This window comes from Vibrio casei (genome assembly GCF_002218025.2).
Taxonomy (GTDB): Bacteria; Pseudomonadota; Gammaproteobacteria; order Enterobacterales; family Vibrionaceae; genus Vibrio; species Vibrio casei.
On sequence record NZ_AP018681.1, the window covers coordinates 576,716 to 692,058 of the forward strand.

Genomic DNA, 115,343 nt, shown 5'->3' on the forward strand with positions numbered 1-115,343 from the left:
ACGGTTTATGATTTATACTATTTCTACAATCAAGGTGCCGTTGTTGAACCAAATCCCGATTTAAAACCAGAGAAAAGCACTTCATACGAAGCCGGTTTCAGAGGCAGAAATGACAGTACTCGATTCGAAATTGTTGCTTTCTATAATGATTACAATGATTTCATTAATGATTCTAGCTTAGGCACTATTGATGGAAAAGATGCTTATACGAAAGAAAACATCAGTAAAGCTGAAATTTATGGTGCAGAATTTTCATCGACAACGATGTTAGACCAAGCATTTGGTGCGCCAAAAGGTTTATATAGTAAGTTAAGCGTTGCTTATGCAGAAGGTAGAGATAAAGAGACTGGCGATCATTTAGACTCAGTGGCTCCACTAACGGGTAATATTGGACTAGGCTACGATAGTACTAATTTTGTATATGGCGGCTTACTTAATATTTCAATGGCAGCCAGTAAAGATGATTGGTCAACGAGCGATAATTTCGTAGCTCCTGGTTATTCATTAGTTGATTTAACTACCTATTATCGTCCAATAGAAGATCTAACACTGCGTGCTGGATTGTTTAACGCATTCGATAAGAAATACTGGCTATTTTCTGATGTAAATGGACGAACTCAAGGTGATAATCAAGATTTCCGTACTCAATCAGGGAGAAACTGGGGCGTAAGTTTAGATTACCAATTCTAATCTAGCAGTAAAAATTGAATCCCCCAATGTCTAGCTTGTACATAAACTAGGCATTGGGGTTATCTGCTACCTAAAGTATTAAAAACAAAAATAGCCAGATAACTGGCTATTTTCTTACATTGGAAAATGGGAAGCTATAAAGCGACTATTAAAAATTTTTAGCTTCTCTTTGTATCCAGATTAGATTTTTTAGACATTTCATGCTTAATCATCACTGCAGCAGCAATAATAAACACAAGAATCAATCCTAACGATAATGACATGACTTTTCCCCAAAAGTTTATCGAAATAATATGGCCCATCGACCCTAAATAAAATCGAACGCATTATAACCAATTTTGTTATTCAAATGTACAAAAAATCAAAATTTGCGATATAATTTGCATTTTAAACTAATACTTATTATTCATATGGTTAACTGGAAAATAAAAAGATAACGCTATATTTAGGTATTATATTACTAAAACATCACTTTTAATTATCAACAAATACATTATTGTTCAGGATAACCTTGCGGATTATTTGACTGCCAGCGCCATGTATCCTCTGTCATTTGCTCTAACGATCGGGTTGCTTTCCATTTCAAATCCGCTTCTGCTTTTGCTGGGTTAGCCCAACATTCAGCAATATCACCCGCTCGACGAGCGACTAACTTGTAAGGCACTTTTTTACCCGATGCTTTTTCAAACGCCGTCACCATTTCCAAAACACTATTACCACAACCGGTACCAAGGTTATAAACATGCAGACCTTTTTTATTACCAACATGATTAAGCGCAGCAAGATGACCGTCAGCTAAATCCATAACATGAATATAGTCACGAACTCCTGTTCCATCTTTGGTTGGATAATCACTTCCAAAGACCGATAAATACTCTCTTCTTCCAACCGCAACTTGAGCAACGAACGGCATTAAATTATTTGGGATCCCTTGAGGATCCTCTCCTAACTCACCTGATGGGTGAGAACCTACTGGATTGAAGTAGCGTAATAGAGTAACACTCCAATCAGGGTTAGCGGCTTGAAAATCAGTTAAACACTCTTCAACAATCAGTTTGCTGCGGCCATATGGATTAGTCGCACTGGTCGGGAAATTTTCTAGAATTGGCACCGAAGCAGGATCACCATAAACTGTTGCTGACGAACTAAACACCAATGACTTCACGCCTGCATCTCGCATAGCATCAACTAAAACAAGCGTACCATGGACATTAGTATCATAATACTCAAGCGGTTTTTCAACAGACTCACCCACTGCTTTTAATCCAGCAAAATGAATAACTGACTCGATATTGTATTGATTTAAAACAGACAGTAACTGAGTTTTATTACGAATATCCCCTTCAACGAAGATAGGACGAACACCTGAGATTTTTTCTATACGATCTAAAACAGTAGGTTTACTATTATACAAATTATCAAAAATAATAGGTGTCATACCGGCATCAATCATTTGAATACATGTATGGCTGCCGATATACCCCATTCCACCGGTAATAAGAACAAACATAAGACCCTCTATTTAATAAATTTTCGTCATTATAGACACCTTACAACAATGTTTCTTGATGATACAGCTTTTGAGTGTCAATATTATTTTATCTAACTCAATGATTTCGTTCTGTCTCAAAGGGCTATTATGACTCTCGAAATTGCTAAACTTAAATTAAATTGTGATATGGGTGAAAGCTTTGGTCAATGGAATATGGGCCAAGATGAGCATATAATGCCTTATGTTCACATGGCGAATATTGCATGTGGATTTCATGCTTCAGATCCCGACATGATGGCGAAAACGATTCAACTGGCGCAACAACACAATGTTAGCATTGGAGCACATCCCTCATACCAAGATCTATTAGGCTTTGGTCGTCGTTCTATTACTCATACACCGGAACAAATTTCACATTTGGTGTGCTATCAAGTTGGCGCTCTACAAAATCTCGCCTCGTTTTATGACGCTCAAATAGATTACATCAAGCCTCACGGGGCTTTATATAATGATATGATGGATAATCTTGAGATTTTTGAAGCGATTGTTCAAGCAGCAATGCCGACAGGCCTTCCTTTAATGGTCCTTGCCAAAGCCGATAACACCGAATATTTGGATATAGCGGACGAATATAACGTCCCCCTATTATTCGAGGCATTTGCAGACAGAAGTTATAAAGATGACGGTTCTCTCGTCTCTCGTCAAAGCCCAAATGCACTTCACCGAAAGAGTGAAGACATTTTCTATCAAGCTATGCAATTAGCTAACTTTGGTACCGTAACCACTGTTAAGGGCAACACGATTGAAATTCAAGCCGATACGCTTTGTGTGCACGGCGATAATGAAGAGTCGATTGCCACGATAAAGCGTATTTTTACGGCTCTAAACAATAAATAGTGATAAATTTAATGCTCAGAAGTACGTAATAGCACATCTAGTTGATCAACCACTTCAACCCAATCAGCATCCTCTTTTTTGGCTTCTTTTAAAAAAGCGGACTGTGAATCATTCCAAAATGACGCTCGGTGTATGGGTAATGTCTGATCGAGCAAAGGAGAGTTCTTCTGAATAAAGGATTCAATATCTTTAGCGGTATGAGGTAAACCGAGTTGTTCAAATAACGATTCTAACGAATGTCTGTGCATTTCCATATCAATCCCCATATAAAATAAATCACATTTACCTACTTAAAGAATAGGACAATTATACGATTTTGTGTTGGAATTTTTGAACGATAACCATGCCTATTATCATTGCCACAATAAAACCTAATAAGTCTATGTTCAATATTGAAATTGACGCTAACACCGGTCCAGGACAAATACCTACGATTCCCCAACCCAAGCCAAACAAACTCGCACCTAGGATCAATTTCCAATCAATCGTTTTTTTATTACTCAAACAAAATGTTGATTGGTCTAACGGTTTCTGCCTTGGTTTGATGACAAAATGATACATAGGAGTAAAAACGAATAAAGCTCCTCCCATTACAAAAGCGAGATCAATCTTCCAATCACCGAAAACATCAAGAAAGGCGGTTACTTTACTCGAATCAACCATACCAGATACAACCATCCCAACGCCAAACAACAAACCTGAAACCAACGAGATAAATGAATAGTTTTTCATTTTAGTGGGCCTTATAAAACATGTAATCGGATGAAAACGACCACGGCTGCAACAAACATAAAAATTACCGTTGCGACAACAGATCGTAATGAAAATCGTGCCACTCCACAGATACCATGTCCACTTGTACAACCATTACCTAACTTAGTTCCCAGTCCCACAAGTAATCCTGCAATCATCATCTCTACCATGCTGCTCGAATACATTTGAGGTATCGCAACGCTATCTAAACCCATCATGATATTTGCGATAAAGCCACCAGCAATTAATCCAAGAATAAATAGGACACGCCAACCCTTATCAGAGGATTCACGAGCCAGCACTCCGCCTAAAATACCACTGATACCAACAACCTTTCCCTTAAATAACATAAGTAACGTTGCAGAGACACCGAGTAGTGCCCCACCAAACAATGCATTCCATGGAATACTCATAACAACCTCTTATAATTAATATTCTTTATTTGTGACGGTATGATCATAAAACAAAAGGAAAACATTAAGATCAGTCTTTGAAATAAAAAGCACATTGCAGGATTTACATAAACCTAAAGGTTACATTGTAATCAGTTTGATTTTGATAGGTAAGAGCAATAGATAAGATAATAAAAAATCATCATAAAGCGTCCACTAAACCAAACAAGCTTAATGGACGTTTAGAACATTTATTATTTTTGGTAAGACTTACAATGCTGAATAGCTTCTTCTAGCAATTGAAGAGCAGTCTTATCGCAATCTTCAAGCTTAGCCGTTTGCGCTTCAACTGGAGTAATACGGTCGCCCCACTTAATCATACCGGCCCCCCAAGTAAGTCCAGCACCAAATGCCGCAACCAAAATATTCATGTTTGGTTTAACAAAACGTTGTTCTACGGCTTCACACAACGCAATAGGCACAGTGGCTGCTGATGTATTACCGTATTTTTGAATATTTACAAATGCTTTTTCTTGCGGGATACCCGCAAAATCACATAAAGTTTGAATAATTCGAATATTGGCTTGATGAGGGATAACACAATCAACCTCATCTTTCTTTAAACCAGAACGTTCCAATACGGATTGAGTTGCAGCATTCATGCCTTTTACTGCACGTTTAAAGATATCTTTACCGACAAAATCAAAGTTCCAGTTACCACTGTCCTCTGCAAAACGATCCATACTTGTTCCAAATTTAGGAATAGCAAGAATATCTCGCCCTTCTGAATCACAACCTAATGCGGCTTCTTGTAAACCAACAGGCTGATCTTGCTCTCGACGACTTAGCACTACAGCGCCAGCACCATCACCAAATAAAACAGCCGTATCACGCTGTGTCCAGTTAAGGTAATAAGAAAGATGCTCAGCACCAATCACAACTGCATTACGGTAATTCCCCGCTTGAATTAAACGCGTAGCCGTTTCAAGCCCATATAAAAACCCCGTACAAGCGGCATTCAAATCAAATGCCGCAGCGGCTTTAATACCAAGATTATTTTGAACTTTAGAAGCGATATTAGGAATCAGTGTATCAGGCGAGCATGTAGCCACAATAATACAATCAATGTCATCTGCAGTAACACCGGCAGCTTGCATCGCATTTTTAGCGGCAACAGTGGCTAAATCGGAAGTTTCAACATGTGAAATTCTACGACTTTCAATACCAGTTCGAGAACGAATCCATTCATCGGATGTCTCTAAAAAAGTACTTAAATCATCATTGGTCAAAACAGCGGGTGGAAGACATTTGCCCCAACCTGTAATTTCTGCATAAATATTGGCCATAAAAAACACCTTCGAATTTTATTGTTTTATTTTTAATTATTTTAAACTTCTCAACATTATACGATAATTGCTAAAAAACTGATACGACACCTTTCCTTATTTACAATATTATAAATAAGGAAAGGTGTTCTTTATAACTTATTATGAATCTATACTCATGAGGCTCTAATGACAACTTTCAAAACAGAATGTCCACACTGCCACGGTAAAAATAACGTACCGGTCGAACGATTATCTGACCAAGCCAATTGCGGTCGTTGTAAACTTCCTCTTTTTGATGGAACCCCTATTACAGGTACTTCAGAAAACATCAATCATCTTCTTAAAAGCAATGTTCCTGTCGTCATCGATTTTTGGGCTCCATGGTGTAACCCATGTGTTGGCTTTGCGCCTGTTTTTGAAGATACAGCCAATGAAATGTCCGGAAAAATAAGGTTTATAAAAATTGATACCGAAAGTGAGCAAAACATTGCTGCTTTATATCAAATCAGAAGTATTCCAACCATTATGGTATTCAAAGATGGAAAACGAGTAGATATCATTAATGGTGCACTGAATAAAACTCAATTTTCTCAATGGCTAACGCAAGCAATCGCTAAATAAAGAACACATTAAAACCTTCAAAAAACCTAGCCTAATATGATGGTATTTAGGCTAGAAACTTATGGAAATTTACACTTCACCAATCAATTAATTTCTTTCATCGTTAAGTAAAAAAAAAATCATTTTACTTAATACATCATAAACCCCATATTCGCCGCGAAAACCTTATCTATTTCATTAATTTTTAAACCAAAGCGGAGTATGGCGGTGAAAGACGTATCTTTACCTTCATCAAAACAATCCCTCACAGTACCTGTGATCGCCCTTTCTTTGTATGCGATCGCTTCTGGCTATTTGATGAGTCTGATTCCTTTGATGCTTGATCAATATGGTTTAAGTACGGATACTGCTAGCTGGTTAGCTAGTGCCTTTTATGCAGGGTTGCTTTTAGGTGCCATGTTTATAGAGCCTATCGTTGCAAAGATTGGCCACAAATATTCATTTATTTTATTCTTAATTCTATTTTCGCTAACTATTGCGGTTATGCCTTTAATTCCAACCCAATCTATGTGGTTGTTTGCTCGTTTTATTGCAGGTATGGCTGTAGCTGGAATTTTTGTTGTGGTTGAATCCTGGTTATTAATTGGTGATGAACAAAGCCGTACGAAACGATTAGGCTTGTACATGGCTTCACTTTATGGCGGATCAACCTTAGGTCAACTTGGTATTGGTGTCCTAGGCAATGAGGGTAATGCTCCATTCATGAGCATTCTCGTCATTCTTCTACTAGCAACGTCTATTTTAGTCTTTGGACGTAGCCAGCAGCCAGAAACACAGCAACATTTAAGTTTAAGCTTGCGCAAAATTTTAAAATTAGATAAAGCGGCGATCATTGGATGTGCGGTTTCTGGTTTATTACTAGGTTCTGTTTATGGCTTAATGCCTTTAGAACTAAAAGCGCGTCATGTAGACACTGACCATATAGGTATTTTAATGGCTTTATTGGTACTGGGGGGAATGGCAGTACAACCTTTAGTTTCATGGGCAAGTAACCGCATGAGCAAAAGTTTATTAATGGGTCTATTTTGCTTACTAGGTGTATTTTCCATTGGAATTACAACACTAAATGGCAGCTACTCTATATTAGCGATCTGTTTAGTATTATTAGGAATGTCTACATTTTCTTTGTACCCAATCGCCATTACTCTAGGCTGTCATCAGCTTGAAGAAGCTTACATTGTATCGGCAACACAAGTCATGCTATTAAGTTATAGCATTGGTTCAGTATTCGGCCCGTTAGTCGCGCATAATTTTATGCGTAACCCAGAAGGGTTAATGGGTTACTTGTTTGTTATTTTATTAGCAACTGCGCTTTATATGTTTGCAGCAAGCTTAAAAGGTAAACAACGCATCGTCGCTGGAGATTAGTAAGTAATTCACGTTACCACACATTAAAAAGGCCTTGGATCCAATAGATTCCAGGGCCTTTTTTATCTTCATGCTTTACATTAAGCAATATTAAGATACTTATGCGTTTGAATGGATAATCTCCAATTACGCTGAATGCATATCTCCATGCATAATTCTGTTGCTCTCGCTTTCTGGCTAATAGGCTGCAAAGCAATATGTCCTTTTGACTCACAATTTGCTTTTTTCAGTAAAGAATCCAAATGATCAATATCTTTTTGTGTTCCTACTGGGTGTTTAATTTCATTGGCACGTTGGACCGCAGAATCTAACACGTCAAGCTTGCCTTTCATGGCAATTTTTGGTGACACTGTCACCCATGTATTGCTTGAGCATAACACTTCTGACGTACCACTGGTTTCAATTTGGCAACGACAACCAATGGATTCAAACGCTTCCGTCAACGACGTTAAGTCGTAAATACAAGGCTCACCACCAGTAATCACTATATGTTTAGCGGTATAACCTTTCATCACATATTGCTGAATGATCTCTTCTGCCGTCGCATAACTCCACGTTGGACTATCACTCTGCTTAAGCATAATATCGCCAAGCGTCGTTTCATCTTGAGCCTCAGCAGTCCATGTTTGTTTAGTGTCACACCAGGCACAACCTACTGGGCAAACTTGTAATCGCACAAAGACCGACGGCACACCAGTAAAGTAACCTTCACCTTGAATTGTTTGAAATATCTCATTAATTTTATACAAGTATCACCTACAACTTATTGACCAACGTAAATACAACCAGCTGTACATGTTTCTTTAATTTCAACTTTGCTTAGTTCTGGTAATAATGGCTTTACTTGTTCCCATATCCATTTAGCGATCACTTCACTTGTTGGATTCTCAAGCCCAGGGATATCATTTAAATAATAATGATCTAGGCGATCATAGATAGGTGAAAATATCTTTTTAACATCACCAAAATCGATTATCCAGCCAGTGGTGGCATCTACTTCACCTTGGATATACAAGCGAACAAAAAAAGAGTGTCCATGTAAACGACCACATTTATGGCCTTCAGGAACGTTGGGTAAATGGTGGGCAGCTTCAAAAATAAAGTCTTTATATATTTCGCAAGTCATCGTTACTGTATCTCATCTTAAATTTGCGCTAAGAATATAGAACTCAATCCAGAAATGAAAGTGAATGATAAACTTTGCTTAACATTCCGCACTCAAGAGTATTCTAGAGCGCAAAGAGGCGACACATAAGGCTATATTGCTACTTTACCGATATAGGGAATGGAAATGCTTATCCGCTATTTAGATAGTCTGGTATGATGTCGCACCATTTTTATGAGAATTAGGCCATGAACCGTAAGAAAAAAATAAATTCTATTTTGAAAAAGCGTCTTAAGCAACAAAACGCTAAGCTTCACAGCACCAATAAGCCTAAATATATCTCAAAGGCTGATCGCGCTAAAATGGAAGAAGATCTGGCACAGCAAGCTTCAGAAGTCACTAAATCCGACGAATCTATAGTGCAAGGATAAATTCGTTTTAATCTTAATGGCTGACTTCTATAAAAGTAACGATGCTTCTATCGCCTGATAACGGTCGGCGGCTTCAATCAGAGAATTCGCCGTCAATCCTGGAACACCATAAACTTCTACTGTTTTTCCATAGCGTTGCTGAATACGTTTAACCAGTAAATCAAAGTCTCCATCGCCTGAAGCAATAACAATAACATCGGATGTTTCAGCTAATTCGATCGCATCTAAGGCAATTCCAACATCCCAGTCCCCTTTCGCCGATCCATCTTGCCTTTGAATAAATGGTTTCAACTTCACATCAAAGCCAATTCCTCGCAAAATATTATGAAACTGTTTCTGCTTATCGTCACTGCGTGCAATAGCATAAGCATTCGCTTGAACCAAAGTTCGATCCTTCATAACTTCCGCCCAAAAGGCATTATAGTCAAAGTGACGCTGATATTTATCGCGGGTGGTGTAATAGATATTTTGTACATCAACTAAGATTGAAACTGTCTGCATGCTGTCCAACTACTGTTTGTATTAAAAATAAAAATCGGTATTACTTGCTGTTTTTTTGTATCCACTGTAAGTATTCATGAAACCCTGTTTCAATGGGCAACATGATCACCTGCGGTATTTGATAATTGTGGTGTGCCAAAATAAGTCGTTCAACATCTTTATAATGACGGTGTAATATTTTAATAATCATCAATGATTCTTGATCGCAGTTAACCTCACCATGCCATTGGTAATAACTGCTAATTGGCACGACTTGAATACAAGCTGCCAATTTTTCGCTTAAAAGTGATTCAATTATAGCCTGTCGGCTCTCTTCATCATTAGTCGTTGATAAAACAATGGCGTAACCGTCTTGACTCTCCATATTCTATCTCCTTCACTACAATATTTTACTCATTAGCTTTGGTGACACCTTTAGTCAGGCTTAACCCATACTTGGCTAAAATCAAACCATCCCAGTGCATTACAAGTCGCATTTTGTAACGATCCACACTGCTCTTGACTCACACCAAGCCAACAGTGAAACATAGGAATAAGTTGTTTCGTCTCTACCAGTTGTTTTGCTAACTCTTTGGCTGGAAACTCATTGTTAGCCGTTTCTCGCCATTGCGAAACTAATTCTTTCCATGTATTAAAGTTTTCATTTGTACTCATAGAACTAATATCACTGTAGCCTAATAACCAGCCGATCAATGCATCTTTACGATTATTCGCCAATCCCATTGGTTTTAGCCAAATATCAACAGCATCTGGGTTTTCGACCGTTAAATCGTATTTAATGGTTTTTAGTTGGATACCATCTTCTTTTAATAAGACTTTCATGGACTGAACGACATAAGGGAATAACGGGTGTTTCGCATGGTAGGCGACGGTAATATCCACCTTTTCATCTATCAATTTTGGTGGCATCGGGTTAGGATCCAATACACCACTATGATGCCAACCCGGCTTTAAACCATGAGCATGTAGTAAACCTAATTCAATGACTTTTTGATCTGGTATTTGTCTAAGTAGACTAAAAGGATTCAGCTTATGTGATAAGTAATCTGCCCATTGATTATTTTTGGCTATACCAGATAAACGATTCAACAGTAAATAAGTACAACCCGGATCAAGCTCAACATCGGTAAACTGACCTTCACGAGAAATATTCGGATGGGTCAAGCTTGGATAAACCATAGAAGAATGTGCTTGATCAATCACCCAAACTTCAACACGTTCGATTAATGGTCGATACCCAAAATAATGTTCAAAAGCTTCCAATACTAGTCGAGCATTATCATTTCTCGTTACTCTATAAGGCCCCGTGCCATTTGGTATTAAATCAAAATTTTCATTGTGACCTATTTGACTTTGTACAATTTTAGCCTGAGTCTCCGTTAATAAAAGCGGTAAGTAGTGATCATCGGAATGCAGGTGAATATCAATAATATTACTTGAAGGTGAATCCACACTCTGAATATGTTCAAAAAGAGGAAACGAGGCTAGTCGCTGAATACTTTCAATAACATCATTCATCGTCAGGCGATCACCATTATGAAAACGAATCCCTGAGCGTAAATAAAACCGCCAATGACTCGCGCTTATCATTTCCCAATGATGAGCAAGATCAGATTGAACCTCTCCCTCCTCATCTAGTTTAATTAAACCACTAAAGATTTGCCGTATGATATGTTGCTCTGAACGACGCGTTGGTTTAAGCGGATTTAACGTCGCGATCTGGCGATAATAAGGCAAGCGAATAACTTGCTGACCTTCTAAATGACTGACCCCTAAATAACCTTGGAATACCTGTGTTAAGCGAGCAGGATCATTATCTAACACTGCTAAGGCATGCTCTATTCTACCTTCTTCTAAATAACGCTTTGCTAGGTTATCGCTCACATCATATTTGTTGCGTTTAAAAACAAGCTGAGACTGCTTTCCTCGCCCTGCTGCGGGTATCCACTCAATCCAACCTTCTTCTGCTAATTTATTTAAAACAATACGCGTATTACGACGAGTGCAACACAATATATCGGTAAGTTCATCAAGCTGAATGACTGCATCTTCACCTTGAAAATGCTCAAATAAACGTTCAAATTGGGTTCGTAAGCGCGGGCTACTCATAAAGGGGAAACTCTACTTTTAAACGATACTATATAATTTCCCACTTTAGCAGGTAAAAACTAACAAATCATGATTAAAATATTGAATCAGACTTAAAAGCTAAGCAATGATAGGAACCACTTGAGTTCGATGTTTCCTCTTTTATTTTATTCATGAATTGGCAGGCATAAAAACTCAGCCAGTTGCTCAAGCTGAGTGTGGTCATCAAGCTTCATAGACCATTGACATCCCGCATCATGGGCAGTAATCACATTCGCACCACGCCCAATTAATGTTAATGATTCAACTTGTGCTTGTAAGCTAGAGTGAGGAATCGACATTAACTTAATCACAATTTCGTGTTGATTGGCGATAATTTTTCCATGAACAAATTCAATGATCATTTTTTACGCTTTACTGCCATGGTAATTCTGCTGGTACACAATAGTCTTTGTTCCTCATCAACTATTTCAATTTGCCACACTTGAGTTGATACACCAAGATGAATAGGCCAAGTTTTCCCTGTCGCAACACCATTACGCTTTGCTCGTATATGGTTTGCATTAATATCAAGCCCTACACAATAAGCATCATCACCAACACACATATTAGCCGCGAGTGAACCAAGAGTTTCAGCCAGTACAACAGATGCCCCACCATGTAATAACCCCATCGGCTGATGAGTAATGCTCGTTACTGGCATCGTTGCCGAAATACTATTATCGGTAATCTCGACATATTCGATGTTTAAATGTTCCATTAAGGTATTTTTTGACGTTGAATTCAACAATTCTAAACTGACGTCTTTCTTCCAAATCATACTTAACCTATGTGACAAATGAAAATGATGCGATTAAGATATTCTTATCATTAGATAAATTCAATAGTGCTTATTGCACCATGAGATCTTGGTAAATAATTTTAATAAATTCAGTCATACTTTTTCAAATTATTCATTTCAAACTATTGGCATTTAAATTGGATAGATAGCCAAAAATTGCACCACGTTAAAACCTGATTTACAATTTAATTATCATTAATACATAAGGTGGCAAGGATTTTGCTATTTTTTTGCGTATTTTGGATTAAGGAATAGATATGCACTGTTCTTCATATTATCTCAAACCAGCTGCACTCAGTTATCTGCTATTGGCAGTATTAACAGCTTGTTCTTCCTCGCCAACAGGACGTAACCAAGTTATTTTGTTCTCTGATAGTGAAATGTCTCAATTGGGATCTCAATCTTTTGAGCAACTAAAGAAAACCGAAACGGTAAGCCATGATCCTAAAATAAACACTTATGTAAAATGTGTTGCTGATGCCATCACTAAACAAGTTCCTCAGCAAGAAAGTTTCACATCATGGGAGGTTGTGGTTTTTGATTCCGCATAAGTCATATTAAACTTTTCATGTTATATTGTAATAATACAGCATGAGGGGCTAATTATGTCACAACCAAAAATTTATATTTACAGGCGTGTAAGTTCAGAAAGACAAACTAAAAAATCAGGACTTGAGATACAAGTAAGTGATAAAACACTATCAGATTTACAAGAAAAGTATCCCGATTATTCTCTTGTAGAGCTTGCTAATGACGCAGGTTTAAGCGCCTATCATGGAAAACATCTTGAAGCTACTACCGCATTAACTGAATTTATACAGGCTTGCAAATCAGGGAAAATCCCCAAAGGCTCAATACTTGCGGTGTACTCTCTCGACCGTCTGAGTCGCTTAAAGCTAGGTGCAGCGTACGAACAAGTTTTTATCCCGATTGTCGAAAATGGTGTGAAAATTTATAGTGAAACTGAAGCTAGGATTTATCAGAACGATGATACAGATTACATACTAGCTACTGTTTTATTTAGTCGTGCGCATAATGAAAGTAAAACTAAAGCAAAGCGGAATAGAGACGCAATTATAAACGCAGTTAAGAAGTGGCAAGATGAAAAAACATTCACAGCTAACTTAACTAGCGCACCCTTTTGGATCGACAATTCCACAGGGAAACTTAATTCACTATCTGAATCCGCCTTGTTTATTGTTGATAGTCTCATAAGAGGCATAGGCTATAAGACAATATCAGAGCAACTACAAGACAAGTATCCCCTACCGCCTCAACGAAATACTAGCAAAGCAGGCACATTTTGGACGATAGAAACTATCTACAAGCTAAGAAGCAACAAGGCTTTATTAGGCAATAAGCAAGTAACAATAAAAGATGAAAATGGGAAACAGCAAGATTTTACTTTAGACGATTATTACCAACCCTTGATCACTTGGGATACATGGCAACAACTCCAAAAAACCAAAGCTAATAAAAAGAGAACTTACACAGATAATATTTATCTTTTAAGTGATTTAAAAAGTGTCTTAGTGTGTGGTGAATGTGGTTATTCAATGGCTGCAACTGCTAATAAATCTAGTAGTAATAAACGAGCTAAATATTTTTGTTGTGGTGCATCTTCCAAGAAATCTAACCATTTATTGTGGAAGCTAGACGTTGAAACATTAGAGAGAATAGTCTTGTTATTGATAAATGAAGGTCTAGAAGATGGTGTAAAACGTATTACTTCCCCTGATTACTTGCGACAAGTGGAAGAACATAATGCTAAATTAGAACAAGCGGAAACGACTTTAGAAGATATCAAGACAAGATGGAACTCTACGCAATCGCCAACAATGTTGGATCTGATGTTACAACAAGAAATTAAAATAAAAGAATTACAGCAAAAAGTAGATGAACATAAAGCATTGACAGATACAGTAAAAAACACTGATAGCTTAAACGACTATTGATCTGCTCCAGCCAGACTGGACACTTCATTAAGCGACATTTTGCTGTTCAAAGTTAACAGGGCTTAGATACCCAAGAGCACTGTGCCTTCTTGTCCGATTATAATCAACCTCTATGTACTCGAAGATCGTTTGACGCATCTGGTCTCTCGTCATAATCGGCTCATATTGGATCGCTTCAACTTTCATCGAATGGAAGAAGCTCTCAACACAAGCATTGTCCCAGCAGTTTCCTTTCCTACTCATACTTTGCTTTAGATTATAAACAGTTATGAGGTCTCGATAATCTTTTGAGCAGTACTGACTACCTCGATCACTATGAACGATAACCTGCTCAGGAAATTCGCGACGGAACAAAGCCATTGATAGAGCATCACAGACCAGCGTAGCCGTCATTCTGGTATCCATAGACCATCCGATTACTTGTCTTGAGTAAAGGTCAATAATTACTGCCAAGTACAACCAGCCTTCGCTTGTCGCAACATAGGTGATGTCTCCCGCCCATTTTTCATTCGGAGCCGCTGCGTTAAAGTTCTGAGCCAGCAAGTTTGGAGCAACTGGCATTTGATGCTTGCTGTCTGTCGTGCACTTAAATTTACGTGCCGCTTTCGGCGTTAAATCTTGACGCTTCATACTGGCCGCAATGGTTTTCACATTGTGGTTATCACCGCTCTCAGACAGTTCTTTTTGGATTCGCCTTGAGCCATCTCGGCCTTTGCTGTTATCAAAAGCTTCTTTGACCTTTGTATCAAGCTCTTGGCGAACTGCCTCGCGTTGGCTAGCCTTATGGCGATGTTTAACCCAGTAATAAAACCCACTTCGGGATACCCCGAATACCTTAGCCATACGTACAATATTGAAGTACATCAGGTGTTCGAGCATAAATTCGTAGCAATTTACTTTAGATTTTTCGCGAAGTAGGTGGCGGCCTTTTTTACAATTTCTAGCTCTTCTGCTTGCTCAGCCAACTGCCTTTTGAGCTTGGCAACCTCTGCGGCTAGCTCTTGTTCTCGCTGACTAGTATTGGTGTCTTTCTTCGAGTTCTTCCGCCACCCGTAGATTTGAGATTCATGTAAAGAAAGCTGCCTTGCAGCCGCAGCTACTCCCACTCTCTCTGCTAGTTTTAGGGCTTCTGCTTTAAATTCAGGGGAATGTTTAATTCTAGTTTTCTTAGTTGTCATTGTTCACCTCGTTAGTGATTGTACTCACTTAACTCAGTGTCCAAAACAGCTGGAGCGGATCATCCACCATCATTCCGTACTTAGCATTGATCTTCTTGAGTACCTTATTCTTTTCGATAATGGCTTTATTTGTTGGATCAGAAGTGATCTGCTCCAGCCAGACTGGACACTTCATTAAGCGACATTTTGCTGTTCAAAGTTAACAGGGCTTAGATACCCAAGAGCACTGTGCCTTCTTGTCCGATTATAATCAACCTCTATGTACTCGAAGATCGTTTGACGCATCTGGTCTCTCGTCATAATCGGCTCATATTGGATCGCTTCAACTTTCATCGAATGGAAGAAGCTCTCAACACAAGCATTGTCCCAGCAGTTTCCTTTCCTACTCATACTTTGCTTTAGATTATAAACAGTTATGAGGTCTCGATAATCTTTTGAGCAGTACTGACTACCTCGATCACTATGAACGATAACCTGCTCAGGAAATTCGCGACGGAACAAAGCCATTGATAGAGCATCACAGACCAGCGTAGCCGTCATTCTGGTATCCATAGACCATCCGATTACTTGTCTTGAGTAAAGGTCAATAATTACTGCCAAGTACAACCAGCCTTCGCTTGTCGCAACATAGGTGATGTCTCCCGCCCATTTTTCATTCGGAGCCGCTGCGTTAAAGTTCTGAGCCAGCAAGTTTGGAGCAACTGGCATTTGATGCTTGCTGTCTGTCGTGCACTTAAATTTACGTGCCGCTTTCGGCGTTAAATCTTGACGCTTCATACTGGCCGCAATGGTTTTCACATTGTGGTTATCACCGCTCTCAGACAGTTCTTTTTGGATTCGCCTTGAGCCATCTCGGCCTTTGCTGTTATCAAAAGCTTCTTTGACCTTTGTATCAAGCTCTTGGCGAACTGCCTCGCGTTGGCTAGCCTTATGGCGATGTTTAACCCAGTAATAAAACCCACTTCGGGATACCCCGAATACCTTAGCCATACGTACAATATTGAAGTACATCAGGTGTTCGAGCATAAATTCGTAGCAATTTACTTTAGATTTTTCGCGAAGTAGGTGGCGGCCTTTTTTACAATTTCTAGCTCTTCTGCTTGCTCAGCCAACTGCCTTTTGAGCTTGGCAACCTCTGCGGCTAGCTCTTGTTCTCGCTGACTAGTATTGGTGTCTTTCTTCGAGTTCTTCCGCCACCCGTAGATTTGAGATTCATGTAAAGAAAGCTGCCTTGCAGCCGCAGCTACTCCCACTCTCTCTGCTAGTTTTAGGGCTTCTGCTTTAAATTCAGGGGAATGTTTAATTCTAGTTTTCTTAGTTGTCATTGTTCACCTCGTTAGTGATTGTACTCACTTAACTCAGTGTCCAAAACAGCTGGAGCGGATCAAAGTATCTACACGGTTGTTAATACGGTCTTGAATTGGGAAAGGAATTTGTTTTGTATCGTATGCGTTCTTGGTCATTTTATAGTCTCTTATTAGATTAGATGATGTTTTTTATATTCGGCTGTAGCGTAATTACTACAACAATCGATCACTTCTCGATAGCGGTAGGCATAGCGTTTTATTGTGTCGGGCTTTAAGTTAAAACCTGTGTGCTCAATCACTTGGTCATAGCTTTGATTGATGGATAGTAAAGCGATCACTTGCTTTGTTTGCTCGCTCATTCGTGTGTAATCACTACACAAAAAGTAAGCCAATTTCATGGTTTCATCTTGAATATGTATAGCGATCTTGTTTAGTTGGTCTTGTTCGATCATGGATACAAATTTATACCTCATTATTGTGTTATAAAGTGACCTCTTAACCCCCTGTTATCCAACTGTCAACTTGTTATTAATCAATAGGTTACAAGAACACAGGTAACACCTTAAAATCATAAATTCTAAGGTGAAATTGGTATTGAATGGGGAAAGTAAAAGGATCTTGGGGTGTTGAGAGTTTGACGCCTACCCCTGTTATCGCTAAAAAGGTAGATTTAAGAGATAAGGCTCTTAATCTTAATGCGTCTTATTATCAATTGTACCATGAATGACAGTTAAATTCAATAAATTTCAGATTATCTATTGACAGTTATTTATTATTGTGAGCTGTATTGTTGAATATCTAAAATATGGATGTAAGACAATTGTTCTAATACCCATAAAGGCTAACCCCCAATATCTGAGAATTTACTAAAAATTTTAAAATCAGAGTGAAATTTCGGGGTAACAATGATCATTTTGTGGGGGAAAATATCTGTAGTGAGGATGTGGGAATTTGGGGGAAATTTAGATTGACTGGCTTAGCTTACCCATATTAGCCCACCCTGTACCCCATAGAACCTCAAAATATCTACTCACCAAAACTACATAATCATTCATCATAATATGCACCCTTTAGGGCGATGCCCTCACCTTTCCACACTTCCCCATAAGTTCCTTTTTGTACAAAGTTTTAGCATAAGCGCACTTGGTATAATCATAGCAAACCCTTATGTATCAATGGTTACAGGCGAATTAGCTAGTGCGTATTATGGTTACTACTACGCATTACACCCATTATGTAAAATTCGAAAACCGTCTTATCAATAAATCTTACTGAAGTCTGCATATTGTGGGGTAAATGTTGGTGTTTTGTGGGTAAATTTGAATTTGAATTATGTTAATAAAACGCACCAAAATGATGCACTGTAAAAACAAGATGATTTCTGGGGAAATGGTGTATTGTTGCTGTAATTTACAATCATTAATTTTATTCATGTTTAATGAGTTTATTATTACTTTTGTACATAATCATATCTAGAGTGAAATTTTATTCATATATGGTAAATCGTATATACCCTGTAATGTTATATTATAACAATTGTATCTTGTGGTGTATAAATCCTTTCTATATGCCACCTTGTAGGCGTTTATGGTGTATATGGCTATAACTACACTAATATATACTTAAAACACTGTATAGAGGCTATCAGGGGCTTATAGAAAGGATTTATTGTGTTGGAGTATGCCTATTTGGTGTAGGTTTTATTGTAATCCTAGGTTGGTGTACTAGCTAGATAGTACAAAGGTGTTGTAATGTTACACTTTTTTGACTTATGAGTCAGGTTTTTAGCGGTAATGTGCAAGTGAATGTTGTTAAATCACTGTTCATCCATACAGTACACTTCACACCCTCTTATTTACCTATTGCCTTCTTAACCACTGAGAATAAATTATTATCTGGATGTACTGCATTACCATCAATAAACAACATGCCTTCTTTAAAATCAACTTGAGAAAGGTTTAATTTATTAATGAACTTATAATCCTTATCAAGTTGCCCATTCAAAGTAAGGTTGGTTTTAATACTAGTAAACTGTTCTTTATTCATATCATATACAAGGGTGATTACATCTAGAGTACCTTCCCAATCATGCTTAGTATAAATTTTTTCAACTTCAAGTAGTCCTCTCTCTTTATCGAACTCACAAGACCAACCACACATTTTAAAATAAGAGTACATTTCTTCCAGTTCTTCATACACATTTGACATCAACCTATCTCCTACAATCAATCAAACTCTCACAATACCACCCCAAGCATGACAACAATGTGACCATGTTCTAGCATCATTAAATTGTTTTTAGGGGTTAAGTTGCTTATAAAGCCTTATGCAATGGTGCTTTGTGTTAGCATATTACCTTAATTGATATAATAGCTGTATGTGGAAGAAAGAATATTGAATAAGGAACTACTATGATCAAACTCACTCTATCTACAATCTTATTGCTAATGTCTCCTTTAGCCAATGCCTCTCAATGGAAGCTATCCCACGAAATCAACACTAGCGAGACACGGAAGGTTTGTGTATATGAAGATTCTGATGGTAATACTAAGCAAGTGGAGCAATCACAAGGGCAATATTGCAGAACGTATTTGTAAACCTTGTTACTTATAACTTAACCTCGGGACGGGAATCCCGTCTCAATGAAATCAATAACTTACATAACTTGTTGCTAAGCTATTGATTTTTGAGTAAAACGCAATATTGCAAGTTGTACAATCCTAAATTGGATTCTCTAAATTGCGCACATCCTTGATATACCTCATCCGCATAATTTCGGAGCAGTCCCAAAAATTGGGTTGTCTAATGTTCACTGCTAACTTTTGAGCAGTCAATCATACACTTACCGTAATTCACCGATAAGGCTTGTATGTCCCTCACGGGCGTTTTAGTATCATAAAAATGCAATTGTATAGGTGAACTATAAAGCGTCTGTATGTCCCCTCTGGGGATGAACGAAGTTCACCGCTAAAGTGGCTTGTGGGTGTGATTTAGAAAGGGGAGGTAATATAAGAGGGATAGTATCAAGGGTTAATATCTAAGAGAGTAAATACTACACTAAATCAACCTCGTGTTTTATACAAAACCTCTTGGAAGCATTGGTATATAAAGGTTTGTTGGTATTTATTGTCCTACATACTCCCCTACTCTCCCTCTTCCCTCCAATCCTCCTTACCCCTAACTGATTAAATTGTTTTTAGGGGTTATAATTATTGCATCCCTTGTAAACAGTAGTGTTGTGGGTAGGTATTACCCCTATTGATAATATAGGAAGAATAATAGAATATATAAGATAGAATTAGATACAGATCCTATTAATCCTTTCCTATATATCAACCTTTTTCAAAGTGTCTTAATTGTTTTTAAGGGTTATAACTTCCACAAACTACCATTGTATAAAGGTTCTAGGGTGATCATTACCCCTATTGATAATAGAAAGAGAGAGAGAGAGAAAGAGATAGAAAGAGAGAGTAATATATAATAAGAAGAAGAAGAATATAGAATAGATTGAATAATAGTGTATTTGCTAATCTAACATAATTGTTTTTAAGGGTTATAATGTTGAAGAACCTTTATAGAATGGGGCTTGTAGTGTAATGATTACCCCTATTGATAAGATAGCGATAATAGAGAGAGATATAAGTATATAGTGTGTTACCACCTATAACCAAACCCGACATTATCAACCATTCTAACCACCATTACAACATTTATTTTAAAAATATTCACCTAAACCCCTCGATTCTAGTTTATGATATGCTACCAATCAGAATTATTAAGGCGCATATACTACAAATACAATGATATCATCAATCTTATAATGATATTATCCACCATAAACCAATATACAGTACAAAACTCTAAAATTTGATTTTAAAACAGTTTTATTATATAATACCCTTATAGAGTGAAAAAGTTATTAGTAAATAGCTTTACCTCCCCTCCGCATTATTAAACATTACCAACCACAACCAGAATTATATTACCTACCCAAGGGTTCTTGCGGTAGTTTTTGTCGTGTCTGCAATTTAGAAAAGGAATAAAAATGAAACTACCCGATAGTTTAAATATTAATACACTACCTTATATAACCGCTTATCAGTTAACACGCTTAATAGAAGGTAAGCAAAAGCTAGTTAATTTAACGCAACTTAAAGCTAAACGTAATAAAGCAGGACTTGACGAGGAAGCATTTCAGTTAGGGCTTGCATATTCAATCTTTCGAGAAATCCAGAAGTACAATAATAAAGAGGATAACGAATGAATAAAAAAGACGCTAAACGATTCCAGTTTTTACTATTAAAGTTTTATGATTTTGGATTAACACTAGATGAACAATATGAATACGGTTATTTATCCACTGGTAATCCAAACTTTCCAAGCACACCAGAAACTTATTTAAGTTATTAAGGTAACAAAATGAAAATAAATTTCCCTGAGCAAGTATGGGCAAAAGTCATGGACTTAACCCAAGAAAACAATATAAGCCCTGTAAAAGTTTTATACATGGCTATCGAATTATTACATAAACAACAAATAAAAGGTCAAGCGAATGATGACAGTGCAACACAAGAAAGTAACAGAACAGCCCCAACAATGGTTAAATAGCGTATATTATCCGGCAACAGTAAACAAATTAAATATAGCCTTTAACGGTGGTAAAAATTACAAACTACATAAACAATACAACAATATTATAAACCTCCTCTTGAGTCACCCTGAAGCCACAGAAAACCACAAGACAGCCTGTAAAGTATTTGCTTTCCATTGTGTATTACATGCTAAAAATGGAAATAGCTTTATTATTCCACGCAGAAAAGTAATGTTGGATAACAAGCACGAAGAAACCCAAGGACGCACACCAACAGCTTACCAATGGCTACAAGTACAGGATATTGCAGTTCAAAAAGGATTAGGCGAAGTATTTGTAGGTGGTGAAGATTTCAACGGAAGTTTTTTACCTTCTATTTTTGTTATGTCTCCCATGTTGCTTGATATTATTAAAACAAAAAATGTAGATAAAGCCCCGAGCAAACCTAAGCAATCACCCAAGGAAAGTATAATTGTATGGGATAGCAACGATAAAAAAACACGCCAACAAATTAAAATTGCAGGATCACGAGAAATCCAAAACAATTTAAATGTACTCAACAATTTTTTATTAACCAATACATTTAAAACGGATAAAGGGCAAATCATTGATCCAACGATGAAGCGCAGTTTTATTAAAAGTTTTGATAACTACGGCAGGTTTTCGCATAGCTATCAAAGCACACCACAGCATATCCGCCAACACATTACTATTAATGGTGAAGCTGTTTGCGAAGGTGATTATTCATCTAACCACGCTAGGATTGCTTACGAGCTGGAAAATGTACGAAAGGATGAGGATTTTAAACCTTATTATTTAAGCAAAGAAGATTGTCCTCTTGTTGGTTCTTCACAAGGTAAACGTGCTATATACAAGCTTGCTATGATGATGCTTTTTAACAGTGGCAACCCTACGCAAAGCTTGTTTAATGACATGGAACAAAAGTACAACACTATTGAAAAAAAGAAAAATGATATTCCTGAAAAACTTAAAGTTTATACCACGGTTAACCGCCCTACTATAAAAGATTGTTCAATCATTGTTCAGGGGTTAAAGAAAGTAAATAGCGAAATCGGGGAATATTTCAAAGGGTGTCAAGCAGGTTACTTACAAAACTTGGATGCAAAGATTGCAGAAAGAATCATGTTGGACTTAACAGCCCAAGGCATACCATTTCTATGCTTTCACGACAGCTTTATTGTACCTCAGAGCAAAGCATTGCAACTACAGCAAGCTATGCACAAAGCATGGGCGGATGTACTTGGATCACAAGATAACTGCATTGTTGATTTTAAATATGGTCACAACCCAGAGCAAGAAACAGAGCAACAGCAAGCGATTGAAGATTTGGAACAGCAACACGATTTTGAATATTCAGAAGCCGATCAAGAACTCGAATCATGGGGTTTTGTCAGTGCTGATACATTCCACGAATACGGCTCATGCCCGACTTGCAATAGTGCATTGAATCAGTGGAGTGATTGCGAGAACGTAGATTGTGATAACTGGCTACCTTTCTAAAACGCATCTAAATAGCTCATATAAGCGTTTTAACAAATAACAATACTAATACACCTTAATGCACGTAAATAGCCGTGTGGGGCTTCCTACACCCTAGAATCACGGCTTAATTAAAATAAGAGGATACAATGAAACGACAACTAATATTAAATCCAAATAATACTAGATCATTAAATACAATCATTATTAATGATCTTGAATATGTACTCGACAAGTTTGAACTTAAAAAATATAACCAATATAAAATTGAAGGCAACCCAACAAAGGAAGAGATGTTTCTTATTTGGTTAGAAAATTATCAGACTTTGAAATACAGCATTTATATTAACTCAAGCCCTAATCACTTACCTTCTAAAATAAAATCTGTAGCGTGAATTATTTGGGTTAAATAACAATCAAACAGAACTTACATAGCAGGTTTTTTATATTAATGCAAGTAAAAGTATTGCATTTTAATCAATTTAATGTTATAATATACATATAAGTTAAACATTTTATGTTGTTGCTAGCTTATATTCTGGTAGTAGTTTGCCTCCCAAAACGTTATTAAAATCTTTACCTCTCTAAAAACTTTGATAACAGTTTATTAAACCCCTGATTTCTCCTTTTTAATCTTGGGGTTTATTTTTTACTACTATCTGCAAGATTTTACTTAGCACTAACCTATTTCCCCTTTTTATCTCCTAATTTCTAAAATCTATCTGTAGCTTTGACGTTGGTTTTCTTCTCCTTGTCCAATGCCAAGGCTACACCCTTTTTTCAAGGAAACACATATGACACAAAGCCACAAAAGGCGCAAAGTGTACAAGTCAGTAGATCAAGTTTTAAGTTTACTCCTGAACAATAAGATCAAACTCTCGACTTTATATACCCACCGCCATCGATGCTTGTTTATTTACGGAGACCCCAAACAAGCTGAATTAATACAAGAAGCGATTAAATTATATAATAGTTACAATAATATTAAGCACATTAAAATTTAAAAAAAAAACTACCACCAGAAAATAAGAGGTCAGCAAATGACACTAGATCAACAACTACAAGAGCAATATCCACATTTCAAAAATCACATTAAAAAAATCCGTGGTGTTTTAGGAAGTATGAAATACCGATGCGGTAAGCATAAAAGCTACTTGTTTGTTAAATGCGAATTCATCGACATTTGGCAATTCATGGAATTTCTAGAAATTGAACGACAAAGGGGAAGAGATTACACAAAAATAGAGAATCCTCAAATCGCACGTATTTTTGACGATGGAAATTACACTTTTAATAATTGTCGTGTGATTAGTAAATCCGAAAATATCAAGGAAGCACATAATAAGACGATTATTATTTTCGACAGCCTAAATGGTAAAACCTCAATTTTCCGACATGGGATTAAAAACTTTTACAATATTAATAATCATGTTCTCGGTTTTAGTCTAAATACTCTTTACCGAAAAATCAGAGCAAATAAACCTATTCCAATCGGTGACAAAGGTCACTTTATTAAAGTTTCATTTTTATAAATAAGGTAAATAATGATTACATTACAACAACAAAAAATCAGCAATACCCCACTTCTCGCAACACCCAGTCTCCTTAGCAATGTTAATTCTGTTCTACAAAATCACACTATTGCGACCGCCCAACAGAAGCTTGAGGCTGAACAAGAGCGCACCGCAAAGTATAAATCACTTAAAGCTAACCTTCCCGCTAATACTGGCTTGATTCAAATTTCAGGTATTTTGGTGGCTGGTAGTATGGGAAATCTAGAAGCCTTGTGTGGTATGACAAGCTATCAGTCAATTTTGAATCAAATGTTTGCTTATACACAAAACACTTCAATTAAGCGTGTACTTCTTCATATCAGCTCGGGAGGCGGTGAAGCGTATAAAGTATTTAGTAGTTGTAAAGAAGTGAAAGACTTAGCACAAAAACACGGTATTGAACTTGTAGCTTATGCAGACGGAACTTGTGCTTCAGCAGCTTATGCTTGGGCTTCTATTGCAGATCAAATCATTTCACACCCTGAAAGTAATAACATCGGGTCAATCGGAGTCGTAATGCAGTTGGTTAACGATAGCAAAGCCCTTGAGCAAAAAGGCTTGGATCGAACTTTCGTGTTCTCCGGTAATTCGAAAATACCATTCGATCAAAATGGTGCATTCCGAGCTGACTTCATTAGCGATTTGCAAGCGAAGATTGATGAAACGTACAACACCTTTGTTAATCACGTAAGCACTAACCGCAAGATGACCAAGCAAGATGTGATTAAAACTGAAGCTAAAACTTTTACAGCCAAGAAGGCGATGTCCTTGAAACTGATCGATCTTCTGATGACTGAATCAGAGTTGTTTGAATACCTAGGTAAGCCGATCATTGGAAGTAAACAGCCAGTATCAGCCCCAACTTCTACCCCTTCAGCTTCAAAAGTCGAGGTTAAATCGGACATCAAAACAGAACAAGCTACGGAAAAGTTGAGGGATTTACAAAGCATAGTTAAAAAGCGTCTTAATCGGTCTGAAGATGATATCAAGCAGCAAGCCATTGCCAAACTAAAACAAAATAACTTATAAAATAAAAGGAATAAAAATGAAATCGTTAAATGACTTTTTGAACGAATACTACAACACCTTAGAATTAGAAACTGTAAATCAAGCCGAACTTGATAAGCGCATTAGTAATTATGTTAGTCGCTATGACATTGGTGTGGGTATTGCTAATACAAACCCTACACCAAGCTTTAGCGAGTTGTGCCTAGATCGCTTTGTATCGGTACAACTACACCAAATGTTAGATCGTGACAAGTTTATTACTTTTTCAAATTACTTGATTGAGAATCCTACACACAAAGTTTCTGATGACAATCACCACTTGCATTTTTTTAAACATAATTGGTTGATTTTTGAAAAGTCTGAAGCTGAGCAAGAAGCAGATAAAAAAGTAATCATCGAACATGTGAAGAAAACTTATCAAGCAGAAGTTGACCAAGCAAACGCTGATTTGTTGGCAGATGAGGAGAAAGCTCTAAGTTCTGCACGTAAATCACTAGCCAAGTATTGATCCGCTCCAGCTGTTTTGGACACTGAGTTAAGTGAGTACAATCACTAACGAGGTGAACAATGACAACTAAGAAAACTAGAATTAAACATTCCCCTGAATTTAAAGCAGAAGCCCTAAAACTAGCAGAGAGAGTGGGAGTAGCTGCGGCTGCAAGGCAGCTTTCTTTACATGAATCTCAAATCTACGGGTGGCGGAAGAACTCGAAGAAAGACACCAATACTAGTCAGCGAGAACAAGAGCTAGCCGCAGAGGTTGCCAAGCTCAAAAGGCAGTTGGCTGAGCAAGCAGAAGAGCTAGAAATTGTAAAAAAGGCCGCCACCTACTTCGCGAAAAATCTAAAGTAAATTGCTACGAATTTATGCTCGAACACCTGATGTACTTCAATATTGTACGTATGGCTAAGGTATTCGGGGTATCCCGAAGTGGGTTTTATTACTGGGTTAAACATCGCCATAAGGCTAGCCAACGCGAGGCAGTTCGCCAAGAGCTTGATACAAAGGTCAAAGAAGCTTTTGATAACAGCAAAGGCCGAGATGGCTCAAGGCGAATCCAAAAAGAACTGTCTGAGAGCGGTGATAACCACAATGTGAAAACCATTGCGGCCAGTATGAAGCGTCAAGATTTAACGCCGAAAGCGGCACGTAAATTTAAGTGCACGACAGACAGCAAGCATCAAATGCCAGTTGCTCCAAACTTGCTGGCTCAGAACTTTAACGCAGCGGCTCCGAATGAAAAATGGGCGGGAGACATCACCTATGTTGCGACAAGCGAAGGCTGGTTGTACTTGGCAGTAATTATTGACCTTTACTCAAGACAAGTAATCGGATGGTCTATGGATACCAGAATGACGGCTACGCTGGTCTGTGATGCTCTATCAATGGCTTTGTTCCGTCGCGAATTTCCTGAGCAGGTTATCGTTCATAGTGATCGAGGTAGTCAGTACTGCTCAAAAGATTATCGAGACCTCATAACTGTTTATAATCTAAAGCAAAGTATGAGTAGGAAAGGAAACTGCTGGGACAATGCTTGTGTTGAGAGCTTCTTCCATTCGATGAAAGTTGAAGCGATCCAATATGAGCCGATTATGACGAGAGACCAGATGCGTCAAACGATCTTCGAGTACATAGAGGTTGATTATAATCGGACAAGAAGGCACAGTGCTCTTGGGTATCTAAGCCCTGTTAACTTTGAACAGCAAAATGTCGCTTAATGAAGTGTCCAGTCTGGCTGGAGCAGATCATATGAAGCCGATCTTGTTAAAGCTAATAAACCAAACTTAGAGCAATTTAAGCAACTGGCTACTGTTAAAGCTGAGCTTAGTACCCTTTTGGATGGTATAGCCGAATTTAGCTACGAGGATATTAAAGCTCAATGTTCAGTGAAAGATAACTCTCTTTTAGTGTCCGCAATGGAAAGCTTGGGTTATTCCAAAGTCAAAAAAGGCACTAAAAACGTATGGGTAAAGGAGGGTGTATGATTATTGATTACAACATCGCTCGACAACTCGCCCAAGCAGAACTTCTAAAGACACTCACTCCCTGATCCGCACCAGCAGTTTTGGACACCGAGTTAAGTGAGTACAATCACTAACGAGGTGAACCATGACAAGCAAGAAAAAACGTATTATCCATTCCCCTGAATTTAAAGCAGAAGCCCTGAAGCTAGCAGAGAAAGTGGGAGTAGCTGCGGCAGCGAGACAACTGTCGTTACACGAATCCCAGATCTATGGTTGGCGTAAGTCAGCTAAGAGCGACACCAGCACCAGTCAGCGGGAAAAAGATCTAGCCGCTGAAGTTGCCAAACTCAAACGACAATTGGCTGAGCAAGCTGAAGAGCTAGATATAGTAAAAAAGGCCGCCACCTACTTCGCGAAAAACCTAAAGTAGATTGCTACGAATTTATGCTCGAACACCTGCTTTGCTTCAGAGTTGCCCGCATGGCTAAGGTGTTCGGTGTTTCACGAAGTGGGTTTTATTACTGGATTAAGCATCGCCACAAGGCCATCCAGCGCGAGGTAACTCGCCAAGAGCTTGATACGAAGGTCAAAGAGGCTTTTGATAATAGCAAAGGTCGTGATGGCTCAAGGCGCATCCAGAAAGAGCTGGCTGAGAACGGTGATAGCCGTAATGTTAAAACCATTGCCGCCAGTATGAAGCGGCAGGATTTAACGCCGAAAGCGGCACGTAAGTTTAAGTGTACGACGGACAGCAAACATAAAATGCCAGTTGCTCCGAACCTGCTGGCTCAGGATTTTAAGGCAGAGGCTCCGAATCAAAAGTGGGCGGGAGACATCACCTATGTTGCGACAAGCGAAGGCTGGCTGTATTTGGCGGTAATCATTGACCTTTATTCCAGGCAAGTAGTCGGTTGGTCTATGGATACCAGAATGACGGCAACTCTGGTTTGCGATGCGTTATCAATGGCCTTGTTCCGTCGAGGGTTCCCTGAGCAGGTTATCGTTCATAGTGACCGAGGTAGTCAGTACTGCTCAAAAGATTATCGAGACATCATAACTGCTTATAATCTAAAGCAAAGTATGAGTAGGAAAGGAAACTGCTGGGATAATGCTTGTGTTGAGAGCTTCTTCCATTCATTGAAAGTTGAAGCGATCCAGTATGAGCCGATCATGACGCGAGACGAGATGCGCCAAACGATCTTTGAATACATAGAGGTTGATTATAATCGGACAAGAAGGCACAGTGCTCTTGGGTATCTAAGCCCAGTTAACTTTGAAAATCAAAATGTCGCTTAATGAAGTGTCCAGTCTGGCTGGAGCAGATCACCCAGCTCCAAACAATACCTTTTTGAGATGGATATTTATCAAAAGTTGGTAAGTGGCGAGATTAAAGACACAGACACAATTAAACATTACACAGAAGAGGCATAATAAAAATGATTACTACAGAATATAAGCTAAGCCAAATCAATCAACTCCGTTCTACTATCTTGAAAAATCAACGTGAACTTACGAAATTCGAAGATAAACAGGTTTTTAGCGACCAAATTGTTTATGACTGGCACAACAACCGATTCGCTCAGCTTAAACCACTAGAAGAACATTACGAGTATTGGCTAAATTGGCGAGATGAGTACCTTGAGTGCTTACGAGGTAATATTGTTGCAGATCAAGCAATTTTGGAGGGTATGCTTAAATGAAATTAATCAAAAAAGAATTTGATGATGTTGTTCTTCAAGCTTCAAAGCTGAAACAATCTACTGTAAACATTGAGTTATTCAAACTTAGTAAAATCCTTGTTCCGTGTGTGGGCATCTTGTCTGATCAAAAAGACAGCCCCGATTTGTACACTATCTTATTTAGTATTGTAGCGCAAAAGTCTTCCGTCGAGCATTTCGAATCATTGCAAACTTTATTGTTAAGCACTCTAGTGAATGATGATTTAGAGCATATCCAAGATATTGACCAGTATCTTGAAGATAAGGGCATTAATTCTCTTGATGTATTCATGTGGCTGTTCCAAGCTCAACTAATCCAACCACTGCAATCAACACAAACTTTTAAAGTGTTACAGAGTCACTTTGATGACATCAAGGAAACGTTTTTCCCAAGCTTAGGTATTACCCCTACCCCAACGGAGTGATATTAAAATGACTACTAATCAATCAGGGGGCTTATCGCCCCCTTTTTTACGGGTGAAGCATCTCCCCACTGTCTACAAAATCTTGAATGAAATTGAAGGTAAACCGCTTACAGACATAACCCCAGAGACATATCGAAGCATTCTTGAATTTTTGGAATCGGTACAAATTGAAGGTGGAGTGTTTGAGAATATCAGTTTATTTTTCGAGTTTATTAAGCCTCTTTATGAGTGCCAATTGTTACCCGATCTACAAACGGATATTAATACTAAGAGATTGAATAATCGTAACTATTCACCCAGGAGCTATTGACAGCAAATTTATGTGACTGAGTTAACTTGATCCCACATTCAACTTGAGTGATCTTTTTGTGGTGGCAATCTGGAGGTATGAATAAGAAAACATTACCTCCACCGCCAGATTTCGATTCGCCTGAAGAGGCGAAAGATATCATCCACTTTTTATGGAATAAGTTGGCTGAGCTTGAAGATAGGCTAAACCAAAATAGTCGCAACTCTTCTGTGCCATCATCTCAACAACCCCTGCATAATAAAGCTAAAAATACTTCGCCGAATCGGAAGAAATCTGGAAAAAAGCAAGGAGCTCAACCAGGTCATAAAGGCCATCGCCGACTGCTTCATCCTATTGAAGAGAGCGCCTCGGTTGAGCAATATTTACCGAATAAGATATGCCACTGCGGTGGGTGTGTTATTCCAAATCGAAAACCTTATAAACGACACCAAATCTTTGACTTGCCAGATATCTCATACACGCTTGTTGAACATCAAATTTTTAAAGGCGAGTGCTCATGGTGTGGTGATAAGCATCAAGCGGAGCTTCCAGAGTCTGTGCCCGATGTTCAAATGGGGTCAAATCTACATAGCTTTATCGCAATCCAGGCGACGCAGCACCACCAAAGCATAGGTAAAATACAATCTATGTTGAAAGACGTCTTCCAGCTTAACTTCTCAACAGGTGCAATATCAGCGGCGCAAGGACGAGTCACTGAATACTTAGCCGATACTCATACTCAAATTCATGAAACAGTCAAAGCATCTAAACTGATTATGGCTGATGAGACTTCGCATCAGCGCAATAATGATAAACGCTGGATGTGGGCCGCACTCAGCAATAACGTAGCCTTTTTCCAAATTAACAGTGGAAGAAACCAACATGCTGCCAAACGACTACTTGGTGAAGCGGTTTCACACCTTTTAGTGACTGACCAATATTCTGCCTACAAATATATCGACGAATCTAAGCGCCAATTATGCTGGGCTCACATATTAAGGAACGTCATCGCTATCGAGGAAAGCGTTTGTCCTGAAAACCAAAAAATCGGAGAAAAACTCGCTTTAATCGCTCATAGCGTATTCAGGTGTCATCACCGATATATCGAAGAAAAAATTACCGAAAGCCAATATTACCGCCGACTCAGGCGATTACGAAAGAGCTGGCTTCATTGGCTCAAATTGGGTAGTTATCAATGCTCAAAACGATATCGAGGTAGATGTCGAAACCTCATCGCTGATGATGCCATGGTCTGGCGGTTTATGGACGACTCCGAGTGCCCGTTAACAAACAACGCAGCGGAGCGAGTTCTCCGTAATTACATACTGATGAGGAAGTGTTGTTACGTGACTCGCTCATATCGAGGCGACCAGTTCCGCGAACGAATGTTCTCGCTGATAGAAACAGCCAAACTTCAGCAGGTCTCTGCTTATAAATGGCTGCGTGAAATCGTCGAACATCACATGTTGAGAGTTGATTATCAGGCGCCAGTATTTTTTAGCGTAAACCGTCGTCAATAGCTCGTGGGTGAATAGTTACGAATAATCTACGTGCTCAACTAGCTGAAGAAACGGATAAAGATAAACGATTAGAAATCAAGAATGCGATCAATAGTGCTAAGAATGCCAACCGCCCAAGCGACTTAATTCAACAACAAACAGACGCCCTAACCGCCTTATATGGCGAAGAATACGCTTCCGTAATACAGTGGGTTATCTCCTCCCAGATACCTCTAGAACGTGCTTTAAACCTCTCATTTAAGCAGTTTGTGGATGAATACAACATCAGTGTACTAAAAAACAACATAGAGTACAGCCACCACTTGGAAGAGAAGAACAAGGAAGCACAACAAGAGGCAATCCGACAAGCTCAAGGTAGACGATAACCAATTAACAGACAAAGGATTTTTTATGATTAAACATTTACAACTTTTCGCAGTAGCAACCTTTTGGAACTTATTAGGGCTAGTGCTAGGAATCGATACACCAGTTATTATTTTAAACTTTATCATTTTATTGTGTGCCTATAAATACGGACTAGAGGAGGGTAAATAAATGGATGTAATCACTAATGCGCTGAATTATTCATTAGGGGCGCAATCACGCTTATATGAGCTATCTAAGCCCCTTCCTGAGCTTGTTATGCAAAGAGTAACTGTAGAGGGTGAAGATATTGAACTTATGAAGGTAATCCGCCCTTTCAACAATGACTTGAAAGAGCTAATCGAGTGGAAAGCGTTTCTTGAATTAGCACAACTTGATGAGCTTGAAGATGTTTTCATCAGCGACAGATATAAGAAAGATATCATTAAGCTTTACCACGAATTCCCACAAGATCCCGAGGTTCAAGACCTTTACCTTGACTTGGTTGTAATGGGAATTATCGATCCTGAGATTGAACAGAATAATAATAAAAATGAGGGTTAGGCATGGATAATGTAGCAGAGTATGGAATTAGTATAGAATTTGAGAACAAACGTAGGCTGTTCAGGGAGCTTCAAGAGTTCGAAAAGAAATTTAATCGTATCAATGAATCGGCTCACCGAAAAGAAATGAAGCGACAAAAGGAATTACTCGCTTTACACAAAAAGAACAATGATAAGAAGCTCAAAGATGATAAGCGAACTAACGCACAAGAAGAGCGAGAGACTAAGAAAACGTTAGCAACAGAAAAACGTGCACATGAGAAGGCACAGAGGGAAGAACAGCGAAGACTTCAAAAGCAACGTGTACAACAGGCCAAGTTCAACGATTGGAAGCTTAGACAATTCCGCTCGGCAAGTTACGCACGATTAACACTTGAGCAAAAGATGAATATCAAATCTGTTTTAAATAGTAAGAAGACAGAAGAAGAAATTCGAGATGAGTATTCCCGTACAACCTCCCATTACGCTAGAGAGCTAAAGCAACGCAGTGCATACGAACGTAAACAACAAGCCAAGAATCGTGCTAAAAATGACGGTGGTGGTAAAGGTAGTAAGGACGTTAAAAGCGGAACTATGTTACCTATTGCGCTTAATCCCGCGCTAATGGCAGGTGCAGGTATAGCCTTGGGGGGCATGGCAGTCAAACAGGGGTTAACTTCAGGTCAGCAACGCTATGAACGACTTCAACAAGGTTCTGATCAGACTGGAATTTCGGTAGATGATCCGCTCCAGCTGTTTTGGACACTGAGTTAAGTGAGTACAATCACTAACGAGGTGAACAATGACAACTAAGAAAACTAGAATTAAACATTCCCCTGAATTTAAAGCAGAAGCCCTAAAACTAGCAGAGAGAGTGGGAGTAGCTGCGGCTGCAAGGCAGCTTTCTTTACATGAATCTCAAATCTACGGGTGGCGGAAGAACTCGAAGAAAGACACCAATACTAGTCAGCGAGAACAAGAGCTAGCCGCAGAGGTTGCCAAGCTCAAAAGGCAGTTGGCTGAGCAAGCAGAAGAGCTAGAAATTGTAAAAAAGGCCGCCACCTACTTCGCGAAAAATCTAAAGTAAATTGCTACGAATTTATGCTCGAACACCTGATGTACTTCAATATTGTACGTATGGCTAAGGTATTCGGGGTATCCCGAAGTGGGTTTTATTACTGGGTTAAACATCGCCATAAGGCTAGCCAACGCGAGGCAGTTCGCCAAGAGCTTGATACAAAGGTCAAAGAAGCTTTTGATAACAGCAAAGGCCGAGATGGCTCAAGGCGAATCCAAAAAGAACTGTCTGAGAGCGGTGATAACCACAATGTGAAAACCATTGCGGCCAGTATGAAGCGTCAAGATTTAACGCCGAAAGCGGCACGTAAATTTAAGTGCACGACAGACAGCAAGCATCAAATGCCAGTTGCTCCAAACTTGCTGGCTCAGAACTTTAACGCAGCGGCTCCGAATGAAAAATGGGCGGGAGACATCACCTATGTTGCGACAAGCGAAGGCTGGTTGTACTTGGCAGTAATTATTGACCTTTACTCAAGACAAGTAATCGGATGGTCTATGGATACCAGAATGACGGCTACGCTGGTCTGTGATGCTCTATCAATGGCTTTGTTCCGTCGCGAATTTCCTGAGCAGGTTATCGTTCATAGTGATCGAGGTAGTCAGTACTGCTCAAAAGATTATCGAGACCTCATAACTGTTTATAATCTAAAGCAAAGTATGAGTAGGAAAGGAAACTGCTGGGACAATGCTTGTGTTGAGAGCTTCTTCCATTCGATGAAAGTTGAAGCGATCCAATATGAGCCGATTATGACGAGAGACCAGATGCGTCAAACGATCTTCGAGTACATAGAGGTTGATTATAATCGGACAAGAAGGCACAGTGCTCTTGGGTATCTAAGCCCTGTTAACTTTGAACAGCAAAATGTCGCTTAATGAAGTGTCCAGTCTGGCTGGAGCAGATCAAGATGATTTGCAACGGCGTGCTTACATTTCACAGGGGGTAAGTGAAGAGTTTAATCTCGATAAGCAAATCGACATGCTCAGCGATACACAGGAGAAAATCGGGGAAGCATTATCTGAAGGTAGCTTTAATAAAGAAGGTGAATTTACTGGAGGTGGCGGTGCAGGCGATCTGATCAATGCACTTGTACGCAGTGGAGCATTAGAAGCCAATAAACAGAGTGTTGAAGCCTATTTTGCTGATGCAGATAAAAACATGGGTGTAATGATTGACCGTATTTTTGCAGATGTTAACAAGAATATTCATGATCAAGGCAAGCGTAGATTTGTACTTGAATCATTGGCTAGTGATTTAGGCAAGTTAAACAATGCAATGAATCAAAACAGAGAAAAAGTAAACCAACTTACTAAGTCATACGAGGAAAACAACATTGGCTTAACTGATGAAGATATCACACGCTTACAAAAAGTTGACTCGATGTTTGCAACCATTTCCACAAGTATGAGTAACTTCTCCTTAAAATTTTATAATGGTTTTACTAAAGCTTTTGGTGAAGATACCCAAGGTAAGTTAAGTGAGTTTTTCGATACATTAATGAAGTTAGCCGAACCGTTAGGCTATATGTTAGGGCTTGCAATCCAACCTTTTTTAAATCGCTTAATATTACTCACTAAAGCATTAAGCGCAATTGTTGATGGTGTGAAGTGGGCTATTGAAGCATTTAATACTGTTAGTAATAAAATTAGAGAATTTGGTGCTAATGTGTTGAATATGTTTAGTAATTTAGCAGATAAAATCAAGGGGGCATTGGTGGGCATGCTTCCAAGTTGGATGCAATCTGATGATAAGAAACAATCAAATGATAGTGATTCAAATGATGTAAACAATACTAATAATATTAACAACTCAAATTCAACTCATAACATTGATAATTCAAACACTGATAAGAGTGTCATCAATAACAAATCTGAGTCTATAGAAAATTATTATAATCCATATGCACAGACGGCAGTTGGTAGTTATAAGATGAATCTAGGGACATTCCCGACAATCCCAGCCCCTAGTGTGCCTACAGTTCCTACAGTGCCAACGATGCCAAAAGTAGTACCACCTCAGCCAACGGCAGCAAGCACCCAACAGATGAACAATGTTAACAATAACAATGTCACTGTTAATCCTGTGGTTAACACGACTGTAGAACTAGATGGTGAGACTATCGCAAACGCTATTGGTCGAACATCAGGCTTTCAAAATAATGTACTGTCTACTATGCATCCTTTGATGATTGGTGGGCTGTAAAGTAAAAGTAGTTAGATAATCTAAGCCCCTAGCCTTGATTGGTTGGGGGCTTTTTCAAAGGTATTATATGACTTGTATCTCTCCACAAGTTAATGCTTTTGCTCTACCAGGCGGTAAGATTGGCGTTTATACGGGCCTACTTAATGTTGCCACCAATCAAGATCAACTCGCCACAGTATTGGGCCATGAAGTGGCACACGTATTAGCTAACCATGGTAATGAACGCATGTCTCGCAGCCAAATTACCAATACAGGCCTACAAATTTCTGATGTTGCGCTTTCTAGCTCTGGATATGGTAAATATAGAGATCTCACCATGGGTGCACTGGGCCTAGGCGTTCAATACGGTATTACACTGCCTTATGGACGAACACAAGAATCTGAAGCCGATATTATGGGTATCGATTTAATGGCAAAAGCGGGCTTCGACCCCAACCAAAGTATTCAATTGTGGAAAAATATGGCGAAGGCGTCAGGTGGAAACCAGCCACCTGAATTGTTGTCGACTCACCCATCTCACAGTACGAGAATCAATGATTTATCAACAGAAATAAAGCAATTACCCAAATATAATACCAAGACAACACAGTGCCAATAAGCTTACTTCATCCCAAATAATGCATTTCATATCAGTATAGATTACAAGGGGAAAGCCACCAGACTTCCCCCTTTTTCCCTGAAATTCAAATACTCTAGATACAACTAAATTAGAATATTATTCATTTACGATTTTTTTATGACCTTGATCTAGGTGAACCACATCCACTAGGTCATCACCTGAAACTTGAAATGCTTGACCAAATCCCTTAACAAAAAGCCCTTTTTCCGGTTTTAAACAAAATAATTTGAAATCGTCTAACTTACTCAAGCCTTGAATTATGTCTCCAAAACGTTGCTCCATTTCTGGGATTACGCGTCCCCAGACCTCACTACCACGCTCCACTATGCTGGCCGAGGCATCAAAAGTCAGTCTCTTGCGAGCATAAAGTTGAGTCGCTTGTGCTTCATCTTCAATAATCATTAATGAGACCAGAGGATTAATAGCCAAGTTTCTCGCATGACGTGCAATTTCAGAAATGAGGACAAAATAGCCATCTTGGTTACATACAAAAGGAGCGTAACTTACGTTTGGTTTGCCATCTTGATCGACAGTTGCAAGTTGTATTGTTTTTCTTTCTATTCTGAACTCTTGAATCTCTGGCCCTAAACGATTTTGAAGACGTTCTTGTTTGGTTGTACTATCCATTTATTAATCCCTATCGAGTAAAAGCTAATTGTAATGATTTAAATTTTTCCACTTGGTCACTAAGTAATACACGCTTGTTATCACGACCTAAGTAGATTTTGAATACACTATTCCCTTTTGCATCAAAGAAACCGAAGTAGTAGCTTTCCTTTCCCCTAAATGGTTTAGAAACCAATGCTAACTTATCCATTAAACTCAGATTTAAGTGACCGTGTAACTCTGAATTTTTTCCCATTAAATTATAATAACCATGAGCTACTTTACCTTTAGGAAAAGGAGCTTTAACTTCAAAGATTGAACCGAACGAATGGATAATCGAGGTGACAGGTCCCCATTCTGGTAATTGTTCTAAAATACTTTGTATATGTTCACCACCAACCACCACGACCATATCTGGTGGCAATAAAGAGATAACCTCTCCTTCGCTAATTTTCAACTTATCAGCCAAAACAGCCGGTAACATACTTGGATCTCGAGATATCTCATCGATAACCATTTGGTTTATATTGTTATTTTCCATTTTAAAATAGCCCTTATTGACCAATCTTTCATTTTTAGAATGGTATTATTTAGTCAGGTTTTTTGAAATGATAATACACACAAATGATAATGCAATTGATAATTGATATTATTCGCATCATGATCAATAATCTAAAAATAATGACATGTGGAATATGGGAAAAGGAAATTTTTTGTGAATTTAAAAAGGTATACATTTGCTGCGCTTATTTCTATTAGTGCCCATACCGCAATTGTCACGCTATTAAATGAACAAAAAGCATTTGCCATGCCAACAGGAACGAATAGTTCTTCTGTTTCAATCAATCTTGTCTCAGCAGTAAAGAGCCAACCACTGCCTTCTTCTCACCAAAGCACAACAGAAACCGCCACAAAACAGCACAAAGACAACACGGACTCACCAACAGAAAAAAACTTGCCGAAGGCTACTCCCCCTAAAAAATCAGAAATCAATCCCGAAAAAAAACCGGCTTATAAAGAAGTTGCGGCTAAACAAAGGGTAGCCACTAAACCCAAACAAGCTAAATCCCAAGCACAAACAAGGAAAACACCAATACAACAACCTAAAAAAAACGTAACGAAACCACAGCAAACCGAACCTAACCCTCAACAACAAAATTCACAGGCAACGGCAGCAAAACAAGGCGTAACACAGAAGCCATTAATGGTTGAAAAACCGAGTTTCTTATCTCCTCCGAGTAAACCTCGCTACCCACGTCTCGCGCAACGTAAAGGTATTGAAGGCACAGCCACCTATGAAATTTGGCTAGATGCCAATGGAAATCAACTTAAACAAAGTCTTATTTCCTCATCAGGAGCAGACATGTTGGATAAAGCCGCATTAGATGCCATTAAAAAATGGAAGTTTTCACCGCAAAAAATTAATGGCATTTCTATTGCCCATCGCGTTCAAGTCCCTATTCGTTTTCAATTGGATTAATCATGGAATTTATCAATCAAATACAACAGCACTTCGGCTTAATGGCTTGGCCTTTAATGATCTGTTCATTATTAACACTCGTTATTATCACTGAGCGGTTTATCCATGTAATTTCTAGCGTTCACTCTGGACGAAAGAAAATTGGATATTTATTAGGCAATGCCGATCCCTCTAGCCCTGAGGATATATATAAAATTATAGGTGTTTTATCACAAAAAAAATCATTAGCCTTTCAAGGCACCAGCCTTCTTTTAAGTCAATTCCATGTTGAAAAAAGCTTAAGAGAAGATCTATTAGAAATTTGGTTACAAGAAAAAAGACACCAGCTTCAAAGCGGTTTGAGGGTTCTGAGCCTCATAGGTGTGATTAGTCCATTACTCGGTTTGTTGGGGACGGTTTTAGGCTTAATTGAAATGTTTAAAGGCGTGGCAATGAGCTCTGGAAATATTACACCAAACGATTTAGCCGATGGTTTAGGCTTAGCGATGAAAACTACTGCTGCAGGGTTAATTATAGCCTTACCAGCCATTGTGGGGGCTCAGCTATTTACTTTGTGGTCAGAGCGTCTATTAGCAAAATTAGAACACAGCCTGAATCGCACTAACCTTTGGTTATCCGGTGTTAAGAGTATAAATAGTGTCGATAGTAAAAGCGAAAAACCAAAAAATAAAACGACATTAAACAAACAGGCTTTTGAATGATACGCTCAAACAATCCAAAACAAATCAATACGATAACGCCTGATCTTACTCCGTTATTAGATATTATTTTTATTGTGATGGTTTTTCTACTTTTAACGGCATCGGTAAAACTTTCCTCATTAGAAGTCGAACTTCCTTCAAATAACACCAGTCAATCTAAGTCGGTTGATGCGCAATCAATCACATTAAATATACTAAAAGCTGCTCCTTATTGGGCAATTGATGGAAAACCTTATTCAACTTGGGAGCAATTCCAAGACGCCTTACTCACCCTAGTTACATCGGCACCGAAAAAAAATATTGTCATTGCTGCCGATAAAAGTGCAGAGATCCAACACATGGTTAAATTATTCACGTTTTTACAAGAACAAAAAATATCCGCGACTCAAATCCTAATGGAGGATAACCTTTAAATGAAATTTTCAATATCGCTCATATTCACACAACTACGAACGGTATCTTTGTTCACCGGTGCTGCCATACTATTATCCACACCACTTTTCGTCACCGCACAAGAAAGAATCATTAGTGCAGGTGCTTCTGTCACTGAAACCATAGAAGTCTTAAAGGCAACTAAGAATGTCATCGCCATTGACGCCACAAGTGTTCAACCCACAGGAGAAAACTTGCCCAATATTGGGTACCACCGACAATTGTCTGCGGAAGGCTTAATTGCGTTAAAACCAACAATGATAATTGGATCTGATGAAATGGGCCCAGATACGACCTTAAATCTTTTAAAACAAAGTAATATTAAAGTCGCTATCGTCAACTCCGAACCTACGGTCGATGGCCTTAAAGTTCGTATTGACCAAATCGCTCAACTTACGAATAGCGAATCTCAATCACATAGCCTAAAGTTGTTAGTCGATAAGCAAGTTGCAGATTTACAAAGCCATGCTATTTCTAAAAAGAAAAAAGTGCTTTTCTTACTTATTCACTCTGGGCGCCCTGCTAATGTCGCGGGAAGTGGTACGACACCAAATACCATTATTAATTTAATTGGCGGCATCAATCCGGCGGCAGCTCAATTAAACTCATACAAGCCTATTTCTGTTGAATCAATGATCGAGATGCAGCCAGATGTCATTCTTGTTAGCGGTCGTAGTTACGATGAAATTGGCGGCCCTGATGCTGTCATCAAAAAGCTGCCTATGTTGGCATCCACGCCAGCAGGTAAAACCAAATCAATCGTTACAATTGATGGGCATGCCTTAGTCGGTGGCTTAGGTATGAAAAGTTTAGCTGAAGCTCTGCGAATTCAAGCACTGATATACCCTTAACGGATTAAATCGAGAACCGAGCATGTTACGTCAAATTTCACTTACCTATCTACTGCTGTTTTTTACATTGTTACTTGTCACCACAGCCGTATTTTCAATTACTGTTGGGCCAATGAAAATCACGCTCATGCATAGTTTACAAGGCTTATTTCCAACATCTAAACCTTTGCCCGAATATGTTTCTTTGATTATTAATCAAGTTAGACTACCAAGGACTTTATTATGTATGTTAATAGGAGGTACGTTAGGTTTATGCGGCGCAGTAATGCAAGGTTTATTCCGTAATCCATTAGCCGAACCCGGTATTATTGGTGTCTCATCTGGTGCAGCCTTAGGAGCGGCAATAGCAATTGTATTATTTTCTGATTTTAGTGAAAGATATCCAATCGTTATGAATCTTGCTGCTATTCCTATCTTTGCTTTTATTGGAGGCGCTTTAACAACTATCATTGTTTACAAACTTGGTACCAGCGCCCTAGGTACGTCCGTGACGATTATGCTTCTCGCTGGTGTGGCGATAAGTGCCCTTTCCGGTGCGGCTATCGGCTATCTTAACTTTATTGCTGACGATCAAACCCTGCGTGACTTAACGTTATGGTCTATGGGGTCACTGGCTGGCGCAACTTGGCCAGGCATAACGTTAGCCTCTTTATCCTTGGTATTACTCACTTTTCTTTTCATGAAACAAGCCATGCCTTTAAATGCCTTATTACTTGGCGAGCCAGAGGCTAAACACATGGGTGTTCCTGTTCAATCTTTAAAACGTAAATTAATTTTACTCACCGCGATTGGGGTAGGTATGACCGTCAGTTTAAGTGGCGTAATAGGATTCGTAGGGTTAGTAATCCCACACCTAGGCAGAATGCTTGTTGGCCCTGATCATCGAGTTTTATTACCAGTATCCATACTACTAGGCGCTCTTCTTTTAACGATTGCAGATATGTTTGCACGTGTTGCAGTTACACCAGCAGAGCTTCCGGTTGGAATTGTCACCGCGATTGTCGGTGCTCCATTTTTCCTTTACTTACTATTCCAACAAAAAGGAAAGTTTGCATAATGATCTTTCCTACAAAGAACAAACTTACGAATCCAAGCAAACAAATCAACAGAACGGTTAATGCTATTACAGCGTCTAATCTGAACCTAAAATATGGCTCCAAAGTCATTCTCAATAATATCAATATTGAAATAAAAGCGGGACAAGTAACGGCATTATTAGGCCCAAATGGAGCAGGAAAAAGCAGTTTACTGAAAATATTATGCGGAGAACATGAGTTAAATAATCCTCAAAGTCTCAATCCCCCTGCCATTCAATATTTTGGGAAACCAAGTACTGAATGGAACAAAAGTATACTTGCAAAGCATTTAGGTATGTTACCCCAGCACAGCACACTTTCATTTCCTTTTCTGGTTAAAGAAGTAGTCAAACTTGGTGGATTACCTCTGACTATTTCTAACGTTGAACTTCAAAATACATCAGAAGAATTCATGCTAAATGTCGGCATAGATCATCTTAAAAATCGCCTTTACCCTTCGTTATCTGGTGGCGAAAAACAAAGAGTTCACCTTGCAAGAGTACTAACGCAATTGAGCCAATCGAATGAAAATAAAATCTTCATGCTCGATGAACCGACTTCCGCCTTAGACTTATCGCACCAACATAATACTTTAATGCTGGCAAGAAAAATGGCAAAGTCAGGAGCCACAATTGTGGTAGTTCTGCATGATCTTAACCTCGCTTCACAATACGCCGACAGAATTCTATTACTTAATGAAGGAAAAATTGTCGCTGATGGGTCACCGTGGCAAACGTTAACATCTGAAAATATAGAAAATGTATACCAACAAAAAACAATGATAATGACACATCCTCAATATAATATTCCGGTTATCATTCCAATTTAACCAATCCTGAAGAAACATTGTTCTTGCTCAAGGTATCTGGCTCGTTTTAACCTAAAATAAGATATAAAGTTCAGAAGAGGATTATGGCATGACAACTGAAGTAGAAACCACAGAAAACGAAGTTTGTGAAGCATGTGGTTGCAGCGCAGAAATGGGATTTATTATTAAAGAAGGTGACGATATCGCAGAAGTCACCATTTTTGCCCAAGGAAAAGAAATTTTACTTGCTCAGCTTGAACCTTATTTAAAATTAGCAGAGCGCGTTAATCCAAACTACGAACACCAGATTGATGATCTTTCAGAAGATGAAAATAAACTGACGGCTAAAATTAAATTTGAATGTAGTGCCGAAAAGTTAATATTTGAATTGCAAAGTCGCTCATTAAACTGCTAATCATTACTTTTTAAGCGATTTATTAAAACAAAAAGCCACTTTTAAGGTGGCTTTCTATTCTAATTCGAATCAAATTACAGCATTAAAGATACTGACTCTTGTGCAATCACAAATTCTTCATTGGTTGGAATAACCATAGCAACAGGTGAATCGGCTGTTGTAATAATCCCTTCTTCGCCAAAGCGCGCATCCGCATCCGCTTGTTCATTTTCTTTATAACCAAAGATTTTCAGGTATTTTAAAATTTCACGACGGATTGGAAGCGCATTTTCACCAATGCCACCGGTAAAGATAATCCCATCTAAATGATCGAGCGCTACCATGTAAGATCCAATATATTTAGCCACGCGATAAGTAAACACTTCAAAAGCTAATTTTGCACCTTCATGCCCTTCTTCCATTGCCTCTAAAATCCCACGAGCATCGCTGGTTAATCCCGATACACCAAGAAAACCCGATTTTTTATTCAAGGTTTCGAACACTTGCTCTTGGGTCCAACCTTTGTTCATTAAGAACTCAATGATACCTGGATCAAGATCACCACAACGTGTGCCCATCATAAGGCCTGAAAGTGGTGTGAAGCCCATACTGGTGTCAACACTTTTACCATTTTTAATCGCACAAACTGATGCGCCGTTACCAAGATGCACAGAGATAAAACTCGAATCATCTATTGGTTTATTCAGCATTTTTGCCGCTTCACGACTCACATAATAATGGCTAGTACCATGAAAACCATAACGACGAATACCAAAATCTTCATACAAGGTTTTATCTATTGCTCCAGTATAAGCTTTAGCCGGCATGGTTTGATGGAAAGCGGTATCAAAAACAGCAAACTGAGGAAGATCAGGAAAAGCCTTTAAGGCAGCTTTAATACCGATAACATTCGCAGGGGCATGTAATGGTGCTAATTCTTTTACCGCTTCAATATCATTAAGAACTTGTTCATTTATTTTAACGGTTTTCGTAAATTTTTCTCCGCCATGGACAATACGGTGCCCAACAGCAATCACAGCATCTGTTAAAGCGTATTCACTGACAATACCAACCAATTTACTGATAGCTAATTGATGATGATTCTCTTCACCAACAATAGACGTTTGTTGCTTGTTGCCTTGATACTTCCAACTCATGCGAGAGTCTTCTAATCCAAAGCACTCTCCTAGCCCAGTTAAAACGGCCTCTCCAGTTTTTGAATTAATGACGGCAAATTTAAGCGATGAACTACCAGAGTTAATAACTAATACATATTGATTTGACATGAACTTTCTCTGTGCTGTGATGGTTGAGAGACGAATTCCATTTCGTGACAATGAAATTATTGTACCATTATTCAATAATTTTTTAATCTTTCAACTTTTTTTATTAACAAAGTGTATTTTGTATCGAATGACTTGATCTAAAGCAAAAGATGATTTCTTTTGAAATTAAAATAAATTCGAATCAATCCGTTTGTTTATGACATGAATCTTATTTAGAACGAGACCTAAGCAGAAAAAAAGCCGAGACACTTAACGTATCTCGGCTTTTTATAAATTAATCAAAAACTGATTAAATTATTTATACATCACGACTTGGACGAGCGGCTGGCTTGCCAGCTTTAGGGCCACGGTTACGATCAAAGCGACGCTCACCATTACCCGTACCACTGCCACCCTCACGACGACCACGATGACCTTCACCACCACGACCACGTGGAGCACCACCATCACGGCGTGGAGCTCCGCCAGTACGAGGACCACGAGATTCGCGGAAATCATCAAAATCACATACAACTGCGCTTACTTCTTTTTGACGAATGCGCAGCTTCTTAAGCTTACCAGCAACTTCAGAAGTCATTGCTTTTGGAAGCTGAACAAACGTATGACCTTGAGCCAGTTTAATTGCACCAATTGAATGTTTTGTTAAACCAAGTTCATTTGCCAATGCACCAACGATATCTTTAACTTGGACACCACTATCACGGCCAACTTGCAATTGGTAAGTATCCCAATCTTGCTTAGTGCCACCAAATGAACGACCGCCATCACGTCCACTAGGACCTGCATCACGAGGATTATCACGACGTTCTTTACGACGCTTACTATCACGCTCAATGGCTTCGATCATAGGATCTGCGCCAGTGTAGAACAATGGACGTTTACCTTGTTGGCGTTGCAATAAAATAGCAGCTAATGTTGCGGCATCAACTTCTAATGACACTTGAAGCTTTTCAATTAATTCAGCAAATTTCTCAATAGTGTTGCTAGTTTTTTCTGCTTCTAATTCTGCACTTAACTTAATAAGACGAGCTTCTGCCACTTTATCGCGGTTAGGAAGTTGAATTTCTTCCATGCTTGATTTAGTAACACGCTCAATCGTGCGAAGCATACGAATTTGGTTAGTACGAACCAACAATACGGCTTTACCAGTACGTCCAGCACGGCCAGTACGACCAATACGGTGGATGTATGATTCAGTATCGAATGGAATATCGTAGTTAAATACGTGAGTAATACGAGGTACATCAAGTCCACGAGCCACAACGTCAGTTGCAACAAGGATATCAATTACGCCACGTTTGATGTTATCAACAGTGCGTTCACGTTGCGCTTGAGGAATATCACCGTGTAATGCAGCGGATTTAAAACCGCGAGCTGATAACCAATCTGATAAACGCTCAGTATCTTGACGAGTACGAACGAACACGATTGATGCATCGGTTTCTTCTGTTTCAAGTAGACGAGTCATTGCTTCATCTTTTTCTACGCCTTTCACTACCCAATATTGCTGCTCTACTTTAGCAACCGTGCGGTTTTCACCAGCAACATCAACACGAGCAGGATTACGTAAGAAACGATCAACAATCGTTTTTACCATTGGAGGCATAGTTGCAGAGAACAATACGCGTTGCGCACTTTCTGGAGCTTGCTCCATGATCCAAGTAACATCGTCAACAAAACCCATTTTCAACATTTCATCAGCTTCATCAAGGACGAATGTTTTCACTTCATCAAGATGCAGAGTACGACGGTTGATTAAGTCTTTAACACGACCAGGAGTACCAACAACAATGTGTGAGCCATTTTTAAGCGCACGCATTTGATCCACGATAGAAGCTCCACCGTAAATCTCAATAACTTTTAAGCCTTTAATGTTTTGGCCTAGTACTTTAATTTCAGCAGCAACCTGAATCGCAAGCTCACGAGTTGGAGCCATCACAATCGCTTGTGGTTTATGTTGATTTAGGTCAATTTTATTTAGAACAGGTAAAGAGAAGGCGGCTGTTTTACCAGTACCTGTCTGAGCTTTACCTAGCGCATCTTTACCTTGTAAAAGAAAAGGAATAGAAGCGGCTTGAATTGGAGTTGGGCTTTCAAAACCCATAGAGTTAAGTGCGGTTAGAAGGTTTTCGTTAAGATCAAGATCGACGAATTTAATTTGATTTTCTGACATGGGGTTCCTACTTATTTAAGGAAAATTTCGGTCCCATTAAGCTCAACTACCTCTAATACCTACCCTAACTTCGTGTTCCATAAAAATCATGGATTAGGTAGAAAACGCCTTAAGCTGTTTCGGGACATCATTAAGGGAGGCGTATTCTCCCTGATAAACATAAAAAAAGCTAGGAAAAATTGAATTTCATCACGTTTTTGTTCAAAAAGTCCAAATATCATACAAAAGTATCTATACGTATTAATTTCTGGACGTCTATAGCTCTCGTTTTATAAATTTTAATGGTTCTCTATTTTATCATTTTCATTACACTCAAAACTCGTAATTAATTGGTAATCCCACTATGCAATGATTATAGTGTGCCAAGTACTGTCCACTAGTCACTTCAAGATGCCACTTTAAATCGCTTCTTGGATATTTTCCAATTACCTCATAAAGAATTGATCACATGTTTTCAGACAATCCTCTACTTGCTCAGCTTAAACAACAAATGAAAGAAACCCTTCCTAAAAAAGAAGGGACGGTGAAAGCCACAGACAAAAGCTTTGGATTTTTAGAAGTAGACAGTAAAACCAGTTATTTCATTCCGCCTGCTTTTATGAAGAAATGTATTCATGGAGATAAAGTCATTGCGATCATTCGTTCTGAAAATGACAAAGAAAGCGCCGAACCAGATGAACTTGTAGAGCCTGCGCTTACTCGTTTCATCGCTCGCGTCAAAAAATTTAAAGGTCGTTTGAATGTTGTACCGGATCACCCACAATTAAAAAAACTATCGTTAAAAGCTAAAGCGCGTAAAGGCGTGAATCCTGAAACATTAAATGAAGGTGATTGGGTTGTCGCTCATTTAGTTGAACACCCTCTTAAGTCTAATGATTCTACAACCAATTCAGACCAGTTTCTTGTTGAGATCTCAGAGAAAATCACGGATTCAGACGATAAAATAGCCCCGTGGTGGGTAACACTAGCGCAAAACGACTTACCAAATAGTGAACCAAAAGGATTAGATAGCGGCGAAGAATGGCAATTAAAAGATGATAAAAGCTTACAGCGTGTTGATATGACAACGACGCCTTTTGTCACAATTGATGGAGCATCAACAAAAGATATGGATGATGCTCTTTATGCTGAAGAAACTGACAATGGTGACTTTACTCTTACTATCGCAATTGCTGATCCCACGGCCTATATCACACCAGATTCAGAAATGGATAACGTCGCACGCAAGCGAGGCTTTACCATCTACTTACCTGGCCGTAATATTCCGATGCTTCCTCGTGATTTAGCCGATGATCTTTGCTCATTGAAACAAGACGAATTACGTGTCGCTTTATGTTGCCAAGTCACAGTGTCTAAAGATGGCGAAATTGGTGATGACATTCAGTTTTTTGCTGCCAATATTCAATCACACGCTCGCCTAGTTTATGACCATGTTTCTGACTGGTTAGAAACCGGTAACAGCAGCGATTGGCAACCGGACGACACCATTGCAAAAGTCGTGAGTACTCTTCATAAATTTGCTCAAACTCGTAGCCAGTGGCGAGTTAATAATGCTGTTGTATTCCCAGACCGTCCTGATTACCGTTTTGAGTTAAGCGAAGATAATGATGTAGTTGCCATTCATGCGGATATACGACGTACTGCAAATAAACTCGTTGAAGAGTCAATGATCACTGCCAATATTTGTGCAGGTAGAGAATTAAAAGCCAAATTTAATTCTGGCATTTTTAACACTCACTCAGGCTTTAAAGAAGACAGACTAAAAGATGTTATTGAATTAGTGAATCCAGATGGCGACCTCCCTTTTACGGTGGAGTCGATTGCTACACTTGAAGGTTTTAGTGCTCTTCGTCGTTGGTTAGCTCAACAAGATGCTCGTTATTTAGATAATCGAATTCGTAAATGCCAAGCATATAGTGAGATTAACCACATGCCGGATCCTCATTACGCAATGGGTTTGGAAATATACGCTACATGGACATCCCCTATTCGTAAATATGGCGATATGATCAATCATCGCATGCTAAAAGCACTCGTTTTAGATCAAACACCAGTACAAGTCCCTGATGAAAGTATTGGTGAAGAATTATCTCTGTGTCGCCGATACCATGGCATGGCTGAACGTAATGTTGGAGACTGGTTATACGCTCGAACGCTGATCAATGAGCCTGAAAATGGTACTCTTTATCAAGCCGAAATTTTTGACATTAATCGAGCTGGAGCACGCGCACGTTTATTAGAAAATGGTGCGGCAGTATTTATACCATGTTCACAAATTGTCGATAGCAAAGAACGAATTTCCGCGTCTCGTGAACTTGGAACCATTGAAGTTGATAAAGTCGTAGCGTTTAAGCTTGGTGATATTATGGAGGTAGCACTCGTCAATGTTAGCTTAGAAAACCGAAATATTATTGCGAAGCCAACACAGTATTTTGTTCCACTTGAAGATTAATCAGCATTAATTTCTCAATAAAGAAAGATTAATATTCGTTCTTTTAGAGCTATTCTACGTTGATTTAATTAGATAAAATGCGGCTCAATAACGAGCCGCGTTTCTATTATTATTATGAAATAAATATAATGAACCTAAATCCAAATACATTCATCCGTATCTTTTTCAACCACCTCAATCAATAAAATAGGGTCTTGGCTTTTAGGTACTGAGCCATGAGGCAGCCATATCGTGTGTTTAACCTTAGAGCCTAGGTTACGGACAAACAAACGCCACACCTCTTCATCCTTATCAAAAACCAGTTTTGCGACATCATATATATGGTTGCAATGCAGTGAATCAACAGAAAAGACGGCTTTTGAAAAAACAACATGGATCGCTCCCACGTCAAAGCATGCTTTTCCCTGTGCGACAGGCACACTTTCATTCCGATAATGACAAAGTTCTTCAGCTCTTTTTGTAATACGGCGCCACTCTAATTCGCAAATCATGCTCCACCTCTTTTAAAGAGTATAGAGCTGAAATTTCAAATCACCTCCTTAATTACAAACGAACATATTTCCCACTTTATGTTCGAAAATACGATTAATCTCTGCTTTACCTTACGTTTACTTCTTTTTCAAAGTCACAAAAATGTCACACAACCGACATACAATAAATACACTTTATTTATTCCACTATTCGGAGATCCATATGTTACGAGTGCTACTCGCCACTTTTCTTTCTCTGGTACTAATTTCAATGGCGCAAGCCAAACAAATTACCGTATCAGGTTCTACGTCTGTCACTCGAGTAATGGATGTTCTTGCTGAAAAATATAACCAAAGTCATCCTGACGATTATATTGCGGTTCAAGGGGTAGATTCTACAGCAGGAATTATTTTGGCAATGAAAGGAGTCACTGACTTCGGAATGAGCTCACGATATTTAACCGAAGCGGAAGCAAATGAGAACATTGTCATTGTTCCAATTGCTTTTGATGGACTGGCTGTTGTCACAAATATCGCCAATCCGGTCTCAAATTTAACTCGACAACAGTTAGCAAAAATTTATCTTGGTGAAATAAAAAACTGGAAGGAAATCGGTGGCCATGACCAAGCGATCGCCGTCGTTACTCGTGAAGCGTCATCGGGGTCACGTTATAGTTTTGAGAGCTTGCTTGGTTTAACAAAGGTCGTCAACAACCAAAGCGTATCGAATATCAACCCTAAAAACCTTGTAGTCAACAGCAATGGTATGATGAAAACTCTAATTAATCATAACCCTCAAGCCATTGGATTTATCTCGATGGGATCGGTAGATAAATCAATCAAAGCGATTCAATTTGATAATGTTAAACCCACACAAGATAACATCTCAAGTGGTAGCTACAAATTATCCCGACCTTTTCTACTGATTTATAAAAAAGATCATTTAGAAACTCGCTCTAAAAAATTCTTAGACTATGTAATGTCAGAAGAAGGCCAGTCATTAATTGAAAGCTATGGCTACACTCCAATCAAAAAATAACAACAAAAAGGCCTTACTAATTAGGTAAGGCCTTTTTACAGACTAATACTCGTGTCAGCGTTGTTAATTTTGACCCAATTGAGTTACTGTGTCTGAAAGTGAATCCATACTACTTTGAAACCTACCAGTAACATCTTCTAACGTATCTTGAGCTTCTTCCATATCTCTCAAGTTCAATACATCCAGAATAGGATCTTGATACTTAATACCAATAGCAACACCAACTGCAATCAGTACAAGCCAGAATACTAATTTAGCCATTATTTTCCCTATTTCATACTCCTGAAACAATTGTCAGTAAGTTTACACAAATTAAACACAACGTCTACTCTGACTGATATAAAGAAGTCATATGAATAAATTCACTTGCCTTGGCTTTAACCGATACATTCAAAAAGTGGATATTAAGGAATATTTCAAATATGAATAATGATCCGCTCCAGCTGTTTTGGACACTGAGTTAAGTGAGTACAATCACTAACGAGGTGAACAATGACAACTAAGAAAACTAGAATTAAACATTCCCCTGAATTTAAAGCAGAAGCCCTAAAACTAGCAGAGAGAGTGGGAGTAGCTGCGGCTGCAAGGCAGCTTTCTTTACATGAATCTCAAATCTACGGGTGGCGGAAGAACTCGAAGAAAGACACCAATACTAGTCAGCGAGAACAAGAGCTAGCCGCAGAGGTTGCCAAGCTCAAAAGGCAGTTGGCTGAGCAAGCAGAAGAGCTAGAAATTGTAAAAAAGGCCGCCACCTACTTCGCGAAAAATCTAAAGTAAATTGCTACGAATTTATGCTCGAACACCTGATGTACTTCAATATTGTACGTATGGCTAAGGTATTCGGGGTATCCCGAAGTGGGTTTTATTACTGGGTTAAACATCGCCATAAGGCTAGCCAACGCGAGGCAGTTCGCCAAGAGCTTGATACAAAGGTCAAAGAAGCTTTTGATAACAGCAAAGGCCGAGATGGCTCAAGGCGAATCCAAAAAGAACTGTCTGAGAGCGGTGATAACCACAATGTGAAAACCATTGCGGCCAGTATGAAGCGTCAAGATTTAACGCCGAAAGCGGCACGTAAATTTAAGTGCACGACAGACAGCAAGCATCAAATGCCAGTTGCTCCAAACTTGCTGGCTCAGAACTTTAACGCAGCGGCTCCGAATGAAAAATGGGCGGGAGACATCACCTATGTTGCGACAAGCGAAGGCTGGTTGTACTTGGCAGTAATTATTGACCTTTACTCAAGACAAGTAATCGGATGGTCTATGGATACCAGAATGACGGCTACGCTGGTCTGTGATGCTCTATCAATGGCTTTGTTCCGTCGCGAATTTCCTGAGCAGGTTATCGTTCATAGTGATCGAGGTAGTCAGTACTGCTCAAAAGATTATCGAGACCTCATAACTGTTTATAATCTAAAGCAAAGTATGAGTAGGAAAGGAAACTGCTGGGACAATGCTTGTGTTGAGAGCTTCTTCCATTCGATGAAAGTTGAAGCGATCCAATATGAGCCGATTATGACGAGAGACCAGATGCGTCAAACGATCTTCGAGTACATAGAGGTTGATTATAATCGGACAAGAAGGCACAGTGCTCTTGGGTATCTAAGCCCTGTTAACTTTGAACAGCAAAATGTCGCTTAATGAAGTGTCCAGTCTGGCTGGAGCAGATCATAATGAACACTCCTCAAAAAATGATGCTATCGATACCCTAGTTGAAAAAATTGTTGACCTTACTCCTCCTCAACTTGAGAAGGTTAATAATTATATCGACAAGATGATCCAAGTTGATGATTTTTCATCACCAGTGCTAAGTAAACAAGAGAAACAAACCTTATCTAAAATGTTTAAAATTTAACTACATGAGTAGAAAGCATCAACTTAAAAACTAAACTTTAATCGTGATTTTATTTGCCGCAATAGCAACCATCTGCTCAATTTCAGTATGATGATATGCTTTTTCCACCGTGATTGAACCACCATTTTGGGTAACAATTTGAACAAGGCTTAAAGCATCTGAAAACTGAATTCTTGAGTCTTCAGCAATAATAATATTGGCCCCTAGCTCTGCCATTCTCATTGCTCTTGTATAACGCACTGGCTTCTCCTTATCGGACTAAAATACAATTTCACAGTAAATAGCAAAGAGAAATGTTCCCTTTATGAACAATACCTTATGCTGCCCTTACTATACTCCTATCATTTTTTAGCTCTATACTAAAATAATAATAACTCCCTCATATTTCATGATCAAAATCAGTAAAACCGTGATTGGATATTTCACAAAAAATAATAAACTTTCTCATGAGACATCACCGCCAAATACACGTCGATTAGAAAAATATTGTTTGAGCGCAATAATGATCCTATAACCAACGTCTATAATGATTACCATCTTGATAAATGTACTTTCATCTCGATATCTAGTAAAATGTGACACTGTAATTTATTATTCATTTATTAATGACTTAGCTCTTCTCTATATTATGAAAATGGGTTCCTATTTTAGGAAAAAACCGGGCTAAATATAAAGTCATTAACATAACAACTTAGGTAACTTTTATGTCTACTGAAGCAACGCTACTGGCACGCTGTGAATCTAAATGTGAGCTATGCTCATCAACATCTTCTCTCGCCCCTTATGCGGTTGCGCCTCAAACACTCATTACCGTCGATTACGCTGCAATGTTATGCAATATCTGCCATGCACAAATTGACTCCCCAGATACCATGGATGTTAATCATTGGCGCTGCTTAAATGACAGCATGTGGAGTCAAGTCCAGCAAGTTCAAGTATTGGCGTGGCGTCAACTCACTCATCTTTCTCGTAAAGGTGAAACTTGGGCAAACGAACTGCTCGATATGATGTACATGGAAGACGAAACCAAGAAATGGGCAGAAATCGGAATGGATGAAGACGAAGAAAAAGCACGTGATGTTAACGGTGTCATTCTTCAAAAAGGCGATGATGTGACCGTAATTAAAGATCTTCCAGTAAAAGGATCGTCAACCATCATCAAACAAGGCACAGTCGTTCGTGGCATTAGCTTAGACGCGGATCCTCGTTTAATTTCAGGTAAAGCAAATGGTCAATCTATGTACCTAATTGCAGAGTATTGTCGTAAGAAATAATAATAACTCAGTCATTAAAAAAGGCGCTCAATTGAGTGCCTTTTTTAATATTTCATTTCAAACATATCACTTTATATGAGTGTTACCTTATAAATGGCTGTCGTCGACATGTTACATAAACCAACTCCACCATATAAAGGCCGCTAAAAAGCCAAATAGATAAACAAAGCCTACATAAGCTAACCATTTCATTTTTCGGCTAAATTTCAAATTACTAGGCAAAGGAGTCCGACTAACTAACAAGTAATTCAAAACGGCAAATATCGGCGTTGTCATAAAAGCGAGAATCATTGCAAAATGCATCATCGACATTAAAGAAGAGGTAAAAAACAAAATCACTGAATATGATAATAAACTCACCAATACCATCCAGCCACCAAGTAATACCTTGGTTTTTTTAGGCTCAGCCTCGCTCGTTTTTCTGGTTAGCAATAGCGTACTTTCGGTTAATACTCGCGAATAGCCATCGATACATGTAATCGTACTACCAAAAATACAAAAGAACGCAATAACGGCAATTAAATAGCGTGACCACTCACCAATTGAAGCTGTATACATGCTAACCAGTTGATGCGAGAAACCAATACCAGAAGTCTGTAATGGTTCGCCACTTCCATTAAGCACAAGCGCGCCTAATGATAAAAAGACAATAGCTAAGATTGCCGTCCCAATATAGCCCACGTTAAAATCAAACAATGCTGAACGAGCCGTTACTTTTTGTTCTTTACTCTGACTTTTTAACCATAATGAATTAAAGCAAGAGATTTCTATTGGCGCAGGCATCCAACCCATCATAATAACAATGAAACCAAAGGCCGCCATTGTCCATGGTGAAGGGCTCACGTAATCAGCCGGAGCAACCGCACCATTACTAGCAGCAATGATCACCGCCAACACTGTTGTAATCACCAATACTCCCATAATCACTTTAGATAATGTACTCAAAGCATGGAAGTGCCCTGCACCTAATATAAATAAGCACACTAGTAAAATACCACTAGCAATCAACGGAAGTGGAAGTATTATCGGTAAAAAATAGCCCATTAAACTTGAGCTAAATAGCAGTAAAGCCGCTATATTGACAAAAGCTGATACAAAATTAAGGACATTAAATAACCAAAGATAACCTACTCCCATTTGGCGATAGCCTTCAACTAAGCTTTGGCCAGTCCCAACGGTATATTGAACACCCGCTCTAAAAAATGGGTATTTAAATAAATTCACCAATAAAATAAGTAGAGCAAGTTGCCAACCATAAATGGCTCCTGCTTGCGTTGAAGACACGAGATGAGATCCACCTACCGCCGCCGAAGCCATCATGACACCGGGGCCAAGCGAGCGAATCAGAGATACAGATTGAGGCTTTGTATCGGAGTTTTCAGTTGAAAGTGTGACTGTATTTTCCATAACACGTCCTAATATAAATTTATTATTTGCCTTCTATAATCATCGAATAAATAACGAACTATTCTGGCATTTGGATATTAGGAATATGAAGTGAGTGTAGTACAAATTATTGCCTCTACTCTAAGTAAAGCGAACTGTGCAGAACGACTTCTTATTCTCAGAATATTCTGCTGTCTTTACTTAATCATTACAATATGACCAATTCATAAAAAAGCAACATGTTCTTCAATATGATAAAAAATCAGCATATAACGTTAGTTTAATGACTTAAATAGTTTTACTGAATAGTAAAAATAAGGAAAAAAACAATAAAAAAAAGCCAACTCATAGGTCAGCTTTTTTACAAACGAGTTATTTTATTTTAACAAATCTAAATCCGAGACTTAGTATAGGCCCAAATCTTTTTGTATATGTGAAGACAATGCAGACGCATCATTCACATAACTGTTTGATTTTGTTGTTTTGCCAAATAATACATCAGCAAAATGTTTCATCAATCCTTTGACGCTAACCGAGTAGCTTTTATTATCCATAGATGTTGTGGCAACGGACTCTAAAATTGCTTGTGTCATCTCTGTTCTCACTCTGTTTCAACTATCAATGGCGCGAATTATATGAGCCATTAGTTAAAAAATACAATGAAAAAACATGCAATTTCACATTAGTTTTTCTAATTTACAATACAGCAACAATACTCGCATTATCCCACGGAAAATATTTAATTAAAACACTTTAAAAACAGTAGTATAAATATATTAGTATTTATAAATGAAAGCATAAACAAAATTTTAACATCATCATTTTCATAAATTTTCTAAATTATTTTGCAATCCATTGTGACTCTATCAAAACCTGATCGTATTGTTTTATTCTACCCGTAAAGATATCCCCCATTTGTACAGTACCTACTCCGCTTGGTGTTCCCGTCATGATCACATCGCCATTATTGAGAGTGGAATACGATTGAATTTCTCGCACAATATCATCGGGACTATACAGCATGTTATTAACACCTCCTGACTGAACCCGAACACCATTAATCAGTAATTCAAGCGATAAACCTTGCCAATTCCCTTCAGATAAACGGATAAATTTACTGAAGACCGCCGAGCCATCAAAGGCTTTTGCTCTTTCCCACGGCAACTGTTTAGACTTTAATTCTGATTGAAGAGTTCTTTTTGTTAAATCTAAACCAAAGCCAACAGAGTAGATCTTTTTATTTTTAATGGTAAAACAAATCTCACCTTCATAATGCAAAACTTCTTGATGATAAGACGTTAACTCAGTAGTAATCGAGGTATTCGGTTTATTAAATACCACCATTTGATCAGGAATCTTATTATTAAGCTCTTTAATATGCTCAGCATAATTACGCCCAACACAGACCACTTTTGACGGTTTTATCTTGCGGTTATCTACGAGTATTGTTGTCATTTTTTATCCCTTACCTGTTCTTCCTTAAACCGATATTGTTTATCTAATTCACTAATACCTAAACCATTTTTCTTATGCACTTTAATCTGCACTGGAATCCTTTCTTTCATTGCATCAATATGACTGATCACGCCGATCATTTTACCTGAAGCATTAAGGTTATCTAAAGCATTCAGAGCCATATCTAGTGTGTCAGCATCAAGTGTGCCAAAGCCCTCATCTAAAAATAACGAATCAATACTGGTTTTATGACTAACTAAATCAGAAAGCGCGAGAGCAAGTGCAAGACTGACCAAGAAACTTTCACCACCAGACAACGTTTTAGTGTCTCGGAGAGTATCGCCTTGCCAAGTATCTACAACGGACAGCTCTAATCCATCAGCCAATACGACAACATTGGGATCGGCCTCATTATCAATATGTCGGCCACTTCGTTGTAACAAATATCGCCCATGTAAACGTGAAAGTTGCTGATTGGCCAAATAAACCAAATTATCCAACGTTAACCCTTGTGCGAATTTTCTAAACTTATCGCCACTTTTCGAGCCAATTAAAGCATGAAGATATTGCCAATCTTCATACTCGGCTTGTCGCTTATCAATCTCTTCAAATAAGGCTTTCTGCCCTTCTCTGCGACTATTATCTGAATATAATTCGTGCTCTATTTGACCATAGCGATACGTTTTCTGTTCTACGGCATGGCTAAGTTCTTGTTGATTTATTAACACAGTCTCTTGGCTAGTCTGCAACCACTGTGCCGATTTTTCATGCTCTTGAATACGTAACCACTGTTGTTTCGCGTTTTCGACCAAAGCCGTTGCACGCTCGAGCTGATTATTTAAACGTTGCTGAATTAAAACTAATTCTTGTCGTTCCTTTTCCTCGAGTAATGCAGCTTCAAATGCACATTGATCTTCAAATGGACTAAGTGAGAGCTTTTCAAGCCATTTTTCTAAATAAGTATCACAGAGCTTGGCTTGCTTTTCTTTTTGCGAGCGAGTAGTTTCAAGTTCACCAATCAGTTTATCTAGTTGCGTTTGCAAAGCATACAGCGCGTGTTGAGCTTGTTGTTTTTGCTGTTCTTTATTATCTAGTTTGCTTTGACTCTTACTTTTTTCTTCTGACACCAAACGATTACCGAAGAGCGCATGTCTTTGCTGTTTTAAATGCGCGCGAGCTTCCGTTTGGCGGTTCAAATTTGTACGGATATCTTGCAAGCTATGTTGCTGCCCCAAAGATTCTTTTTCTAAATGCGTTAATGTGTTCTGTGATTGTTCAATTTTATTTTTCAGATCATTGAATTGTTGCTGGTGAGCTTGCCACTGTTGCAAAGCATAACGCTTCTCTTCTAACCATTGGCTTACATTAGAAATATCACTGCCATTCAGCTCAGCATCATAGAGAGGTAAATCATAATTTAAGGATTGCCAATGTTCACATAGCGCGTTATAGGCAGTAATTCTTTCCTCTTTTAATCGCTGATAAACTTGAAGACGCTCTTCATACTGCTGTAATAATACTTTGTATTGATGCTTCAAGCTTTCTAGAACTGTTGTGGCTTTTTCTAATTCACGTTCGCTTAACTGCCACGCTTCTTTCGCACTGTTCAATTGTTTTTCAATGTGTAAGTGTTGAGATAATTGACCTTTTAATCGTTCTATTTTTTGTGGCAATTCAATTTCATATTTTTTCAATTGAGTTTGATCTTCAATTGAAAACCACGGCAAAATTTCATCTTTTAATCGCAGCTTCCAATCGTCTTCTATAACAAGTAAGTCTGCCTTATCTAACGATTGTTTTTTACCCAACTCTTCAATGTGACGATTGGCCGAATCTAGCTTTGTTCTTACTTGAATACCTTTCGATTCAATTTCTTTTTTATCTTTTTCTGCTTGCTCCTTATCAAGAATGACTTGCGAACGATTAACCATGACACCCGATTTCAACGCTGGGTGTTCTTGTGAACCACACAAGGGGCAAGGCTCACCTTGATTCAAATGGGCACGATAATCAGCAAGATGCATATCTTGATCAATCAACTGGCTATAACTTTGAATCAACGCATCCTTGTCTTTGTATGCTTGGCGTAATGAAGCACAATATAAATCAAGCTGTTCTTGCTGTTTGATTTGCTCTGTAAGGCTTTGGCGATCAGCTATGATTTTCTGTGAGAGTTTATACCAAGCCTCTTGTTTTACTCGTAGTTGATAAGTCAGATTCAACTGTTGATTTCTCAACTCAAGTTGTTTATTTAGACTTTCATTAGCATTACTCTCTACGCTATTAATCCCAGCCCAAGTATCATTAGCGTCTTTTTGTATGGCCTGTTTTTTTTGCGTATCCAGATAAAAGCTATTAACGCGTTTCTGTTGTTGTTCAATATCGCTTTTTAATGTTTGTTCCGTTAATTTATCCTGCTCAATGGTTTTTTCTAATTCAAACAATTGCTGACTTTTATCTCCCACCTGTTGAACTTGCAGCGTCCAAGAGTGTAAATATTGAGATAGGACCTCATCGCTCGAATGAGTCTGTAAGTACGCTTGGCTAATTACACTTTGCTGTTGTTGGCTTTGTAGCGTTTCCTTTACTTGGCGTATTTCTTGATACGTTGAATCACAACGCTTAGTTTCACGTTCATATTGTAAACCTGTCTCAATCACTTTTGCGTCAAGTTGAGAGAGTTGGGAATCTAATGGCAGTACCTTATCATCTAATAAAACCAACAGCTCTTGATGGGCTTTCTTTTGTTGCTCATGCTCTAAAGTTACCTGATCATAAGTGTTTAACTTTGGTTGTTTATCTTTCTCTAGAGAATGGAAATTTTCTTTTTTGATCTTGTATTGTTGTTCGATAGAATCAATATTAGTGACAGCGTCACTCCACTGCTGAAAGGGAAATCGAAGCTTTTCAGCAGGTTCACTTTGTGCCAACTTATTGAGATCAGATTGTGCTTCTTTTTGCTCTAATGTTGCTTGTTCAAGCGCTTGTTCTGACTCAGTAACCGCTTGTTTTCCTGCATGATATCGTTGCCACCATTGGGCATGTTCCAACCACTCTTGTAACTGAGTTTTATCAACTTGTAACTGGCTTTTTAAGCCCAATAATTCCTCATTAAGATCAAAAACTTGCTCGGTGGTTAATAGTTGAACGCCTTTCGCTTGTGATTCTAATTCTGCTAACTGTTGTTTCACTTCTGTAAAATGTTCATATACTTTTTCAGAAATGACACCGTAAATTTCAGTCCCAGTGAGCTCTTCAAGTAACTCGGCTCGTTCGGACTCTTTTGCATTTAAAAACGCGGCAAATTGCCCTTGGGACAACATCATCGATTTCGTGAAACGCGAAAAATCCAACCCAGTGAGTTCTTTAAGTAAAAGATCTTTGCGTTTAACTTGGCTTGCTAACACCTTACCGGTTTTGACTTCCGCTAATTCCACAACCGAGGATTGAAGATTTCCATCGGCCTTTCCTCTTGAGCGGCGCATACTCCAGAACGCACGATACGCCTGCCCTTTGACTTCAAATTCGACCTCCGACAAACTTTCAGCGGTGCCACGCGTCATGATTTCATTTGATGATGTTGAAATTAACCCTAACCGTGGCGTCTGATGATATAAAGCCAAACAAATAGCATCAAGCAATGTGGTTTTACCGGCTCCAGTTGGCCCGGTAATGGCAAACAAACCGTTCTCAGCAAACGGTGATTGAGTAAAGTCGATTTTCCACTCACCTTTTAATGAATTGAGATTACAAAACCGAACGCTCAAAATTCTCATTTGGCTTCTCCCATATTCTCAACATCATCGACTATTTTTTTAAATTGTTTCACCATATGATCTTTTCTTGCGATGCTAGCATCCCCTTCAAAGACTTCTAATTGGAGGCGTTTTTCAAAGACATCAAAAGGTGAAAGTTCAGATAACGTTTCATTACTTGTCTGACTTAGCGCCTGTGAACGTGCACTGCGTAAACGTCTCAACTGCAGTACTTCGACGTTATAACCATCGGTTAATGCTTGAATTCTTGGCTGCAAATCAGATAAATAATCATCAATTTCAACTTGAATACAAAGCCAGGTCGTTTGCTGTGTATCTTTGAACTGGAGAAGTTGATTTTCGATTGATTCCAAACTGCCTTTAATGACTGACATCGGCTGAAACAAAGGGATAGAAAGTGGCTGAATACGCTTTTCGTGCTCGGTAAATTCGACGATAACCACTTGCTTGTTGGAATACACCACTCCACCTTCTTGTTGACCATTACCTTTCACTTCATCAAAACTTAAAGGAATGGGAGAACCGCAATAACGAATCGATTCCGATTTAGCAACAATCTGTGGGCGATGGATATGACCTAATGCCATATAATCAACAGGAGGAAATGCAGAGGCATCGAATGCTTCTAATGTGCCGATGTAAATATCACGAACCGATTCTGATGCCGTCACCCCTACAGCGGTTAAATGGCCAGTTCCGATGATCGGTATTTTACGTTGAGTTTGCGCCTGAAGATCAGCTTGGCGTCGCTGAGCACATTGATATAAGCTTTCATAATGCGCTTGAATCGCTTCACCCAACGCGTATTTTTTATCTAAGCTGCTCTCACCAGCCATACTTTGCACAACATCACGCGGCCGAACAAACGGTACTGCACAAACAATAGCCCCCGCCTCTCCATTACGATCATTAATGGTAATAACCTGATCTTCTACGCCTTCATGTGTGTTCGCGACAACATGAGTATTTAAACACGCCAATAACGCTTTCGATTCATTCAGCATCGAAACCGAATCATGGTTACCTCCTAGTACAAGCAAAGCACATCCCAACCGATTAAGATCGACAACAAATTGGTTATATATTTCGCGCGCATAACTTGGCGGTGAACCAGTGTCAAAAACATCACCTGCAATGATCACTGCATCAATACTTTGTTTTTGAACTTGATCTAAAAGCCATTGCAGAAATCCTTGATGCTCCTTTTTTCGACTTTTAGTGAAAAAATTCTGGCCCAAATGCCAATCTGAGGTGTGTAAAATCTTCATATAAAAGGTGAACTTCTAGGCTGAATATGAGAGGAAGAATTGTGACACATTTGTTTTGATAAAAAAGAGGATTATTCCAATTTATAACATTTTTCATCAGATATAAAAAAAGCTCAGGAAATTTAACCTGAGCTTGTTACAAAAACCATCACAAAAGTAACGGCCAGCTATGCGTAACCACCAAAGTGTGTCCTTATGTTTAGCTAAGTGGCGGCCAAACCTTTAGCTAAACGAACACGCGGTATGCGACTAATTACGCCGCTTTACCAATACATCACTTATTAATGATAAGACAATCTCAAGAGAAAACTTATCGATAAATAAACAACATATATTCCAATAATACTCAATCTAGCACAGAATCGTCGTGGTACTTGAACTCGACACATTCCCGCTTTATTCGATGCCAAAAGATTTCAATAAGTTGCAGTGTAATTTTGTGCGATTGAACCAAACATTTCCAATGATCAATAAGGAAAATGCCCATTGCCTTATCGAAAAGACAACGATTCTATCGATTCTATTCCTTCATGTCATTAAATACGTGAAATTGATCGCAAAAATTATAGCCATGAAAAAGCAAAAAATCATGTAATCCAATGATATTAAATAAAATGATAATATTGGTCTCCATCTGGCAGTACCAGACGGATTTCTATAAAATGGGACAGCGAAAAAACCGTAAGTACTGTCATTATACGGGAAGCTGCCGGATTTGAAGGCCGTATCCAAAGCTGGAGTTTAGTTAATCATGATACCGGCGATCAAATCGCAATGGGAACATCCGTTGGTCAAATTGATTTTGCTAATATTAGTTTGAAAAAAATAAACTTCAATATCATAAGTTCAAATGGTACGCCTAGTGTAGCTGAATTTGAAACTTACTAAAGCCAAGCCCTAAGGTGCCATAACATTGAATGGTTTAATAAAATCATTCAATGTTAATCAATCTTAAGTATCCTTTGTAAATACAATTTATTGTGAAGCACCACTGCATCGTATTAAGCTCTCACTCGAGTTACGGTTTCAAGCTTATGTCCTATATAAGACTTTGATCACATGCCAACCAAACTTGGTTTTAATTAATAGCGGCTTCAACAGTTCTCCATTAAAACAAGCTTTATCAAAAGCAGGAACCATCGCTCCTTTTTGGAATTCGCCGAGATCCCCACCTTTTTTACCAGACGGACAAGTTGAATATTTCTTTGCTAATACTTGGAATTTCGCGCCTTTTTTCAATTGTTCAATAATGTCTTTTGCTTGAGATTCATGTTTCACTAAAATGTGTAAAGCGGCTGCAGTTCTTGCCATATTGGCCTCTATCAAAACGTAATAATTACAAAATAAAAAGCGCTGATTGATATCAGCGCTCATTAAAACTTAGTGCGTAGAACTTAAAAGTATAAACGAATTACGGAAACGACAATACAACCAGGGCGTCTTACTCCATCAATTTCTACTTTAATTTCACGTTCTATTTCTAAACCACGTTTAATCGGGGTGACTTTTAACAATTTACTACGGGCTCTTACAGAGTTTCCCGATTTTACTGGATATGGGAAGCGAACTTCATTTAAACCTACATTCACGGTCATTTTTGCCGTTGGAAATGGTGGGTTCTTTTCATCCACACTATCCGTTAAGCGAGACAATAAAGAAAGGGTCAGAAAGCCATGGGCCACCGTTGTTTTAAAAGGAGATTCTTTTTCAGCTCTTTCCGTATCGGTGTGAATCCACTGCATATCTTCCGTCACTTGACCGAAAGCGTTAATTCGTTCTTGATCGATAGTTAACCAATCACCAACATGTATCTCTTCACCGATTTTCCCACTCAGTTCTTGATATAAAGCTTCCGCTTCAGGTGACAATTCAATATCAGGAACCGCAACTGGGGCAACTTCTTCGTTAACCGCTGGAGTTTGATGCTCTTTTAGCCAAGGAAAGATTTGTTGAGAGTTTGCTCGATTAATAAAATCAGCCCAGTATTCTCTCAATACTGGCGACATCAAATCTTTTAATTCAAATTGATGCTTCGCTAAAGAATCTGTTTTGTGCTTGATGATATCAACGACTTTCATAATCAGTCTTTGCCCTATAAAAATGTTAAAAAGAACTCTTACCAGTTCTTTAATAAAGAGAATTTTGACCCACTTCACATATCTCTGCAAATACTTTCGAGCGTACAAGTGTATATTAATTTTATAATTTATTTTTTTATCAACAAGTTAGCTAAATTTCATCTGATTGTCATTATTTATAATTTAACACTTCTCTGACCTATGTATGACGCTTTACTCGTAATAAAGCAAGTTTCTTACACTATAAAAATTCTATTTATATCTTGATATAAAACCTATTATGAGACTGTTCGTTATGAAAATTTTCTTTACAATTATCGGTAATTTGATGACAGTCATGTTGAATATGAATGAATAAAAAGATCTGAAAGTAGGTGTGATTTACTAGAGGGAAAAATATCAATAAAAAAGGCCTATCATTTCTGATAAGCCTTTAATATAGATGGTGCCCCGGGCCGGACTTGAACCGGCACAGCGCGAACGCCGAGGGATTTTAAATCCCTTGTGTCTACCAATTCCACCACCAGGGCACGCAATACTTTATTGCGATGCGCCTAACTCATTAGTTAAGACACCATCTTTGGTATCGCTTTCGCCATACCGCAAAATTTTCACTTGCAACTGCATGAATCAGCTTTGTCGCGAGAACGAAACGTACTTTACTCGACTGGTAAAATGAGTCAACAAGAAATTTTATTTTTTTGATTCAAACGATTAAAAACCACACCAACCGTTCGAAAAACACACAAGTTGATGTTAAGAAGTCAATGTCAGTCTATTTCTGCTTTATAAAACGTTGCGTCATATTCGGCATGTAAGCCCAGTGATGATCAAAAATGTTCATTAATTCTGGATTACCATATTTAGATAAACTAATGGCATGAAAACGATTTTTCTTCAACTTAAGCTCATCGACTTGTTTGATTAACTCTTTCGATTGTTTAGGAGCTATAAAATCAGACAATACCACTAAATCTGCTTGTTGATACTCACTTATTTGCATTTTTTTTATCGCGGCATTAATGGCAGGTTCAAGATCGGTTCCACCATGAAAAGTATAAGAAAGAAAATCACTGGCCTCACGTAGCCCATCTTGCTTGGTTAGCTGATAAGTCACAAAATCGGTTGAAAACAACACGACAAAGCACTCTCTATCTTCTGCTAATGCTATTTGCATAAGAGCAAACGCCATCGCTTTAACACATTGTTCAGGAAAACCACGCATTGAACCAGAAGCATCGACACAAATAATAAAAGGCCCGGTATCCTCTTCCGCTTTCGCGGGATGAGGCTCCATTGCTTTCACTTTTCGAGAGGATTGCACCTTTCCTTGCATTTGATAATTCATTAAACGTTTATCAATTAGGTGCTTATAAAAAACCACTTCCAACTCTGGGTAAGCAAGAAATAATAATTCATTGGGGAGCAGTTTATTGAGGTCATTACTTTCATGTATGCCAACAATATCATCGGTTGCTTGTTGAGATAATGCCTCTTCAAACTCTATTCCTTGAGTGTATTGCAACGGTTCATTAGGATCAGGATCTTGCTTTGCCATTCTTCCAAGCGTTTCGGCTATTTCTTGAAGTTTTGGATGTTTTTTTAAGAAATCCGCCTGCGATTTCATGACAGACCAATCCGTTTTAGATAGGTTAACACTGGTCATATCCCACAAACGCCCTGCAATCGAAGCCGTATCTTGATGGGTATCAAGGTTATCCATCTGTTTTAACATTTCAAGACGTTGGTATAGTTCATCCAATTGTTGTTGCTTTTCTTTTTCTAACGTTTCTTCTTGAACTTGCTTCACGTTTTCAATGATGCACTTATACCATTGATGACAAAAGAAATGTGGCAACATGGGATTTAAACGAGCATTATTTCCATTAACGAGTCGATTAGCTTCTAAATAAAACGTCGAAATAGGTTCTAACTTAGCCATTAAATCATCAATATTGGACAAAAACTGGCGCTCATTCCAATGAATCACTTCTTGATAAAGTGAGAGTTCACTTTGAAGATCCTCTGATTGCACAGCTTGTTTAACTTTTACACTCGCCTTTTTTTTCCATCTATTTAACTGGGATCGCACTAAAGATTTGATTTTTTTATTCTGTTCAACCATTGGCATTAATTGTGAACGCCCCATTAAATCATGAAGTGCTGCTTCCACCATTTCTGTGTCTGCTAATAAAACAGCAATATCCAGTGCGTCTATCCCTAACATAAAGAAGGCTTCACTCTACTCATTTAAATACTTCATCAAGGCGACTTATTTTATTTACTGTCAACAGGCTCTCTTCTTGAACTTCTTTCACTAAGCTTGTGAGTTCTTGTAGGCTAGATTCAACGAATAATGGCAATGAGTTATCTAAAAAGCTATGAGGAAGACTTGAATGAAACTCTGTCATCGCATTTAGGACATCAAATTCGATACCTTTCATTTCCCTAGTAACGGATGCAGATATTTTATGCCAATTGTCCAAAACGGATTGTTCAAAAGTATCATCTGTTACCAATGCAACGGGAATAGCGCGATTAGCAATATCTTTGATCACTAAACGTTGATTCACGTCGACTTCAAAGTGAAAATGACAAAATGTGTTTTTTTTATTCACAAAACCATAACCATTGCCTCCCCCTGCTTTTATCAATGATTCTAATTCTTTATACGGAATATACACCAAACGACTATCGCCCGTTTCATGATCAGTAACTGACATATTACTTTGTAATAGTACCAATTTGACTAAGTCTGTCATATTACCGACTTGATAACGTTTAGCGCTTGAAAGATTATAAGAATACACATTTTTACGGCGAATAGTCCCTTCAGTATCCAAAGATAATATCATCGAAAAATGGTCAGTGATCTCCGTTTCTAATTGCGATAATTGAGTTTGCTGAACTTCTATTCTTTGGCGTAAATGAGTTTGGTTAAAAGCATGTTCTTTTGCAAAAGTCGATATGCATTCCCTAACGGCCAAGCGTGAATGAGGCGAATTCCACAAACAGTCTTGCAATAACATCAAATCCAAAACATTAATAGCATCACGCCCATTAAAATAGGCACTAGCTTTAAGCAATTTTACCGCTTTTTTCCAGCGTCTATCCGATACATACATATCACCAGGCGGTTGCCCTTCTTGAATCGGTGAATTTTCTTTGGCTTCAATCATACTTTTAAGATGAAATAGTTGTTCAAAGACCGATTCTGATAATTCAAGCTGATCCAATTCTTTTAACCACTGATGATATTCTTCATCTTTTATTGCTAATCCTTCCGAGACTTTGGCTTCTTGTGCCGTACCCACGGTTAGCATAGAACGAAAATTTTGTTTATTTTGAATTCGATTGACAAATACGCGAACTAACATTCGATCATATAACGCATCTAAACCACTGTCTTGTGTCGGAAGTTCATTTGACGCAGATATAAGCAAACGCATTGGCACCGGCTCAACATCGCTACCATTTTTGAATGTTTTTTCATTCACGACAGTTAACAGCGTATTTAATATTGCTGGGCCTGCTTTCCAAATTTCATCTAAGAAAACAACTTGAGACGTTGGAAGATAACCTTCCGTTAATCGAACATAGCGGCCATTATCTTTTAATTCTTGGATACTTAATGGGCCAAACACTTCTTCAGGGGTAGAAAAACGCGTCATAAGATATTCAAAATAACTACTACTTTCAAATGCTTGGATTAATCGCTTTGCAATCAAACTTTTTGCGATACCGGGAGGCCCGAGTAGAAAAACACTTTCCCCGGATAATGCTGCAAGCAAACACAGTTTTATCGTATCTTCTCTTTCATAGACACCATCGGATAATGCCTGAACCAGTTTATTGATTCGTTCCGATAACAATGAGCGCTGAGCTGAAGTTCGACTTTGTGTTCTTTCCATGCTTTCCCCTAAAGACTGATTTAAACCATTACTCTCGCCTATTCTGAGCAAAAGGGGAATACTTTTCTTATGTTAGATCAACTAGATTGCTAATTGTAGAGTACGTTTTGAGCGACCAAAGAAAATGTTATCTAATAAACCTTTTCAATTTAAAGCCCCGGTGGCAGTATGACAAATTAACTGATTAAACGGATCCTTGATCTTTATGAACCAGCAGACGATACATCGGTGGAAAAACATTGAATTAATCGAAGAAGATTCGCATCTGCCAAATGGGCGTATAGTGCGTCATACTACTATTGTTCACCCCGGCGCTGCAGTTATTCTGCCCATCACTCTTAACAATCAGGTCATCTTACTACGCCAATTTCGTCCGTCACTGAATAAATGGATTCTTGAGTTGCCCGCGGGAACTATTGAGAATGATGAAGCTCCAATTGAATGCGCGCGCCGTGAACTCACTGAAGAAACCGGTTATCAGGCCAATACTTTTCATCCGCTTGGTCAATGTACACCTCTTGCTGGATTTTGCGATGAAATACAACACTTATTCGTTGCAACTGATCTCAATCAAACCGCATCATTAAGTCTTGATGAAGACGAAGTTATTGAAGTGATTAAAGCCGATCTTAATACAATAGAGCACTGGATTCGTCATGATAAAATAACAGATGCGAAAACCATCACCTGTATTAGCAAAGCAAAATTATGCGGCTACTTTGATTAATATATAACTAGCCATCTCTAGGGTAATAATAAGGAATATACTATGGATTTTCGTTCTGACACTGTAACACAACCGACTGAAGCAATGCGTATTGCCATGGCTAATGCTATTGTCGGTGATGATGTATATGGAGATGATCCAACCATTAACGCTTTAGAGATTTGGGCAGCAGAACACCATGGTTTTGAGGCCGCCTTATTTACCTCTTCGGGCACTCAAGCAAACCTACTAGGTTTAATGTCACACTGTGAACGTGGTGATGAGTATTTGTGTGGTCAGCAAGCTCATAACTATAAATTTGAAGGCGGTGGCGCTGCCGTTTTAGGTTCAATTCAACCACAACCAATTCAAAATGAGCCTGATGGCACTTTATGCTTAAAAGCGCTTGAGGCTGCAATCAAACCAGACGACATCCATTTTGCTCAAACCAAATTACTAAGTTTAGAAAACACGATTGGTGGAAAAGTACTCCCGCTGGCTTATTTAAAACAGGCTCGTGAATTTACCCATAAACATAACTTACAATTACACCTCGATGGTGCACGGGTTTATAATGCCGCGGTCGCATTAAATGTTGATATAAAAGAAATTTCCTGCTACTTCGACTCGATGACTATTTGTTTATCAAAGGGGTTATCCGCTCCTGTTGGTTCTTTACTATTAGGTAATAAAGCCTTTATCAATAAGGCGAGACGTATTAGAAAAATGCTTGGGGGGGGTATGAGACAAGCCGGTATTCTTGCTGCGGCAGGAAAACTAGCATTAACTGAGCAAGTCGAACAATTGAAAGTTGATCATGAAAATGCTCAACTTTTAGCCCATGGACTAAATCAACTATCCGCATTTGATGTCAATCTAGAGCAAGTTCAGACTAATATCGTACTAACGTCGGTAGCTGAACACATCAATATGATGCAATTGCAAAGGGATTTACGAAAAGATGGCATTATAATCAGTAACGGTAACCCTTTAAGGTTGGTACTCCATAACGATATCTCAAAAAATGACGTTTACGTACTTTTAGAAAAGTTGGCGGCTTATACCGCTTAATAAGCACTCAACACAACCAGTTAAATGCCACTTTCATCTCACTTTGAGTGGCATTAAAAAATATTACAAGCAATATCAACGTCAAGCCATTATACTATACAAATGGATAATATATTCATTTGGTGAATCATTTGGTTGGAATATAGTGACTTTGGTAATAGATAAAAAACAAGGCCGTCGTAGTGCTCAAGAAGCAGAACAAACTAAGAAAGATATTCTTAGTGTTGCTGCTCGGTTATTTTGTGAACATGGTTATAAAAAAGTATCACTGCGTTTAATCAGTGAACAAGCTGGCGTTTCACATAGCCTACTTCGCTATCACTTTGGCAGTAAAGAGAAGATTTGGCAGCATATTAGTGATTACATCTACCATAATTTTCAACACTATTATCAGCACATAATCGGATCATTGCCAAAAGGTTTACCCGCCAATGTTCAACTCTATAAACTGATGAATCGAATTCTGGCTTGTAGCTTGAGCGATCCTCGTGCTGTAAAGTTTTTAGCGGATGCAGTCAGGCAAGAAAAGAAAATGATTAACTATTTTCTGGAACCAAGTAAAAAAGATAATCAAGTACTTGAAAAACTGGTTTCTGAATTCAAACAAGATTACCCGAACTCACCGATTACCGTTAAAACACTCCGTTGGCAAGTATCCATCTATTCACATGCGGCAAGTACATTAGAGCCACTAATGCAACATGCCTTCAACGATTCTTGTCAAAATATTGCCATTTTTGAGCATTGGAAACAGTTCAATCGATTATTAGGTATCCAACTTCATATCAAAGATGAATATCTTGAACATCCAGAAAGCTTAAAACAAATGATTATATCACCACCAAAAGATCTAAATGAAATTAGCGGTGATTGCCTCTCTTTTGATGAATATTAAGCTTGGCTTTAAGCTTACGTTTTTCAGACGATCGGCTACGCTTTCTCATTGGATCTTCTTCTTCAAAAGTAGGCTCATAACCTGGCAACCACTGCTGAGGTAGCCGAGTATTCAGTAGCGTTTCAATCGCATCAAGTAAGTATTGTTCTTGTGGACACATTAGTGATATTGCTTGCCCTACTTCACCCGCACGCCCTGTTCGTCCAATGCGATGGACATAATCTTCAGCCTGAAACGGTAACTCATAATTCACCACGTGTGGTAATTGCTGTATATCCAAACCACGAGCGGCTACATCAGTTGCAATCAATGCTCGTATTTTTCCAGACTTAAAATCATCCAATGCTTTTTGTCTGGCGCCTTGAGTTTTATCACCATTAATCGAAGCGGCTTCTATACCATCCAATTTCAACTCTTTCGCCAGAGCGTCTGACGTTTGTTTTGTCTTAGTAAAGACCAACACTTGACGCCAATTTCTTGCTCCGATCAAATAAGACAATAACTCACGCTTACGAGATTTATTCACCGGATACACAATTTGCTCGACCAAGTCTGCGGTACTGTTTTCCGATGCAATTTGAATCTCAACAGGATCATTTAACAATTTATAAGCCACTTCACGGATACGTTTCGTGAAGGTTGCAGAAAAAAACAATGTCTGCTTTTCATGGTTCATTCTACGTAAAATTCTTTGTAAATCTGGCATAAACCCCATATCCATCATGCGGTCAGCTTCATCAAGCACTAAGGTTTTTGTGTCTTTTAAATGAATGTTTCCTACAAATAAGTGATCCAATAAACGCCCTGGTGTCGCCACCACGATATCAGCACCAGAAGCAAGATTTTTAGTCTGGACCCCCATACTGGTTCCTCCATATACCACAACGATTTTCAAGCCTTGATTGTAAGAAACCAAACTTTCAAATACTTGTTGTGCTAGTTCACGAGTGGGAGTAAGCACTAATGCTTGAACGCTTGCAGCTTTAGATTTCGGTTTCTTATCCGCGCCACGATCAATATCAGTCAAGAGCATTTTCGAATCCAATATATTTTGAATAATAGGTAAACCAAATGCCGCGGTTTTTCCTGTTCCTGTTTGCGCACTCGCTAGAACATCACGACCTTGTAATATCAATGGTATAGCTTCAGATTGCACAGGGGTAGGCTTAGTCATACCAAGCTTTTGAAGAGTTTCAAGAATAACTAGAGATAAACCTAAGAGTTGGAACGACATAATGAACCTAATTGTACAGAAAATAGAAAGAGAAATTTAGTAGGAAAGCCCCCTACTGATAAAGGCAAGTTTACCACCCAAACTCAATTATGCTGATACTTTTCAACTTTCATCGGTTTTCTTTCTTATTTCCCGAGTTATTCTTGTCACAAGATTTTTTAATATGTTAAGCAAACGAACTTTCTAACAGGTAATTTACCTCATCCCACCACTTTATTTTAGCCTGAGGTGAGTGAAGATAAATACTTTGGCCAACTAAGGGGGTTAATAATGATATGGGCTTACGTTTTACTTCTAGCATCAAATCTTGTATCGGCTCATCCCACTTATGAGTAAATAACTCATAAGTAGACCAATGAACAGGAAATAAGCTTTTCGCTTTAACATCGTGAGCTTACGGCAGCATAGCTCAACTTAACTCGCCAGCTCTGGTTTACTAAGTGCTTATCCAATATAAGGAAGGCACCATGCAAAACCAGAAAAACCTGATTCAGGCCACTGCTGACTTTGAGCACTGGCGACAAACCCGCATTAATAAACATGCCAGTATCCCCGATGAACTACGCTGCTTAGCACTCAAGCTGCTTGAAGAATATCCGATCAGTCACGTGACCAAAGCACTACGGATCTGCACCACCCAGCTCAATGACTGGCGCAAGCAACTTCCCGTTAAGTCGTCCGCTCCTGATTTTGTTCCGTTACAGATAGAGCCTGATTTACTACCTAAATCAGACCTGAGCCTTCAGCTCACTCTTCCTAATTCAAGTCAGATCTGTATCAGCGGCCTTGTCTCTCCTGACTTATTGCGAGCTCTGATACAAGAAGCAGGAGAAGTAAAATGATCCACCTGACTGCTGAGAGTAAAATCCTGCTTGCGACTCAACCAGCCGATTTTCGCTGTGGTATTGATGGACTCGCCGCCCTGTGTCGTCATCAGCTAAAACAGTCGCCTCGTAGCGGAACCCTGTTTGTGTTTACCAACCGCCGTCAAACCATGCTTAGAGCATTATGTTATGACGGCTCTGGCTTCTGGTTAATCAATAAACGCCTGAGCAAAGGCCGCTTTCAAGATTGGCCCCGTCATCACCAAGATGGGGTGACCCCTGTCGCCGCGAAGCAGCTTAAAGCTCTGTTGGTGGGGCTGCCTGGCTGGCAAAAAGTATGACCGTACGCACACTATTCCCCCTTAAGTTATCGATCCTCACGATCATGTTGACTGATCCCACAATGCTGGAATAATTGAGCGCATCAGCACTGCAAGCCAGCCGACAGGAACTTAAATGGCGCAAGACTTTACCGATATTGACAGCGAAGAGCTGGACGGGCTTATCCAGCGAGTGCACGAGGCAAAGGAGCACGACTTAGCACTGAGTGCGGAAGATTGCCACATCTTGTTGAAGGCATTAAAGACGCTGGCTGCCTTGCAAGAGCGTCTGTCTGATAACGATATCACCCTGCATAAATTGCGTAAGTTGGTTGGCATGGTCAAGTCATCAGAAACGATGGACACTCTACTCGGCCAGAAAAATAAGAAAAACAAAAACCGCGGTCAAAAACGTCCTAAGCCTAAAAATACCCAACCCAGCACACCACCAGTGAAACCGAAAGTCACTCAGCATAAACTGGACGATCTAAAGAAAGGCGATAGTTGCCCCGAGTGTCAAAAAGGCAAGTTATATAAATACGAGCCCGCTACGCTGTTGCGGATCACTGGGCAAAGTCCGTTCGTCCCAGAGCAACACGTTATGGAGCGGCTACGTTGCAATGCCTGTGGTCAGTACTTCACTGCCAAGTTACCTAATGACGTGATAAATGATGGAGAGCCAAGCCAGAAGTATGGTTACAGTGCCCGCAGCCTGATGGCTCTTCACAAGTTTTTTGCAGGTGCACCCTACTATCGTCAGGAGAGTACGCAAGCGCTGATGGGGATTAAACTGACCGCCTCAACCATCTTTGACCAAGTCGAGTTAGTCGCCAATAGCTTGCAACCCATTTATAACTTGTTAAGAGTGTTTGCCGCAAACGCAGAGCACTATTATTTAGATGACACGACCAACCGAATTTTAGACAAAGTCCCGATAGAAAAGCCGCAGAGAAATGGAACAAAAACCCGAGAGCGCAGTGGTGTTTACAGCTCCGGTTTAGTCGCGGGCTTAAAAGAGGGTCGTACTGTCGTGTTGTATCAGACCAATATCGGTCATGCCGGCGAGTTCATCGACGAGATTTTACATGACCGTGGCCGGACACTCGCGCCCCCGATATTGATGAGTGATGCCTTATCCAGCAACCGCCCATCGCTTGATTACGTGGTCGAACACAGTCTGTGCAACAGTCACGGACGACGGCAGTTTGCCGAAGTCCTTAATCAGTTTCCAGATGAAGTGGAGCAAGTACTACAGTGGTATGGTGAAATCTGGCGACACGATGATGAAGCCAGGGAGCTAGGACTTAACGCGGGGCAACGGTTAGCTTGGCATAAAAAGCTATCACTTCCGGTAATGGAGCAGATCCGAAACTGGGGTCAGGCCGAGCTGAACAGGGGAAGTACAGAAGAAAACAGCGGGCTTGGTAAAGCAATTAATTATTTTACTAAGCATTATGAGGGGCTGACCGCCTTCTGCCGTCTCGAGGGAGCACAGCTGGATAATAACCGAGCGGAGCAAGCACTCAAGCTAGTTGCTCGCAACCGAAAAAATGCCCTGTTCCATAAAACACAGGCTGGTGCGAGCATTGCGGATGTGATCATGGCGATGATAGCGACATCAGCCGAAGCGGGTATAAATGTGCTGGATTACTTTAATACGATACAGCGAATGGAAAGTGAAGTTAAGGCTAATCCACAACAGTTCTTGCCCTGGAATTATCAGTCCAATATCTAATCAAAACAGGCTCTGGCTTTCGGCCAGAGCCGCTTCTTAATACCTATGTACACTATCTTCTCGTAAGCTCACTTAACATCATGGAATGCTTTAACAGTATGCCTTGCTTGCATGTGCCCCCAATTTTCGACCGGAAAACCACGCCCTTTCTTTACATTGGCTGCCACTTCCATAAAAGCTACGTCAAAAGGCCCCATTCGCTCACCAATCTCTTTAAAATGTTTATCATAAGCCGTATCACCACTATAAAAAACAGATGAATGTTGGCTGTGAATGCACCACGAAGCCCATAATGTTTTATTCGTATCTAGCCCGGTTCTACCCGATTGATGATTAGCTGGCGTTGCCGTATAAATAACCCCCTTAATCGCCGCTGATTCCCACCAGTCAAATTCCTTTATCTTTGATGGCGATACTCCCCACTTCTCAAGGTGCTCACCTACGCCTAAGGGCACAAGAAAATGTACATTTTTATCCGCATAAAATTGCATGGTCTCTTTTTCTAAATGGTCATAATGATCATGAGAAATAACAATAACATCTGGCATGGGGAGGTTTTCGCGGGTGGTCGGTATACTTACATTTCGTTTAAATAGAGCTTTAACAATATTTGGAGAGGCATGTTCAAAAACGGGATCGATCAATATTCGTTGTTTGCTCATCTCAATAAATAAGCTTGAATGGCCTAACCATGTGATCCTCAATTCATCGCTTACCTGCCTGAGTTGATGAGCATCTAATAGCATATACGGTAATTCATTTTTAGGTTTAAGATGATGTCTTTCACCGGTATATTTCCAAAAAGTCTGAAAGGTAGATTGATGGCTATACTGTTTGGGAAGCTTAGTAATGGCAGTACCATTTTGGAACTGAGCTGAAGATAACATTCGATTTTTACGTTTTTGTCGACTTGTTATAACCTCTTGTTGGCGTAAATGTCGAATTGATTCTGGAGTAGAAACAATATCAAGCGCTTTTCCTGCAATATTCACTAAAGTATTCGTCATAACCTCGCCTATCGACTAGTACTATATAAAACAAGATATGAGCCTTTTACCAAGCTCTGTTTTTAGTGTAGGCAACGATTAGTTTCAAGTAGGTGAACGTTATTTTACAATTTAAATACGCGGGGCTTAGTATTACTGGTAGGTTTTAGCTAAAATACAAACACAGTGATTGATTACAAGGTCCACTAATTACAACGCTCACTAGATCCAAAAGAGGTGTCCCAACGAATGAAACACCTCTTTTTATGAATAATTCACAGCTTATTTTAAGGTTTCTAGTTCAGCTTTTAACCTTTCTAATTCTTTACTGTCTTCCGCTAATTTTTCTTTGTATTTATTTACTTTATCCAGCTTCTGATCTTTGATCGCTTCTTTCAAATCATCTTGGTGCTCGGCCATATCTTCTTTCACATCATCAATTTTATCTTTAAGTTCATCACTTAGACCGTCAGTTGTACAATGTGCTTTAGCCTGTTCGAGTGCTTTGTTTAATCCGGCTTCTTTTTGGTTGTTGTTATATTGTTTAGCCAAATCTAATTGTGTTTCAATTTGGCAAATTTTGGCCTCACAAGCCGTTTTACCAGAACAATCCTGTGCCACCGTACTAAAACTGATTGACGCCATGACCGTGCTTAATACTACTAAAATTAATTTCATTATGTTTCACTCAAAGGAATACAAAACAACATTATAAACAATAAATTCCTCAAACGATATACACAGACAAAAACTACGGTTTTTAGAGACATCATGCTTAATCAGCCCTATGAGAAATATTCCCTGTCACAGGGTAAATACGCTATTATCCACGCCGTCTAGACTTTATCTACCTTACTATTTTCCGATTTAATACCTTGGAGTTATTTATGTCATCTGGCCCTCACCAGAAATCGTCTCACAATACGCGTTCGAAGAAAAACATCGCTACACCGTCGCCGAAAAAATCTCATTCTCAAGGTAAAAAGACGTCATATCGTAAAACTGAATCAATGACTCCAAAACCAGGCGGTTTACACCCACGTAATGCTCATTTAGGACGTTATGATTTTGACAAATTAGAACAAGCAAATCCCAACCTTAGTCAATTTGTCATGTTAAATCCCCGTGATGAAAAGACCGTGAACTTTAGTGATCCCAAAGCCGTCATTGCGTTAAATGAGGCTCTTTTAAAAGCATATTACGGATTGGATTTCTGGCAAATCCCACAAGGTTACTTATGCCCGCCAATTCCTGGTCGTGTTGATTATATTCATTATTTAGCAGATCTACTTTCTAACACACTTAATGAATTACCTAAAAACATGACGGAAATGGATAAAGAATCCGAAGAACATCATCCGAAAGGTTCTGCTAATCATAAAATGTCTGTCTTGGATATCGGTACTGGCGCAAACTGTATTTATCCGCTTTTAGGAAGTACCCGTTATGACTGGAATTTTGTTGGGTCGGATATTGATCCTATTTCGGTCAAAACAGCCCAATTGTTGGTTGAAGCAAACCGAAAATTGAAAGGGAAAATAAAAGTTCGGCTTCAAAGCGATCAAGCAAGTATTTTTAAAGGTATTATTAAACCTCAAGATACATTTGCGCTTTCTATGTGTAATCCGCCGTTCCACGAATCGATGGAGAAAGCCGCAGAAGGTAGCCTACGAAAAGTGCATAATTTAAGTAAGTCATCATCTGCAAATTCTGCGTCATTCAAAGCTGCATCACTACAATCAGATGGAAAACCGATACTCAATTTTGCAGGGACAGAAAATGAGCTTTGTTATGAAGGTGGAGAAATTGCTTTCTTAACACAAATGGCCAATGAAAGCTTAGAGTTTTCAGACCAAGTTTGTTGGTTTACTAGCTTAGTTTCAAAGCAAGAAAATGTTCCGCTGCTAGAACAGCAATTAAAGAATTTAAGTGCAAAACAGATAAAAGTAGTTCATATGTCACAAGGTCATAAAATGACTCGTTTTGTTGCATGGACATTTTTATCACTTGAAGAACAAGTTGAGTTTTTTGGTTCTATGGGCTTTGATGCAAAGGCTTTTACATAAAATATGTTAATAGCTATTTTTCATTAAAATAAAAACGCCCAACTTATCTTAAGTTGGGCGTTAAGTTTACCTGATTATAAGTTTTTATTTATCAATAATTTACTTAGAGGCCCTGCGAGCAGCAACCGCATCCGCTAATTGACGAAGTACTTTTTCAGTATCTTCCCACCCAATACAAGCATCTGTGATACTTTGACCATAGTTTTCAACCTTGCCATTAACAAGATCTTGACGACCTTCGTTAAGGTGGCTTTCAATCATCACACCAAAAATGGCATCTTCACCTGAAGACAATTGAGCTGAAACATCATCTGCAACGACCATTTGACGTTGAAATTGCTTCGAGCTATTTGCATGGCTAAAGTCAATCATCACTTTCTGGCGTAGTCCTTGAGACTCAAGTTGTGACTTCACCTCACTAACATGCTTTGCACTATAGTTCGGCTCTTTACCACCACGAAGAATAATATGGCAATCAGGGTTGCCTGCTGTTTCAATGATCGCGGAATGACCATATTTAGTCACGGATAAAAAATGGTGAGAAGCACCAGCTGAACTACAGGCATCGGTCGCAATTTTGATATTGCCATCGGTACCATTTTTAAAACCAACCGGGCAAGAAAGACCTGATGCTAATTCACGGTGTACTTGAGACTCCGTTGTACGCGCACCAATCGCTCCCCAACTGATCAAATCACCAACATATTGTGGAGTAATCATATCAAGGAATTCACTTGCCGTTGGCATACCTGAATCAGTCAAATCCAGCAACAATTTTCGTCCAATCCGCAAGCCATCATTCAATTGATAAGTGTCATCAAGGTATGGGTCGTTGATTAAACCTTTCCAACCAACCGTGGTTCGTGGTTTTTCAAAATATACACGCATAACCACTTCAAGGTTATCTTTCAGTTCATCACGTAACACAGCTAAACGCTTACCGTATTCTAGGGCTGCTTCAGTATCATGAATAGAGCATGGTCCAATCACAACCAATAAACGATCATCTTTGTCTTCTAAAATATTGTGTATTGCTTGGCGAGATTGAAATGTCGTCGCGCTCGCCATTTCTGTTGCTGGAAACTTCTCTAAAACGGCCACTGGTGGCAAAAGTTCTTTAACTTGTTTAATTCTTACATCATCTATTTTTTGCATAACGACATTTTCCTTATTATGTGAGCGCTTTGGATCAAAATAAAAATCATCTAGATACAATAACCAATCCAAAAAACGAGTATTTAGGTTCCTTGTTGTTAACTTATCCTTACAAAATCAGAACTTCAATGATTAATTTCATTGGAAAGTCAATTTATCCATGAATCTATTCCTCATCGATTAGTTAACATTATGTTTACAATGACAAGTTTTTATATTTTCTTGATCACAATTATTGCATCTGAAGACAAAGAGCATAAAATAGTGACTTAGATCACATTTTATAAGATAACCTTTATGCTGTATTACTTTCTTCCTATCTTATTTGCTAGCTTCTTACTAAGCGCCGCAACGCTTAAAGAACAAAAGCCTCTCGACATCTCGATCAATTTATATGGGCTATCACAAACGAAAATATCATTAGATGACACAATAAAGTCAATTGATGCTCGTTTAGAAAAAAATAATACAGACAACGCCGCTATCACTTTCTTTTCTGCTTTTAATCAATCTAAAGCTAATGTCGTAACTGGCTATAACTATGTGTATGCCCTAAATTCTGGTGAAGGGTTGCGAAATACACCTTTACTCGCAAGTAATTTGCCCATTTACAGCCACTCTCAACATCACCAGATCTACGATTTTCCATCCAATAAAACTCACGCCAGAGCTTATGTAAAAACATTTTCAGAGCAAAAAGTTGCATTCTTATCACTTATTGATTTGGAAAGAAGGAGTGAAAGTTTTCCATCTGATGAAGATATAAAAAAATTAGGTTCTACCATTGATCGTGGTTCAATAGAAGGTTGGAATAAAGTCGTATTAGTCAGCCAGTACTCACCAAGCGCAACCAAAGCAATGCTTAAACAATTAAAAGGGATTGATGTAGCTATAACGCTGGGTAGTGAAAGAAATATCACCCGGGTGGGTAAAACTTGCTTAGCCGAATTTCCTTATAACGATGCCAATCAACTGCCGATAAAAGCCTCGTTGTCAGCATCTGGATACACAACTCGATGTTATTGGTAGTGTGGCATTTCTTCATTAGCCTGAGTATTTAAATTAAATAAACCATGCGACCAATCATGCACATGGCTTTATTTTTTAATTGAAGATTTATCGTTATCGTAAAATCATGCAAGTGGCAGTGGCATGGCCATACAGTTTGCCTTCACTATCTTTTAAACTCCCCTCAGAGATACCTAACGACTTAGTAAGGTTAATTAACTTTCCTTCCGCTATTAAGGGTATATTTTGAGGTACAGGTTTAAGCATTTTCACATTCAAATCGATGGTTGCATAACTGATTCCCGCTTCTAGTGCAGAGTGTACAGCGCATGCAGTCACAGAGTCCATAATTGTCGCTAGAAAACCACCATGCACGCCACCAAGCGGGTTAAGGTGTCTTTCATCCGCGGTGGCTTCAAACTGTACTTTACCGTATTCAACAGAAATGCCTTTCAATGGCATCGTTTGAGTAATCGATGCTGGGGGGATTTTTCCATCCAACATAGCTTGCAACATTTCTAATCCTGAAAATTGAGAGACTGACATACGATTCCTTTGCTCTGTATTGTTGATATAAACATCAGTATCGTAGACATCTGACCATTAATTCAAACAAGTGTTTACAAATTTGAGAGTTGTGCATCTTTTTGATTAAAATTTCAGCTTACATTGTGACTCTTAGTCATTATGCTCAATAAACACGGTCGCCTCAGGAGCATAATAGTACTTACTTATAATTCTCTTACCTATACCCAAATTATTTTTCTATAACTAAGGTTACTTGCCCAACTTCAATGCCAAACTTATTTATACTGGTACGATTAATCAATTTATCAGGGGTGACTAAATACATCCAATCATCAAAATCGGTTTCTAGTGTGTCGCCTTTATAAGGTAGCACTACTCTGTATTTCCAATGGAAAACACTACCTTGACTGCGCCCAATAGCATCACCAATAACATCATCAGCTTGCCCTACAGCCGTTCCATCCTCATTTAAGGTAATGTTCCAAATACGCTTTTGTGTTTCACCGTCATCATAAACAAAATCTTCTTCAATTATGCCGATGTTACCTTCCCACCGAGCATCCATATTCACCACTAATTTTCGAGTTAATTCACCTTTGTAATCTTGAACGACACCATAAGCTTTTAACTTTCCATTAAAAAAAGTTTTAAAATCAAAATTAGGTTGGCTACCACTATAATGACTGACTTCTGGTGCTGAACAGCTAATGATGAACAACATGCTTAAGAGGATCAAAAGAGACTTAAATAAATTCATAATTATTTCCTTGATTATCATTTTCAATTACATGGCTAAGGCTTATCCCCTATCAACTCTCGGCGAAACTCAGGGTGGGATGTATCTTTATCCAGCCAAATCGCGAGAAAATTTTCCGCAAAATCACGTCCATTAATAACGCCTAACTCCTTTGTATTATGAAGAAAAGTCGCTTGACCTTTAGCGTTGGTGAGTAATGTTAATGAATCACCTTTTTTAATATTTGGCCAAAGGGATAACAGCTGTTTGTCATAAGTATTTTTTAGATCGAATTTTCCAAGATGTTGCCATTGCTCGTTGGTCGCTTTAACAAGATCTTTGGCGGTAAAATCCCTCAAATACGTTAAAGTAAGTTGTATAGGGTATTCGCCTGGTACGTACTGCCCTGACGTTGTAAAAAGTTGCGCGTCATAGACATTCCAAAACATATATTTCAAACGCGCTTCGCCAACGAATTTCAACCCATTATTTAACGTGATCCCAGCGTGTGCGAATTGAGATGAAAGAACCATCACCATCAATACCCATGTCCATTTCAACATATAGCCTCAAATAAAAAATGCACAATGGTATTGAATACGGTAAGAATAGAATTTGGATCAGAAAGATAATAATAAAAAAACACCCAAATCATACGACTTGGGTGTTAATAAAGGAAAGACAGTTCCCCTACTCACCCTTAGGGGATTATTTCTGTAAACAATAAGTCTGCACTTGAACGTCAAACAAATATAAAATTAAGATACTCTCTGCCGCTTCCCGCATTAAACGAATGGATTCAACCGCCGCTTCTGTACGAAAGGTTACCTCTGCAACCGATAAACCATCTTCAACTAAGGTTTTAGCTAGCGGTACCGCCTGTTCTACATGAGTAATTTGAATAAAAGGAATCATTTTGTAGTTTTTCAAAAATAATTTCAATTTGGATTATGATACGAAAAAGACACTGGTTGAATGGTTATCAAGCCAGTATCTTATTGAGTATTAATCACTTAATGTCATTATTTAGCGACGGATGTTTTCGTTGCATTTAATGTTGAAGCTTTGGCTTTTGTATCGGGCATATCCGAATCGCCACCTTCCATCGCACTTCGCTCTTCATCTAAAATCGCTTTAGCTTGTGCTTTCGTTACCGAATTAACCGGTGTGCATAAGCTCACAAACACGCCAGCAATTAACGCAAAGAGTACGGATGGAATGCATGGATTTCCCCAAAAAGTGGTCCAATCAGCGTTAAACATCACAGAAATAGAGGCAGTGGATGCTCCAATTAAAGTTGCAATGGCACCTTGCCAATTATAACGACTCCAGAACCGGCCTAACATTCCGCAGACGAACATGCCAGACATCACCGTTGAAATCATTTTGGTAATGTAGCTAATAATATCGTTGGACGTTAATGCAAACAGCAAGGCGAAACCAATCACAATCACCAGTGATAAACGAGAATACAACACCATTTTATTCTTAGGCGGTACCGTACCAGTAAACATGATATACACGTCACGAAGTAGGATAGAGACACCAGCAATCGCATCTGAACTAGCGCTCGACATCGTGGCAGAAAGGCCAGCAATCAATACAATTAAACCTAGACCAACAGGTAAAACTGTAGCCGCCACAAATGGGAATGAGTAGTTAGGGTTATTCAACTCAGGATTGATCGCATGAGCTGACATGCCTATGATTGCAGGAATAATCGAGAAGAATAGATACAAAATACCTGATGCCATAAATGAGCGACGAATCGTTTTGACGTCTTTTCCTGAATAAATACGCTGGCGAAATGATGGCGTCGCCAGCACACCAACGCCGACAACTGTCGCCAGTGAAAGCGCCGGGATCCAGCCGAGTTTATCAATCGCAAGGAAACTAGTGGCTGCTGCATCCATACCATCATATAAATGATCGAGACCACCGATATAATTAACCGACATCACCGCCATAAGAATAAAGCCGGTAAATAGGATGATGGCTTGAATAGTATCCGTCCATACCACTGCCGTATAACCACCGATCACAACATAGATGGTAAATGCCGCAGCAATAATAATTTTTGCCGTCGTAAGGTCAATATCAGCAATCCACGCAAGGTATAAACCGCCACCTAAAATATGTGCTCCTAGCCAACCAATCGAAGCAACAAAGATTAATACGCCCACTAAATTCTTAACGGTTTTATTCGCGCCAACGTAATAAGCTAACTCTTCACTCATTGTCATAAAATTTAGTTTACGCATTGGAGCAAACCACAACGCTAATAGAATAATGCCGATGGCACCGCCTATGCCGTATAAAGTACCCGCCCAACCATTAGCATAACCAAAGCCAACAGCGCCCATGCTTGAACCCGTACCAACCATCGTCGCAACTGTCGTTCCTAATATGAGAAATAACGGTAACCCTCTTCCCCCAAGTAAAAAATCTTCCCCTGATTTCTGATTACGGGAAACAAACCACCCTAACCAGATTAAAAATAATACATACGCACCGAAACCGGTGAGAAACAGTGTACTGTGCATAACGCACCCCTTATACTGATTCGCTTGATTATTGGACATCCACTGTCTTCTTTTGACTTAGTCAGTGCTGTTCAGTGATTGACTGTTTATACAGTCTTTTTTGCTTTATTAGCAGGCTGGTTCATTGCCAGCCTTTCTTTTTATTTCACTTTTTTCTTTAGTTTCAATTAAATGAAACTAAACGCGATCTTTGCGATAACACGTCACATCAACTTCAACTTTTACATCCACCACCAAATCACACACCATACAAATACGTGCGGGAGGGTTTGCTCCAAAGAATTCTTTAAAAACTTTGTTAAACGATTGGAAATAACGGGAGTCTGTCAGAACCACTTTCACATGTACGACATCTTCAAGCCCGTAACCAGCTTCTTCCATAATGTTGACGCAGTTTTGAATCGCAAGACGAGATTGATCAACAATTCCACCTTCAATCACTTCACCATCAGTCATTGGGGTCTGGCCCGAAACGTACAAAAAACCACCCGCTTCTGTCGCACGAGCAAACGGTAAATGTTGACCACCCGTACCAGTACCGCCTTCAACACCGTAACGTTTGATAGACATAATCTTCTCCACTTTTTAGAACATTCAATAAATACATTAAGCCTTGCGGCTAACTCTTTTCACTTGCCATCATTACTGTTGATGGCGATATAAAAAACGACCATGTCGATTACTATCAACCTTGCCATTTGAATAACTGACTTGCCCATTCACCATTACACAATAAATACCTTTTGCGGCAGCAATTGGATTTTCGAATGTGGCTTCATCTTTAATCTCTTGGGCATCAAACAACACCAAATCAGCGTAACCACCCACTTTTATTTCCCCCCGATCTGCTAAGCAATATCGTTTGGCTGACATACCTGTCATTTTATGTACCGCTTGTTCGAGGCTGAAAATTTTTCGATCACGAGTGTAATGGGACAAAACTCTTGGAAACGCACCCCATAAACGAGGGTGTGGATGCGGATCATTAGGCAAACCATCGGAGCCCACCATAGTTAAACGATATTTCAATACGCGCTCTACATCGGCTTCATCCATACAGTGATACACCGCTCCGGCTGGCTGCATCGCTTTTGCCGCTTCCATAAGGGGTAGACCCATATCACAAGCAATGTCCTTCAACATTTTTCCTGCATACTCAGGTTTTGCATCTGACCAAGTAATAAAAATATCAATGTCTTCGGTGACTTGCTTTAAATCAAGCGTGGATGAACTGGCCGAATACGGATAACAATCGCATGACACATCTTGATGCTTGGCGGTTTTTTCCATTAACTCAATAGTTTCAGCCGTTCGCCCCCAGTTTCCGGCTCCAGCACATTTCAAATGTGAAATCACTACAGGTACTTTGGCGTGCTTTCCAGTGCGAAACGCTTCATCCATCGCTTCTAAAATTTGCTCGAACTCTGTACGCATATGAGTGGTATAAATACCGTCAAACTCTGCAAGTTCTTCGGCAAGTTGCATTACCTCTTCTGTCGGAGCTGAGTTCGCACTGGAATAAGCCAAACCTGAGCTCAAACCTAATGCGCCTTGCTGCATCGCTTCACGTAAGCAAGATTTCATTTGAGCAATTTCATCACTTGAAGCCGCTCGATATAAATCATCCATCACGTTATTTCGCAATGTAGTATGCCCAACTAAACCCGCAACATTAACCGCTGGCTGAGCCTCCTGAACCGCCTTGGCGTACGACTCAAAACTTGGATATTTAAAATCCGCACGCTTACCTAATAAATTCATCGGATCTGGTGGGTCGCCAGCAAATGCTGCCGGTGAAGCACTGATACCACAGTTACCAACAATCACCGTCGTAACACCTTGGCTGATTTTTGGTAAACATTCAGGGTAACGAATAACGTTAGTGTCATCATGTGTATGAACATCGATAAAGCCCGGTGCTAATACTAAGCCGTTACCATCGATCACTCGCCCATTGCCGAATATTTCTGTATTGGCTAGGTCACCAATCACCACAACTCGATCATTCTTTACTGCGACATCAGCAAAGTAAGCATCTTTTCCTGTTCCATCAACAACTTGAACATGTCTAAAAAGTGTATCGAATTGCATGTTTACCTCTTCATTTTAAAATAATGTCGCGCTTTATATTCTGTAGATTCAATCACCTAATGGCTGACGATCATCACCACCACGGTGGCTATCTAATGCCAGTTTCAAGCGGCGTAATTTATCTCGTGAACGACTTTTCTGACGAATCGCGACTTCCATTGCAATCACATCGATTAAGGCCATCATGGCGTAACGTGATGCTGAAGGTTTATAAATGAAATCACCTTCGTTATTGATAATCGGCAATGTCACATCACTAAGCTGAGCTAAAGGCGAACCAGCCGGTGTAATAGAAATAATTTTCAAACCGTATTGCTTGGCTATCGATGCTGGTTCAACCACTTCCGGCGTATACCCAGTTGCTGAAATCACCACTAGCACATCATTACTGTCTGCAGTTGAAGCAACCATACGCGCTAATAAGCCATCGTTATAAGCCACTGTCGCAAAACCTAAACGTACTAAGCGATATTGAAACTCTTGGCTCATAACCGTTGATCCACCGCCCATACCAATCGAAATAATCTGTCGCGCCCCAAGTAGATATTCGACCGCTTTATTCACATCAGCTTCATTAACCAATTTACGGTTAGCATCAGCCATGCTTTTAATCGATTCATAAATACCTTGAAAACCGGTCGTTTCTGGTGGCTCAATAATGAATCGTTGTCCAACGGCTAAAGACTGCGCTAACTTTATTTTAAGGTCTCGAACATTGATGCAACCTACCGCTTTAGCGAAACGTGTAATGGTTGCTTCACTGACGCCGGCTTCTTGAGCAAGCTCGGTAATGCTCGCCTTAGCTGACATTTCTAAATCATCGACAACAAGCCGTGCGACTTTTTTTTCAGCTTCACGTAACAATGGAAAACATTCCGTAATTTTAGAAACAATGTCTACTTCGATGCTCATGTCACAACCCTCTTAATGATGAGAATGTTAGTGTGTGTCACTCAACTTAAAAGTGAGAGACCACACAAAACCCTAGATTATGTGTGATAGTTTCTAACATGAAATAATAATAAATAAGGTTAATCCGCTTTAAATCAATAGATTAAATAATGTTACTCACTTAAGAAAGAAAACTAACAATAATAAAAAATGTTAGTTACTATCATAAAAGATAATATTATCACCAGTATTAGAAGGATTGAATGAATGAATAATATCGGAACCAAAGGGGTATGGGCGCAAGAGAACCCACAAGGTATTTATAGCCTAATTAATGAAGAAATTAGCTTGCCCACTGCGGTCATTAAGCAATCCGCACTCAGCAACAATTTAAATTGGATGCAAAAATTTGCTGATCATCATCAAGTAAAACTGTCTCCTCACGGCAAGACCACAATGACTGTGGATTTCTTCACCGAACAATTAAATGCAGGTGCGTGGGGGATCACGATTGCCACTCCCGCTCAAGCACAAATCGCCGCGAAGGCTGGTGCAAAAAATATCATTATGGCAAACCAATTAGTTGGCAAAGCCAACATGGCTATCATTGCAAATTTAATTGAAGAACAGCACGTAAACTACTTGTGCTGCGTGGATTCAGTTGCCAATGCACATCAGCTCAACACTTTTTTTGAAGCTCGTAACATCAAGTTAAATGTATTAATTGAAATGGGCGTGACCGGCGGTCGTTGTGGCTGTCGAACACCAGAAGAAGTTGAGACGCTAGCTCAAGTGATTGCCAATACTCCAGCGCTAACATTGCAAGGTATTGAAGTTTACGAAGGCGTTATTCATGGCGATAACGCTGAGCAGCAGATCCGCGAATTTTTAACCGTTGCGATTGATCTAGTAAAAACCTTTAAACAGCAAGAACTTATTCAACAAGTATCGCCTATAATTACGGGAGCGGGTTCTGCTTGGTACGACATCGTGGCGGAAACCTTCAGTGCACATCACGATTTAACGCCAATCCTCCGTCCTGGTTGCTATTTAATTCATGACACTGGTATCTATCAAGATGCGCAAAATGCAGTGATGAACCGTGCACAACATAATTCTGGTTTTGCTTGTGAATTAGGTGGTGATTTAAGCTCTGCTTTAGAAGTGTGGGCCTATGTTATTTCAAGACCAGAAGCTGGCACAGCAATTGTAGGAATGGGGAAACGTGATGTGGCCTTTGATGCAGGATTGCCGATCGCCGAACATGGTTACCGCGATGGCAAAACTATTTCCATTGAAGGCTTAACTTCCATTGCGGTAATGGATCAGCATACTTTTGTGACGGTAGAAGAAGGATGCGATTTACAAGTCGGCGATATGATTGCCTTTTCAACCTCACACCCTTGTTTAACCTTTGATAAATGGCGCTACATTGCAGTATGTGATGATGAGTTCCAAGTAACTCGTTGGGTTGAGACTAGTTTTTAATTCTAATTTAATCAAATTATCTTCACCACTCTAAAAATAAAGCCAATAATTGAAGTGTAAACCGTACGTGAACACTATAATTATTAGGCTTTTTACTTTCACTTCAATGACGTGATGTTTTTAAAAAACATAGGCTAAAATCATCGTGCTCTCAACGTTATATCACTCTTATATGGAGCCCGATGATATTTGAGTCTTGCTGTTGGAGTTTAGGCATGAAGGCTCTTAAAATGCGAGCCTTCTACATGGTTTGATATTAGCTATCAAAGTAACTTATGATTTTTATTTATGCGAATTCGGTTTAATGCTGGTATAGCCTGATATTCATATTTAAGTGTCTGTGAGTATGGTTGTCTTTTAATTCGCCTCCACAACCATAACATAGTGGATCTATCCGATTGATCAGAAAGCGCTTTTTTTACTCTCTTTTGCCAAATAGAGTCAATGTCATAATCCATTAACGCAACTTGTTGCGTTTTTTCTCGCAAGCGTCGGTACAAAAAGGTGCGGCACATCGGCCAGTTTTTATACCATAATGCTCGATAAAAACACGCCCATTCCGGTAACGGGTGAGTATGATAATAACGAACCCCCTGCCACAATATGACACCAAAACTAAAAACAAAAACAAACACCGCAATCAAATAAACCGCATAGTACTGTAGCCATGATTTCAAGGTATGCTTAACTTCAAATGTCTTTTGAGGCAAATGCAACAATTCTAATGATTGCGACTGTGTGTTCCACCAAGGCACCCCAACAGCTGGAAACGTTAATTCCCCCCCTTTTTGTAAAACATAAGTCGTTTTTTCTATTCGACTAGCACTAAAAATGCCGCGATCTTGACTGTCTTGTTTTTGACTTGGAGATACGTAAGCCTGATAAGCCTCATTTAAAATCACATCACTAGGGTTAGGCAACATAACGGCTAAAGTATCTTGAGCCCGTAAAGTGATCGTACGGGTAATACTATCGCCAACATGTAACGATGACTGGCTCACCTGCCAATCTTCATTTAAAGAAGCCTTCGGAGCTGCAATCCAGTGGGAAGATGACGACAATTGTTCCGTAGGATATTTTACACCCACCCATTCTTCTTTTGTCCATAAACGAATGGTGTGTGGCTCTCCACCTTTAGGATCCGCTACATGGACATCAATCGGCATGGATGGAATATGATAAAGTCCATCTTGAGTCATAAATAACGGGATATCCCAAAGTTGATAGGTCCAAGTCTGACCATTAACCCTGTTCGACATTTTATTGGGAGTTAGAGCGCGTTGTGTCGTAATTAAATTAGGGATATTTAACTTTGGTATTTGTGTCCCCTTTGTGAACCATGTTGGCACCGCAATTACGATATGCCAAGCAGCCGGCTCATTGACCATCCATTCCGCCGTTGGCGTTGGTAAAGTCCCCTTTTCTTCGGCCTTTGCACTGAGAGGCTTTTCTTTATTATTTGATTTATTTATAGGCACAAAATTTTGGTCATATTGATAAGAGGCTATGTCATGCTTTGCACCTACCCAACTATAAATCTTAACACCAAGCGTATTGTGAGAATTGTCTACCATTTCCACAGAATAAGCAGGGGGAGAAAAAGTCCAAATAATGCATGCCATAGTGAAAAAATAACGCATTATTTCTCCTCTCTCTGCTGCTGGTATTGAATAGAAAACTTTGATTGTAAAAACTGTTTCGGATCACTTTCCACTCGTTGAAACCATTTATCTATAGACGCATCGCTTTCCAACAATTGATCCGCTGTCATTTTGTCATCAAGCAATGCTTCTTGTGTGACCTGAGTTTCTGCGCCATCAGACGTTTGAGGTTCACTTCCCAGTTCATGAGACGCATCTTGACTAGCGTCCATTCCTTCAGATTGGCTCTTACTAAATTCATTAATCTCTTTAATCACCGCAACAACAATAACCAGATTATGCTGAGCAATCTTATTATCAGGCTGTTGATGGACTAACTTAGATAATAATGCTCTTGCTGCAACATATTGACGACCTCTGGCTAATGCACTCGCTGCATGAAGTTGCATATTAAAATCATGATTTTGATTTAATACTTTATAAGCGGCATCAAATTGAGAAGCATAATAAAAAGCCACACCTTTATGTAATGGATCATCATAATGATTGGCTGCTTTCAAGTAATTCCCTCGGTTAAAATACCATTGGCCTTGCTGATCTCGCGTCATCCATAGATCAAGCCAAGCTTGCATCACTTTATCTCCAAATGAAAACGAGGCCGCTACTTGTGCTGCTTCTGGCTGGGCTGTGCTTTTCACCGGTACCGCATAAGCTGAATGAGAGTTCAATAATAAAGCACTCAAAGCAATACTATTGATCAGTATTCCTGCACATGCCCACTGCACTATCCAACCTCGACGGAACCAAAGTAATAATAAAACAGCAATGGGTATCAATAATCCATATCCCATATCCTGCCATGGTTGAGAATTTTTTGTATTAAGAGAAGCATGATTTTCAACTCGGCGAATAATGGTTTTCACATCACTGTCATCCACAGACATAGTGATTACCGAACCATTCACTTCACTGGTTAGCTGCTGTAACGCATCAAGTCTAAGTGGGATATCACTTGGTGCATCGACATTACCAGCCGCCAGAATGATTAATTGTGTCTCTGGCATTTCTTTATTCAAGGCTTGACGCCAAGCTGAAACACTTGAAGCATTAACATCGTTTGTAATAAGAAGGATAGTTCCTGCATTAGGCGAGCCTTTTAACTGATGCTCAACTAGAGGGATAGCAAGTGAGCTATCTTTACCTGCTAATGGCATAACATCAGGCCCTAATGCTTCTAGCATAGGCTTAAAAACAGAGGAATCTTCCGTCAATGGCATAGCAAGATGCGCACTACCTGCATAAGCGATCAGAGCGTTAAGGCCTCCTGAACGTTGGGCAAGAATATCTTCCATTTTTTGTTTCGCTCGGGTTAACCTGTCAGGTGCGACATCTTTTTCTTGCATTGCAGAACCACTATCGAGCACCATCACTAAAGGGGTTTGGTCTTGATGAAATGGCGATGGTTGTTTTTCCATGTTGGCCCCGAGCACACCAAAATAGCCAATGCAATAATAATAGATAAAATAACGATTGGTAATCGACGCTTTAGCCCATTCTCACCGACAGTTAAAGCAACGCGTAAATGATTTGGTAGTTTTTTCTGCCAATTTGAAACTTGGGATTCACTTTTCCATTTAATCAACAATAACCCAATAAAAGGAAAAAATGCGATCAGCCACCATGGACGTAGAAAATGAAATTGAGCCATAGCATGAGACCATTCAACAAAATCAAACACGATGATCCTCCTTATGATTCCCTTTTTCCTGCTTAGTGATCAATTGGCGATGTTGACGAATTTGTTTCACTGTGGACCAACTATAAACCCCCAATGCAAGCACAAGCGCGATCATCACAAGATAAGCGTGCAATGACAATTTCGGACGGTAAGTCGTGCTTCGATACAATTGAGGCTCTAATTCATTAATAGTTTCATAAGATTGCTCTAGCTGATCCTTATCTAATGCCTGAAAGGCTTGACCACCAGAAAGCTTAGCAACCTGACTAATCGTCTCCATATCTAACGCAGATTCCCCAACTGTTTTTGGGTTACCCATGGCGATCATATGAATTTTAACCCCTTTAGCTTGAGCTACTTTAGCGGCATCCAAAGGGGCAACGAAACTATCAGTATCATTACCATCCGTGAGTACAATGGCTAATTTTTCAGTCTTTGAACTTTGTTGATCACCCTCTGTTAATACTTTAATACCTAAACCAATCGCATCACCGAGATGGGTACTTTGTCCTGCCATCGGAATTTGAGCTTCATTAAGTAACAAAAGCCACGCTTTATGATCCGCAGTAAAAGGGGATTGTAGGAATGCGGAATCACCAAATAAAATTAGCCCTAAGCGATCGCCTTTTCGTTTAGTTGCGAATGTCTTTAACACTGACTTTACAGCTTGTAAACGGGTAACTTTTTTACCTTGGTCATCAATAAAGTCTGGCGTATTCATCGATCCTGAAAGGTCAACAATCACCATCACATCACGACCATATTCTTCACGAATTTGTGGCGCACCAACCAGCATTGGCTTTGTTAGCGCCAACACAACTAAACTCCAGCAAATTACAATAAATGCACGTTGCCACAATAGAGGTTTTTCTACCGTAACCCCTTTATCCAACTTCACATTAAGCACTTGATTTAATTCCTGAAAAAATGGAACTTTAATCGCTGAACGTGTGGTGGTGTAACGCGGAGTCAGCCAGTACACAACCAAGGGTAAAGGCAAGATGAGTAGCCATAATGGGTGTAATAATTCAAGATCCATAATCAGAGCCCTAACCTTAATTTAGGTTTTTTATTATTATTGTGATGGGCTATCCAAGCCAAACAATACTGCTTCACATCAATACTATTTTGCTCGCTCCATGGTATAGCGGAGTCTAACTGTATTGCTAACCATTTATCCATTAGTGGGCTTTCCCAATTCAGTTTGCTGGGGGCAACGAAAAGGAATTTGCTAAAAATTTTGTAAAATTAACTCGGTAATAAGGTGCACTGCTAGCATCAACATATTGAGCAATCGCTTTCATCACTTGAAAATAATAATGAGCCGATTGAGTAGCAGACATCCCAGAATCTTGATTAAGGGCGTGCTGCGCTTCACGTTGATAACGGTAAAATCGATAAAGTTCTATACGCCATATCACTAAACGAATGAACCCAAGTAAAATCACAACGAGTAACACTTGCCAACCAATAGTTTGTGGCCACAAAGAGACAGGATCAGGAAGAGGTGCTTCCATCCAACTTTTTAAAGTAATAGATGACGGTGGTGTAGGGTTAACCATACGCCCTCCCCATCGTGAAAGACAAATGCGTTAAGTGTTTACCTGACGTATCAAACTCTATGTAAGGTAAACGATTCATTGCCATTATTTGGCTAAGATTCTCTTTACGCTCCATATAATGACGGTGTAAAAATTGATTGGCTTCTTTAAGTTGATTATCCTTATCAATATTCATCTGAAACGTGCCATCAGAAATGACCCATTGATTTTCTTGCCCAAAAGATTGCTCTAATGGATCAGTAACCGGTAAACAGAGAACATGATTATGTTGCTGAAGATGCTGTAATTTAGCAAAGCATGCCGAGTTACATTGATAAAAATCACTCACAATTACCATTAAGGCATTACGTGATTTGAGCTTCATTAAATCATCCAACATAGCCTCAAATTGATTATGTTCACTCGGTTTAGAATGAACCGATAATGTCTGATTTGCCGTAGATAAGTGCCTTAATTGCTGCAAAAAATCAGATTGGGTTCGTGTGGGTTTAAAGTGTTGAATACCTTCATCGGTTAGAAGTAACAAACCCACGCGATCATTATTTTTGATCACGGAAAATCCCATCACACTAGCGAGTTCTGCCGCAACTACTGATTTCATAATATTAATGGAAGAAAAATACATATTTGAACGTTGATCGACACACAGAATGACATGATGATCTTTTTCTTCCGTATACACTCGCACATGAGGCTTCCCTGTTCTTAAGGTCACTCGCCAATCAAGATTACGAATATCATCTCCCAGCTGATAATGTTTCAATTCTTCAAAGTTTAACCCTCGACCACGAAATCTTGATGCATGACGACCAGATAAAATACTTTGTACTTTTAGCAAAGAATGAGATGCCAATAAATCAGCGTGCGGCTGCATCGCCACTAATTGAGGATATGAGCAATGAACCCTAGAATCCAATTCAGGCTTATGATTCATTACAACTTTAGAGCGGGATGCTCTGGCCATAAAAACCTCTGTATAATTGCCTTAGCCAACCATTACATTATCCAGTAATGCTTTAATAACATCTTGATGATCAATCCCGTCAGCAGCCGCATGATAAGTTAAATTTAATCTATGCCCCAATACGGAAGCTGCAATAATCCTTACGTCATCGGGTTCGACATGTGACCGACCAGCTAACCAAGCATTAGCTCTGGCGCATTTATCTAATGCAATAGAGGCTCGAGGGCTTGAGCCAACCTCAATCCAATTCGCCAGATTACTGTCTGAATAACGTTCAGGATGACGAGTTGCCATCACTAAATTCACAATATAACGGTCAACCAGTTCTGGTACTTCAATATCAGCTAACTGCTGACGAGCATCCAACACTAACTGCACTGTTATTTTATCTTGCCCAACAATTTCCGAAGCCATTTTTCCATCTTGAAGTTCTTCACCTCGCACCAAGCGAATAATATCTAGCTCGGCCTCATCTTCTGGATAATCGACGGTCACTTTGAGCATGAAGCGATCCATCTGCGCTTCCGGCAACGGGTATGTCCCTTCTTGTTCAATGGGGTTTTGCGTAGCAAGAACAATGAAAGGTTCAGGGAGTTTCTGGCTACTTTTTCCAATCGTCACCGTACCTTCAGCCATCGCTTCAAGTAAAGCTGCTTGCACTTTTGCTGGTGCTCGATTGATCTCATCCGCTAGCAGAATATGATTAAAAATCGGCCCGGGTTGAAAAGATAATTGATGATGCCCCTCGATTTCTTGGTACATTTCCGGTAACTATTCACCCAGGAGCTATTGACAGCAAATTTATGTGACTGAGTTAACTTGATCCCACATTCAACTTGAGTGATCTTTTTGTGGTGGCAATCTGGAGGTATGAATAAGAAAACATTACCTCCACCGCCAGATTTCGATTCGCCTGAAGAGGCGAAAGATATCATCCACTTTTTATGGAATAAGTTGGCTGAGCTTGAAGATAGGCTAAACCAAAATAGTCGCAACTCTTCTGTGCCATCATCTCAACAACCCCTGCATAATAAAGCTAAAAATACTTCGCCGAATCGGAAGAAATCTGGAAAAAAGCAAGGAGCTCAACCAGGTCATAAAGGCCATCGCCGACTGCTTCATCCTATTGAAGAGAGCGCCTCGGTTGAGCAATATTTACCGAATAAGATATGCCACTGCGGTGGGTGTGTTATTCCAAATCGAAAACCTTATAAACGACACCAAATCTTTGACTTGCCAGATATCTCATACACGCTTGTTGAACATCAAATTTTTAAAGGCGAGTGCTCATGGTGTGGTGATAAGCATCAAGCGGAGCTTCCAGAGTCTGTGCCCGATGTTCAAATGGGGTCAAATCTACATAGCTTTATCGCAATCCAGGCGACGCAGCACCACCAAAGCATAGGTAAAATACAATCTATGTTGAAAGACGTCTTCCAGCTTAACTTCTCAACAGGTGCAATATCAGCGGCGCAAGGACGAGTCACTGAATACTTAGCCGATACTCATACTCAAATTCATGAAACAGTCAAAGCATCTAAACTGATTATGGCTGATGAGACTTCGCATCAGCGCAATAATGATAAACGCTGGATGTGGGCCGCACTCAGCAATAACGTAGCCTTTTTCCAAATTAACAGTGGAAGAAACCAACATGCTGCCAAACGACTACTTGGTGAAGCGGTTTCACACCTTTTAGTGACTGACCAATATTCTGCCTACAAATATATCGACGAATCTAAGCGCCAATTATGCTGGGCTCACATATTAAGGAACGTCATCGCTATCGAGGAAAGCGTTTGTCCTGAAAACCAAAAAATCGGAGAAAAACTCGCTTTAATCGCTCATAGCGTATTCAGGTGTCATCACCGATATATCGAAGAAAAAATTACCGAAAGCCAATATTACCGCCGACTCAGGCGATTACGAAAGAGCTGGCTTCATTGGCTCAAATTGGGTAGTTATCAATGCTCAAAACGATATCGAGGTAGATGTCGAAACCTCATCGCTGATGATGCCATGGTCTGGCGGTTTATGGACGACTCCGAGTGCCCGTTAACAAACAACGCAGCGGAGCGAGTTCTCCGTAATTACATACTGATGAGGAAGTGTTGTTACGTGACTCGCTCATATCGAGGCGACCAGTTCCGCGAACGAATGTTCTCGCTGATAGAAACAGCCAAACTTCAGCAGGTCTCTGCTTATAAATGGCTGCGTGAAATCGTCGAACATCACATGTTGAGAGTTGATTATCAGGCGCCAGTATTTTTTAGCGTAAACCGTCGTCAATAGCTCGTGGGTGAATAGTTACCATTTCCGTACCAGTAATATCCGATGGTAATAAATCTGGGGTAAACCAAAGCTGGCATCAAGTGTATTCGCTAAAGCTTTCACTGAACGGGTTTTAGCCGTACCAGGTAACCCTTCAAGCAAAATATGTCCACGCGTTAATAAACCAATAACGATAGATTTTGCAACATGGTCTTGCCCTATCACCGCTTGTTCAATTTGTTTCAGCAATGCATTCATTGCTATTTGAGCGTCGTTCACTGGAATCCCTCACTCCACATTAGTATTCATTCCAATGCAGTTGTTATGAAAATCAATAACTTATTTCAATCAAGTAATACTACGATACTTGCTAACATCGGCTTGGAATAATCAAAAAACTGTTTAATTCCTGAACACAGATAATTAAGACCAAACTCACGGCCTAGTATTCAAAGCTAACTATTTTAGGATACTCATCCCAACATAAATTCAAATATGGTTAGGCTTTACACTAATCTGCCAAGCTGTCTCGTTTTGACACATCAAATGCTTATTGTCTTGTTGAAAATACCATTTTATTCAACTAATTATCATCAATATTGCCTTCTTTGTATTCAGGATAATCATAATGATCGCAAAACGCCACCATTACACACTATAGAAAATTTTGCCCTAGTTGACTAAAGTCATAGCCATCCAGATTAATCTTATAACGTTTACCTTCAACCATTTTTCTTTTTAAAATGACTTTTAACATTAGATTCCTTACAAAGGAAAGCAATTTAGATAGTCTATTTTCAAAGAGAACACATTATTAACAACTGGGTCATTTGGCCAACATGAATGAGTATGGGGCATCGTCATGATATGTACAAATATAAAAAAAGCACATCATAACAAAACGATGTGCATTTTTTCTATCAAGAAATATACCTACAGGCGGTATTAATTAACTTCACTTTGATTAAGAACAGCCTTAACAATTCAAACCAAAGATTATTTATTTACTTGAGATTGGTCGCGTTTATGCTGAAACCAAAAACGCTTTCTGCCACTTGAACGAGACATAATTTATCCTTTTTATTTTAATAATAACGGTCTAATCCAAACGATATTTAGTGACATACTAATACCATCATTCATCGAATATGGAGACCCTATGATTAAGCCGGGATAAGCAGAATTTATCTTTTTGAGCTGAGGTCGAGGAACACTTATGTGGGTTGGTCGAGTAAAGCTTAGTGAACCGAATACAACATGAGACATTTACGATAAAGCAGATGCTTGGAATGTTTTAATTTTTCACATTTTCTTCAAATTATTTATTGAAGATTATAAATTGATTATCTTGGCTTATTTTTATTTTCTATTTGAACCATTTATAGACGAAATTTCATTTGTCTTCTTATAAAACAAACGCTGACGACTGCCAGCGTTTGTGTATCTTTCAGCTATTAGTAAACTAATGAGCTAAAAAATCAATTATTAAGCAGGAACAACGTTCGCAGCTTGAAGACCTTTTTGGCCTTGCTCTACTTCAAAAGACACTTTTTGGCCTTCAGCAAGAGTTTTGAAACCTTCAGAAGCGATAGCACGGAAATGTACGAATACGTCAGCGCCGCCGTTGTCTTGAGTAATGAAGCCGAAACCTTTTTCTTCGTTAAACCATTTAACGATACCAGTTGTTTTAGACATATTATGTCCCTTATCTTGTGTGCAATAAATGCAGTTCATAAATTAATGTCGCTAAATGCGACGGGTGCTACGTTGAACGATTTAATGTTTTATTAAGCGAAGGGAAAATCTAAAAACAAATGATGTTATTGAGGATTCTACTTTTACTAAATTGTTTCATTAATCACTCTTATCAACAGAGCGAGGTAAATATTACAGGGTTTAACTCAGATGTACACCTATTTCGTAAAGAATATTGAAATATCTTTAAATTAACCCTTAAATGATTGATAAATCGCCAAATAGCAGCATGAATAACCTGTGCATATCCATATCGAACATCCATCCACATGTCATTTCTTTGACGCTTTAAGAGAGTTGTACTAATAACCAATCCTTTACTTGTTCCATTTCATCATGATTACTTGGATATTGATTCTGTACATACTCAATCGCTGCATTGATTCCCTCATGAGAATACATCTGCCCATGCAGTGCTAGCTGTAAAGCTTCTAATGGTGCTGGTTCTAGGCTATCAGTAAAAATTTGAACCTCTTCAATATGAGCTTTTTTAATATTAAAGTGCACTTCGACCCCAGCCCATATAAATCTTTCATCAATTTGATGAGTAAATTCGGGTGTATTGCCAAAGTTCCAATGCCAATCTTTCTGCTTGGCAAAGGTAGCTTCAAAATTAGGTAAATTAGGCATCACGTCCGGCGAAATAAATTCGGGCTCCACTTGCTCGTCATAATATTTAAAAAATGCCTGTGTAATAGCCGTACATAATGTTTCATGCGTTAACGATTGATCAAGCTGTTGCAAATTAATCACCCTTGAACGAACAGAAGTAATCCCTTTAGCTTGGAGTTTTTTGGGATCAGGGTTGAGATAATCAGCCAAACGGTTCATATCTGCATTCAATAAAATAGTGCCATGATGAAAGCCTCTATCCATTGTTTCTCGGTAAGCTGAACCTGAAAACTTACGATCCCCATCTTCCGTTTCCACCACCAGATCATTCCGCCCAGTCGCTTTACCCTTAATACCCAATTCAGCTAAAGCATTCAGCACAATATCGGTGGAAACCGTTTTATCATAACCAGGCTTTCCCGCCATAAAAGTAAAGTTGGTATTGCCAAGATCATGAAAAACTGCACCGCCTCCACTTTGTCGGCGAGCTAAAGTAATCCCATCGCGCTCCATCCTCTGCGTATTGCATTCTTTCCATGGGTTTTGAGCACGACCAATCACAACGGTATTATCATTTCGCCATAAGAATAAGACTTTTTGGTCGGCAGCCATCGAACGGAAAATCGTATCTTCAACCGCTAGATTAAACAATGGGTTAGTTGATGTAGAAAAGAATAAGCGTAATGAGGACATAATTTAGCCTTTATAATCCATAGAGAATTAAATATAACAATACATTTGAAATCAATGTTGAAAACAAACTCAATGGTTATAGTTTAAAGAGTTGCTCAAGGATGGGAATCACTTTTTTTGACGCCTCTTTATCTTGTTGAGTATAAGCTGTCGTAATAACGCCTTCTTTTAAAATTGATAGCTGGCAAGCCGTTGCCTCATCTAATTGTGCGTAGATTTTGATCATTTCAATAATTTGGCGCTTATAACGAGCACACACTTGATTAATCTTGGAATCAGGATGACCAAATTCCACACTAGCATTGATAAAATAACAGCCTTTGAACTTTCCCAAAATATCAACTCGATCGTTTATCCAATCATCTATCTCTTTAAACAGTTCACTTACAACCGCATTTATGTCATCAAGTCATAGCCTTAAACGCTATTTCTTTGTAAGGTGTTGCATACATTCAAATAGAGGAAAATCCTGTGCAGCATCCTTGCGAAATTTTATCTTCATTTACTGATCAAGGCGTCCTTTATCAACCTCATACCTTTGAATTACCTCTAGATCATAACAATCCAGATGGATTAACGTTAACAATCTACGCTCGTGAAGTCATCTCGATTGATAATCAAGATAAAGAGCTACCTTGGTTAGTCTATTTTCAAGGTGGGCCTGGTTTTCCTTCTCCAAGAAGTCACACGCAATCTGGGTGGTTAAAAACAGCATTAAAGCAATATCGAATATTATTACTCGATCAACGAGGCACAGGATTGAGTTCACCTGTTACACATCAGACTTTAACCGGGCTCACCCCAGACGAACAATGTGATTATTTGACTCACTTTCGAGCCGATAGCATAGTTAAAGATGCAGAAGCAATTCGCAAACAATTTAACGTAAAAAAATGGGCAATTCTTGGTCAAAGCTTTGGTGGATTTTGTTCATTAACTTACTTATCTTTATTCCCTGATAGTTTATTACGCGTTTATATCACTGGTGGTGTACCTTCTCTAACAAGACATGCCGACGATGTCTACAAAGCAACTTATCAACGTGTAAAACAAAAAAACAACGCTTTCTTTGTTCAATTTCCTCAAGCACAAACTTTGTGTCAACGCATCGCTAAACATCTCAAGGAAAATAGAGTAGAACTGCCAAATGGCCAACATTTTACCGTCGAGCAATTTCAAATGATTGGCATTAATCTTGGGCGTGGAGGCGCGGCACTACCAATGTATTACTTATTGGAAAATGCCTTCGTAGAAGTTAACAATAAGCAGCAACTCAGCTACACTTTTTTGAATTCAATGCTCGCGGAACAGTCTTATCAGACCAATCCTATTTATGCCATTTTGCATGAGTCTATTTATTGTCAACCATGTTCTAAAAATGATGAAAATAGAACCGAATCAGCCTGGTCTGCCCATCGTGTTCGTGACTCTTATCCTGAATTTCATTACAGCACATCCCAACCTTTTTATTTTACAGGTGAAATGGTGTATCCATGGATGTTTGATCAAATGGCATGTTTAACGTCCTTAAAACAAACCGCCCAACTTCTGGCGAACAAATCAGATTGGAGCGCGTTATATGACGTTAAACAATTAGCCCAAAATACGGTCCCCATTGCTTGCGCTGTTTACGCTGAAGATATGTATGTTGAATTTGATTATTCAAGAGAATCATTAAATAACATCCCTAACAGCAAGGCATGGATAACAAACGAATATGAGCATAATGGCATTGGAGTAGATGGTGAGCGTATATTTGAAAGATTGGATGACATGCTCAACGAAATTCAGCAACGCCCTAAAATCAAATAATTGGACAAATATTAAAATATTCAACAATATACTCAAGTAATATCAATATGTAAGTTTCAGCGAGATTAAACCAGGCTTTAGACACGGAAATTAAAGACGACTATAGCTGATTCAACTTTAATTTATTTGAGTATATAGATAGTCGGGCGTTTTTTGCCCTACTCCGTTATAAGGAAATAGCGATGAAAATTTTATTAATTAGCGATCTGACTCCTCATTTGAGTAGCTTAACCGCCCTACTACAAGACTGCGTATCCAGTGGTGCTTCAGTCGGTTTTCTGCCCCCAGTAAAAAACGAACAAGCCGAGCAATACTGGTCTGCTGTGCAACTAGAACTTGACAGTGTCCCCACCTCTCGCATCATGATCGGAGCATTTGAAGGTGAGCAACTTGTAGGATGTGTGCAGCTTTCTTTGGCTGGTAAATCCAACGCTCAACACCGAGCTGAAGTTGAAAAATTAATGGTTCATACTCGTCATAGAGGAAAAGGAATCAGTAAACAATTATTGTCTCAGTTAGAAATTGAAGCGAAGCAACAAAAACGTACCCTTCTCGTTCTAGACACAAGGTTAGGAGATATAGCTTCAGATTTGTATAAGCGCATGGGTTATACAGAAGCGGGTCGCATTCCAAATTTTGCATTAAGTGCTAACGGGAAACTCGAGCCTACAATTTATTTTTATAAATCAATAGCTTGATTGACATCCTTATAAATAATCTGGTTTATATGTAAAAATCATTCTCCTGATGGTATCAAACAGGTATTTATTATTTTTTGATTTACAATGTAAACCACCAAAAAGTGACGGCGTCACCAGTCTTTGAGCATTAAATTTTATCGTTATCCAAGATATTTTTCATTCTGAAAGCCTCAAACTATCCTTTATACTTCAGTTAATTACTTACTAAAAAAATACTAAGAGTCCATTATGTCGGAAACCATTCGTATACGTGCACTTGAAAAAGACGATTTACGTTTTATTCATAGCTTAAATAACAATCGCAGTGTGATGTCTTATTGGTTTGAAGAGCCTTATGAATCATTTATGGAATTAGAAAGTCTATACATCAAACACATTCATGATTTAAATGAACGCCGCTTCATTGCAGAAAATGGCGATCGTGAACATGTTGGCTTAGTCGAACTAGTAGAAATAAATTATATCCATCGTACAGCCGAATTTCAGATCATCATCGCTCCACACTTTCAAGGGCGCGGTTACGCAAGAGCTATTATTGAAAATGCCGTAAATTATGCATTTAAAATATTAAATATTAATAAATTGTACCTCCAAGTTTCAGATGAAAACGAAAAGGCCGTTTATTTATATGAAAGTTTTGGTTTTAAACGTGAAGGACTATTGATTGAAGAGTTCTTTATGAATGGGCAATACCGTAATGCAATACGAATGTATATGTTGCAACGTGATTATATTAGCCAACAAGATAAGCCAAGTGCAATTAACGCTGCAAACTAATTATCTGATCCTCCGCCTGATGTGATTATAGCGTTTTGATGCTAACGATTACGCAAGCGGTTGCGAAAAAAAAAGTGAGATCTAGAGGTGCTTTTAGGAAGTTATATTTGACTTCAAACCCAGTTATTTCGATGATGAGGCAAGGAATACCAACTACAATAAATTCTGAAACTTGTCGCTTTTCTCTCACCCTAGTTCATTCACTTTTAAAGGCCCGAAAATGAGTAGTAAATTAAACCAACTTCGCTCGCTAACCACCGTTGTCGCCGACACTGGTGATATTGAAGCAATCACTAAATATCAGCCAGAAGATGCGACAACCAACCCATCTTTGATTTTAAAAGCCGCGCAAATTGCAGATTACGCACCTTTAATTGATCAATCTATTGCATACGCAAAAGCGCAAAGCCAAGACAAAGCGCAACAAGTTCAAGACACATGTGACATGCTGGCAGTTACTATAGGTAAAGAAATCCTAAAAGTTGTCCCTGGCCGTATTTCAACAGAGGTTGATGCTCGTCTTTCGTACGATACAGAAGGCAGCGTAAAGAAAGCGCGCCAACTGATTAAAATGTATAATGATGCCGGTATTAGCAACGATCGTATTTTAATTAAATTAGCATCAACGTGGGAAGGTATTCGCGCCGCAGAAACTCTTGAAAAAGAAGGGATTAACTGTAATTTAACGCTTCTATTTTCTTTTGCTCAAGCGCGCGCGTGTGCTGAAGCTGGCGTATTCCTTATTTCCCCATTCGTTGGCCGCATCATGGACTGGTACAAAGCGAAAGAAGGCCGCGAATTTGCTCCTGAAGAAGATCCGGGCGTGAAATCGGTCACTGCAATTTATGATTACTACAAACAGCATGGCTACAATACTGTTGTGATGGGCGCAAGTTTCCGTAACACTGGAGAAATTCTTGAATTAGCAGGCTGTGATCGCTTAACCATCAGCCCTCAATTACTCCAAGAGTTAGAAGATAGCGAAGGTGAAGTCATTCAAAAGTTATCACCTACAACAGAAATCAAATCTCAACCATCAAAAATGACCCACCCTGAATTTCTGTGGGAACACAATCAAGACCCGATGGCGGTCGAAAAATTAGCCGAAGGTATTCGTGCTTTTGCAGTTGACCAAGGCAAACTTGAAGCGATGATTGAAGCAAAGCTATAAATGATTAGTTTACTTAAAAGTTAATCAATTATTGCTCATTGAATGCAATGAAACAGCTGGTATAGAACATTCTATGACAGCTGTTTTATTTAAGCCATATAATAGAATATGTTTAGGCGAGGAATATAAAGGAGTAAATAATGATACTTTATCCTACAATTCTTGTCGCGATTGATCCTACTGATTTACACGCACATCAATTAGTCATAAAGGCAGGGGTTATTGCACAACAAAATCAGGCAGAATTGCATCTTGCTTATGTTGAAAAAGGCATTATGAATACCCAATTTTTATACCGAAATGAAGGCTTATTTAATTTTCATCCCGGCAAAGAATTAGAACGTATTGAACAATTACACCAGCTCAGTCAAGCTAGCCCCTATCCAGTATCTAATATTCATTTTGCGGCCGGAGAAGTTATTAAACACTTAGAAGATCTTGTTGAAGAAGTAGAAGCTAAACTTGTTATTATTGGCTGTAAAAATAAAATCTCTAATATTTTTGGTGGATTAGAAGCTAGCCTTGCTAATGATCCGCACCAGCAGTTTTGGACACCGAGTTAAGTGAGTACAATCACTAACGAGGTGAACCATGACAAGCAAGAAAAAACGTATTATCCATTCCCCTGAATTTAAAGCAGAAGCCCTGAAGCTAGCAGAGAAAGTGGGAGTAGCTGCGGCAGCGAGACAACTGTCGTTACACGAATCCCAGATCTATGGTTGGCGTAAGTCAGCTAAGAGCGACACCAGCACCAGTCAGCGGGAAAAAGATCTAGCCGCTGAAGTTGCCAAACTCAAACGACAATTGGCTGAGCAAGCTGAAGAGCTAGATATAGTAAAAAAGGCCGCCACCTACTTCGCGAAAAACCTAAAGTAGATTGCTACGAATTTATGCTCGAACACCTGCTTTGCTTCAGAGTTGCCCGCATGGCTAAGGTGTTCGGTGTTTCACGAAGTGGGTTTTATTACTGGATTAAGCATCGCCACAAGGCCATCCAGCGCGAGGTAACTCGCCAAGAGCTTGATACGAAGGTCAAAGAGGCTTTTGATAATAGCAAAGGTCGTGATGGCTCAAGGCGCATCCAGAAAGAGCTGGCTGAGAACGGTGATAGCCGTAATGTTAAAACCATTGCCGCCAGTATGAAGCGGCAGGATTTAACGCCGAAAGCGGCACGTAAGTTTAAGTGTACGACGGACAGCAAACATAAAATGCCAGTTGCTCCGAACCTGCTGGCTCAGGATTTTAAGGCAGAGGCTCCGAATCAAAAGTGGGCGGGAGACATCACCTATGTTGCGACAAGCGAAGGCTGGCTGTATTTGGCGGTAATCATTGACCTTTATTCCAGGCAAGTAGTCGGTTGGTCTATGGATACCAGAATGACGGCAACTCTGGTTTGCGATGCGTTATCAATGGCCTTGTTCCGTCGAGGGTTCCCTGAGCAGGTTATCGTTCATAGTGACCGAGGTAGTCAGTACTGCTCAAAAGATTATCGAGACATCATAACTGCTTATAATCTAAAGCAAAGTATGAGTAGGAAAGGAAACTGCTGGGATAATGCTTGTGTTGAGAGCTTCTTCCATTCATTGAAAGTTGAAGCGATCCAGTATGAGCCGATCATGACGCGAGACGAGATGCGCCAAACGATCTTTGAATACATAGAGGTTGATTATAATCGGACAAGAAGGCACAGTGCTCTTGGGTATCTAAGCCCAGTTAACTTTGAAAATCAAAATGTCGCTTAATGAAGTGTCCAGTCTGGCTGGAGCAGATCACTTTTTACAAAACCAGCGTCATAGACTTGCTCGCCATATTCGGCGTACAAGTACTCCATCACTTCACGCAGCGATTTTTCAAAACGTAATGGCTCAATTAAGTCAGAGCGGAATTGGGCACTTCGGCGATCTGGGCGCTCAATGTTCACTTTGTGGTAGCCAAAATCTTGATTATTGAATACTTGCGCTGCAATACCGACTGAATCGCCTTTATCGTCGATAGCACGCTCAACGGGTTGGTTATCTAAATAGGTCGAGACAATTTCTGCAATGTGCTCTGGTGAGAACTCGCAGTTTTTGTTACCCAAATTTTTGCGCAACTTGCGGAACAGTAAGCTAGCGTCAATCAGCTGAACCTTGCCTTGGCGGCTTTCAGGTTTGTTGTTATTAAGCAGCCAGATATACGGTGAGCTTACGGCAGCATAGCTCAACTTAACTCGCCAGCTCTGGTTTACTAAGTGCTTATCCAATATAAGGAAGGCACCATGCAAAACCAGAAAAACCTGATTCAGGCCACTGCTGACTTTGAGCACTGGCGACAAACCCGCATTAATAAACATGCCAGTATCCCCGATGAACTACGCTGCTTAGCACTCAAGCTGCTTGAAGAATATCCGATCAGTCACGTGACCAAAGCACTACGGATCTGCACCACCCAGCTCAATGACTGGCGCAAGCAACTTCCCGTTAAGTCGTCCGCTCCTGATTTTGTTCCGTTACAGATAGAGCCTGATTTACTACCTAAATCAGACCTGAGCCTTCAGCTCACTCTTCCTAATTCAAGTCAGATCTGTATCAGCGGCCTTGTCTCTCCTGACTTATTGCGAGCTCTGATACAAGAAGCAGGAGAAGTAAAATGATCCACCTGACTGCTGAGAGTAAAATCCTGCTTGCGACTCAACCAGCCGATTTTCGCTGTGGTATTGATGGACTCGCCGCCCTGTGTCGTCATCAGCTAAAACAGTCGCCTCGTAGCGGAACCCTGTTTGTGTTTACCAACCGCCGTCAAACCATGCTTAGAGCATTATGTTATGACGGCTCTGGCTTCTGGTTAATCAATAAACGCCTGAGCAAAGGCCGCTTTCAAGATTGGCCCCGTCATCACCAAGATGGGGTGACCCCTGTCGCCGCGAAGCAGCTTAAAGCTCTGTTGGTGGGGCTGCCTGGCTGGCAAAAAGTATGACCGTACGCACACTATTCCCCCTTAAGTTATCGATCCTCACGATCATGTTGACTGATCCCACAATGCTGGAATAATTGAGCGCATCAGCACTGCAAGCCAGCCGACAGGAACTTAAATGGCGCAAGACTTTACCGATATTGACAGCGAAGAGCTGGACGGGCTTATCCAGCGAGTGCACGAGGCAAAGGAGCACGACTTAGCACTGAGTGCGGAAGATTGCCACATCTTGTTGAAGGCATTAAAGACGCTGGCTGCCTTGCAAGAGCGTCTGTCTGATAACGATATCACCCTGCATAAATTGCGTAAGTTGGTTGGCATGGTCAAGTCATCAGAAACGATGGACACTCTACTCGGCCAGAAAAATAAGAAAAACAAAAACCGCGGTCAAAAACGTCCTAAGCCTAAAAATACCCAACCCAGCACACCACCAGTGAAACCGAAAGTCACTCAGCATAAACTGGACGATCTAAAGAAAGGCGATAGTTGCCCCGAGTGTCAAAAAGGCAAGTTATATAAATACGAGCCCGCTACGCTGTTGCGGATCACTGGGCAAAGTCCGTTCGTCCCAGAGCAACACGTTATGGAGCGGCTACGTTGCAATGCCTGTGGTCAGTACTTCACTGCCAAGTTACCTAATGACGTGATAAATGATGGAGAGCCAAGCCAGAAGTATGGTTACAGTGCCCGCAGCCTGATGGCTCTTCACAAGTTTTTTGCAGGTGCACCCTACTATCGTCAGGAGAGTACGCAAGCGCTGATGGGGATTAAACTGACCGCCTCAACCATCTTTGACCAAGTCGAGTTAGTCGCCAATAGCTTGCAACCCATTTATAACTTGTTAAGAGTGTTTGCCGCAAACGCAGAGCACTATTATTTAGATGACACGACCAACCGAATTTTAGACAAAGTCCCGATAGAAAAGCCGCAGAGAAATGGAACAAAAACCCGAGAGCGCAGTGGTGTTTACAGCTCCGGTTTAGTCGCGGGCTTAAAAGAGGGTCGTACTGTCGTGTTGTATCAGACCAATATCGGTCATGCCGGCGAGTTCATCGACGAGATTTTACATGACCGTGGCCGGACACTCGCGCCCCCGATATTGATGAGTGATGCCTTATCCAGCAACCGCCCATCGCTTGATTACGTGGTCGAACACAGTCTGTGCAACAGTCACGGACGACGGCAGTTTGCCGAAGTCCTTAATCAGTTTCCAGATGAAGTGGAGCAAGTACTACAGTGGTATGGTGAAATCTGGCGACACGATGATGAAGCCAGGGAGCTAGGACTTAACGCGGGGCAACGGTTAGCTTGGCATAAAAAGCTATCACTTCCGGTAATGGAGCAGATCCGAAACTGGGGTCAGGCCGAGCTGAACAGGGGAAGTACAGAAGAAAACAGCGGGCTTGGTAAAGCAATTAATTATTTTACTAAGCATTATGAGGGGCTGACCGCCTTCTGCCGTCTCGAGGGAGCACAGCTGGATAATAACCGAGCGGAGCAAGCACTCAAGCTAGTTGCTCGCAACCGAAAAAATGCCCTGTTCCATAAAACACAGGCTGGTGCGAGCATTGCGGATGTGATCATGGCGATGATAGCGACATCAGCCGAAGCGGGTATAAATGTGCTGGATTACTTTAATACGATACAGCGAATGGAAAGTGAAGTTAAGGCTAATCCACAACAGTTCTTGCCCTGGAATTATCAGTCCAATATCTAATCAAAACAGGCTCTGGCTTTCGGCCAGAGCCGCTTCTTAATACCTATGTACACTATCTTCTCGTAAGCTCACGAAAGAACGAAGAAACGATTGATGTGGCTGGTCGAACAAGAGGACAGTAATATCAATGAAATCATTAAAAATCTCATTGATACGCGCTTTGAGCAATTGAAATAACATAAATGTTGGTTGTAATACTAAAAACAGTAACTCATATACGTGTAATTTATATATGACTCATAGAGATGGTTTCATTTTCCTCAGCTGGAGATAGAGCTTGTACTCTTCTCATAAACCGCTCTTTCTTGACCTGGCATTGCTGGGATATCTATTCAGATAACGTTATTTAATCAGATATCCCAATAACCCGGCTAGCTGCGCCCTTTTTAGTTAAAGTTTAATCGACTAAGATTTTCGTCCTAACCGTTAAAGTGTTAAAATGATCACAACATTGCTGACGTGGCTTCAGGTGGTCGTTAAATACTTCCAGTACCCCTCTGTCTGATTTCTCTTTTGGTACCCCACCTGATACCCCACCAGCCTAACCATAAAAATAAAAGGTAAATTTTTCATATGGTTGCAAGTAAAATCCAATGGTTTCCGGGGCATATGCACAAAGCTCGTAAAGAGATAGAAGAAGTGATCCCCAAAATTGATGTCATCATTGAAGTTCTTGATGCTCGGATACCTTTTTCAAGTGAAAACCCTCTCATTTCACAGCTGCGTGGTGATAAACCTTGTATTAAAGTACTTAACAAACGTGATTTATCTGATCCTGAATTGACTCAATTATGGATTGATCATTTTGAAAAAGAAAAAGGCGTAAAAGCCATGGCAATTACTACTGAAAACCCACAAGAAGTTTTCAAAATCATGGAATTATGCCGCAAGCTTGCACCACACCGCTCTGATATTGGTAAAGATATACGCACTATGATCATGGGGATTCCTAATGTAGGAAAATCAACCATAATCAATACTCTTGCAGGAAGAATGATTGCTCAAACTGGTAACCAACCTGCGGTAACTCGCCGCCAACAACGTATTAACTTACAAAATGGTATCGTCCTTTCTGATACTCCTGGAATTTTATGGCCAAAAGTTGAAAACCCACATTCTGGTTTCCGCTTAGCAGCAACAGGCGCAGTAAAAGATACCGCCATGGAATACGATGAAGTAGCATTTTATACTGTAGAATACTTAGCCGCACATTATCCACAGCTACTACAAGCGCGTTACAACATTGAAGAATTACCACAAAGCGATGTTGAGTGGATGGAAGAGATTGGACGTAAGCGTGGCGCGCTTCGTGCTGGTGGACGTATCGATTTGCACAAAGCATCTGAAATTCTATTACATGAACTGCGTAGTGGTACTTTAGGGAACGTTACCTTAGAGCTTCCAGAAATGATCACCCAAGAATTGATCGAAGTAGAAATTGAAGCTGAGCGTAAAAAAGAAGCGCAAATTAAAAAGAAGGAAGAACGTCGCAAACGTTATCTACGCAATAAACGTTAATAGGCGTTATTTATAAAAATTGTTTTAATCTTTTAGCTCGTTTTTATTGATTGGTGGTAGCTTTTCCTAGCGCTTTTTTCTTTGTATAAATGATGGGCTCGGCAATAGATTTCCATCATTGCCGTAACCATTTTTATTTCAGTATGTAGCGAACCTAGTAAAATTGCACGTTGCATATTAAATTGCCAAAACGTTATTTATTTTTAGCGATAGAAAGTAATATATCTTCTAGTTGCTGCCATGGCATTAGCTGACTATCAATTACTTCAACTCGTGATTCATACCCTTCTAATGTCATTTGATTAACCGATACAACACCATTTGAAACGTTAAAGGCGTAGCAACCTTGATCGGTATTGACCACGGCTTTGACACGCTCAGCCGTTAAAGCAGATAACATCGAAAACAGTTGGTCAAAATTGAAGGTGTATTCAGCTCCAAATAACCAACCACAACTGTAATAACCTTGCCCTTTATTTTCTTTACGAATAAATTTCTCACCAGGCTTTAAAGCAAATTGTGGTTCAAAATCGGCATGATGATGGGAATGACTATGGCTCGGCTCATCTGTATTAGAATGGACTCTATCAATATCTAACATTGACAAGTCAAGCTCACCTTGAATCGACGTGATTAAATGAAGTTGATCAGCCTTGGCGGCATGCTTCTGTTTAAAAGATTCAAACCAAATAGACAATTGAACAAGGTCGATTTCTTCTACTTGATCAACTTTGTTCGCCATTATAATTTGTGCAGAATCAAGCTGATCATTAAAGTTCTTATTCTCGCTATATTTATCGATCGATAAGTGTCGAGGATCGACTAAAGCAACGGTAGCTTTTAAATCAACATAAGGTAAAAATTGCTCAGACAACAACTTGGCAATCACCTCTTTCGGGTGCCCAAGGCCTGTAGGCTCAATTAATAAGCGATCGGGGTTAGTACGGAGTAAGGCATTAATGCCGACAGACATTGGAACTCCCGCGGTACAACACATGCACCCACCTGGTATTTCTTTAATCATTGCGCCATGCTCTACCATTAGTGCACCGTCAATACCAATTTCACCAAATTCATTAACCAAAACGGCCCAATTTTCATTCTTTGGCTTATTTTTCAGTAAATGCAAAATGGTTGTGGTTTTACCTGCGCCTAAAAAGCCAGTAATAATATTTGTTGCGACTCGCTGTACCATAAATACTCCTTAGCAGAGCTAGCAGTATATACGCAAATGATTCAATTTTGAGAAGAATTCTACTTAGGATTAATCATCACTAGCTGTATAAAACGTTGAAAAAATCAATCTCCTAGATAAAAGCAAAAAGCGCACCAATTGAAGTGCGCTTTTCTCCTCGTAACTCAATCGTGAGTATGCGAATCAATTGGATGATTTAACCCATTGATCATTATCGAGGTTTTCATATTTTTAAAACGTTACTTTCCAAATTGTAATACAGCACTTTAAAAAACACGTAATGCGGGATTCGGTGCATTACGCCAGCAGAAAATTTTTTCCTCCATGTGAAATTTGAATTCTTCTGCTTGCATAAAGCATGGCACAAAAGACAGAGAACTCAAGAAAAGCCCTCAAAATTATTCTGTCTTCGCCTAATATTTAAAATTTATTTTATAATTGATAGTCTGAGTGGAATCTATACTGATCTAAGTAAAATAACTTTTCGTAACAATTTGATGTAATAATATTTATGCTTCGTATAATAAGACATTACTATCATTCGAATCGAATATTATTCGATTCTCTTGTTTTCACTATAACTGCAGGATAATCAGTATTTAATGGCCAACTCTAAATCGTTTAGGCAATCTCTTTCTGAATACAAATCTAAAAAGTTTGTCGGTGTAATTTTATCGAGAGATAAAACACCCATGTCGATTTTATTGCTTTCTGCTGTCGTAGGGTTAATTGCTGGTTTAATTGGTACCTTTTTTGAAATGGGTGTGCATTGGGTAACCAATACACGTACCGACTGGCTGAAACAAGAATTAAACTCCCTACTTCCTCTTTGGCTAGCTGCGATTATTGTCAGTGCCACGCTCGCTTTTGTTGGCTATTACTTGGTTAATCGGTTCGCCCCCGAAGCCGCTGGATCTGGTATTCCCGAAATTGAAGGGGCAATGGATGATATTCGTCCTGTTCGCTGGTGGCGAGTGATTCCCGTAAAATTCTTTGGTGGTTTAGGCTCTTTAGGCTCAGGCATGGTATTAGGCCGAGAGGGGCCCACCGTCCAAATGGGAGGAAATGTCGGTCGGATGGTCTCTGATATTTTTCAATTAAAGGATCCCGACGGTCGCCATTCATTATTAGCAAGTGGTGCTGCAGGTGGCCTAGCTGCCGCCTTTAATGCCCCACTTGCTGGCATTATGTTTGTTGTGGAAGAAATGCGTCCACATTTTCGCTATAACCTCCTTTCAATCAAAGCTGTCATTATCTCATCCGTAGTATCGACCATTGTATTTCGTTCTATACGGGGACAAGATGCGGTTATTACCATGCCTCAATACCTGCCTCCAGATTTAGATACCCTATGGTTATTTTTAGTTCTAGGGCTTATTTTTGGCGTATTTGGTGTAATGTTTAATCGTATGGTGACTTGGTCGCAAGATATGTTTGTATTAATTCATCGTAATGATCGAAAACGTTATTTGATCACAGGAACGACCATTGGTGGCATCTTTGGCTTACTACTTTTATATCTTCCAGAATTAACGGGAGGGGGCATTGAACTGATACCCAGTGCCACTAATGGAGATTACAGTGTTAACTTGCTTTTCATCTTGTTTCTAGCAAGAGTGGCAACAACTTTGCTTTGCTTTGGTTCTGGTGCACCAGGAGGTATCTTTGCCCCTATGCTTGCTTTAGGTACTTTGTTTGGAACCTTTTATGGACAAATGGCGTTAAATATTGATCCTTCATTAAATATTGAGCCGGGTATGTTTGCAATTGCCGGTATGGGAGCACTCTTTGCTGCTACAGTAAGAGCGCCAATTACTGGTATTTTACTTGTTATCGAAATGACAAATAATTATCACCTGATATTACCGTTAATCATAACCACACTCGGCGCCACCATTATGGCTCAGTTATTAGGCGGCCAACCTATCTATACTCAACTGCTGCACCGCACATTGAAAAAGGATAAGCTTCAACAACGAGATTTACCAACGGGTAGCACAGAAAAAGCTAAAAATGAGGATACTGAACAAGCACAAGAAACTGCAGATCAAGAACTCACCGAAACCAAGAATATAAACAGTAATACTGATGATCTATCAATCGGCTCCTTTAAAAAACCGACAAACCCAGACACTTAGATGCACATATTGATATTTAAATAAAAAAGCAACGATATTAAAATAAACCGTTGCTTTTTTAGCTCTAAATTATTTTTTAATTGATAGAATAAAAATAAATAATTAATTTAAATCTAAGGTCGTTTTTTTAGCCACAGGGTTAGCGTACATTTCCACTAATTTCTGCTGAGCTCCTGCTGGCAATAGCTTTAACTTTCTTGCAAAATTTGCTTCGACTTCCGCCGTAATTGAATCACTTTCTTTACCCGCAGCCAACAAATTTACCGGATACAAACGGTACAAAGCATGAATCTGGCGATCAAGCTCAAGTGCCATGTCCTCTGGTGTTTCAAAATCGTCTGTAATCACATCTCCAAAGCTCACGTGCACACGACCTTTATCACCAATAATCCCTTTCACGATGCTTTGAATATCTTCAAATTCTGTTTTTTTATAATGGCCATTAACTTCAATTTCATAAAGCTCTGTCGCTTTAGCGATGTCACATGGATCATTTTCATAAGAAATTGAAACTGGAACAATTTTTAAAGATTTCATGTACTCACCAAAAGGAATTTTTTGACGACGTCCTTCTACGTGAAACATTTTTAAAATAGCGGGTTCAGTCAAATCATTACCATCTTTAGCTCGACCTTCTCTTTGCGCTATCCAAATTGAATTATTGGTTTCAAGAGAGTGTTTTATATAAGAAGATAGTAAACCTATCGCTTTCATCATCTCTCTAGGGGCCTTTATCGAACGCTTAACAATGAAACTTTTATTTAGTTTCATCATTTCAGTAGCACAAGGCATTTTCAGGAGATTATCCCCAATAGCAATACGAACCGTTCTATGCCCGTGATTGTATAAGCCCCAGTTAACCAAGGCAGGATCCATCGCAATATCTCGATGGTTTGAAACAAACAAATAAGATTGCTCAGGGTCAAGCTTATCTAAACCTGAATACGTCACACCATTCGTTGTCTTTGCTAATGTTGAGCCCATATATAACTCAACTTCTCTTTGTATGTCTTCAACGGTTTTTAGTTTTGACCACTTAAATTTTAAGTAGATTTTAATCGCCGGAGACACCAACTTTTTAAACCAAGTTGGTTTATGAGAAAAACGATATTTGATGATGGCATTGATAAATTCTTCATCGTTAATTAAACGTTCAAGTGCCTCTGGGATCTCATCATCGTTGTATGGACGAATTTCTTTGTAAGGATCGTTATCTATACTCATTGATTTACTGCAGTTATGAATAAACAGGTTATTTTACGTTGCACCGACTTTAATAGACAGCAGTTATTCAACGTAAAGCTAAAAATCAGGGCGTAAAGTACATTAATTCACAAGAATAGTGAACATACATAGGTTGAATTTTTGTCCTCAAACAAACGGATACTAGAAATCAAACCTAAGTTTTGTTTAAAGATTGGCATCAAAGACAGAAAGCGTTAGTCTTAGCGCCCAATATAGCCATCACGCGGTTAGCATATTCTTAATATACTAATACCTCTAAATATATTGATGCCTCTAAGGTATCTTCGCCATCCAACAATGTAAATTTTTGATGAAATGAATTATTTAATCTCGCATAACACAACCCATCATCCATTTCTTTCTATCACCGCAAGAAAGAAAACCATCAAACATAAGTTGTTTTATGTGATGAGTGGTTACCTTTCGGTAAGAGTAGGGAAGGAAGAATATTTAGTCTCCGCCCAAGAAGCGTTTTGGCTACCACTTGAATGCTTAACAGCCCTAACCTACTTTCCCAATAGCCAGATATTAGAAATAGAAATATCTGCACGATCACGCAGTCATTATTCTCATCAAGCTGGTTATGTCAGCCCTTCACCGCTAATGTCCGCCCTGCTTGAAAAACTGGCTTTGCACTCTTTTTCACCGGAAAACATTCAACTAATGACTTGGTTAAAAGCGTTAAACTTCGAATTGGAATCTCTAAAACCAATACTCTCAAATGGCAGTATTACCTTACAAGAGGCCTGTCAAAAAGGAAAAAATGCTTTATCTTTTCAAATGTCCATCAATGTTCGTGACGCCCTTAAAGCTCGCGCTTCTGGCATCAAACGTGAAAAGGTAATTACTGATTTTTTTAATGGCTCCGAAAATCATGCCAATGAGTTGTGTTTGGCGATTGCCAATACCTCACTGAATTAATGTTTAAATCCTGTAGAGATGAAAAACCTAAAATATAAGAAATAAAGGCATCTCTACCCATCATGTGATAATAATCACAATCTAAGAACGGTAAAGCCTTTGCTGTTGAATAAAATCACTCACTGAAGGCGTCGTTAAATCATCGATACCTCCACCACCAGAGCATTGCTCCCTTATGCGGGTACTGCGTATTGGTAATGTTTCTGGGCAGGCTAATACCGACCATTGCCTCATGATCTCCTCCGCTTTATAAAACTTTGAAAAATTGGTGAAATTATCCGGACCAATAACGAAAGTTAAGCGACTTTGAGAATATTGTTGCTGTAACTTATTAAGCAAAGAAAAAGTAGTGACACTGTCGCCAGGCTGATGTAACTCTTCTTCAATTCGGCTCAGCATCGCATTAGGCAGATTAATATCGATAAGAAATTTTTCGATCATTTGGCAGCGAATCTCAAATGGGAGCATATTTTTACCCCATGCATGTGCAATGCTAGGAACCAGTATTACTTGATCAAAATGAGTCAATGAATCCAATACGCTTTTGTGCCCTAAACTTGGCGGATTAAAAGCGCTACCAAAAATGGCAATGTTAGATTTCATTTTCTTTCCTTATTCACTCTAAGTGGATCATTAAACAGTCAAGTTGAAT

Annotated in this window: 115 protein-coding genes, 1 tRNA gene and 6 pseudogenes (1 of these 122 cut by a window edge); 61 read left to right on the forward strand and 61 right to left on the reverse strand. The window is 39.3% G+C overall.

What is annotated here, in order from left to right:
* Window positions 1–690 carry the end of a TonB-dependent hemoglobin/transferrin/lactoferrin family receptor gene (locus tag VCASEI_RS15535; protein ID WP_086959853.1) on the forward strand. Its footprint begins 1,458 nt before the window's first position, so 690 of the gene's 2,148 nt are visible here — the last part of the coding sequence; its start codon lies beyond the left edge, outside the window; it ends in the stop codon at window positions 688–690.
* Between the two features lie 493 nt (window positions 691–1,183).
* Here VCASEI_RS15535 and galE read toward each other — a convergent pair whose 3' ends face one another.
* A complete protein-coding gene (gene galE, locus VCASEI_RS15540) occupies window positions 1,184–2,200 on the reverse strand; it encodes a UDP-glucose 4-epimerase GalE (protein WP_086959854.1) in 1,017 nt (338 codons plus the stop codon).
* 129 nt (window positions 2,201–2,329) lie between these two features.
* Between galE and VCASEI_RS15545 the strand changes: the two genes are divergently transcribed.
* Complete coding sequence (locus VCASEI_RS15545) at window positions 2,330–3,079, forward strand: 5-oxoprolinase subunit PxpA (RefSeq protein ID WP_086959855.1); 750 nt, start codon at window positions 2,330–2,332, stop codon at window positions 3,077–3,079.
* Between the two features lie 8 nt (window positions 3,080–3,087).
* On the opposite strand, the gene VCASEI_RS15550 is transcribed toward VCASEI_RS15545, so the two are convergent.
* From VCASEI_RS15550 to VCASEI_RS15565, 4 genes are all read right to left on the reverse strand, one after another.
* The gene (locus tag VCASEI_RS15550; protein ID WP_086959856.1) at window positions 3,088–3,333 is read right to left on the reverse strand and encodes a DUF2789 family protein; all 246 of its coding nucleotides are present in this window, start codon (window positions 3,331–3,333) and stop codon (window positions 3,088–3,090) included.
* Between the two features lie 52 nt (window positions 3,334–3,385).
* Window positions 3,386–3,811 carry a DUF6691 family protein gene (locus VCASEI_RS15555; protein ID WP_089110878.1) on the reverse strand — a complete coding sequence of 142 codons (426 nt, stop codon included), beginning with the start codon at window positions 3,809–3,811 and terminating at the stop codon, window positions 3,386–3,388.
* 11 nt (window positions 3,812–3,822) lie between these two features.
* Window positions 3,823–4,245 (reverse strand): YeeE/YedE family protein, encoded by a 423-nt coding sequence (locus VCASEI_RS15560; RefSeq protein WP_086959858.1) that lies wholly within the window; start codon window positions 4,243–4,245, stop codon window positions 3,823–3,825.
* A 233-nt stretch (window positions 4,246–4,478) separates the two neighbouring features.
* Complete coding sequence (locus VCASEI_RS15565) at window positions 4,479–5,570, reverse strand: ketoacyl-ACP synthase III (protein WP_089110879.1); 1,092 nt, start codon at window positions 5,568–5,570, stop codon at window positions 4,479–4,481.
* A 168-nt stretch (window positions 5,571–5,738) separates the two neighbouring features.
* Here VCASEI_RS15565 and trxC point away from each other — a divergent pair, with 168 nt between their 5' ends.
* Window positions 5,739–6,173 (forward strand): thioredoxin TrxC, encoded by a 435-nt coding sequence (gene trxC, locus VCASEI_RS15570; RefSeq protein ID WP_086959860.1) that lies wholly within the window; start codon window positions 5,739–5,741, stop codon window positions 6,171–6,173.
* 207 nt (window positions 6,174–6,380) lie between these two features.
* Window positions 6,381–7,541 (forward strand): MFS transporter, encoded by a 1,161-nt coding sequence (locus tag VCASEI_RS15575; protein WP_374700987.1) that lies wholly within the window; start codon window positions 6,381–6,383, stop codon window positions 7,539–7,541.
* A gap of 80 nt (window positions 7,542–7,621) precedes the next feature.
* Here the strand turns inward: VCASEI_RS15575 and queE are convergent, their stop codons facing one another.
* The gene (gene queE, locus VCASEI_RS15580; protein ID WP_086959862.1) at window positions 7,622–8,290 is read right to left on the reverse strand and encodes a 7-carboxy-7-deazaguanine synthase QueE; all 669 of its coding nucleotides are present in this window, start codon (window positions 8,288–8,290) and stop codon (window positions 7,622–7,624) included.
* Between the two features lie 14 nt (window positions 8,291–8,304).
* Complete coding sequence (gene queD / locus VCASEI_RS15585) at window positions 8,305–8,667, reverse strand: 6-carboxytetrahydropterin synthase QueD (RefSeq protein ID WP_086959863.1); 363 nt, start codon at window positions 8,665–8,667, stop codon at window positions 8,305–8,307.
* Between the two features lie 227 nt (window positions 8,668–8,894).
* Here queD and VCASEI_RS15590 point away from each other — a divergent pair, with 227 nt between their 5' ends.
* Entirely contained in the window at window positions 8,895–9,077 is a 183-nt protein-coding gene (locus VCASEI_RS15590) for a DUF2986 domain-containing protein (RefSeq protein WP_086959864.1), read from the forward strand.
* 27 nt (window positions 9,078–9,104) lie between these two features.
* Here the strand turns inward: VCASEI_RS15590 and VCASEI_RS15595 are convergent, their stop codons facing one another.
* The 5 genes from VCASEI_RS15595 to VCASEI_RS15615 all read right to left on the reverse strand — a co-directional run bounded on the left by VCASEI_RS15595 (window position 9,105) and on the right by VCASEI_RS15615 (window position 12,486).
* The gene (locus VCASEI_RS15595) at window positions 9,105–9,578 is read right to left on the reverse strand and encodes a LabA-like NYN domain-containing protein (RefSeq protein ID WP_086959865.1); all 474 of its coding nucleotides are present in this window, start codon (window positions 9,576–9,578) and stop codon (window positions 9,105–9,107) included.
* A gap of 40 nt (window positions 9,579–9,618) precedes the next feature.
* The gene (gene cutA / locus VCASEI_RS15600) at window positions 9,619–9,942 is read right to left on the reverse strand and encodes a divalent-cation tolerance protein CutA (RefSeq protein WP_086959866.1); all 324 of its coding nucleotides are present in this window, start codon (window positions 9,940–9,942) and stop codon (window positions 9,619–9,621) included.
* Between the two features lie 50 nt (window positions 9,943–9,992).
* Complete coding sequence (locus tag VCASEI_RS15605) at window positions 9,993–11,687, reverse strand: SgrR family transcriptional regulator (RefSeq protein ID WP_086959867.1); 1,695 nt, start codon at window positions 11,685–11,687, stop codon at window positions 9,993–9,995.
* Between the two features lie 146 nt (window positions 11,688–11,833).
* Window positions 11,834–12,070: a DUF3389 family protein gene (locus VCASEI_RS15610; protein WP_086959868.1), complete on the reverse strand. Its 237-nt coding sequence runs from the start codon at window positions 12,068–12,070 to the stop codon at window positions 11,834–11,836.
* A complete protein-coding gene (locus VCASEI_RS15615; RefSeq protein ID WP_086959869.1) occupies window positions 12,067–12,486 on the reverse strand; it encodes a hotdog fold thioesterase in 420 nt (139 codons plus the stop codon). Before VCASEI_RS15615 ends, VCASEI_RS15610 begins: the two co-directional genes overlap by 4 nt.
* A gap of 278 nt (window positions 12,487–12,764) precedes the next feature.
* On the opposite strand from VCASEI_RS15615, the pseudogene VCASEI_RS15620 reads away from it, so the two are divergent.
* Window positions 12,765–13,052 (forward strand): annotated as a pseudogene (locus tag VCASEI_RS15620) (M48 family metallopeptidase); the annotation flags it as partial.
* Window positions 13,053–13,112: 60 nt separating this feature from the next.
* Complete coding sequence (locus VCASEI_RS15625) at window positions 13,113–14,462, forward strand: recombinase family protein (RefSeq protein WP_089110880.1); 1,350 nt, start codon at window positions 13,113–13,115, stop codon at window positions 14,460–14,462.
* A gap of 27 nt (window positions 14,463–14,489) precedes the next feature.
* Here the strand turns inward: VCASEI_RS15625 and VCASEI_RS15630 are convergent.
* From VCASEI_RS15630 to VCASEI_RS15645, 5 genes are all read right to left on the reverse strand, one after another.
* Window positions 14,490–15,640 (reverse strand): IS3 family transposase gene (locus VCASEI_RS15630; RefSeq protein WP_110957783.1). Its coding sequence is split into 2 segments (ribosomal slippage): window positions 14,490–15,397 and window positions 15,397–15,640, totalling 1,152 coding nucleotides; the frame shifts between segments, so codons are not numbered across the junction.
* A 28-nt stretch (window positions 15,641–15,668) separates the two neighbouring features.
* Window positions 15,669–15,815, reverse strand: coding sequence for a hypothetical protein (locus VCASEI_RS19485; protein WP_162621089.1), 147 nt, complete (start codon window positions 15,813–15,815; stop codon window positions 15,669–15,671).
* A protein-coding gene (locus tag VCASEI_RS15635) for an IS3 family transposase (protein WP_110957783.1) occupies window positions 15,815–16,965 on the reverse strand; the annotation gives its coding sequence in 2 pieces (ribosomal slippage) (window positions 15,815–16,722 and window positions 16,722–16,965; 1,152 coding nt in all). Before VCASEI_RS15635 ends, VCASEI_RS19485 begins: the two co-directional genes overlap by 1 nt.
* Before the next feature lie 152 nt (window positions 16,966–17,117).
* Entirely contained in the window at window positions 17,118–17,399 is a 282-nt protein-coding gene (locus tag VCASEI_RS15640; protein WP_110957823.1) for a hypothetical protein, read from the reverse strand.
* Between the two features lie 1,399 nt (window positions 17,400–18,798).
* On the reverse strand, window positions 18,799–19,155 hold the full coding sequence (locus VCASEI_RS15645) for a hypothetical protein (protein WP_110957824.1): 357 nt from the start codon (window positions 19,153–19,155) through the stop codon (window positions 18,799–18,801).
* 203 nt (window positions 19,156–19,358) lie between these two features.
* On the opposite strand from VCASEI_RS15645, the gene VCASEI_RS15650 reads away from it, so the two are divergent.
* From VCASEI_RS15650 to VCASEI_RS15745, 20 genes and pseudogenes are all read left to right on the forward strand, one after another.
* Window positions 19,359–19,544, forward strand: coding sequence for a hypothetical protein (locus VCASEI_RS15650; RefSeq protein WP_110957825.1), 186 nt, complete (start codon window positions 19,359–19,361; stop codon window positions 19,542–19,544).
* A gap of 1,448 nt (window positions 19,545–20,992) precedes the next feature.
* Window positions 20,993–21,211 carry a hypothetical protein gene (locus VCASEI_RS15655; protein WP_110957826.1) on the forward strand — a complete coding sequence of 73 codons (219 nt, stop codon included), beginning with the start codon at window positions 20,993–20,995 and terminating at the stop codon, window positions 21,209–21,211.
* A complete protein-coding gene (locus VCASEI_RS19490; RefSeq protein WP_162621090.1) occupies window positions 21,208–21,357 on the forward strand; it encodes a hypothetical protein in 150 nt (49 codons plus the stop codon). Before VCASEI_RS15655 ends, VCASEI_RS19490 begins: the two co-directional genes overlap by 4 nt.
* A 9-nt stretch (window positions 21,358–21,366) precedes the next feature.
* Window positions 21,367–21,555, forward strand: coding sequence for a hypothetical protein (locus tag VCASEI_RS15660; RefSeq protein ID WP_110957827.1), 189 nt, complete (start codon window positions 21,367–21,369; stop codon window positions 21,553–21,555).
* On the forward strand, window positions 21,500–23,059 hold the full coding sequence (locus VCASEI_RS15665) for a hypothetical protein (RefSeq protein ID WP_162621091.1): 1,560 nt from the start codon (window positions 21,500–21,502) through the stop codon (window positions 23,057–23,059). The genes VCASEI_RS15660 and VCASEI_RS15665 overlap by 56 nt, the downstream gene beginning before the upstream one ends.
* 128 nt (window positions 23,060–23,187) lie before the next feature.
* Entirely contained in the window at window positions 23,188–23,433 is a 246-nt protein-coding gene (locus tag VCASEI_RS15670; protein WP_110957829.1) for a hypothetical protein, read from the forward strand.
* Window positions 23,434–24,078: 645 nt separating this feature from the next.
* Window positions 24,079–24,570 (forward strand): hypothetical protein, encoded by a 492-nt coding sequence (locus VCASEI_RS15680; RefSeq protein ID WP_110957831.1) that lies wholly within the window; start codon window positions 24,079–24,081, stop codon window positions 24,568–24,570.
* Window positions 24,571–24,582: 12 nt separating this feature from the next.
* Window positions 24,583–25,620, forward strand: coding sequence for a S49 family peptidase (locus VCASEI_RS15685; RefSeq protein ID WP_110957832.1), 1,038 nt, complete (start codon window positions 24,583–24,585; stop codon window positions 25,618–25,620).
* 16 nt (window positions 25,621–25,636) lie between these two features.
* Window positions 25,637–26,107, forward strand: coding sequence for a hypothetical protein (locus tag VCASEI_RS15690; protein WP_110957833.1), 471 nt, complete (start codon window positions 25,637–25,639; stop codon window positions 26,105–26,107).
* Window positions 26,108–26,166: 59 nt separating this feature from the next.
* Window positions 26,167–27,317 (forward strand): IS3 family transposase gene (locus tag VCASEI_RS15695; protein WP_110957783.1). Its coding sequence is split into 2 segments (ribosomal slippage): window positions 26,167–26,410 and window positions 26,410–27,317, totalling 1,152 coding nucleotides; the frame shifts between segments, so codons are not numbered across the junction.
* A gap of 391 nt (window positions 27,318–27,708) precedes the next feature.
* A protein-coding gene (locus tag VCASEI_RS15700) for an IS3 family transposase (RefSeq protein WP_110957751.1) occupies window positions 27,709–28,859 on the forward strand; the annotation gives its coding sequence in 2 pieces (ribosomal slippage) (window positions 27,709–27,952 and window positions 27,952–28,859; 1,152 coding nt in all).
* A gap of 140 nt (window positions 28,860–28,999) precedes the next feature.
* A complete protein-coding gene (locus tag VCASEI_RS15705) occupies window positions 29,000–29,263 on the forward strand; it encodes a hypothetical protein (RefSeq protein WP_110957834.1) in 264 nt (87 codons plus the stop codon).
* The gene (locus VCASEI_RS15710; RefSeq protein ID WP_110957835.1) at window positions 29,260–29,706 is read left to right on the forward strand and encodes a hypothetical protein; all 447 of its coding nucleotides are present in this window, start codon (window positions 29,260–29,262) and stop codon (window positions 29,704–29,706) included. Before VCASEI_RS15705 ends, VCASEI_RS15710 begins: the two co-directional genes overlap by 4 nt.
* Before the next feature lie 387 nt (window positions 29,707–30,093).
* A complete protein-coding gene (gene tnpC, locus VCASEI_RS15720; RefSeq protein WP_110957837.1) occupies window positions 30,094–31,515 on the forward strand; it encodes an IS66 family transposase in 1,422 nt (473 codons plus the stop codon).
* Between the two features lie 390 nt (window positions 31,516–31,905).
* Window positions 31,906–32,049 (forward strand): hypothetical protein, encoded by a 144-nt coding sequence (locus VCASEI_RS19495; RefSeq protein WP_162621092.1) that lies wholly within the window; start codon window positions 31,906–31,908, stop codon window positions 32,047–32,049.
* Window positions 32,050–32,421: a hypothetical protein gene (locus VCASEI_RS15725; protein WP_110957838.1), complete on the forward strand. Its 372-nt coding sequence runs from the start codon at window positions 32,050–32,052 to the stop codon at window positions 32,419–32,421.
* A gap of 2 nt (window positions 32,422–32,423) precedes the next feature.
* Window positions 32,424–33,173 carry a ribosome biogenesis protein NOP53-like gene (locus VCASEI_RS15730; RefSeq protein ID WP_110957839.1) on the forward strand — a complete coding sequence of 250 codons (750 nt, stop codon included), beginning with the start codon at window positions 32,424–32,426 and terminating at the stop codon, window positions 33,171–33,173.
* Window positions 33,174–33,201: 28 nt separating this feature from the next.
* Window positions 33,202–34,352, forward strand: a protein-coding gene (locus VCASEI_RS15735) for an IS3 family transposase (protein WP_110957783.1) whose coding sequence is annotated in 2 segments (ribosomal slippage) — window positions 33,202–33,445 and window positions 33,445–34,352 — 1,152 coding nt in all. Because the reading frame shifts where the segments join, the coding sequence is not laid out codon by codon here.
* Window positions 34,342–35,679 carry a hypothetical protein gene (locus VCASEI_RS15740; RefSeq protein ID WP_110957840.1) on the forward strand — a complete coding sequence of 446 codons (1,338 nt, stop codon included), beginning with the start codon at window positions 34,342–34,344 and terminating at the stop codon, window positions 35,677–35,679. The genes VCASEI_RS15735 and VCASEI_RS15740 overlap by 11 nt, the downstream gene beginning before the upstream one ends.
* Before the next feature lie 79 nt (window positions 35,680–35,758).
* Window positions 35,759–36,277, forward strand: a pseudogene (locus tag VCASEI_RS15745) (M48 family metallopeptidase); the annotation flags it as partial.
* Window positions 36,278–36,394: 117 nt separating this feature from the next.
* On the opposite strand, the gene hutZ reads toward VCASEI_RS15745, so the two are convergent.
* Both hutZ and hutX read right to left on the reverse strand, forming a co-directional pair.
* Window positions 36,395–36,925: a heme utilization protein HutZ gene (gene hutZ / locus VCASEI_RS15750; protein ID WP_086959871.1), complete on the reverse strand. Its 531-nt coding sequence runs from the start codon at window positions 36,923–36,925 to the stop codon at window positions 36,395–36,397.
* A gap of 10 nt (window positions 36,926–36,935) precedes the next feature.
* On the reverse strand, window positions 36,936–37,445 hold the full coding sequence (gene hutX / locus VCASEI_RS15755) for a heme utilization cystosolic carrier protein HutX (RefSeq protein WP_086959872.1): 510 nt from the start codon (window positions 37,443–37,445) through the stop codon (window positions 36,936–36,938).
* A gap of 174 nt (window positions 37,446–37,619) precedes the next feature.
* Between hutX and VCASEI_RS15760 the strand changes: the two genes are divergently transcribed.
* From VCASEI_RS15760 to VCASEI_RS15790, 7 genes are all read left to right on the forward strand, one after another.
* The gene (locus VCASEI_RS15760; protein ID WP_086959873.1) at window positions 37,620–38,384 is read left to right on the forward strand and encodes an energy transducer TonB; all 765 of its coding nucleotides are present in this window, start codon (window positions 37,620–37,622) and stop codon (window positions 38,382–38,384) included.
* A gap of 2 nt (window positions 38,385–38,386) precedes the next feature.
* Window positions 38,387–39,085, forward strand: a complete 699-nt coding sequence (locus VCASEI_RS15765; RefSeq protein WP_086959874.1) for a MotA/TolQ/ExbB proton channel family protein — start codon at window positions 38,387–38,389, stop codon at window positions 39,083–39,085.
* Window positions 39,082–39,498, forward strand: coding sequence for an ExbD/TolR family protein (locus VCASEI_RS15770; protein WP_086959875.1), 417 nt, complete (start codon window positions 39,082–39,084; stop codon window positions 39,496–39,498). Before VCASEI_RS15765 ends, VCASEI_RS15770 begins: the two co-directional genes overlap by 4 nt.
* A complete protein-coding gene (locus VCASEI_RS15775; protein ID WP_086959876.1) occupies window positions 39,499–40,368 on the forward strand; it encodes a heme/hemin ABC transporter substrate-binding protein in 870 nt (289 codons plus the stop codon).
* Between the two features lie 22 nt (window positions 40,369–40,390).
* Window positions 40,391–41,425 (forward strand): FecCD family ABC transporter permease, encoded by a 1,035-nt coding sequence (locus VCASEI_RS15780; RefSeq protein ID WP_086959877.1) that lies wholly within the window; start codon window positions 40,391–40,393, stop codon window positions 41,423–41,425.
* Window positions 41,425–42,273: a heme ABC transporter ATP-binding protein gene (locus VCASEI_RS15785; RefSeq protein ID WP_089110993.1), complete on the forward strand. Its 849-nt coding sequence runs from the start codon at window positions 41,425–41,427 to the stop codon at window positions 42,271–42,273. Before VCASEI_RS15780 ends, VCASEI_RS15785 begins: the two co-directional genes overlap by 1 nt.
* A gap of 88 nt (window positions 42,274–42,361) precedes the next feature.
* Window positions 42,362–42,667 carry a DUF406 family protein gene (locus VCASEI_RS15790; protein WP_086959879.1) on the forward strand — a complete coding sequence of 102 codons (306 nt, stop codon included), beginning with the start codon at window positions 42,362–42,364 and terminating at the stop codon, window positions 42,665–42,667.
* Window positions 42,668–42,741: 74 nt separating this feature from the next.
* Here the strand turns inward: VCASEI_RS15790 and VCASEI_RS15795 are convergent, their stop codons facing one another.
* Window positions 42,742–43,932, reverse strand: a complete 1,191-nt coding sequence (locus tag VCASEI_RS15795) for an acetate/propionate family kinase (protein WP_089110994.1) — start codon at window positions 43,930–43,932, stop codon at window positions 42,742–42,744.
* A gap of 298 nt (window positions 43,933–44,230) precedes the next feature.
* Window positions 44,231–46,105: a DEAD/DEAH box helicase gene (locus VCASEI_RS15800; RefSeq protein WP_086959738.1), complete on the reverse strand. Its 1,875-nt coding sequence runs from the start codon at window positions 46,103–46,105 to the stop codon at window positions 44,231–44,233.
* Window positions 46,106–46,553: 448 nt separating this feature from the next.
* On the opposite strand from VCASEI_RS15800, the gene rnb reads away from it, so the two are divergent.
* Window positions 46,554–48,557 (forward strand): exoribonuclease II, encoded by a 2,004-nt coding sequence (gene rnb / locus VCASEI_RS15805; RefSeq protein ID WP_089110995.1) that lies wholly within the window; start codon window positions 46,554–46,556, stop codon window positions 48,555–48,557.
* A 134-nt stretch (window positions 48,558–48,691) separates the two neighbouring features.
* Here rnb and VCASEI_RS15810 read toward each other — a convergent pair whose 3' ends face one another.
* On the reverse strand, window positions 48,692–49,048 hold the full coding sequence (locus tag VCASEI_RS15810) for a DUF3024 domain-containing protein (RefSeq protein ID WP_086959631.1): 357 nt from the start codon (window positions 49,046–49,048) through the stop codon (window positions 48,692–48,694).
* Between the two features lie 202 nt (window positions 49,049–49,250).
* On the opposite strand from VCASEI_RS15810, the gene VCASEI_RS15815 reads away from it, so the two are divergent.
* The gene (locus VCASEI_RS15815; protein WP_086959630.1) at window positions 49,251–50,066 is read left to right on the forward strand and encodes a phosphate ABC transporter substrate-binding protein; all 816 of its coding nucleotides are present in this window, start codon (window positions 49,251–49,253) and stop codon (window positions 50,064–50,066) included.
* A 63-nt stretch (window positions 50,067–50,129) separates the two neighbouring features.
* Here the strand turns inward: VCASEI_RS15815 and VCASEI_RS15820 are convergent, their stop codons facing one another.
* Window positions 50,130–50,327, reverse strand: a complete 198-nt coding sequence (locus VCASEI_RS15820; RefSeq protein WP_089110996.1) for a hypothetical protein — start codon at window positions 50,325–50,327, stop codon at window positions 50,130–50,132.
* 231 nt (window positions 50,328–50,558) lie between these two features.
* On the opposite strand from VCASEI_RS15820, the gene VCASEI_RS15825 reads away from it, so the two are divergent.
* Both VCASEI_RS15825 and VCASEI_RS15830 read left to right on the forward strand, forming a co-directional pair.
* Window positions 50,559–51,709 (forward strand): IS3 family transposase gene (locus VCASEI_RS15825; RefSeq protein ID WP_110957783.1). Its coding sequence is split into 2 segments (ribosomal slippage): window positions 50,559–50,802 and window positions 50,802–51,709, totalling 1,152 coding nucleotides; the frame shifts between segments, so codons are not numbered across the junction.
* Complete coding sequence (locus VCASEI_RS15830) at window positions 51,699–51,923, forward strand: hypothetical protein (RefSeq protein ID WP_089110989.1); 225 nt, start codon at window positions 51,699–51,701, stop codon at window positions 51,921–51,923. Before VCASEI_RS15825 ends, VCASEI_RS15830 begins: the two co-directional genes overlap by 11 nt.
* 30 nt (window positions 51,924–51,953) lie before the next feature.
* Here VCASEI_RS15830 and VCASEI_RS15835 read toward each other — a convergent pair whose 3' ends face one another.
* Window positions 51,954–52,163 carry a hypothetical protein gene (locus VCASEI_RS15835; RefSeq protein WP_140396184.1) on the reverse strand — a complete coding sequence of 70 codons (210 nt, stop codon included), beginning with the start codon at window positions 52,161–52,163 and terminating at the stop codon, window positions 51,954–51,956.
* Window positions 52,164–52,627: 464 nt separating this feature from the next.
* On the opposite strand from VCASEI_RS15835, the gene VCASEI_RS15840 reads away from it, so the two are divergent.
* Window positions 52,628–53,197, forward strand: coding sequence for a PhnA domain-containing protein (locus VCASEI_RS15840; protein ID WP_086959623.1), 570 nt, complete (start codon window positions 52,628–52,630; stop codon window positions 53,195–53,197).
* Window positions 53,198–53,308: 111 nt separating this feature from the next.
* Here VCASEI_RS15840 and VCASEI_RS15845 read toward each other — a convergent pair whose 3' ends face one another.
* The 10 genes from VCASEI_RS15845 to VCASEI_RS15895 form a co-directional block, all read right to left on the reverse strand.
* On the reverse strand, window positions 53,309–54,604 hold the full coding sequence (locus VCASEI_RS15845) for an NRAMP family divalent metal transporter (protein WP_086959622.1): 1,296 nt from the start codon (window positions 54,602–54,604) through the stop codon (window positions 53,309–53,311).
* A 383-nt stretch (window positions 54,605–54,987) separates the two neighbouring features.
* The gene (locus tag VCASEI_RS15850) at window positions 54,988–55,176 is read right to left on the reverse strand and encodes a hypothetical protein (RefSeq protein ID WP_089110988.1); all 189 of its coding nucleotides are present in this window, start codon (window positions 55,174–55,176) and stop codon (window positions 54,988–54,990) included.
* A gap of 247 nt (window positions 55,177–55,423) precedes the next feature.
* The gene (locus VCASEI_RS15855) at window positions 55,424–56,038 is read right to left on the reverse strand and encodes a fumarylacetoacetate hydrolase family protein (RefSeq protein WP_086959619.1); all 615 of its coding nucleotides are present in this window, start codon (window positions 56,036–56,038) and stop codon (window positions 55,424–55,426) included.
* Window positions 56,035–59,814 carry an AAA family ATPase gene (locus tag VCASEI_RS15860; protein ID WP_089110987.1) on the reverse strand — a complete coding sequence of 1,260 codons (3,780 nt, stop codon included), beginning with the start codon at window positions 59,812–59,814 and terminating at the stop codon, window positions 56,035–56,037. Before VCASEI_RS15860 ends, VCASEI_RS15855 begins: the two co-directional genes overlap by 4 nt.
* A complete protein-coding gene (sbcD, locus tag VCASEI_RS15865) occupies window positions 59,811–61,082 on the reverse strand; it encodes an exonuclease subunit SbcD (protein ID WP_086959615.1) in 1,272 nt (423 codons plus the stop codon). Before sbcD ends, VCASEI_RS15860 begins: the two co-directional genes overlap by 4 nt.
* A 1,032-nt stretch (window positions 61,083–62,114) precedes the next feature.
* The gene (gene ppiC, locus VCASEI_RS15875; RefSeq protein WP_086959611.1) at window positions 62,115–62,393 is read right to left on the reverse strand and encodes a peptidylprolyl isomerase PpiC; all 279 of its coding nucleotides are present in this window, start codon (window positions 62,391–62,393) and stop codon (window positions 62,115–62,117) included.
* 83 nt (window positions 62,394–62,476) lie between these two features.
* Window positions 62,477–63,160, reverse strand: coding sequence for a MaoC family dehydratase (locus VCASEI_RS15880; RefSeq protein ID WP_086959609.1), 684 nt, complete (start codon window positions 63,158–63,160; stop codon window positions 62,477–62,479).
* A 443-nt stretch (window positions 63,161–63,603) separates the two neighbouring features.
* Window positions 63,604–63,690: transfer RNA gene (locus VCASEI_RS15885), tRNA-Leu, on the reverse strand.
* A gap of 245 nt (window positions 63,691–63,935) precedes the next feature.
* A complete protein-coding gene (viaA, locus tag VCASEI_RS15890) occupies window positions 63,936–65,387 on the reverse strand; it encodes an ATPase RavA stimulator ViaA (RefSeq protein ID WP_086959607.1) in 1,452 nt (483 codons plus the stop codon).
* 19 nt (window positions 65,388–65,406) lie between these two features.
* A complete protein-coding gene (locus VCASEI_RS15895; RefSeq protein WP_089110986.1) occupies window positions 65,407–67,071 on the reverse strand; it encodes an ATPase RavA domain-containing protein in 1,665 nt (554 codons plus the stop codon).
* A 205-nt stretch (window positions 67,072–67,276) separates the two neighbouring features.
* On the opposite strand from VCASEI_RS15895, the gene VCASEI_RS15900 reads away from it, so the two are divergent.
* The 3 genes from VCASEI_RS15900 to VCASEI_RS15910 all read left to right on the forward strand — a co-directional run bounded on the left by VCASEI_RS15900 (window position 67,277) and on the right by VCASEI_RS15910 (window position 69,743).
* Complete coding sequence (locus VCASEI_RS15900; RefSeq protein WP_086959603.1) at window positions 67,277–67,798, forward strand: NUDIX hydrolase; 522 nt, start codon at window positions 67,277–67,279, stop codon at window positions 67,796–67,798.
* Window positions 67,799–67,840: 42 nt separating this feature from the next.
* A complete protein-coding gene (gene ltaE, locus VCASEI_RS15905) occupies window positions 67,841–68,848 on the forward strand; it encodes a low-specificity L-threonine aldolase (RefSeq protein ID WP_086959601.1) in 1,008 nt (335 codons plus the stop codon).
* Between the two features lie 145 nt (window positions 68,849–68,993).
* Window positions 68,994–69,743, forward strand: a complete 750-nt coding sequence (locus VCASEI_RS15910) for a TetR/AcrR family transcriptional regulator (protein WP_162621093.1) — start codon at window positions 68,994–68,996, stop codon at window positions 69,741–69,743.
* Here the strand turns inward: VCASEI_RS15910 and VCASEI_RS15915 are convergent.
* On the reverse strand, window positions 69,709–70,977 hold the full coding sequence (locus VCASEI_RS15915) for a DEAD/DEAH box helicase (RefSeq protein WP_089110984.1): 1,269 nt from the start codon (window positions 70,975–70,977) through the stop codon (window positions 69,709–69,711). The genes VCASEI_RS15910 and VCASEI_RS15915 overlap by 35 nt on opposite strands.
* Before the next feature lie 467 nt (window positions 70,978–71,444).
* Between VCASEI_RS15915 and VCASEI_RS15925 the strand changes: the two genes are divergently transcribed.
* The 3 genes from VCASEI_RS15925 to tnpC (VCASEI_RS15935) all read left to right on the forward strand — a co-directional run bounded on the left by VCASEI_RS15925 (window position 71,445) and on the right by tnpC (VCASEI_RS15935) (window position 73,856).
* Window positions 71,445–71,819: a hypothetical protein gene (locus VCASEI_RS15925; protein ID WP_110957753.1), complete on the forward strand. Its 375-nt coding sequence runs from the start codon at window positions 71,445–71,447 to the stop codon at window positions 71,817–71,819.
* Entirely contained in the window at window positions 71,816–72,142 is a 327-nt protein-coding gene (gene tnpB / locus VCASEI_RS15930; RefSeq protein WP_004393962.1) for an IS66 family insertion sequence element accessory protein TnpB, read from the forward strand. Before VCASEI_RS15925 ends, tnpB (VCASEI_RS15930) begins: the two co-directional genes overlap by 4 nt.
* A 115-nt stretch (window positions 72,143–72,257) precedes the next feature.
* Complete coding sequence (gene tnpC, locus VCASEI_RS15935) at window positions 72,258–73,856, forward strand: IS66 family transposase (RefSeq protein ID WP_110957756.1); 1,599 nt, start codon at window positions 72,258–72,260, stop codon at window positions 73,854–73,856.
* Window positions 73,857–73,924: 68 nt separating this feature from the next.
* Here tnpC (VCASEI_RS15935) and VCASEI_RS15940 read toward each other — a convergent pair whose 3' ends face one another.
* Together VCASEI_RS15940 and VCASEI_RS15945 are read right to left on the reverse strand one after the other, a co-directional pair.
* Window positions 73,925–74,863 carry an MBL fold metallo-hydrolase gene (locus VCASEI_RS15940; protein WP_089110983.1) on the reverse strand — a complete coding sequence of 313 codons (939 nt, stop codon included), beginning with the start codon at window positions 74,861–74,863 and terminating at the stop codon, window positions 73,925–73,927.
* 261 nt (window positions 74,864–75,124) lie between these two features.
* Complete coding sequence (locus VCASEI_RS15945) at window positions 75,125–75,520, reverse strand: DUF1090 domain-containing protein (RefSeq protein WP_089110982.1); 396 nt, start codon at window positions 75,518–75,520, stop codon at window positions 75,125–75,127.
* A gap of 209 nt (window positions 75,521–75,729) precedes the next feature.
* On the opposite strand from VCASEI_RS15945, the gene rlmF reads away from it, so the two are divergent.
* Window positions 75,730–76,908, forward strand: a complete 1,179-nt coding sequence (rlmF, locus tag VCASEI_RS15950) for a 23S rRNA (adenine(1618)-N(6))-methyltransferase RlmF (protein WP_086959592.1) — start codon at window positions 75,730–75,732, stop codon at window positions 76,906–76,908.
* Window positions 76,909–77,007: 99 nt separating this feature from the next.
* Here the strand turns inward: rlmF and aroG are convergent, their stop codons facing one another.
* Entirely contained in the window at window positions 77,008–78,063 is a 1,056-nt protein-coding gene (aroG, locus tag VCASEI_RS15955; RefSeq protein WP_086959590.1) for a 3-deoxy-7-phosphoheptulonate synthase AroG, read from the reverse strand.
* A 297-nt stretch (window positions 78,064–78,360) separates the two neighbouring features.
* On the opposite strand from aroG, the gene VCASEI_RS15960 reads away from it, so the two are divergent.
* Complete coding sequence (locus tag VCASEI_RS15960; RefSeq protein WP_086959588.1) at window positions 78,361–79,092, forward strand: hypothetical protein; 732 nt, start codon at window positions 78,361–78,363, stop codon at window positions 79,090–79,092.
* Window positions 79,093–79,185: 93 nt separating this feature from the next.
* Here VCASEI_RS15960 and VCASEI_RS15965 read toward each other — a convergent pair whose 3' ends face one another.
* The 8 genes and pseudogenes from VCASEI_RS15965 to VCASEI_RS16000 all read right to left on the reverse strand — a co-directional run bounded on the left by VCASEI_RS15965 (window position 79,186) and on the right by VCASEI_RS16000 (window position 85,881).
* A complete protein-coding gene (locus tag VCASEI_RS15965) occupies window positions 79,186–79,617 on the reverse strand; it encodes a PaaI family thioesterase (protein WP_089110981.1) in 432 nt (143 codons plus the stop codon).
* A 211-nt stretch (window positions 79,618–79,828) separates the two neighbouring features.
* Window positions 79,829–80,356 (reverse strand): DUF3833 domain-containing protein, encoded by a 528-nt coding sequence (locus VCASEI_RS15970; RefSeq protein ID WP_086959585.1) that lies wholly within the window; start codon window positions 80,354–80,356, stop codon window positions 79,829–79,831.
* A 35-nt stretch (window positions 80,357–80,391) separates the two neighbouring features.
* A complete protein-coding gene (locus VCASEI_RS15975) occupies window positions 80,392–80,898 on the reverse strand; it encodes a chalcone isomerase family protein (protein WP_197709594.1) in 507 nt (168 codons plus the stop codon).
* A 193-nt stretch (window positions 80,899–81,091) separates the two neighbouring features.
* Window positions 81,092–81,277 (reverse strand): annotated as a pseudogene (locus VCASEI_RS15980) (bifunctional 4-hydroxy-2-oxoglutarate aldolase/2-dehydro-3-deoxy-phosphogluconate aldolase); the annotation flags it as partial.
* An 80-nt stretch (window positions 81,278–81,357) separates the two neighbouring features.
* Window positions 81,358–82,878, reverse strand: a complete 1,521-nt coding sequence (locus VCASEI_RS15985) for a sodium:solute symporter family protein (protein WP_089110980.1) — start codon at window positions 82,876–82,878, stop codon at window positions 81,358–81,360.
* Between the two features lie 177 nt (window positions 82,879–83,055).
* Window positions 83,056–83,448 (reverse strand): RidA family protein, encoded by a 393-nt coding sequence (locus VCASEI_RS15990; protein ID WP_086959580.1) that lies wholly within the window; start codon window positions 83,446–83,448, stop codon window positions 83,056–83,058.
* A 72-nt stretch (window positions 83,449–83,520) separates the two neighbouring features.
* Window positions 83,521–84,969, reverse strand: coding sequence for an N-acyl-D-amino-acid deacylase family protein (locus VCASEI_RS15995; protein WP_089110979.1), 1,449 nt, complete (start codon window positions 84,967–84,969; stop codon window positions 83,521–83,523).
* 48 nt (window positions 84,970–85,017) lie between these two features.
* A complete protein-coding gene (locus VCASEI_RS16000) occupies window positions 85,018–85,881 on the reverse strand; it encodes a MurR/RpiR family transcriptional regulator (protein WP_086959576.1) in 864 nt (287 codons plus the stop codon).
* Between the two features lie 246 nt (window positions 85,882–86,127).
* Between VCASEI_RS16000 and VCASEI_RS16005 the strand changes: the two genes are divergently transcribed.
* Window positions 86,128–87,348: an amino acid deaminase gene (locus tag VCASEI_RS16005; protein WP_089110978.1), complete on the forward strand. Its 1,221-nt coding sequence runs from the start codon at window positions 86,128–86,130 to the stop codon at window positions 87,346–87,348.
* Between the two features lie 263 nt (window positions 87,349–87,611).
* Here VCASEI_RS16005 and VCASEI_RS16010 read toward each other — a convergent pair whose 3' ends face one another.
* The 7 genes and pseudogenes from VCASEI_RS16010 to VCASEI_RS16040 form a co-directional block, all read right to left on the reverse strand.
* On the reverse strand, window positions 87,612–88,988 hold the full coding sequence (locus tag VCASEI_RS16010; protein ID WP_089110977.1) for a BatD family protein: 1,377 nt from the start codon (window positions 88,986–88,988) through the stop codon (window positions 87,612–87,614).
* Window positions 88,988–90,424 carry a VWA domain-containing protein gene (locus tag VCASEI_RS16015; protein WP_089110976.1) on the reverse strand — a complete coding sequence of 479 codons (1,437 nt, stop codon included), beginning with the start codon at window positions 90,422–90,424 and terminating at the stop codon, window positions 88,988–88,990. The genes VCASEI_RS16010 and VCASEI_RS16015 overlap by 1 nt, the downstream gene beginning before the upstream one ends.
* On the reverse strand, window positions 90,379–90,687 hold the full coding sequence (locus VCASEI_RS16020) for a hypothetical protein (RefSeq protein ID WP_089110975.1): 309 nt from the start codon (window positions 90,685–90,687) through the stop codon (window positions 90,379–90,381). The genes VCASEI_RS16015 and VCASEI_RS16020 overlap by 46 nt, the downstream gene beginning before the upstream one ends.
* A complete protein-coding gene (locus VCASEI_RS16025; protein ID WP_089110974.1) occupies window positions 90,680–91,726 on the reverse strand; it encodes a vWA domain-containing protein in 1,047 nt (348 codons plus the stop codon). Before VCASEI_RS16025 ends, VCASEI_RS16020 begins: the two co-directional genes overlap by 8 nt.
* A gap of 160 nt (window positions 91,727–91,886) precedes the next feature.
* On the reverse strand, window positions 91,887–92,249 hold the full coding sequence (locus VCASEI_RS16030) for a DUF4381 domain-containing protein (protein ID WP_089110973.1): 363 nt from the start codon (window positions 92,247–92,249) through the stop codon (window positions 91,887–91,889).
* On the reverse strand, window positions 92,242–93,213 hold the full coding sequence (locus tag VCASEI_RS16035) for a DUF58 domain-containing protein (RefSeq protein ID WP_089110972.1): 972 nt from the start codon (window positions 93,211–93,213) through the stop codon (window positions 92,242–92,244). Before VCASEI_RS16035 ends, VCASEI_RS16030 begins: the two co-directional genes overlap by 8 nt.
* Window positions 93,214–93,234: 21 nt before the next feature.
* Window positions 93,235–93,978: pseudogene (locus VCASEI_RS16040) on the reverse strand (AAA family ATPase); the annotation flags it as partial.
* A gap of 105 nt (window positions 93,979–94,083) precedes the next feature.
* Between VCASEI_RS16040 and tnpC (VCASEI_RS16045) the strand changes: the two are divergent.
* Window positions 94,084–95,505, forward strand: a complete 1,422-nt coding sequence (tnpC, locus tag VCASEI_RS16045; protein ID WP_110957837.1) for an IS66 family transposase — start codon at window positions 94,084–94,086, stop codon at window positions 95,503–95,505.
* Window positions 95,506–95,524: 19 nt separating this feature from the next.
* Here tnpC (VCASEI_RS16045) and VCASEI_RS16050 read toward each other — a convergent pair.
* The 4 genes and pseudogenes from VCASEI_RS16050 to VCASEI_RS16065 form a co-directional block, all read right to left on the reverse strand.
* Window positions 95,525–95,763: pseudogene (locus VCASEI_RS16050) on the reverse strand (AAA family ATPase); the annotation flags it as partial.
* A gap of 1,206 nt (window positions 95,764–96,969) precedes the next feature.
* Window positions 96,970–97,179 carry a transcription antiterminator/RNA stability regulator CspE gene (gene cspE / locus VCASEI_RS16055; protein ID WP_017025742.1) on the reverse strand — a complete coding sequence of 70 codons (210 nt, stop codon included), beginning with the start codon at window positions 97,177–97,179 and terminating at the stop codon, window positions 96,970–96,972.
* A 348-nt stretch (window positions 97,180–97,527) separates the two neighbouring features.
* The gene (locus tag VCASEI_RS16060; RefSeq protein ID WP_110957841.1) at window positions 97,528–98,544 is read right to left on the reverse strand and encodes a lipoate--protein ligase; all 1,017 of its coding nucleotides are present in this window, start codon (window positions 98,542–98,544) and stop codon (window positions 97,528–97,530) included.
* A 76-nt stretch (window positions 98,545–98,620) separates the two neighbouring features.
* Window positions 98,621–98,878, reverse strand: a complete 258-nt coding sequence (locus VCASEI_RS16065) for a hypothetical protein (protein WP_086959559.1) — start codon at window positions 98,876–98,878, stop codon at window positions 98,621–98,623.
* Window positions 98,879–99,033: 155 nt separating this feature from the next.
* Here VCASEI_RS16065 and VCASEI_RS16070 point away from each other — a divergent pair, with 155 nt between their 5' ends.
* From VCASEI_RS16070 to VCASEI_RS16095, 6 genes are all read left to right on the forward strand, one after another.
* Window positions 99,034–100,356, forward strand: a complete 1,323-nt coding sequence (locus VCASEI_RS16070) for an alpha/beta fold hydrolase (RefSeq protein ID WP_086959740.1) — start codon at window positions 99,034–99,036, stop codon at window positions 100,354–100,356.
* A 182-nt stretch (window positions 100,357–100,538) separates the two neighbouring features.
* Window positions 100,539–101,054 carry a GNAT family N-acetyltransferase gene (locus tag VCASEI_RS16075; RefSeq protein WP_086959557.1) on the forward strand — a complete coding sequence of 172 codons (516 nt, stop codon included), beginning with the start codon at window positions 100,539–100,541 and terminating at the stop codon, window positions 101,052–101,054.
* Window positions 101,055–101,285: 231 nt separating this feature from the next.
* The gene (speG, locus tag VCASEI_RS16080; protein WP_086959555.1) at window positions 101,286–101,834 is read left to right on the forward strand and encodes a spermidine N1-acetyltransferase; all 549 of its coding nucleotides are present in this window, start codon (window positions 101,286–101,288) and stop codon (window positions 101,832–101,834) included.
* 220 nt (window positions 101,835–102,054) lie between these two features.
* Window positions 102,055–103,005 carry a transaldolase gene (gene tal / locus VCASEI_RS16085; protein WP_110957842.1) on the forward strand — a complete coding sequence of 317 codons (951 nt, stop codon included), beginning with the start codon at window positions 102,055–102,057 and terminating at the stop codon, window positions 103,003–103,005.
* A gap of 140 nt (window positions 103,006–103,145) precedes the next feature.
* Window positions 103,146–103,568, forward strand: a complete 423-nt coding sequence (locus tag VCASEI_RS16090) for a universal stress protein (protein ID WP_110957843.1) — start codon at window positions 103,146–103,148, stop codon at window positions 103,566–103,568.
* A 28-nt stretch (window positions 103,569–103,596) separates the two neighbouring features.
* A protein-coding gene (locus VCASEI_RS16095) for an IS3 family transposase (protein WP_110957751.1) occupies window positions 103,597–104,747 on the forward strand; the annotation gives its coding sequence in 2 pieces (ribosomal slippage) (window positions 103,597–103,840 and window positions 103,840–104,747; 1,152 coding nt in all).
* Between the two features lie 32 nt (window positions 104,748–104,779).
* Here VCASEI_RS16095 and VCASEI_RS16100 read toward each other — a convergent pair.
* Window positions 104,780–105,184 (reverse strand): annotated as a pseudogene (locus VCASEI_RS16100) (SAM-dependent DNA methyltransferase); the annotation flags it as partial.
* A gap of 78 nt (window positions 105,185–105,262) precedes the next feature.
* On the opposite strand from VCASEI_RS16100, the gene VCASEI_RS16105 reads away from it, so the two are divergent.
* The 4 genes from VCASEI_RS16105 to ylqF all read left to right on the forward strand — a co-directional run bounded on the left by VCASEI_RS16105 (window position 105,263) and on the right by ylqF (window position 109,192).
* Window positions 105,263–105,637, forward strand: a complete 375-nt coding sequence (locus tag VCASEI_RS16105) for a hypothetical protein (protein ID WP_110957753.1) — start codon at window positions 105,263–105,265, stop codon at window positions 105,635–105,637.
* Window positions 105,634–105,960: an IS66 family insertion sequence element accessory protein TnpB gene (tnpB, locus tag VCASEI_RS16110; protein WP_004393962.1), complete on the forward strand. Its 327-nt coding sequence runs from the start codon at window positions 105,634–105,636 to the stop codon at window positions 105,958–105,960. The genes VCASEI_RS16105 and tnpB (VCASEI_RS16110) overlap by 4 nt, the downstream gene beginning before the upstream one ends.
* 115 nt (window positions 105,961–106,075) lie before the next feature.
* A complete protein-coding gene (tnpC, locus tag VCASEI_RS16115) occupies window positions 106,076–107,674 on the forward strand; it encodes an IS66 family transposase (protein ID WP_110957756.1) in 1,599 nt (532 codons plus the stop codon).
* 573 nt (window positions 107,675–108,247) lie between these two features.
* Complete coding sequence (gene ylqF, locus VCASEI_RS16120; RefSeq protein WP_089110828.1) at window positions 108,248–109,192, forward strand: ribosome biogenesis GTPase YlqF; 945 nt, start codon at window positions 108,248–108,250, stop codon at window positions 109,190–109,192.
* Between the two features lie 193 nt (window positions 109,193–109,385).
* On the opposite strand, the gene VCASEI_RS16125 is transcribed toward ylqF, so the two are convergent.
* A complete protein-coding gene (locus VCASEI_RS16125; protein ID WP_086958621.1) occupies window positions 109,386–110,387 on the reverse strand; it encodes a CobW family GTP-binding protein in 1,002 nt (333 codons plus the stop codon).
* Between the two features lie 602 nt (window positions 110,388–110,989).
* On the opposite strand from VCASEI_RS16125, the gene clcA reads away from it, so the two are divergent.
* On the forward strand, window positions 110,990–112,525 hold the full coding sequence (clcA, locus tag VCASEI_RS16130; RefSeq protein WP_226983409.1) for a H(+)/Cl(-) exchange transporter ClcA: 1,536 nt from the start codon (window positions 110,990–110,992) through the stop codon (window positions 112,523–112,525).
* A gap of 102 nt (window positions 112,526–112,627) precedes the next feature.
* Here the strand turns inward: clcA and VCASEI_RS16135 are convergent, their stop codons facing one another.
* Window positions 112,628–113,749 carry a 1-acyl-sn-glycerol-3-phosphate acyltransferase gene (locus VCASEI_RS16135; protein ID WP_086958623.1) on the reverse strand — a complete coding sequence of 374 codons (1,122 nt, stop codon included), beginning with the start codon at window positions 113,747–113,749 and terminating at the stop codon, window positions 112,628–112,630.
* 336 nt (window positions 113,750–114,085) lie between these two features.
* On the opposite strand from VCASEI_RS16135, the gene VCASEI_RS16140 reads away from it, so the two are divergent.
* A complete protein-coding gene (locus VCASEI_RS16140) occupies window positions 114,086–114,691 on the forward strand; it encodes a hypothetical protein (RefSeq protein ID WP_086958625.1) in 606 nt (201 codons plus the stop codon).
* An 81-nt stretch (window positions 114,692–114,772) separates the two neighbouring features.
* On the opposite strand, the gene VCASEI_RS16145 is transcribed toward VCASEI_RS16140, so the two are convergent.
* The gene (locus VCASEI_RS16145; RefSeq protein WP_086958627.1) at window positions 114,773–115,294 is read right to left on the reverse strand and encodes a nicotinate-nicotinamide nucleotide adenylyltransferase; all 522 of its coding nucleotides are present in this window, start codon (window positions 115,292–115,294) and stop codon (window positions 114,773–114,775) included.
* Window positions 115,295–115,343: the final 49 nt, after the last annotated feature.

What these genes read in the sequence shown, in the direction of transcription:
- galE (WP_086959854.1), bottom strand. Translation starts at nt 2,200, where the DNA reads ATGTTTGTTCTTATTACCGGTGGAATGGGGTATATCGGCAGCCATACA.
- VCASEI_RS15545 (WP_086959855.1), top strand. Translation starts at nt 2,330, where the DNA reads ATGACTCTCGAAATTGCTAAACTTAAATTAAATTGTGATATGGGTGAA.
- VCASEI_RS15550 (WP_086959856.1), bottom strand. Translation starts at nt 3,333, where the DNA reads ATGGAAATGCACAGACATTCGTTAGAATCGTTATTTGAACAACTCGGT.
- VCASEI_RS15555 (WP_089110878.1), bottom strand. Translation starts at nt 3,811, where the DNA reads ATGAAAAACTATTCATTTATCTCGTTGGTTTCAGGTTTGTTGTTTGGC.
- VCASEI_RS15560 (WP_086959858.1), bottom strand. Translation starts at nt 4,245, where the DNA reads ATGAGTATTCCATGGAATGCATTGTTTGGTGGGGCACTACTCGGTGTC.
- VCASEI_RS15565 (WP_089110879.1), bottom strand. Translation starts at nt 5,570, where the DNA reads ATGGCCAATATTTATGCAGAAATTACAGGTTGGGGCAAATGTCTTCCA.
- trxC (WP_086959860.1), top strand. Translation starts at nt 5,739, where the DNA reads ATGACAACTTTCAAAACAGAATGTCCACACTGCCACGGTAAAAATAAC.
- queD (WP_086959863.1), bottom strand. Translation starts at nt 8,667, where the DNA reads ATGACTTGCGAAATATATAAAGACTTTATTTTTGAAGCTGCCCACCAT.
- VCASEI_RS15590 (WP_086959864.1), top strand. Translation starts at nt 8,895, where the DNA reads ATGAACCGTAAGAAAAAAATAAATTCTATTTTGAAAAAGCGTCTTAAG.
- VCASEI_RS15595 (WP_086959865.1), bottom strand. Translation starts at nt 9,578, where the DNA reads ATGCAGACAGTTTCAATCTTAGTTGATGTACAAAATATCTATTACACC.
- cutA (WP_086959866.1), bottom strand. Translation starts at nt 9,942, where the DNA reads ATGGAGAGTCAAGACGGTTACGCCATTGTTTTATCAACGACTAATGAT.
- VCASEI_RS15605 (WP_086959867.1), bottom strand. Translation starts at nt 11,687, where the DNA reads ATGAGTAGCCCGCGCTTACGAACCCAATTTGAACGTTTATTTGAGCAT.
- VCASEI_RS15610 (WP_086959868.1), bottom strand. Translation starts at nt 12,070, where the DNA reads ATGATCATTGAATTTGTTCATGGAAAAATTATCGCCAATCAACACGAA.
- VCASEI_RS15615 (WP_086959869.1), bottom strand. Translation starts at nt 12,486, where the DNA reads ATGATTTGGAAGAAAGACGTCAGTTTAGAATTGTTGAATTCAACGTCA.
- VCASEI_RS15625 (WP_089110880.1), top strand. Translation starts at nt 13,113, where the DNA reads ATGTCACAACCAAAAATTTATATTTACAGGCGTGTAAGTTCAGAAAGA.
- VCASEI_RS19485 (WP_162621089.1), bottom strand. Translation starts at nt 15,815, where the DNA reads ATGAAGTGTCCAGTCTGGCTGGAGCAGATCACTTCTGATCCAACAAAT.
- VCASEI_RS15640 (WP_110957823.1), bottom strand. Translation starts at nt 17,399, where the DNA reads ATGATCGAACAAGACCAACTAAACAAGATCGCTATACATATTCAAGAT.
- VCASEI_RS15645 (WP_110957824.1), bottom strand. Translation starts at nt 19,155, where the DNA reads ATGTCAAATGTGTATGAAGAACTGGAAGAAATGTACTCTTATTTTAAA.
- VCASEI_RS15650 (WP_110957825.1), top strand. Translation starts at nt 19,359, where the DNA reads ATGATCAAACTCACTCTATCTACAATCTTATTGCTAATGTCTCCTTTA.
- VCASEI_RS15655 (WP_110957826.1), top strand. Translation starts at nt 20,993, where the DNA reads ATGAAACTACCCGATAGTTTAAATATTAATACACTACCTTATATAACC.
- VCASEI_RS19490 (WP_162621090.1), top strand. Translation starts at nt 21,208, where the DNA reads ATGAATAAAAAAGACGCTAAACGATTCCAGTTTTTACTATTAAAGTTT.
- VCASEI_RS15660 (WP_110957827.1), top strand. Translation starts at nt 21,367, where the DNA reads ATGAAAATAAATTTCCCTGAGCAAGTATGGGCAAAAGTCATGGACTTA.
- VCASEI_RS15665 (WP_162621091.1), top strand. Translation starts at nt 21,500, where the DNA reads ATGATGACAGTGCAACACAAGAAAGTAACAGAACAGCCCCAACAATGG.
- VCASEI_RS15670 (WP_110957829.1), top strand. Translation starts at nt 23,188, where the DNA reads ATGAAACGACAACTAATATTAAATCCAAATAATACTAGATCATTAAAT.
- VCASEI_RS15680 (WP_110957831.1), top strand. Translation starts at nt 24,079, where the DNA reads ATGACACTAGATCAACAACTACAAGAGCAATATCCACATTTCAAAAAT.
- VCASEI_RS15685 (WP_110957832.1), top strand. Translation starts at nt 24,583, where the DNA reads ATGATTACATTACAACAACAAAAAATCAGCAATACCCCACTTCTCGCA.
- VCASEI_RS15690 (WP_110957833.1), top strand. Translation starts at nt 25,637, where the DNA reads ATGAAATCGTTAAATGACTTTTTGAACGAATACTACAACACCTTAGAA.
- VCASEI_RS15705 (WP_110957834.1), top strand. Translation starts at nt 29,000, where the DNA reads ATGATTACTACAGAATATAAGCTAAGCCAAATCAATCAACTCCGTTCT.
- VCASEI_RS15710 (WP_110957835.1), top strand. Translation starts at nt 29,260, where the DNA reads ATGAAATTAATCAAAAAAGAATTTGATGATGTTGTTCTTCAAGCTTCA.
- tnpC (WP_110957837.1), top strand. Translation starts at nt 30,094, where the DNA reads ATGAATAAGAAAACATTACCTCCACCGCCAGATTTCGATTCGCCTGAA.
- VCASEI_RS19495 (WP_162621092.1), top strand. Translation starts at nt 31,906, where the DNA reads ATGATTAAACATTTACAACTTTTCGCAGTAGCAACCTTTTGGAACTTA.
- VCASEI_RS15725 (WP_110957838.1), top strand. Translation starts at nt 32,050, where the DNA reads ATGGATGTAATCACTAATGCGCTGAATTATTCATTAGGGGCGCAATCA.
- VCASEI_RS15730 (WP_110957839.1), top strand. Translation starts at nt 32,424, where the DNA reads ATGGATAATGTAGCAGAGTATGGAATTAGTATAGAATTTGAGAACAAA.
- VCASEI_RS15740 (WP_110957840.1), top strand. Translation starts at nt 34,342, where the DNA reads ATGTCGCTTAATGAAGTGTCCAGTCTGGCTGGAGCAGATCAAGATGAT.
- hutZ (WP_086959871.1), bottom strand. Translation starts at nt 36,925, where the DNA reads ATGGATAGTACAACCAAACAAGAACGTCTTCAAAATCGTTTAGGGCCA.
- hutX (WP_086959872.1), bottom strand. Translation starts at nt 37,445, where the DNA reads ATGGAAAATAACAATATAAACCAAATGGTTATCGATGAGATATCTCGA.
- VCASEI_RS15765 (WP_086959874.1), top strand. Translation starts at nt 38,387, where the DNA reads ATGGAATTTATCAATCAAATACAACAGCACTTCGGCTTAATGGCTTGG.
- VCASEI_RS15770 (WP_086959875.1), top strand. Translation starts at nt 39,082, where the DNA reads ATGATACGCTCAAACAATCCAAAACAAATCAATACGATAACGCCTGAT.
- VCASEI_RS15775 (WP_086959876.1), top strand. Translation starts at nt 39,499, where the DNA reads ATGAAATTTTCAATATCGCTCATATTCACACAACTACGAACGGTATCT.
- VCASEI_RS15780 (WP_086959877.1), top strand. Translation starts at nt 40,391, where the DNA reads ATGTTACGTCAAATTTCACTTACCTATCTACTGCTGTTTTTTACATTG.
- VCASEI_RS15785 (WP_089110993.1), top strand. Translation starts at nt 41,425, where the DNA reads ATGATCTTTCCTACAAAGAACAAACTTACGAATCCAAGCAAACAAATC.
- VCASEI_RS15790 (WP_086959879.1), top strand. Translation starts at nt 42,362, where the DNA reads ATGACAACTGAAGTAGAAACCACAGAAAACGAAGTTTGTGAAGCATGT.
- VCASEI_RS15795 (WP_089110994.1), bottom strand. Translation starts at nt 43,932, where the DNA reads ATGTCAAATCAATATGTATTAGTTATTAACTCTGGTAGTTCATCGCTT.
- VCASEI_RS15800 (WP_086959738.1), bottom strand. Translation starts at nt 46,105, where the DNA reads ATGTCAGAAAATCAAATTAAATTCGTCGATCTTGATCTTAACGAAAAC.
- rnb (WP_089110995.1), top strand. Translation starts at nt 46,554, where the DNA reads ATGTTTTCAGACAATCCTCTACTTGCTCAGCTTAAACAACAAATGAAA.
- VCASEI_RS15810 (WP_086959631.1), bottom strand. Translation starts at nt 49,048, where the DNA reads ATGATTTGCGAATTAGAGTGGCGCCGTATTACAAAAAGAGCTGAAGAA.
- VCASEI_RS15815 (WP_086959630.1), top strand. Translation starts at nt 49,251, where the DNA reads ATGTTACGAGTGCTACTCGCCACTTTTCTTTCTCTGGTACTAATTTCA.
- VCASEI_RS15820 (WP_089110996.1), bottom strand. Translation starts at nt 50,327, where the DNA reads ATGGCTAAATTAGTATTCTGGCTTGTACTGATTGCAGTTGGTGTTGCT.
- VCASEI_RS15830 (WP_089110989.1), top strand. Translation starts at nt 51,699, where the DNA reads ATGTCGCTTAATGAAGTGTCCAGTCTGGCTGGAGCAGATCATAATGAA.
- VCASEI_RS15840 (WP_086959623.1), top strand. Translation starts at nt 52,628, where the DNA reads ATGTCTACTGAAGCAACGCTACTGGCACGCTGTGAATCTAAATGTGAG.
- VCASEI_RS15845 (WP_086959622.1), bottom strand. Translation starts at nt 54,604, where the DNA reads ATGGAAAATACAGTCACACTTTCAACTGAAAACTCCGATACAAAGCCT.
- VCASEI_RS15850 (WP_089110988.1), bottom strand. Translation starts at nt 55,176, where the DNA reads ATGACACAAGCAATTTTAGAGTCCGTTGCCACAACATCTATGGATAAT.
- VCASEI_RS15855 (WP_086959619.1), bottom strand. Translation starts at nt 56,038, where the DNA reads ATGACAACAATACTCGTAGATAACCGCAAGATAAAACCGTCAAAAGTG.
- VCASEI_RS15860 (WP_089110987.1), bottom strand. Translation starts at nt 59,814, where the DNA reads ATGAGAATTTTGAGCGTTCGGTTTTGTAATCTCAATTCATTAAAAGGT.
- sbcD (WP_086959615.1), bottom strand. Translation starts at nt 61,082, where the DNA reads ATGAAGATTTTACACACCTCAGATTGGCATTTGGGCCAGAATTTTTTC.
- ppiC (WP_086959611.1), bottom strand. Translation starts at nt 62,393, where the DNA reads ATGGCAAGAACTGCAGCCGCTTTACACATTTTAGTGAAACATGAATCT.
- VCASEI_RS15880 (WP_086959609.1), bottom strand. Translation starts at nt 63,160, where the DNA reads ATGAAAGTCGTTGATATCATCAAGCACAAAACAGATTCTTTAGCGAAG.
- viaA (WP_086959607.1), bottom strand. Translation starts at nt 65,387, where the DNA reads ATGTTAGGGATAGACGCACTGGATATTGCTGTTTTATTAGCAGACACA.
- VCASEI_RS15895 (WP_089110986.1), bottom strand. Translation starts at nt 67,071, where the DNA reads ATGGAAAGAACACAAAGTCGAACTTCAGCTCAGCGCTCATTGTTATCG.
- VCASEI_RS15900 (WP_086959603.1), top strand. Translation starts at nt 67,277, where the DNA reads ATGAACCAGCAGACGATACATCGGTGGAAAAACATTGAATTAATCGAA.
- ltaE (WP_086959601.1), top strand. Translation starts at nt 67,841, where the DNA reads ATGGATTTTCGTTCTGACACTGTAACACAACCGACTGAAGCAATGCGT.
- VCASEI_RS15915 (WP_089110984.1), bottom strand. Translation starts at nt 70,977, where the DNA reads ATGTCGTTCCAACTCTTAGGTTTATCTCTAGTTATTCTTGAAACTCTT.
- VCASEI_RS15925 (WP_110957753.1), top strand. Translation starts at nt 71,445, where the DNA reads ATGCAAAACCAGAAAAACCTGATTCAGGCCACTGCTGACTTTGAGCAC.
- tnpB (WP_004393962.1), top strand. Translation starts at nt 71,816, where the DNA reads ATGATCCACCTGACTGCTGAGAGTAAAATCCTGCTTGCGACTCAACCA.
- tnpC (WP_110957756.1), top strand. Translation starts at nt 72,258, where the DNA reads ATGGCGCAAGACTTTACCGATATTGACAGCGAAGAGCTGGACGGGCTT.
- VCASEI_RS15940 (WP_089110983.1), bottom strand. Translation starts at nt 74,863, where the DNA reads ATGACGAATACTTTAGTGAATATTGCAGGAAAAGCGCTTGATATTGTT.
- VCASEI_RS15945 (WP_089110982.1), bottom strand. Translation starts at nt 75,520, where the DNA reads ATGAAATTAATTTTAGTAGTATTAAGCACGGTCATGGCGTCAATCAGT.
- rlmF (WP_086959592.1), top strand. Translation starts at nt 75,730, where the DNA reads ATGTCATCTGGCCCTCACCAGAAATCGTCTCACAATACGCGTTCGAAG.
- aroG (WP_086959590.1), bottom strand. Translation starts at nt 78,063, where the DNA reads ATGCAAAAAATAGATGATGTAAGAATTAAACAAGTTAAAGAACTTTTG.
- VCASEI_RS15960 (WP_086959588.1), top strand. Translation starts at nt 78,361, where the DNA reads ATGCTGTATTACTTTCTTCCTATCTTATTTGCTAGCTTCTTACTAAGC.
- VCASEI_RS15965 (WP_089110981.1), bottom strand. Translation starts at nt 79,617, where the DNA reads ATGTCAGTCTCTCAATTTTCAGGATTAGAAATGTTGCAAGCTATGTTG.
- VCASEI_RS15970 (WP_086959585.1), bottom strand. Translation starts at nt 80,356, where the DNA reads ATGAATTTATTTAAGTCTCTTTTGATCCTCTTAAGCATGTTGTTCATC.
- VCASEI_RS15975 (WP_197709594.1), bottom strand. Translation starts at nt 80,898, where the DNA reads ATGTTGAAATGGACATGGGTATTGATGGTGATGGTTCTTTCATCTCAA.
- VCASEI_RS15985 (WP_089110980.1), bottom strand. Translation starts at nt 82,878, where the DNA reads ATGCACAGTACACTGTTTCTCACCGGTTTCGGTGCGTATGTATTATTT.
- VCASEI_RS15990 (WP_086959580.1), bottom strand. Translation starts at nt 83,448, where the DNA reads ATGTCTATCAAACGTTACGGTGTTGAAGGCGGTACTGGTACGGGTGGT.
- VCASEI_RS15995 (WP_089110979.1), bottom strand. Translation starts at nt 84,969, where the DNA reads ATGCAATTCGATACACTTTTTAGACATGTTCAAGTTGTTGATGGAACA.
- VCASEI_RS16000 (WP_086959576.1), bottom strand. Translation starts at nt 85,881, where the DNA reads ATGAGCATCGAAGTAGACATTGTTTCTAAAATTACGGAATGTTTTCCA.
- VCASEI_RS16005 (WP_089110978.1), top strand. Translation starts at nt 86,128, where the DNA reads ATGAATAATATCGGAACCAAAGGGGTATGGGCGCAAGAGAACCCACAA.
- VCASEI_RS16010 (WP_089110977.1), bottom strand. Translation starts at nt 88,988, where the DNA reads ATGCGTTATTTTTTCACTATGGCATGCATTATTTGGACTTTTTCTCCC.
- VCASEI_RS16015 (WP_089110976.1), bottom strand. Translation starts at nt 90,424, where the DNA reads ATGGAAAAACAACCATCGCCATTTCATCAAGACCAAACCCCTTTAGTG.
- VCASEI_RS16025 (WP_089110974.1), bottom strand. Translation starts at nt 91,726, where the DNA reads ATGGATCTTGAATTATTACACCCATTATGGCTACTCATCTTGCCTTTA.
- VCASEI_RS16030 (WP_089110973.1), bottom strand. Translation starts at nt 92,249, where the DNA reads ATGGTTAACCCTACACCACCGTCATCTATTACTTTAAAAAGTTGGATG.
- VCASEI_RS16035 (WP_089110972.1), bottom strand. Translation starts at nt 93,213, where the DNA reads ATGGCCAGAGCATCCCGCTCTAAAGTTGTAATGAATCATAAGCCTGAA.
- tnpC (WP_110957837.1), top strand. Translation starts at nt 94,084, where the DNA reads ATGAATAAGAAAACATTACCTCCACCGCCAGATTTCGATTCGCCTGAA.
- cspE (WP_017025742.1), bottom strand. Translation starts at nt 97,179, where the DNA reads ATGTCTAAAACAACTGGTATCGTTAAATGGTTTAACGAAGAAAAAGGT.
- VCASEI_RS16060 (WP_110957841.1), bottom strand. Translation starts at nt 98,544, where the DNA reads ATGTCCTCATTACGCTTATTCTTTTCTACATCAACTAACCCATTGTTT.
- VCASEI_RS16075 (WP_086959557.1), top strand. Translation starts at nt 100,539, where the DNA reads ATGAAAATTTTATTAATTAGCGATCTGACTCCTCATTTGAGTAGCTTA.
- speG (WP_086959555.1), top strand. Translation starts at nt 101,286, where the DNA reads ATGTCGGAAACCATTCGTATACGTGCACTTGAAAAAGACGATTTACGT.
- tal (WP_110957842.1), top strand. Translation starts at nt 102,055, where the DNA reads ATGAGTAGTAAATTAAACCAACTTCGCTCGCTAACCACCGTTGTCGCC.
- VCASEI_RS16090 (WP_110957843.1), top strand. Translation starts at nt 103,146, where the DNA reads ATGATACTTTATCCTACAATTCTTGTCGCGATTGATCCTACTGATTTA.
- VCASEI_RS16105 (WP_110957753.1), top strand. Translation starts at nt 105,263, where the DNA reads ATGCAAAACCAGAAAAACCTGATTCAGGCCACTGCTGACTTTGAGCAC.
- tnpB (WP_004393962.1), top strand. Translation starts at nt 105,634, where the DNA reads ATGATCCACCTGACTGCTGAGAGTAAAATCCTGCTTGCGACTCAACCA.
- tnpC (WP_110957756.1), top strand. Translation starts at nt 106,076, where the DNA reads ATGGCGCAAGACTTTACCGATATTGACAGCGAAGAGCTGGACGGGCTT.
- ylqF (WP_089110828.1), top strand. Translation starts at nt 108,248, where the DNA reads ATGGTTGCAAGTAAAATCCAATGGTTTCCGGGGCATATGCACAAAGCT.
- VCASEI_RS16125 (WP_086958621.1), bottom strand. Translation starts at nt 110,387, where the DNA reads ATGGTACAGCGAGTCGCAACAAATATTATTACTGGCTTTTTAGGCGCA.
- clcA (WP_226983409.1), top strand. Translation starts at nt 110,990, where the DNA reads ATGGCCAACTCTAAATCGTTTAGGCAATCTCTTTCTGAATACAAATCT.
- VCASEI_RS16135 (WP_086958623.1), bottom strand. Translation starts at nt 113,749, where the DNA reads ATGAGTATAGATAACGATCCTTACAAAGAAATTCGTCCATACAACGAT.
- VCASEI_RS16140 (WP_086958625.1), top strand. Translation starts at nt 114,086, where the DNA reads ATGAATTATTTAATCTCGCATAACACAACCCATCATCCATTTCTTTCT.
- VCASEI_RS16145 (WP_086958627.1), bottom strand. Translation starts at nt 115,294, where the DNA reads ATGAAATCTAACATTGCCATTTTTGGTAGCGCTTTTAATCCGCCAAGT.